The following is a 115,343-nucleotide window of genomic DNA, read 5'->3' on the forward strand; positions in this document are numbered from 1 at the left end:
CGAGCGCCACGTCCGCGTCCATGACGGGCAGTCCGTTCAGCCGCAGATGCGCGGCCGTGATCCGGTCCACGGCGTCCGTCCAGGCGCCCCAGGCGACCGACAGGGCGGTGGCCCCCCGGTCGCGGCGGTGGCGGGCGACGGCGTCCAGAGCGGCGCCGACGGCGGCCTCCGTCTCCCGGCCGCGTACGCCCCAGACCCCGGCGATCGAGCCGAACAGGACGAAGGCGTCCAGCGGCCGGTCACCGAGGACCGCGTCGAGCTGGAGCACTCCGGCGAGCGCAGAGGAGAGCGCGGTGGCTCCGGTGCCCGCGGCGGAGCCGGCCCCGTCACCGCCGGCCCCGTCACCGCCGGCCCCGTCACCGCCGGCCCCGTCACCACTTCCCCCGTCGGTGCTGCCCCCGTCACCGCTGCCGGTGTCAGCGCTGCCCGTGTCGCCGGTGTCCTGGCCGTACGGGCCGCCGGCCGGCTCCTCGGCGTGGACGACCGCGGTGAGCGGCGCGTCCTCGGGAACGGCGGCCAGCAGCGCGGTCAGCGCGGCCCGGTCGGACACGTCGCAGACGGCCGGGGTGACCGTCGCGCCGAGCCGCTCCAGTTCGGCCACGAGCGTCTCGGACCCGGCGAGGTCGGACGGCCGGCGGCCGGTCAGCAGCAGATGGCGGGCGCCCTCGCGGGCCAGCCAGCGGGCGACCCGGCCGCCCATGGCGCCCGTACCGCCCACCACGAGCACGGTGCCGGTGGGCCGCCACGAGCCGCCCGCCGCCGGTCCCGCCGATGTCGTGGACCCCCCTGACGTCGTGGGTCCCGTGGGTCCCGTGGATGCGGTGGGTGTCGCGGGTCCCGTGGGTGTCATAAGTACGGCGCGGACCAGGCGCCGGCCGAACGCTCCGGTGGCACGGACCGCGATCTGGTCCTCGCCGTCCCGTCCGGTCAGAGCCCCGGCGAAGGCGGTGCGCGCCGGCTCGTCCAGCGACTCCGGCAGATCGATCAGTCCGCCCCAGCGGCCGGGGTGTTCGAGCGCGGTGACCCTGCCCTCGCCCCAGACGGCGGCCTGTCCCGGGTGGAGCAGCGGCTCGGACGGAGTGACGCAGACCGCTCCCCGGGTCACGCACCACAGCGGCGCCTCGACACCCGCCTCGGCCAGGGCCGCCAGCAGCGCGGCGGGCCTGGCCCGGTCGGCGGGCAGCCGACCGGCTCCGGCGGCGAGCAGGGAGACCACCCCGGTGAAGCGGGTCCCGTCCGCGCATGCCGACGCGAGCCGCGCGGCCGTCTCCGTGTCCTCGGTGGCGTCCGCGACACCGCCGGTGCCGGAGAGGCCGTCGGCCCCGGGCGGACCCATCTCCACCCGTACGGTGTCCGGGCCCAGCGCCTCGACGGCGGCGGCCGTCCACGCGTCCCCGGCGCCGGCCGGCACGAGCACCAGCCAGGTGCCCCGCGGTTCGGCCCCGGCGGTCGCGGGCAGCTCCTTCCAGGCCTCGCGGTAGAGCCAGTTCGCCCCGGCGGCCCGTTCGTCCCGGCGGCGGCGCCACGCGGAGAGCGCGGGCACCACCGTGGTCACGGTGTCGCCGTCCAGGCCGAGCGAGGCGGCCACCGACTCCAGGTCCTCCCGCTCCACCGCCGACCAGAACGCGGCGTCCACCGGGTCCGTCGTACGGTTCGTACCGCCCGTTCCGCCCGTCGTACCGCCTGTCGTACCGCTCGTCGTACCGCCCGGCATGTCTCCGGCCGGGCCGGGCGCGGCCGGTGCGGCGGCCTCTGGCCAGTACCGCTCGCGCTGGAACGCGTAGGTGGGCAGCTCCACCCGGCGGGCGCCGGTGCCGTCGAAGAAGGCGGCCCACCGGGGCCCGGCGCCCCGGGTGTGCAGGGTGGCGAGCGCGGCGATCACGGCCGTCTCCTCGCTCCGGTCCGCGCGCAGCAGCGGCACCGCCACGGGAGCGGGTCCGGCTCCGTCCAGGCTCTGCCGGGCCATCGCCGAGAGCACTCCGTCGGGCCCCAGCTCCACGAAGACGGCGACCCCGGCGTCGCACAGGGTCCGTACCCCGTCGGCGAACCGCACGGTCTCCCGGACATGGCGTACCCAGTAGGCGGGCGAGCGCAGTTCGTCCGGGGCCGCGGCGGCGCCGGTCAGGTTCGACACCACGGGGATCCGGGGTTCCTCGTACACGAGGGTCTCGGTGACCCGCGCGAAGTCCGCGAGCATCGGGTCCATCAGCGGCGAGTGGAAGGCGTGCGAGACCCGCAGCCGCTTCGTCCTGCGGCCCTCGGCGGCGAGCCGCCCGGCGATCGCCAGCACGGCGTCCTCGGCACCGGCCACGACCAGTGCCTCAGGACCGTTGACCGCCGCGATCGAGACGTCCTCACCGAGCAGCGGGGTGATCTCGTCCTCGGTGGCCTGGAGCGCGACCATCGCGCCGGTCCTCGGGAGCGCCTGCATCAGCGAGGCGCGTGCCGCGACCAGCCGGCAGGCGTCCGCCAGCGGGAACACGCCCGCCACATGGGCGGCGGCGATCTCACCGATGGAGTGACCGGCCACGAGGTCCGGGGTCAGTCCCCAGGACTCGACGAGCCGGAAGAGCGCCACCTCGAGGGCGAACAGGGCGGGCTGGGTCCAGCCGGTCTCGTCGAGCAGTTCCGACTCGAAGGTGCCGGGGTCCGCGAACAGCGCCTCGCGCAGCGGGAATTCGAGCTCGGTGTCCAGATGGGCGAGGACCGCGTCGAGCGCTTCGGCGAAGACGGGGAAGCGCCCGTACAGCTCCCGGCCCATCGCGCCGCGCTGGCTGCCCTGGCCGGAGAAGAGGAACGCGGTCCTGCCGGGGGCGCGGCCCGCCGTGCCGCGTGCGATCTCCCGTACGCCGTCGGGTCCCGCGAGCAGCACCGCGCGGTGCGGGAAGACCGTACGGTCCGTGGCGAGGGAGGCGCCGATGTCGAGGGCGGAGGGCGCGGTGTCGCGGGCGGCGAACGAGGTGAGCCGCTCGATCTGGGCCTGGAGCGCCTCCCGGGTCCTGCCGGACACGATCCACGGCACGGCCGGGGCAAGGACGCCGGGCGCGGCGGCGGGGACGGTGACGGGGAGGGCGGCAGGGACGGCGGCGGGCGGGGCGGCCGGTTCGTTGCCCTGCCCGGGAGCGGCCTGCGCCGCCGCTTCGACGGCCGGTGCCTGCTCCACGATGACATGCGCGTTCGTCCCGCTCACGCCGAACGCCGAGACGCCGGCCCTGCGCGGACGGCCGGTCTCGGGCCAGTGCGCCGCCTCGCGCAGCAGCGCCACCGCGCCCGAGGACCAGTCGACATGCGTGGAGGGGGTGTCGATGTGCAGGGTCTTCGGCAGGGTGCCGTGGCGCATGGCCAGCAGCATCTTGATGACGCCCGCGACCCCGGCGGCGGCCTGGGTGTGACCGATGTTCGACTTGACGGTGCCGAGCAGCAGCGGGTGTTCCCGGTCCCGGCCGTAGGTGGCCAGCAGGGCCTGGGCCTCGATCGGGTCGCCCAGGGTGGTGCCGGTGCCGTGTGCCTCGACGGCGTCGATGTCGGCGGCGGTCAGTCCGGCGTCGGCGAGGGCCTGGCGGATCACCCGTTGCTGGGACGGGCCGTTGGGCGCGGTCAGTCCGTTGGAGGCGCCGTCCTGGTTGACGGCGGTGGAGCGGATGATGCCGCGGACCTCGTGGCCGTTGCGTACGGCGTCGGAGAGCCGCTCCAGTACCAGGATGCCGACGCCCTCGGACCAGGCGGTGCCGTCGGCGCTGTCGGAGAAGGCCTTGCACCGGCCGTCGGAGGCGAGACCGCCCTGGGTGGAGAACTCGACGAAGGAGTCGGGGCCGGACATCACCGAGACCCCGCCCGCGATCACCAGGGAGCACTCCCCGGCGCTCAGCGCCTTGCCGGCCCAGTGCAGGGCCACCAGCGAGGACGAGCAGGCGGTGTCGACGGTGACGGCCGGGCCCTCCAGGCCGAGCGCGTAGGAGAGCCGGCCCGACATGACACTCGCGGTGTTGCCGGTGGCCGCGTAGCCGCGTACGTCGGAGGCGGAGCGGCGCAGCACCTCGACGTAGTCCTGGCCGTTGGTGCCGACGAAGACCCCGGTGGTGGAGCCGCGCAGGGCGGTCGGGTCGATCCCGGCCCGTTCCAGCGCCTCCCAGGTGGTCTCCAGCAGCAGCCGCTGCTGCGGGTCCATGGCCAGCGCCTCACGCGGGGAGATCCCGAAGAAGCGGGCGTCGAAGTCGGCGACGCCGTCGAGGAATCCGCCCCGGAGGGTGTCGGAGGCGCCCGCGCCGAGCGCCTCGATGTCCCAGCCGCGGTCGGCCGGGAACGCCGTGATGCCGTCACCGCCCTCGTCGAGCAGCCGCCACAGCTCCTCGGGCGAGTCGGCCCCGCCCGGGAAGCGGCAGCTCATGCCGACGACGGCGATCGGGTCGTCGTCCACGGGCCGGCCCGCCGCCACGGGCTCCGCCGCCTCGGGCAGCGAGCCGAGCAGCTCGGCCAGCAGGAAGTCCGCCAGTTCACGCGGGGTCGGCAGATCGTAGACGAGCGAGGCGGGCAGGGTGAGCCCGGTCAGGGCGGCCAGTGCGTTGCGCAGTTCGAGGGTGGTCAGCGAGTCGAAGCCCAGATCGCGGAAGGCCCGGTCGTCCTCGACGGTCCGCGCGTCCGGGTGGCCGAGCACGGCGGCCACCTGGGCGCGCAGCAGATCGAGCACATGTCCGGCGCGTTCGGCCTCCGGCAGTTCCGCGAGCCGGCGGCGCAGTGCAAACTCCCCGGCTCCGGCGACCGCGCCCGCGCCGTCGGCCGCGGCGGACCGCCGTACCTCGGGCAGGTCGGCGACGAGCGGCAGGGGGCGGGCCGCGGCGAAGGCGCGGACGAAGCGGCTCCAGTCGATGTCGGCGAGGACGAGCGCGGTGTCGTCGTGCTCGACGGCGCGCAGGAGTGCCCGTACGGCGGGTTCCGGCGCGAGCGGTTCGAATCCGCCGCGCCGTACCCGGCTCTCGATCCCGGCGGTGTCGGCCGCCATGCCGGATCCGGCCCAGGGGCCCCAGGCGACGGAGAGCGCGGTGAGTCCATGGGCCCGCCGGTACTCGGCGAGCGCGTCCAGATAGGCGTTGGCCGCGGCGTAGTTGCCCTGTCCCGCCGCGCCGATGACACCGGCCGTCGAGGAGAAGAGCACGAACGCCGAGAGGTCCAGGTCCGCGGTCAGCTCGTGGAGATGGCGCGCGGCGACCACCTTGGAGCGCAGGACGGCGGTGAAGCCGTCGGGGGTGAGCGCGTCCACGGTGGTGTCCTCGACCACGCCGGCCGTGTGGATCACGGCGGTGAGCGGGGCGTCCTCGGGTACGGCGGCGAGCAGGACGGCCAGTGCGTCGCGGTCGGCGACGTCGCAGGCCGCGACGGTGACCCTCGCCCCCAGTGCCTCCAGTTCGGCGCGGAGCGCGGCGGCGCCGGGGGCGTCCTCGCCGCGCCGGGCGGCGAGCAGCAGACGGCCGGCGCCCTCGCGGGCGAGTCCGCGGGCCACCTGGGCGCCGAGGGCGCCGGTGCCGCCGGTGATCAGAACGGTGCCCGACAGGTCGAGCGGGCGCCGCTCGTCCGCCGCCGGGGCGGGGCTGTGGGCGAGGCGCCGTACGAAGACACCGGAGGCGCGTACGGCCGTCTCGCCCTCGCCGTCGGCGGCGGCGAGGACGCTCCGGAACCGCCGGGCGGCCTGGGCGTCGAGCTGCTCGGGCAGATCGACGCAGCCGCCCCAGCGGCCGGGCAGTTCCAGGGCGACGGCGCGGCCGAGGCCCCATACGGCGGCCTGGTCGAGGCTGATCACATGCTCCGAGCGGCCGACGGACACGGCGCCCCGGGTGACGTTCCACAGCGGCGCGTCGATCCCCGCGTCACCGAGTGCCTGGACAGCCGTGGTGGTGAGGGTGAGCGCGGCGGGCACCTCGGGGCGGGCCGCGCCGTCGCCGCCCGCGAGGGCGAGCAGGGACAGGACCCCGGCGAACCCGGTCCCTCCGGCGAGCGTTCCGCCCAGCCGTTCGGCGAGCCCGGCCCGGTCGGTCCCGGTGACCTCGACGACGACGGTCTCCGTGCCGAGGGCGGCGACGACCGCGTCGGACCAGGGGGAGTCCTCCGTACGCGCCGGTGCCAGGACGAGCCAGCGTCCGCGGAGCGCGGCCGGGGCGGCGGAGCCGGAGCGCGGCTTCCAGGCCACCCGGTAGCGCCATGCGTCCATGGCGGACTGTTCGCCCCGGCGGCGGCGCCACGCGCCGAGGGCGGGCACCATCGCGGTCACGGTGGCGTCGTCCAGGCCGAGCGAGGACGCCAGCGCCCGTACGTCGTCGCGCTCGACGGCCGACCAGAACTCGTCGTCGGCGGCGCTCGTGGCGCTCCGCGCCCCGGGGGCTGTCCCAGGGGCCGCGCCGGCCGGTGCCTCGGGCCAGTAGCGCTCGCGCTGGAAGGGGTAGGTGGGCAGGGCGATCCGGTGCGCTCCGCTGTCCGCGAAGTACGCGTGCCAGTCGACGTCCACACCGTTGACCTGAGCACCCGCCAGCGCGGTGACGAGCGCCCGCGTCTCGGGGCGGTCGCCGCGCAGGAGCGGCAGCAGGGCGGTACGGGGCTCCTCCGTGAGGCTCTCGCGCGCCATGCCGCAGAGCACCCCGTCGGGACCGAGTTCCAGGAAGGTCCGTACGCCGCCCTGGGTCGAGAGCCAGCCGACCCCGTCGGCGAAGCGGACGGCCTCACGGGCATGGCGGACCCAGTACTCCGGGGAGCACACCTGATCGTCGGTGGCGAGCGCGCCGGTCACCTGGGAGACGAGGGGGATGACGGGCGGGTGGTAGGTGAGGCCGCGCGCGACCCGGGCGAAGTCGTCGAGCATGGGGTCCATGAGCGGCGAGTGGAAGGCATGGCTGACCCGCAGCCGGCCGGTTTTGCGCCCCCGCGCCCCGAAGGCCGCGGCGACGGCGAGGACGGCGTCCTCCACCCCGGCGACGACCACCGAGGAGGGGCCGTTGACGGCCGCGACCGAGACCTGGCCGGCGGCCTCCGCCAGCAGCGGCAGGACCTCGTCCTCGGTGGCCTGGAGGGCGACCATCGCACCGCCCTCGGGCAGCGCCTGCATCAGCCGGCCGCGCGCCGCCACCAGGGCGCACGCGTCCGCCAGGGAGAGGACGCCCGCGGCGTGCGCGGCGGCGAGTTCACCGATGGAGTGCCCGGCCAGATAGTCGGGGGTGACGCCCCAGGACGCGGCGAGCCGGAACAGCGCGGTCTCGACGGCGAACAGCGCGGGCTGCGCGTACCCGGTCCGGTCGAGCAGGGCGGCCTCGGGAGAGCCCTCGGCGGCGAAGAGGATCTCGCGCAGCGGCCGGTCCAGCTCACCGTCGAGATGGGCCAGTACGGCGTCGAGCGCGTCGGCGAACACCGGGAAGCGCGCGTACAGTTCGCGTCCCATGCCGGGACGCTGGCTGCCCTGTCCGGTGAACAGGAACGCCGTACGGCCACGGCCCGTGCCGCCCTGCACCACTCCGGGGCCGGGCAGTCCGTCGCGCAGCGCCAGCAGACCGCGCAGCAGTTCGTCGCGCTCCCGTGCCACGACCGCGGCCCGGCGGTCCAGGGTCGCTCGCGAGGTGGCCAGGGAGAAGGCGAGATCGGTGAGGCGGGTGCCGGGCCGCTCCTCCACCAGGGCGAGCAGCCGGCCCGCCTGGGCGCGCAGGGCCGCCTCGCTCCGCGCGGAGATCAGCACCGGCACGACGCCGGAGCCGGCCTCCCGGTCGCCGTCAAAGCCGCTCTCCCGGTCGCCGCCGGAGCCGGTCTCCCGGTCGCCGTCGGGCTCCCCGGAATGCCCCGGCTCCTCGACCGGCTCGGCCGGGGGCGCCTGTTCCAGGATGGTGTGCACATTGGTGCCGCTGATCCCGAACGAGGAGACGGCGGCGCGCCGGGGACGGCCGCTCTCCGGCCAGTCGGTCTCCTCGGTCAGCAGGTCGATGGCGCCCGAGGACCAGTCGACGTGCGAGGAGGGGGTGTCGATATGGAGCGTCTTCGGTACGACGCCCTCCTGGAGCGCCATGACCATCTTGATCACACTGGCCGCGCCCGACGCCATCTGGGTGTGCCCGATGTTGGACTTGACCGAACCGAGCAGCAGCGGATGCCCGGGGTCCCTGTCCTGTCCGTAGGTGGTGAGCAGGGCCTGTGCCTCGATGGGGTCGCCCAGCGCGGTGCCGGTGCCATGGCCCTCGATGACGTCGACCTCCGCCGGACGCAGTCCCGCGTTGGCGAGCGCCTGGCGGATCACCCGCTGCTGGGAGGGGCCGTTGGGCGCGGTCAGTCCGTTGGACGCGCCGTCCTGGTTGACCGCGCTGCCGCGCACCACGGCCAGCACCTGATGGCCGTTGCGCCGCGCGTCGGAGAGCCGCTCCAGCAGGACGAGGCCGACGCCCTCGGCGAGGGTCATGCCGTCGGCGGCGTCGGCGTACGCCTTGCACCGCCCGTCCACCGCGAGCGCCCGCTGCCGGCTGAAGCCCACGAAGGACAGCGGGGTGGACATGATGCTCACCCCGCCCGCGAGCGCGAGGGAGCTCTCGCCGTCGCGCAGCGACCGGCAGGCGAGGTGCATCGCGACGAGCGAGGACGAGCAGGCCGTGTCCAGCGTGACCGCCGGGCCCTCGAAGCCGAAGAGGTACGACACCCGCCCGGACAGCACGCTGGAGAGCGTGCCGGTGATGGCGTGGCCCTCGGAGCCCTCGGCGGCGTGCGGCACGGCGGACGCGTAGTCCTGGTAGCTGGCGCCGACGAAGGTGCCGGTCAGGCTGCCGCGCTGGGTCACCGGGTCGATCCCGGCGTGCTCGAAGGCCTCCCAGGCCGTCTCCAGCAGCAGCCGCTGCTGCGGGTCCATGGAGACCGCCTCCCGGGGGGAGATCCCGAAGAAGGCGGGGTCGAAGTCGGCGACGTCCCGCAGGAATCCGCCCTGGACGGAGTAGGTCCTGCCCGGCCGGTCGGGGTCCGGGTCGTAGAGCCCCTCGGCGTCCCAGCCGCGGTCGGCGGGGAAGCCGGAGATGGCGTCCGCGCCCTCCCTGACGAGCCGCCACAGCTCCTCGGCGGAGGTCACCCCGCCGGGGTAGCGGCAGCTCATCCCGATGACGGCGATCGGGTCGTCGTCGGTGCCGGAGAGCGCGGCGGGCGCCGGTCCCCCGGCCACCGTACGGGCGCCCGACAGCTCGGTCCCGAGGAAACCGGCCAGCGCGGCGGGGCTGGGGTGGTCGAAGACCATGGTCGTCGGGAGCGTCAGTCCGGTGACGGACGCGAGACGGTTGCGCAGCCCGACGGCCGTGAGCGAGTCGAACCCGACATCGCGGAAGGCGCGCTGGTCGGGCAGGGCGTCGGGCGAGGAGAGACCCAGGACGGCCATGGCCTCGGTACGGACCGTCTCCAGCAGCAGCCGTTGCTGCTCGGCCGGGGCCAGCGCGCGCAGCCGGGTCACGAACTCGCCCTCGGCGACGGTGCCGGTGGACCGCTCGGCGGCCTCGGTGATCCTCCGTACCTCGGGCACCTCGGCGAAGAGCGTGGTGGGGCGGCCGGAGGTGAAGACGGGGTAGTAGGTGTCCCAGTCGACATCGGCGACGGCGATGACGCTCTCGTCGTCGTCCAGGGCGCGGCCGAGTCCGCTGAGCGCGAGCTGCGGCTCCATGAACTCCAGACCGCTGCGCCGGATCGACGCGGGGTCGACCCGGCCGAGCTGGAGATCGTCGGCCCAGATGCCCCAGGAGAGGGAGAGCGCGGGCAGGCCGCGGGCCCGGCGGTGGGCGGCGAGCGCGGCGAGATACGCGTTGCCCGCCACATAGGCGGCGTGGGCGCCGCTGCCCCACATCCCCGCGGTGGACGAGTAGAGGACGAAGTCGTCCAGCTCGTCGTGGTCGAGCAGTTCGTCGAGGACCTGGGCTCCGGCCACCTTGGCGTGCAGGACCCGGGCGAAGGCGTCGAGGCCGGTCTCGGCCAGTGAGTGGAGTTCGATCAGCGCGGCGGTGTGGACGACGGTGCGTACGGTACGGCCCTCGGCCCGCAGCCCGGCCAGCAGCGCGGCCACGGCCTCGCGGTCGGTCACATCGCAGGCGGCGACGGTCGCCTCGGTGCCCAGCTCGGCCAGTTCCGCGACGAGTTCGGCCGCGCCCGGGGCGTCCGGGCCACGGCGGCTCATCAGGACGAGATGCCCGGCGCCCCGCGCGGCGAGCCAGCGCGCGAGATGCGGCGCGAGCGTTCCCGAACCGCCGGTGACGAGCGTGGTGCCGCGCGGGGCCCAGTCGCGGGCGGGTTCCCGGTCGCCGGCCGCGGCCCGCACGATACGGCGGGTGAACACGCCGGAGGAGCGGACGGCGAGCTGGTCCTCCTCGCCGAGCGCGCCGGCGAGGACCGAGGCGAGCCGCGCGGCGGCCCGCGGGTCCAGGGCCGGGGGCAGATCGACGACACCGCCCCAGCGCTGGGGGTGTTCCAGGGCCGCCGTCCAGCCGACTCCGGCCACCTGCGCCTGGACGGGCGAGACGAGTGTGTCGGAGCGGCCGGTGGAGACCGCGCCCCGGGTGAGGAACCAGAGCGGGGCGTCGATCCCCGCGTCGCCGAGCGCCTGGACGAGGGTGACGGTCAGCCCGAGGCCGAGGGTGAGGCCGGGGTGGCGCTCGGAGGGTGTCTCGGCGGCGGCGAGCGTCGAGACGATCCCGCTGATGCCCGTGATCCCGGCGCTCCCGACGCCCGGATCAGTCCCGCCGTGCCGGCCGGACCCGGCGGACTCGTCGGACCCGGCGGACTCGTCGGCAGCGCCCGGCTCGCCGGTGCCGCAGTGTTCGCCCGTCCCGTCGGTCCCGCCGGTCGCGGCCAGCAGCGCGGCGAGTGCCTCACGGTCGAGGGACGACTCGTCCAGGACGAGCCGCCGCACCTCGGCGCCCTGTCCGGTCAGCGCGTCCACCACATCGGTGTCGTCGTGCGCCCCGGCGGAGACCACCAGCCAGACGCCGGACAGCGGGGTCCGGGGGACCGTGCCGACCGGTGTCCAAGACTCGCGGTAGCGCCAGGAGTCGACGGTGGAGCGGTCCCGGCGCGACCTGCGCCAGGACGACAGCGCGGGCAGCACCGCCGCCACCGCCTCCTCGTCCGTACCCAGCGCGGAGGTCAGCGCGGACATGTCCGCCTCCTCCACCGCCGCCCAGAACTCCGCGTCCACGGGGTCCGCCACGCCCGTACGGTCCGCCACCGGCGGTACGGCCCAGAGCTGTTCCCGCTGGAAGGCATAGGTGGGCAGGTCGACGCGCCGGGCGCCGGTGTCCGCGAAGAGCACGCTCCAGTCGATCCCGGCCCCGCGTACGTACAGTTCGGCGGCGGAGAGCAGGAACCGCGAGAGGCCTCCGTGGTCGCGGCGGAGTGTTCCGCCGGCGACCGCCGGTTCCCCGGTCTCGTCGATCATGTCCTGTACCGACATGGTCAGGACGGGGTGGGAGCTGACCTCCACGAACGTCCGGTGGCCCTCGCCCAGCAGCGCACGGATCGCGTCGGCGAAGAGCACGCGCTGCCGCAGATTGCGGAACCAGTACCCCGCGTCCATCTCCCCCGTGTCCAGCCACCCACCCGTCGCCGTGGAGAAGAACGGCACCCGCGACACACCAGGACGCACCGGCCCCAGCACATCCAGAAGCTCCTCCCGCAGATCCTCCACCTGCGCCGAATGCGAGGCATAGTCCACCGCCACACGACGGACCCGGACCCCCTCACCCGTCAACCCCGCGAACAACTCGTCCAACGCACCCGGCTCACCCGAGACCACCACCGAACGCGGACCGTTCACCGCCGCGACCGAAACCCGGCCGGCCCACGCCTCCAGCCGGCCCTCCACCTCGGCCACCGGCAACGGAACCGACATCATCCCGCCACACCCCGCCAGACGACGACCGATCGCCTGACTCCGCAACGCCACCACCCGCGCACCATCCCCGAGCGACAACGCCCCCGACACCACCGCGGCAGCGATCTCCCCCTGCGAGTGGCCGACGACCGCCGAGGGTTCCACCCCGTACGAACGCCACACCTCGGCGAGCGAGACCATCACCGCGAACGAGACGGGCTGCACCACATCCACCCGCTCCAACGACGGGGCACCCTCCACACCCCGCACCACATCCTCCAACGACCAGTCCACGAACTCATCCAGAGCAGCCCCGCACTCCGCGAACCGCGCCGCGAACACCGGCGACTCCTCCAGCAGCCGCGCACCCATCCCCACCCACTGCGACCCCTGCCCCGGAAAGACGAACACCGTCTTCCCCTCGACATCGGCCACACCTCGGGCGACCACGGACGACGGTCTGTCCGTCGCCACCGCGCTCAGGGCCGCCGCCGGGTCCTCCCCCGCGGCCGGCACGAGCACGGCCCGGTGCTCGAAGGCCGAGCGGGACGAGACCAGCGAGTGGGCCACATCCAGCGGCCTCGGTGCGGGGTCGCTCGTCTCCAGGTACGACAGCAGCCGCGCCGCCTGCTCGCGCAGCGCGGAGCCGGTCCGGGCCGACAGCACCCACGGCACCGCGCCGTCCACGACGGACAGCGGCCCGGCCGGGGGCGCGGCCTCCTCGGGTTCCTCCTCGACGGGGGCCTGTTCCAGCAGGGTGTGCGCGTTGGTGCCGCTGATGCCGAACGACGACACCGCGCACCGCCGCGGACGGCCCGTCTCCGGCCACGGCACCGCCTCCGACAACAGCCGCACCGCACCCGAGGACCAGTCGACCTGCGACGACGGCACCTCCGCGTGCAACGTACGCGGCAACACACCATGACGCAGCGCCATCACCATCTTGATCACACCCGCCACACCCGCCGCCGACTGGGTGTGTCCGATGTTCGACTTGACCGAGCCGAGCAGCAGGGCGTGCTCCGGGCCGCGTTCGCGGCCGTAGGTGGCCAGCAGCGCCTGGGCCTCGATCGGGTCACCGAGCGGCGTGCCGGTGCCATGGGCCTCCAGGGCGTCGATGTCCGACGGCGAGAGGCGCGCGTTGGCGAGGGCCTGCCGGATGACCCGCTGCTGCGAGGGGCCGTTGGGGGCGGTCAGGCCGTTGGACGCGCCGTCCTGGTTGATCGCGGAGCCCCGGATCACCGCCAGGACCGGGTGTCCGTTGCGCCGGGCGTCGGAGAGCCGCTCGACCAGCAGGATGCCGACGCCCTCGGCGAGGGTCATCCCGTCCGCGTCGTCGGAGAAGGCCTTGCAGCGGCCGTCCTGGGCGAGCGCCCGCTGCCTGCTGAAGGCGACGAACGGCGCGGGGGTCGTCATGATCGTGGCGCCGCCCGCGACGGCGAGCGTGGACTCGCCGTTGCGCAGCGACTGGCAGGCGAGGTGCAGGGCGACGAGCGAGGAGGAGCAGGCCGTGTCGACCGTGACGGCCGGGCCTTCCAGACCGAAGACGTAGGAGAGCCGTCCGGACAGCACGCTGGGGCTGCTGCCGGTGACCATATGGCCTTCGGTCCCCTCCCCGGCGCCGAGTCCGTACTCCTGGTAGCTGGAGCCGATGAAGGTGCCGGTGAGGCTGCCGCGTACGGCGACGGGGTCGATGCCGGCCCGCTCGAAAGTCTCCCAGGTGGTCTCCAGCAGCAGTCGCTGCTGGGGGTCCATCACCAGGGCCTCACGCGGCGAGATGCCGAAGAAGGAGGGGTCGAACGCGTCCGCCTCGTGCAGGAATCCGCCCTGGGTCGAGTAGGTCCTGCCCGGCCGGTCCGGGTCGGGGTCGAAGAGCGCGCCCGCGTCCCAGCCCCGGTTGGCGGGGAACTCCGACACCGCGTCGGTCCCCTGGGTGACCAGTTCCCAGAGCTGTTCGGGGGAGCCCGCGCCGCCGGGGAATCGGCAGCTCATCCCGATGATGGCGAGGGGCTCGTCGTCGGCGGCCCCGGTGGTGACGGGACCGGCCGTCTCCAGGACGGCGCCGAGGATCTCGGCCCGCAGATAGTGCGCCAGCTCCAGCGGGGTCGGATAGTCGAAGACCATGGTGCTGGGCAGCGTGAGTCCGGTGGCCGTGGACAGGCGCTTGCGCAGTTCGACGGCGGTGAGCGAGTCGAAGCCGATGTCGCGGAAGGCGCGTGCCTCCGGTACTCCGTCGGCGGAGCTGTGGCCGAGGACGGCCGCGGCCTCGCTCCGTACGAGCCCGGCGAGGAGCCGGGTCTGCTCGGCCTCGGACAGGGCCCGTACGCGGGTGACGAACTCCGAGGCCCTGCCGGGGTCCCGCGGTCCGGCGGCGTCCGCGAGGGCCCGTACCTCGGGCAGGTCCGCGAGCAGGGCGCTGGGGCGCGCCGAGGTGAAGACCGGGGCGTAGCGCTCCCAGTCGACGTCGGCGACCGTGACGGTGGTCTCCCCGTGCATGACCGCGCGGCGCAGTTCGGTCATGGCGGGGCCCGGCTCCAGGAGGCCGAGGCCCTGGCGTGCGAAGGTGCCGGAGACCGTCTCGTCGGCGGCCATGCCCGTCCCGGCCCAGGGCCCCCAGGCGAGGGAGGTGGCGGTCAGTCCACGGGCGCGCCGGTGTTCGGCGAGGGCGTCGAGGTAGGCGTTGGCGGCGCCGTAGGCGCTCTGGCCGCCGCTGCCCCAGACCCCGGCGACGGAGCCGAAGAGGACGAACAGGTCGAGTGCGCGGTCGCCGAGCAGTTCGTCGAGATGGGCGGCGCCGGCGAGCTTCGCCGAGGTCAGTCCGGCGAATTCGGCGAGACCGGTCCCGTCGAGCGGCCCGAACTGGCCGACGCCCGCGGTGTGCACCACTCCGGTCAGTGGCGTCCCGGCCTCGATGTCCCTGAGGACGGCGGCGAGCGCGTCGCGGTCGGAGACATCGCAGGCGACGATCTCGACACGTGCGCCCAGCTCCTCCAGTTCGGTGCGGAGCGCGGCGGCGCCGGGCGCGTCGGGGCCGCGCCTGCTGGAAAGGACGAGCCGCTCGGCGCCCGCGCGGGCCAGCCAGCGGCCCGCCTCGGCGCCGAGGCCGCCGGTGCCGCCGGTGATGAGTACGGTGCCCCGGGCGGTGAACTCCCGGGCGGCGGGCAGTTCCTCGACGGGATGGCGCACGAGCCGGCGTCCGTGGACCCCGGAGGCGCGCAGGGCCACCTGGTCCTCGCCGTCGGGGGCGTCCTTGGTGGCGAGCACTCCGGCGAGGCGCTGCGCGGCCCGCTGGTCGAGGACCTCGGGCAGGTCGACCAGACCGCCCCAGAGGCGCGGGTACTCCAGGGCGACGGCCCGGCCCAGACCCCAGACGGCGGCCTGGACGGGGTGGGTGAGCGGGTCGGCGGGGCCGGTGGACACGGCGCCCCGGGTGGCGGTCCACAGCCGTCCTCGTGCGCCGGTGTCGCCGAGTGCCTGGACGAGGGCCACGGTCAGCGCGAGCCCGTCGGTGAGCGGCGGGTACGCGGTGCTCGGGCGCTCGTCCAGCGGGAGCAGCGACAGGATGTTCGCCGTGCCGTCGTACTCCTCGACGGCGAGGAGCCGTTCGGCCAGTACGGTCCGGTCGGCGCACGCCGCGTCGAGGACCAGCGGGCGTACGCGTGCGCCGTGGGCGCCGAGCGCGGCCGTCAGCGTGTCGCGGAGGGTGGGGTCGCTCTCCTCGCCGGTGACGAGCAGCCAGGTGCCGTCGAGTACGGGGGCCGCGGGCCGGGACAGTGAGATCCACCGGGTCCGGTAGCGCACCGAGTCGAGCAGGGTCTTCTCCCGTGTGCCGCGCCGCCAGGAGGTGAGCGCGGGCAGCAGCGAGCCCAGGGAGCCGTGGTCCTGCTCGTCCAGGCCGAGGACCGTGGCCAGTTCACCGGCGTCGCCGCGCTCCACGGCGGCCCACAGCCGCTGGTCGCCGGGGTCGGTGGCGGCCCCGGCCGGGGCGGTGGTGAGCTGCGGCCAGTAGAACGCGTGCTGGAAGGCGTAGGTGGGCAGGTCCACGCGGCGGGCGCCGGTACCGGCGAAGAAGGCGGGCCAGTCCACCGTCGCACCGTGCGTGTGGAGCCGGGCCAGCGCCGTGGTGACGGCGAGGTGTTCGGTACGGTCCGCGCGGAGCAGCGGCACGAGAGCGGCGTCGTCGGTGTCGCCGAGGGTGTCCTGTGCCATGGCGGTGAGCGGTCCGCCGGGGCCCAGTTCCAGGAAGCTGGTGACGCCCGCGTCGCGCAGGGTCCGTACGCAGTCGGCGAAGCGGACCGTCTCGCGGACCTGCTCGACCCAGTACTCCGGGGAGCACACGCGCTCGGCGGTGACGGGACCGCCGGTCAGGCCGGAGACCAGCGGGATCTCCGGGGGCGCGTAGGTCAGTCCGGCGGCGACCTCGCGGAACGCGTCGAGCATCCCGTCCATGTGCGGCGAGTGGAAGGCATGGCTCACCCGCAGCCGCGTGGTCTTGCGCCCCTGGGCCTCGAACGCGGCGGCGATCTCCTGTACGGCGTCCTCGTCGCCGGAGAGGACGAGGGACGCCGGGCCGTTGACGGCGGCGAGCGAGACCCGCCCCTCCAGGCCGGCCAGCAGGGGGGCGGCTTCCTCCTCGGTGGCCCGCACCGCGGCCATCGCGCCGCCGGAGGGCAGCGCCTGCATCAGCCGCGCGCGGGCAGCGACCAGGGCGCACGCGTCGGCGAGGGACAGTACGCCCGCGGCGTGGGCCGCCGCGAGTTCGCCGATCGAGTGGCCCGCGACCTGGTCGGGGGTGATCCCCCAGCTCCGTACGAGCCGGAACAGGGCCACCTCGACGGCGAACAGCGCGGGCTGGGTCCAGCCGGTCTCGTCCAGCAGGGCGGCCTCGGGGGTGCCCTCGGCGGCGAACAGCACCTCGCGCAGCGGCCGGTCCAGCTTGCCGTCGAGACGGTCCAGTACGGCGTCGAGCGCGTCGGCGAACACCGGGTATCGCTCGTACAGTTCACGTCCCATGGCGGGCCGCTGGATGCCCTGCCCGGTGAAGAGCAGCGCGGTCCTGCCGCGCCGCGCCGCCTCGCCCTCGACGGCCCCGGCGTCGGGGCGGCCGGCGGCCAGCGCGGCCAGCGACCTCAGCAGTTCGTCCCGGTCGCCGGCCACCACGGCGGCCCGCTGGTCGAAGTGCGAGCGGGTGGTGGCGAGCGAGAACGCGCCGTCCACCAGGTCGAGTCCGGGCCGAGCCCGTACGTACGAGAGCAGCCGGGCCGCCTGGCCGCGCAGGGCGTCCCTGGTCCGGCCGGAGATCAGCCAGGGGACGGCGCCGGTCTCCGCGCGCGGGGCGGTGGGCGCGGGGGTCCGGACGGGCGGGGCCTGCTCGACGATGGTGTGGACATTGGTGCCGCTGATACCGAAGGACGAGATCCCGGCCCGGCGGGGGCGGCCGGTCTCGGGCCAGGGCGTCTCCTCGGTGAGCAGTTCCACGGCTCCCTCGGACCAGTCGACGTGCGAGGAGGGCGCGTCCGCGTGGAGGGTGCGCGGGAGCGTGCCGTACCGCATCGCCATGATCATCTTGATGACGCCCGCGACCCCGGCCGCCGCCTGGGTGTGGCCGATGTTGGACTTGACGGAGCCGAGCAGGAGCGGGCGGGCGGGGTCGCGGTCGCGTCCGTAGGCGGCCAGCAGGGCCTGTGCCTCGATCGGGTCGCCGAGGGTGGTGCCCGTGCCGTGGGCCTCCACTGCGTCGATGTCCTCGGCCGACAGCCCGGCCCCGGCGAGCGCCTGACGGATCACCCGTTGCTGGGAGGGGCCGTTGGGCGCGGTGAGTCCGTTGGAGGCGCCGTCCTGGTTGACGGCGCTGCCCCGGACGACGGCCAGGATCTCGTGGCCGTTGCGCCGGGCGTCGGAGAGCCGCTCCAGCAGGAGCATGCCGACGCCCTCGGCCCAGCCGACCCCGTCGGCCGCGTCGGAGAAGGCCTTGCAGCGGCCGTCGGGGGAGAGTCCGCGCTGCCGGGAGAAGTCCACGAACACCGAGGGGGTGGACATCACGGTGACCCCGCCGGCCAGCGCGAGCGAGCACTCGCCCGAGCGCAGCGCCTGCATCGCCCAGTGCAGGGCGACCAGCGACGACGAGCAGGCGGTGTCGACGGTCACGGCCGGGCCCTCCAGGCCCAGCGTGTACGAGACCCGCCCGGAGGCGAGACTCGGGGAACTGCCGCTGCCCTGGAAGCCCTCGAACTCCGGGCTCGCCAGAACGGCGCTGTAGTCGCTGTACATCACCCCCGCGAACACACCGGTCGCGCTGCCGCGCAGGGAGAGCGGGTCGACACCCGCCCGTTCGACGGCCTCCCAGGAGGCCTCCAGCAGCAGCCGCTGCTGCGCGTCGGTCGCCAGTGCCTCGCGCGGGCTCATCCCGAAGAACTCCGGGTCGAACTCACCGGCCTCGTGCAGGAATCCGCCGGAGCGGGTGTACGCCGTACCGGTGTGGTCCGGGTCGGGGTGGTAGAGCGCGTCCAGGTCCCAGCCGCGGTTGGCCGGGAAGCCGGAGATCGCGTCGGTGCCCTCGGTGACCAGCCGCCACAGATCCTCGGGGGACGCCACCCCGCCCGGATAGCGGCAGGCCATTCCCACGACCACGACGGGATCGTCGGCCAGGGCCGCGAGGGCCGGCGCGGGGGCCGCCGACGCCGGGTCGGCGCCGAGCAGTTCGCCGAGGAGGTAGGTGCCGAGATGCCGCACGGTCGGGTAGTCGAAGACCAGGGTGGCGGGCAGCCTGAGGCCGGTCACGGTGGTGAGCCGGTTGCGCAGTTCGACCGCCGTCAGCGAGTCGAAGCCCAGCTCGCGGAAGGCGCGGTCCGCGTCGATGTCCGCGCCACTGGCGTGGCCCAGGACGAGGGCGACCTGTCCCCGCACCAGATCGAGCAGCAGATCGGCGCGGTCGGTCCCGTCGAGCCGGCCGAGCCGCTGGGCCAGTCCGCCGGCCGTGGCGGAGCCGGAGACGGCGGCCCTGCGGGCGCGGGTGCGGATCAGCGACCGCAGGACGGGCGGGACCTCGCCGTGGGCGCGGAGCACCGGCAGATCCAGCCGTACGGGGACGAGGGCGGCCCCGCCGGACGCCAGCGCCGCGTCGAACAGCGCCACGCCCTGTTCGGCCGCCAGCGGGGGCACTCCCGAGCGGGCGAGACGCTCCGCCTCGGTGTCGGCCAGGGTGCCGGTCATTCCGCCGGTCAGGTCCCAGGGGCCCCAGGCGAGGGAGGTGCCGGGCAGCCCCTCGGCCCTCCGGTGCTCGACGAGCGCGTCCAGGAACGCGTTGCCCGCCGCGTAGTTGGCCTGCCCCGCGCCGCCGAGGACCCCGGCCAGGGAGGAGAACACCACGAACGCGGAGAGGTCCAGATCCCGGGTCAGTTCGTGCAGATGCCAGGCCGCGTCCGCCTTGGGACGCAGTACGGTGTCCAGCCGCTCGGGCGTGAGCGAGCCGAGGACCCCGTCGTCCAGCACCCCGGCCGTGTGCACCACGGCGGAGACGGGGTGCGCGGCGAGCAGGCCGGCCAGCGCCGCGCGGTCCGCCACGTCGCACGCGGCGACGGTGACCTCGGCGCCCTGGGCGGTCAGTTCGGCGGCGAGTTCACCGGCGCCCTCGGCGTCCGGTCCCCGGCGGCTGACGAGCAGGAGCCCGCGTACGCCGTGCTCCGCCACCAGGTGCCGTGCGAAGAGCGCGCCCAGACCTCCCGTACCTCCGGTGATCAGAACCCGGCCCCCGGTGTCGCGGAACGGCCCGGCCCCGCTCCCGTCGCAGGCCCGGCGCACCAGGCGTCCGGCGAGGACCGCGCCGTCGCGGATCACCGTCTGCGGTTCGTCCGGGCCCAGCGCCGGGAGCGGCAGGAGGGCGGGACGCTCCGGATCGAGGTCGGCGAGGCCGAAGGCCCCGGGGTGCTCCGACTGCGCGGAGCGCACCAGGCCCCAGACGGCCGCCGCGGCCGGGTCGTGGCCGCCGACCGCGCCGCGTGTCACGAAGACCAGCCGGGAGGCGGCGAACCGCTCCTCGGCCAGCCAGGCCCGAGCCGCCGCGAGGACGTCCGCCGTCAGGGCGTGGGCGGAGCGCGCCGCGTCACCGCCGGGCTCACCGGCGACCGTCATGAGGACCACATCGGGGACGGGTGACCCGGCCGCCGCCAGCGTGGCGAGATCCGGGTGCCTCCCGGCCACGGGCGCCGACGCCGGGTCCTCGGTCAGTCCGAACGCGTCGGGGCCGACCAGGGCGACCGGCCCGGGGACGGCCGGGGTGTCGCGTACCGGCACCCAGTCCAGGGCGAACAGGGCGTCCCGCGCCGCCGCGGCGGCGCCGTCGGGGCGCGTCGCCGCGACCGGGCGCAGCACCAGCGAGTCGACGGAGGCGACCGGCGCTCCCGAGATGTCGGCCACGCCGATCGAGACGGCGTCCTCGCCCGCCGGGGAGAGCCGTACCCGCAGTGCGGAGGCGCCGGTCGCGTGCAGGGAGACGCCCTCCCAGGAGAAGGGCAGGCCGCCCCGGCTCTCCGCGCCGAGTTCTATGAGGGAGGACGCGTGCAGGGCCGCGTCGAGCAGGGCGGGGTGCAGTCCGAAGGCGTCGGCGTCGTCCGCGCCGCCCTCGGGCAGCGCGACCTCGGCGTACACCTCGCCGTCGCGCCGCCAGACCGAGCGCAGTCCGCGGAAGACCGGGCCGTACGCGAAGCCGTCGTCGGCCAGGCGCTCGTACAGCCCGTCGGTGGTGACGGGCTCGGCCCCGGCCGGGGGCCAGACGGAGGCGTCGAAGCCGGCGTGCCGCTCGCCGAGGGCGAGCACACCCGTGGCGTGGAGCGTCCACGCCGTCTCGTCGCCGTCCTCGGGACGCGCGTACAGATGGACGGTGCGGCGGCCCGAGTCGTCGGGGGTGCCGACCCAGATCTGGACCTGGACGGCGCCGCGCTCCGGGAGGACCAGCGGGGCGGCCAGGGTCAGTTCCTCGACCCGGTCGCAGCCGACCTCGTCACCGGCGCGGACGGCGAGTTCGAGGAACGCGGTGCCGGGGAGCAGGGTCGTGCCGCCCACGGTGTGGTCGGCGAGCCACGGATGGGTCTGGAGCGACAGCCTGCCGGTGAGCAGGGCGCCCTCGGAGTCGGCGAGGGAGACGGCGGCCGAGAGCAGCGGGTGGTGGGCGGCGCCGAGACCGGCGGCCCGCAGATCGGCGCCCTGGCCCTGGACGGCCCGGGGCCAGTACCTGCGGCGCTGGAAGGCGTAGGTGGGGAGGTCGGTACGGCGGGCCCCGGTGGCGGCGAAGTACGCGTCCCAGCGGACGGTGACGCCCCGTACGTGCAGTCCGGCCAGGGCCGTGGTGAGAGCGCGGGCCTCGGGACGGCCGGAGCGCAGCGCGGGCAGCACGGCGGGCTCCCCCGTCGTGTCCGTCCCGTCGAGGCACCGCCCGGTCATCGCGGAGAGCACACCGTCGGGGCCGAGTTCGAGGAAGGTGGTCACTCCGTGGTCGGCCAGCCAGCGGACGCCGTCGGCGTACCGTACGGCGTGGCGCACATGGTCCACCCAGTAGTCGGGCGAGGTGACCTGCGCGACCGTCGCGGGCTCGCCGGTGAGGTTGGAGACGAACGGCGTCAGCGGGGCCTGGAGCGTCAGTCCCCCGACCACGGCGCGGAACTCGTCGAGCATCGGCTCCATGAGCGGCGAGTGGAAGGCGTGCGAGACGCGCAGCCGCCTGGTCCTGCGTCCCTGGGCCGCCAGCCGGGCCGCGATCCGGGTCACGGCCTCCTCCTCGCCGGACAGGACGAGCGCCGACGGGCCGTTGACGGCGGCGACGGACACGGTGTCCTCGTGTCCGGCGAGCAGCGGGGCGACCTCGTCCTCGGTGGCCTCCACGGCGGTCATGGCGCCCCCGGCGGGCAGCGCCTGCATCAGCCTGCCGCGCGCGGCGACGAGCGTGGCGGCGTCGGCGAGCGAGAGCACTCCGGCCACGTGGGCGGCGGTGATCTCACCGATCGAGTGGCCGGTCAGACAGTCGGGCTTGACGCCCCAGGACTCGACCAGGCGGTACAGCGCGGTCTCGACGGCGAAGAGCGCGGGCTGCGCGTACTCCGTACGGTCCAGCGCCTCGGCGTCCTCGCCCCAGAGCACCTCGCGCAGCGGGCGGTCGAGCAGCGGGTCGAGCGCGTCGAGGGCCGCGTCCAGCGCCTGGGCGAAGACCGGGAAGCGCGCGTGGAGTTCCCGGCCCATGCCGAGACGCTGCGCGCCCTGGCCGGTGAAGAGGAAGGCCAGTTTGCCCTCGCCCTGGGCGGCGCCCCGGACGAGGTCGGGCGACGGGCCGTCGTCCTCGGCGAGGGCGGCCAGTCCGGTGAGGGCGGTGTCGCGGTCGGCGGCGAGGAGCACCGCGCGGTGCTCGAAGCCGGCCCGGGTGGTGGCCAGGGAGTAGGCGGTGTCGAGGACGCCGCTGCCGGGAGCGGCCTCCAGCGCGGACACCAGCGCGCCGGCCTGGGCGCGCAGGGCCTCCTTGGTCCGTCCGGAGATCAGCAGGGGTACGGTGCCGGCCTCGACGCGGTCGCCGGCGTCGGCGGCGCCGGCGGTCTCCGGGCCGCCCGGAGCGCGCGGGGCCTCGGCGTCGGCGTCGGCCGGGGCCTGCTCGACGATGGTGTGTGCGTTGGTGCCGCTGATGCCGAAGGAGGAGACGGCGGCCCGCCGGGGTTCTCCTGTCTCGGGCCACGCCATGTTCTCGGTGAGGACGCGGACCGCGCCCCGCTCCCAGTCGACATGCGAGGAGGGTTCGTCGGCGAGGAGGGTCCGCGGCAGCACTCCGTGCCGCATCGCCATCACCATCTTGATCACACCGGCGACCCCGGCTGCGGCCTGGGTGTGGCTGATGTTCGACTTCACCGAGCCGAGCAGCAGCGGGCGGTCCGTGTCGCGGCCCTGGCCGTAGGTCGCGAGCAGCGCCTGTGCCTCGACGGGGTCGCCGAGGGTGGTGCCGGTGCCATGGGCCTCGACCGCGTCGATCTGGCCCGCCGACAGCCGGGAGTTGATCAACGCCTGCTGGATGACGTCCTGCTGGGAGGGGCCGTTGGGCGCGGTGAGTCCGTTGGAGGCGCCGTCCTGGTTGACGGCGCTGCCCCGGACGACGGCCAGGATCTCGTGGCCGTTGCGCCGGGCGTCGGAGAGCCGCTCCAGCACCAGGACGCCCACGCCCTCGGCCCAGCCGGTGCCGTCGGCGGAGTCACCGAAGGAGCGGCAGCGGCCGTCGGCGGAGAGGCCGCCCTGACGGCCCATCTCGATGAAGGTGCCGGGGCTCGACATGACGGTGACACCGCCGGCCAGGGCGAGGGAGCACTCGCCCGAGCGCAGCGCCTGGGTGGCGAGATGGACGGCCACCAGGGAGGACGAGCAGGCGGTGTCCACGGTGACAGCGGGGCCGACCGTACCGAAGGTGTAGGAGATACGGCCGGAGAGCACGCTGCCGGTGTTGCCGGTGAGCTGGAATCCCTCGGCGCCGTCGGCGGGCCCGACCCGGTAGTCCTGGGCCATGGCTCCCATGAAGACACCGGTCTGGCTGCCCTTGACCGAGGTCGGGTCGATACCGGCGCGTTCGAAGGCCTCCCAGGCGGATTCGAGCACGATCCGCTGCTGCGGGTCCATCGCCACGGCCTCGCGCGGCGAGATACCGAAGAAGTCGGCGTCGAAGTCGGGTGCGTCATGGAGGAATCCGCCGGAGGAGGTGGCGGAGGAGGACAGCGCCTCGGTGTCCCAGCCCCGGTCGGCCGGGAACGCGGAGATGCCGTTCTCCCCGGCCTCGACCATGCGCCAGAGATCCTCCGGGCTGCTGACGCCCCCGGGGTAGCGGCAGGTCATACCGATAATGGCGATCGGCTCCTGGGCGGCCGTCTCCAGTTCGTCGACCCGCTGCCGCGTCCTTCGGAGATCGGCGGTCGCAAGCTTGAGGTAGTCCCGGAGCTTCTGTTCGTTGTCCATCTCAACTCAACCCATCTCGACAGCCAGCGGCCGAACATGAATCACGCCGGACATCTCGCGCTCGTCGTGCCCTGCGAAAAGAGAAAGCCACATGGCTTCGCAGCCGATTCTGAAGAAGCCATGTGGCGAGTGTGGTCGGAACCGCGACGGGAATTCCCTAGTCTCCCTGGAGTTTCCCGGGGCCTTCCGGCCTGCTACCAGTTGGAGGCGAGCAGAAGGTCCCCGTATTCATGTTCGCGGGAGACCTGATGGAGATCGGCGTCCACCATCATCCGCATCAGTTCGGGAAAGTCGACGGTGGGCTTCCAGCCCAGTTTGGCGCGGGCGTGGCCGCTGTCCGCGCAGAGCACCTCGACTTCGGCGGGGCGCACCAGTTCGGGGTCGATGACGACATAGTCCTGCCAGTTCAGGTCCACGTGCTCGAAGGCGATACGCACGGCGTCCCTGACCGAGTGCATGGTGCCGCTGCCCACCACGTAGTCGTCCGGCTCGTCCGGCTGAAGCATCAGATGCATGGCGCGCACGTAGTCGCCGGCGAAGCCCCAGTCGCGCACCGCGTCGAGGTTCCCGAGGTGCAGTTTGTCCTGGAGCCCGAGTTTGATCCTGGCGACCGCGAGAGAGATCTTCCGGGTCACGAACTCCGCGCCGCGGCGGGGGGACTCGTGGTTGAAGAGCATTCCGGAGACGGCGTACATCCCGAAGGACTCGCGGTAGTTACGGGTGATGAAGTGCCCGTACGCCTTGGCGACGCCGTAGGGGCTGCGCGGGTGGAAGAGGGTCGTCTCACGCTGCGGGGTCTCGGCCGCCTTGCCGAACATCTCCGAGGACGACGCCTGGTAGAAGCGGATCTGGCCGGAGCCCGGCGTGCGCGAGCCGTTGAAGCCGCTCACCAGGCGGATGGCCTCCAGGACCCGCAGCACCCCCATTCCGTTGACCTCCGTGACCAGCTCCGCCTGCTGCCAGGACATCGGCACGAACGAGATCGCGCCGAGGTTGTAGACCTCGTCGGGCCGCACGGTGTCGATGGCGGAGACCAGGCTGCCCTGGTCCATGAGATCGCCGTCGACGAACGACAGTTCCGAGGCGAGCCTGCTGACCCGGGACTTCCGCGGATTCGCCTGTCCGCGGATCAGTCCCCAGACCTGATACCCCTGGGACAGCAGATGCTCGGCCAGATAAGAACCGTCCTGCCCGGTAATTCCAGTGATCAACGCGCGCTTGGACATACCTGCTCCTTCTCGACCGCGGAGAGACCGCCCAAACGCGCAGCTGGGTCGACGACCTCGCATCGAATACGCTTCTGTCCGGACGATAGACACCGGCACGCTCGCAAGCCGCCGACCTCGGTGTCAAGAAATCCCGGGCTTACTAGGGAATTCCCGAGTACGGACCCGGCCGGGACAGCGGACCGGGGAGAACACTAGGGATTTTCGGGCCGGTGATGCGGTGCACTGTGTTGCGTCGGCGTCCGGGCCGGCTCAGTCAACCGGAGTGTCTTTCCGTGCTGTTCGGACTTCTGCGCACTCATGTTCGTCCCTATCGGTGGCAGGCGGCCCTGCTCGTCGTTCTGCAACTGGTCCAGATTCTCGGCACCCTGCTGCTGCCGACGCTGGGCGCGGCGCTGATCGACGACGGTGTGGTCGCCGGCGACCGCGGTTACATCACCCGGGCCGGCACGGTCATGGTGGCCGTCGCGCTCGTCCAGATCGTGGCGGCCGTCGGCGCGGTCTCGCTCGGCGCCCGCACCGCGATGGCGATGGGGCGCGACATCCGTGCGGTGGTCTTCCGGCGGGTGCTGGACTTCTCCGCCCGTGAGATGGGCCGGTTCGGCACGCCGTCGCTGATGACCCGTACGGTCCATGACGTCCAGCAGGTGCAGACACTCGCCCAGTCGGGTTTCGGCGTCGTCGTCTCGGCGCCCCTCATGTGTCTGGGCAGTGTGGTGCTGGCGCTCCAGCAGGACGTTCCGCCCGCCCTGATCCTGGTGCTTCTGGTCGTGGTCGTCGGTGTGGTGTTCGGTCTGCTCCTGGTCCGTATGGGGGCGCTCTACGAGCGGACGCAGACCTGCCTCGACCGGCTGAACCGGCTGCTGCGTGAGCAGATCACCGGGGCGCGCGTGGTGCGCTCGTTCGTCAGGGACACCCACGAACGGGCCCGGTTCACCCGGACGAGTACCGAACTCCTCGATGTGTCGCGCCGGGTGGGCCGTCTGATCGCGTCGATGCTCCCCGTGGTGCTGCTGCTGATGAACGGTTTCATGGTGGCGATCCTGTGGACCGGCGCCCATCGCGTCGACAGCGGCGCGATGCGTATCGGTGCCCTGTCCGCGTTCCTGAGCTATCTCTCGCTGATCCTGATGTCGGTCGTGATGATCGCGTTCGTGTTTCTGTCGGTGCCGCGCGCGAAGGTGTCCGCCGCGCGTATCCAGGAGATCGTGGCCGCCCCGACCAGCGTCGTCCCGCCCGCCGCGCCGGTACGGCCCACGGGCGACACGGGCCGGCTGGACATCCGGGGGGCGGAGTTCCGCTACCCGGGCGCGGAGAAGCCGATACTGCACGGGATCGATCTGGCCGCGGGCCCCGGCGAGAGCGTGGCGATCCTCGGCAGCACCGGCAGCGGCAAGACCACCCTGCTCAATCTGGTGCTGCGGCTGATGGATGTCACCGGGGGCTCGGTCCGGGTCAACGGCGTGGACGTACGGGAGCTGGATCCCGAGGTGCTGAGCCGCGCCGTGGGCTTCGTGCCGCAGCGGCCGTATCTGTTCTCCGGAACGGTCGCGACCAATCTCCGGTTCGGAAGACCCGACGCCACCGACGAGGAGCTGTGGCGGGCCCTGCGGACCGCCCAGGCCGACGGCTTCGTCGAGACCATGCCCGGCGGACTCGACGCCCCCGTCGCCCAGGGCGGCACCAATGTGTCGGGCGGCCAGCGCCAGCGGCTGGCCATCGCGCGCACCCTGCTGCGCCGGCCCGCCGTCTATCTCTTCGACGACTGCTTCTCGGCGCTCGACTACGCGACGGACGCGGCGCTGCGTACCGCGCTGGCACCCGAGATCGCGGGGGCGACGGTCCTCACGGTCGCCCAGCGGGTGGCCACGGTCCGCTCCGCCGACCGGATCGTGGTGCTCGACGGGGGCCGGGTCGCCGCCACCGGCACCCATGACACGTTGCTGCGCGACAGCACGACCTACCGCGAGATCGCGCTCTCCCAGCTCACCGAGGAGGAGACCGTCCATGGCCCCGCCGGACACCCCTGAGCCGACCACGGCAGCCGGACCGGGTCGCAGACTCCTCGGTCTGCTCCGGCCGCACCGCTCCCTGGTCGCGGCGGCGCTCGTCCTGGGGACCGCCGGGATCGGGTGCAACGCGTTCGGCCCGCTCCTCCTCGGCCGGGCCACGGATCTGATCGCCGACGGCGTGCTGACCGACGGTCAGGAGAGCGGGGCGGGAGCGGGCCCGCCAGGGGTGGATTTCGGCCGGGTCGGCCAGGTGCTGCTGCTGCTGCTCGCGCTCTATGTGGCGGCCTCGCTCTTCATGCTCGTGCAGGGCAGGCTGGTCTCCGCCGTCGTCCAGAAGGTGGTCTTCGAACTGCGGCAGCGGGCCCAGGGGAAGCTCGCGAAGCTGCCGCTGCGCTACTTCGACCGCCATCCGGCGGGCGAGGTGCTGAGCCGTACGACCAACGATGTCGACAACCTCCAGCAGACCCTTCAGCAGACGCTCGCCGAGCTGATCACCTCGGTGTTCTCGATCGTGACCATGCTGATCCTGATGCTGGTGATCTCACCGTCGCTGGCGGCCGTCATGCTGGCGAGCGTGCCGGTGTCGGCCCTGCTCGCGGCCTGGATCAGCAAGCGGGCCCAGCCCCGGTTCACGGACCAGTGGGCCGCCACCGGGGCGATGAACGCACAGGTGGAGGAGGTCTTCACCGGTCACTCGCTGGTGAAGGGCTTCGGCAGGCGCGAGGAGGCGGAGCGGGACTTCGACGCGCGGAACGAGGCGCTGTTCCGCGCGGGCGCGAGGGCCCAGTTCGCCTCGGGCACCATCGAGCCGTCGATGATGTTCATCGCCAATCTCGGCTATGTGGCGGTGGCCGTGGCCGGCGCGTGGAAGGTCGTCAGCGGCGCGCTGACGCTGGGGGACGTCCAGGCCTTCATCCTCTACTCCCGCCAGTTCAGCCAGCCGATCGTCCAGGTCGCGAGCGTGGCCGGGCGGCTCCAGTCCGGGATCGCGTCCGCCGCGCGGGTCTTCGCACTCCTCGACGAGCCGGAGCAGACGCCCGACCCGGACCCCCCGGCCCGGCCGGGCCCGGCCCGGGGGCGGGTCCGGTTCGAACGGGTGTCGTTCCGCTACTCCCCCGAGACCCCGCTGATCGAGGACCTGTCGCTCACCGTGGAACCGGGCAGCACGGTCGCGATCGTGGGCCCCACGGGCGCGGGCAAGACCACGCTCGGCAATCTCCTGATGCGCTTCTACGAGGTCGACGGGGGCCGCATCCTGCTGGACGGCACGGACATCGCGTCGATGACCCGCGACGATCTGCGCGCGCGGTTCGGTCTGGTGCTCCAGGACACCTGGCTGTTCGGCGGCACGATCGCCGAGAACATCGCGTACGGGCAGGAGGGCGCGAGCCGTGCGGAGATCGAGGCCGCCGCCCGCGCGACCTGCGCCGACCGCTTCATCCGTACGCTCCCCCGGGGCTACGACACCGTGCTGGACGACGAGTCGTCGGGCGTCAGCGCGGGCGAGAAGCAGCTCATCACGGTCGCGCGGGCGTTTCTCGCCCGGCCCGCCGTCCTGGTCCTCGACGAGGCGACGAGTTCGGTCGACACCCGTACCGAGGCCCTCATCCAGCGCGCGATGAACACCCTGCGCGCGGGCAGGACCAGCTTTGTGATCGCGCACCGGCTCTCCACCATCCGCGACGCCGATGTGATCGTCGTCATGGAGTCGGGGCGGATCGTCGAGCGGGGCACCCATGACGAGCTGATCCGGCGGCGGGGCGCCTATGCCCGGCTGCACTCCGCCCGCGCCCAGGAGTCCCCGCGCGCCGCCCCGCTGACGGCCGGCGGCTGAGCGGAGCCGACATCTGCCCGCAACACGGCCGCTGAAGCCACGTCATGCGTTTCCGCGTAGTCTCGCTGGGTGGGCGCGCCGGCCCCGGTCCGGCGTCCGAGCCCGACGGGGCCCGCAGAACGAGACAGAACCGATGTAACCCGACGGAAAGGGACGGTACTGTGCCCGACGGAAAACTCCTGGCCGTCAGCGATCTGCATGTCGTGTACGACGAGAACCGCGCGCTGGTCGAGACCCTCCGGCCGGAATCCGACGAGGACTGGCTGATCGTCGCGGGCGATGTCGCCGAGAAGTACACCGACATCGAGTGGGCGCTGCGGCTGCTCGCCGAGCGGTTCACCAAGGTGATCTGGGCGCCGGGCAACCATGAGCTGTGGACGCATCCGCAGGATCCCTGCGATCTGCGCGGCGAGAAGCGCTATCTCCATCTGGTCGAGCTGTGCCGGGAGCTGGGCATCGCCACCCCCGAGGACCCCTATCCGGTGTGGCGCGGCGCCGGCGGTCCGGTGGCGGTCGCTCCGCTCTTCGTGCTCTACGACTACTCGTTCCTGGCGCCCGGCGCCACCACGATGGAGGAGTCGCTGCGGGTGGCGACGGAGGCGGGCATCGTCTGCTCCGACGAGTACTTCCTGCATCCGGACCCGTACGACGGCAGGGACGCCTGGTGCAGGTCCCGGGTCGCGGACACCGAGCGCCGGCTCTCGGCCGTCGACCCGGCGCTGCCCACGGTCCTGGTCAACCACTTCCCGCTGGTGCGCGAGCCCACCCGGGTGCTGCGGTACCCGGAGTTCGCGCAGTGGTGCGGCACCGAACTGACCGCCGACTGGCATGTGCGCTTCCGTGCCGCCGCGGTGGTGTACGGGCATCTGCACATCCCCCGGGTGACCTGGTACGACGGGGTCAGGTTCGAGGAGGTCTCGGTCGGCTACCCGCGCGAGTGGAGCAAACGGCCGCCCCGGGAGCCACTGCGGCAGATCCTGCCGGCGCCCGGCGGGCGGGGTGTCCGGTGATCGGTGAGATCCTGCCCGCGCGGGTCGCGGCCGAGGCGGCGTACGACGATCCCGTGCCGGCGCCGGCCGAGGCGCTGTTCCCGCAGGAACGGGCGCACATAGCGCGGGCCGTGCCCAAACGCCAGAAGGAGTTCACGGCCGTACGGATCCTGGCCCGGCGCGCGCTGCACCGGCTGGGGCAGCCGCCCGTGCCGCTGCTGCCCAGCCCCCGGGGCGCGCCGCAGTGGCCGAAAGGCATCGTCGGCAGCATGACGCACTGTGACGGTTATCGCGCGGCCGCGGTGGCGCGCGCGGACGGCACGGCGGCGGTGGGCATCGACGCGGAGCCCGACGCGCCGCTGCCGGAGGGTGTGCTGGAGGCCATCGCGCTGCCGTACGAGTCCGAGCGCGTCGCGTTCCTCACGGAGCACCATCCGGGGGTGAGCTGGGACCGGCTTCTTTTCAGCGCCAAGGAGAGTGTTTTCAAGGTGTGGTATCCCCTCACCGAACGCGAACTCGATTTCTCCGAGGCGGAAATTGACATCAATCCGGTCGAACGGACCTTCCAGGCAAGGCTATTGGTTCCGGGCCCGGTTGTCGAAAACCGTCGTCACGATGAATTCTCCGGCCGCTGGACGGCCGCCCGCGGACTGGTGGCCACCGCCATCCACGTCCCTCATGAAACGTCATCACTTTTTCATGAACACGACAACACTATGACGTCCTGAACTGCTATCCATGAGGGGTCCATGCCCCCACCATTGGAGAAGCATTTCCGTGCGCTCATCGAAAGCACTTCTCACCGTGCTGCTGGCATTCGTCGCGGCGGTCACGCTGTCGACACCGGCCCAGGCAGCCGACGGCAGATACGTGGCCCTGGGCGACTCGTACGCCGTCGCCCCCGGCACCCGCACCTATGACGACCCCAACGACGAGTGCCGGCGCGGCCCGCTGACCTACACCCGGCTGTGGGCGGCCCAGCACCCGTCGGTCGCCTTCGTGGAGGCGTCCTGTTCCGGCGCCACCACGGCCGATCTGATCAGTACGCAGATCCCGCAGCTCACCGCGGACACCACCCTGGTGACGATCCAGGTGGGCGGCAACGACGTCGGCTTCGTCGACGTCCTGATGAACTGCGTCCTGACCATCAACGACCAGGACTGTGTCAACGGGGTCGAGTTGGCGAAGCAGGCGGCGCAGGCCTATCTGTCCCCCGCGCTGGCGCAGACCTACGCGGCGGTGCGCGCGAAGGCGCCCAACGCGAGAGTGATCGTGGTCGGCTATCCGCGGCTCTACACCATCCGGGGAAGCTGCGGCATCTTCGGACTGAGCGACACCGAGCGCACCGCGCTGAACTCCGCGGCGGACACGCTCGCCGCCGTCACCTCCGCCCGTGCGGCCGAGGCCGGTTTCACTTTCCTGGACGCCCGGCCGGTATTCGATCCGCACACCATCTGCTCGAATGGTTCCACCTGGGTCACCAGCCTGGAATGGGACAAGATCAATGAGTCCTACCACCCGAATACGGCGGGCCACCGCGACGGATATCTCGCCGCGCTGAACTCCCTGACCGGATGACCGGATGACCGGAATGACCGGCTGACGAAAAACAGAGGGCGTTCCGCCACACCGGCGGAACGCCCTCACTCAGGTCCGGCCTCACTCAGGTCAGCATTCACTCAGGTCAGCATTCACTCGGGCCGCATTGGCTCGGGCCCGTTCCGCGATTCAGCCCGGCGCCTCGACCAGCGCGCCGATCCCGCCGTTCCCGCCATTCCCGCCGTTCCCGTCCGTCGGCTCCTCGACCAGCATCTGGGAGGAGGCGAGTTCGCGGTAGAGGACATCCGCCTCCACCAGTTCCCGATGGGTTCCGGCGGCACGCACCCGACCGTGTTCGAGCACCACGATCTGGTCGGCCTCGGTGACCGTGGACAGCCGGTGCGCGATCAGGATCACGGTGCAGCGCCGGGCCGCCTGGTCCACCGCTTCCCGCAACGCCCGTTCGTTGCTGGCGTCGAGCTGGGCGGTGGCCTCGTCCAGGAGCAGCACCTCGGGCCGGCGCAACAGCGCCCGCGCGATGGCCAGCCGCTGGCGCTCCCCGCCGGACAGGCTCACCCCGCGATTGCCGACCGCGGTGCGCAGCCCGTCGGGAAGGCGCTCGATCAGGGTGTCGAGCCGGGTCAGCCGCAGGACCTCGGCGATGTCCTCGTCCGAGGCGTCGGTGGCCGCGTACCGGAGGTTGTCCTCGATCGTGCCCGCCATGACGGGCGACTCCTGCTCCACATAGGCGATACGCCGGCGCACCTCGGCGCGGGGCAGCGTGGCGATGTCCACCCCGTCGATGAGGATCCGGCCCGACGCCGGTTCATGGAACCGTTGCAGCAGCGCGAACATCGTGGTCTTGCCCGCCCCGGACAGTCCCACGAGCGCGGTCTGGGTGCCGCCGGGCACGGTGTACGAGATCCCGCGCAGGGCGGGTCCCCGGCCGGGGTAGGAGAACCGTACGTCCCGGAACTCGACCGGTGGCGCGCCGTCCTGACGCGGTCCGGCCACCCCGTCCGGGAGGTCGACATCGTCCTCGACCGGCATGTGCCTGACCTGTTCGATACGGCCGACGGCGCCGAGCCCCTGTTGCAGCATGCTCAGCCCGGCCACCAGCGAGCCGACCGGGCTCGCCAGGTAGAACACATAGAGAAGGAAGGCGATCAGCGCGGACGCGTCGAGATCGCCGGAGGCCACCAGGGCCCCGCCGACACCGAGCACGGCGAGAAAGGCGGCCTGGATGGAGACACCGGACAGCACCTTGACCATCGCCACATAGCGGGCTCCGGTCAGTCCGGCCCGGTAGGCGCCCTCGATCGCCTCCCCGGCGAGAGCCGTCTCGCGGGCCTCCGCGCCGTTGGCCTTCACCGTCCTGGCGGCGCCGAGCGTGCGGTCCAGGGCGGCGCCCACCGCGCCGACCGACTCCTGCGAGCGGGCGACCGCCTGGCGGATGCGGGGCAGGATCAGGACCATCACCAGGGAGACGGCGAGCAGCACGCCGGCCGTCACCCCGAGCAGTCCGAGATGCACCACCCCCATCAGGACCACCGCGCCGAGGATGCTGAGCACTCCGTTGGCGACCATCACCAGCCCCTCGGTGGCGGCGTTCTGCACCAGGGCGCTGTCGGAGGTGACACGGGCGATGAGATCGCCGGGCGCGCGGCGGTCCAGTTCGGGCACCCGCAGCCGGATCAGCCGGAACACCAGGTCCCGGCGGATCTGCCGGACCACCCGTTCCGAGGTGCGCTGCTGCCACCACGACTGGAGTCCGGTGAGCCCTGCGCCGAGGACGACGAGCGCCGCGAGCAGGAGTACGGGGCCCAGCACCCCGCGTCCTTCGCCCAGTCCGTCCAGGACGTGCTGGGCCACGAGCGGCTGCACCAGTCCGGCCGCGCTGGCCGCGAGGACCAGCAGCAGGGTCGCGGTGAGCACCAGCCGGTGCGGGCGGGCATGGCGGAGCAGCACCCGGAGCGGGGCTGTGCCGGGAGGCGCGCCGGACGCCTCCCCGTCCGGGGGCCCGGGGGCCGTGGGGGGTACCGCGGTGGGTGGGGGAGCGGTTGTCATAGGGAAGGTCCCGGGGTCGCGGGGAGTCGGTCGACGGGGTGTGCGCGGGCTCAGTGGGGGACGGAGACGGGTGCGGACCGTACGGCGACGGGCCCGGCCGGATCAGGACCGGACACGGGGGCGGGCTCCGTCCCGGGGTCCGCCGCGATCCGTTCCAGATGGTCGGCGGCGGCCGGGGCGCCGCCCGCCGCCCGCAGGGAGCGGCCGATGGCCTCGGCGGCGGCCCGGTGACCGCCGGCGGTGTCCAGTACGGTCTCGATGGCCGCGCCCAGCCGGGCGGCGTCCACCCGGCCGAAGCGGACCCGTACCCCCGCGCCCGCGTCGACGACCTGTCCGGCGACGATGGGCTGGTCGTCACGGATCGGGGCGAGGACGAGCGGCAGTCCGTGCCAGAGCGATTCGCACACGGTGTTGTGGCCGGCGTGGCAGACGACGGCGTCGACCCGTGCCAGCAGGTCGAGTTGGGGCACATGCTCACGGACCAGTACCCCGGCCGGGACGTCGTTGAGCGTACGGCCGGGGTCGACCACGACGCCCTGCACCCGGTCGCGGAGACGGTGGAGCGCGGTGACCGCCTCGGTGAGGAACCGGCCGCCCGCGTCCGCGTTGGCCGTACCGAGCGAGACGAGCACCGTGGCGCGCGCCGGGTCCAGCTCGTCCCAGGGGAAGTCGGAGCGGTCCGCGCGCGGGGCGATGGCCGGACCGACCAGATGGGTCCGTCCGTTCGGCGGCGGCGCGTCACCGAGCAGTTCGCGCCCGGTGAAGGCGATGACACCGTGCGGGGAGAACCGCGGGTCGCCCGTGCGCGCGGGATCGCCGATCCGCGCGCGCAGGCCGCCCAGCAGTTCACCGAGCCAGGCCCCCACCTTGGGCATCCCCGCCAGCGGGTCGACCAGTTCGGCCGAGGTGGTGGCGGAGGTGACATGGACGACGCCCCGGCGCTCGGCGACCAGCGCGCCCGCGACGGCGTGCTGGTCGCCGAGGACGAGGTCCGGCCGGAACGCGTCGATCGCCGCGCGGACGCCGGGCGCCATCGCCTCGGCGAGCGGGACGAAGAACTCCGCCCACAGGAAGCGGAACGCGGCGGGACCGGTGAGGCCGGGCGGTCTGTTCAGTCCCGTACCGGGCACCACGCAGTCGTACACCGTGGCATCCTCGCCCGCCAGCCGCCGGATCTGGTCGGCGTGGCCGGCCCAGGCCACCTGGTGGCCCCGCCGGGCCAGTTCGGCCGCGACCCCGACCAGCGGGTTGACATGTCCGACGAGCGGGGGGACGACCAGCAGGAAGCGGGTCACCGCACCGCCTCGGCCAGGGTGTGTTCGCCGACCCACTCCAGGATCAGGTTCCGGGTCTCCTCGGTACGCTCCACCAGGACGGAGTGCCCCTGCTCGGTGAGGACCACCGTGCGGCAGGACGCCAGCTTGGCCTCCAGACCGGGCACCTGGGCGCTGAGCCCGGACTCGTCACCGAAGATCGCCAGTACGGGGCAGCCGAGCGCGTCGAGGTCGTCGCCGATGACCCGGCCGGCCGGGATGTCCTCGGCGAGGGTGGTGGTGCGCAGGATACGGCCGGCGCCCCGGGAGAGCCGGGCCGTGTGCGCGCCGTGGTGGGCCGAGATCCAGTCGATGACCTCGTCGCGGACGAGCTGCTTCTTGGCGTCGGCGAGGCCGTCGGCCATGTGCCGGGTCCACTCCTGGACCGGGGGCTCGGACTCGATCATGGTGACCGTGGCGACCCGGTCGGGGTGCCAGGCGGCGAGGGCGGCGGCGACCGTGCCGCCGAAGGAGTTGCCGACGACATGCACCCGGCGCCGCTCGCCCAGCGCGTCGAGCAGTCCGACGAGGTCGGCCACGAAGGACTCCAGCCGGTAGCCCGTGGCCGGCCGGTCGCTGCGGCCGTGACCGCGCAGGTCGTACATGATCACGTCGTACCCGGCGGCGGCGAAGTCCGGGCCGAGGGTGAAGTAGTAGCTGGCCAGACTGTCGGTGAGCAGCCCGTGCACGAACACGACCACCGCGGGCTCACCGCCGTCCGCGGGCCGGTTCGCCGCGGGCAGCCGCTGCACATGGGTGGTGATCTCGCCCGTACTGATCTTGGTCATGGCTCAGTCCTCCGTACCGGCGCGCAGCGACGCCGAGACATAGTCGACCAGCTCACCGACGGTGAGCGCGATGATCTCGTCCAGTTCCAGATCGGCGATGAACAGGGCGACATTGACCCGGTCGCCGTAGTGCTCGCGCAGTGACCCGGCGAGTGTCACCAGGTCGATGCTCTCCAGTTCGAGATCGTCGTGGAAGGTGGTCTCCCGGGTGATCTCGGCGTCGTCGAGGCCGTCCTCCTCCAGCAGGTCACGCAGCATGCCCGTGATGTCCGCCAGGACGGCGTCGCCGCCGGTGTCCCGTGGCGTACGCTCCCCCGGCTGCGCGGGCGCGAAGCCGATCGCCTCAGTGCTCATCGATCTCTCCTGTCGTGTTGTCACCGGTCGTACCGCGACCGGTCGTACCGTCACCGGTCGTCCACGCGACGATGTACCGCCGCTCCGGCAGCCCCCGTGGACTGGCCACCTGCCGTACCGCCACCTCGTACGACCGGCCCCCGGTCACCACACGGAGCCGGTCGTGCTCCGCGGCGACCACCCGGAACGCGGCCGGGCGTCCGCCCAGTCCCGTTCCGCGCGCCTTGGCGACGGCCTCCTTGGCCGTCCAGAACCGGGTGAACCACACCGCCTCGCTCTCGGCGGAGCCGGCCACCAGGCGGTCGAGAAGGGCGCGTTCGGCCGGGTCGCAGGCCGTCTCGACGGTGGAGCGGGGCCGTTCGGCGATCTCCTCGACATCGATCCCGCACGGTCCGCGCCGGGCGATCGCGACCCCGGTCTCCCCGCAGTGCGCGATCGACACCGTCAGCCCGCCCACCGCGCGCCCGTGCACGCCCCGGACCAGCGGGCGGCCCGTGCCGTCGTTGTCGACGGCGATCTCGGCGGGGTAGATCTCGCCCGCCCCCTCGCCCCAGAGCACACCGCGCACCGCGTCCTTGACGGCGATGCGTCCGAGCAGCCACCGCCGTCTGCGCGGCGGCGGCAGGGCCTCGTAGCGGGCGCGCTCGGCGCCGCCGAGGACATTGCGCATGATCAGTTCACGGGTGGCGAGGTCGGGCCACCGCTCGTGCACCAGCGTCCAGCCCTCGGGCTCCGGCGAAGAGAGTGTGTGCTCGCCGGGGAAGCGGTCCACCTGGCGGATATTGGGGTCGGTGTCGAACCGGCGGTCCTGCCAGCCGGTGAACTCCGCCCACACCCGGCCGTCCTGGATGAGCTGCATGTCCGCGGTGAGGGTGAGATCGGTGACCTCGGTGATCCGGATCGCGCAGACCAGCCGGTCGCCCGGCCGCGGATCGGGCCCGTGGAAGCGGATGCGCTCCATCCCCACCGGGAACACCGTGGTGCGCTCGGTGAGCGTGGCCATGATCCAGTAGCCGAGGAGCTGTCCGACGTTGTCGAGCAGCGCGCCGGGGGCCTCCGGCGCGGTGATGACCCCGCGCACATGCCGGTCCCCGATGGCGGTCAGCTCGGTGACCCCCTGGAAGCGCGGGCCGTGGAACATCCACCGTTCGCTGTAGAGCTGTTCGGCCCGCAGGGCGGGGACGCGCTCGGTGGCCGGATCGACCGGCCAGGGCTCCGCGGGCGCCGGGTGACGGTCCGCCAGTTCGACCACCGCCCGGGAGTAACCCGTGAGGCCGACCTCGACCCGGTCGGGCCCCCACCGCCGTACCTCCACGGGCACATCGGCGGCGGGGATGGCCTCGATCCACCTCAGCAGCCGTACGTCGTGCACCGCGACCGCGCGGCGGCCGGGGACGGCGCGCTCGGCGATCTCCATGAGATGCCCGATCACGGTGGTCGCGGGCACGATCGGCCAGCGGTCGGCCTCGTCGGGCCAGCCCGGCCGCTGCCGGAAGAAGCAGTGGTCGAGCAGATACGGCATCTCGGCCACGTCCACCCGCAGTACGGCGGGAACGGACGGCACGGCGCCCGCGGGCGGCCCCGTCGGCGGGACGGCGGCCGGGGGTCCGCCGGCGGGCGGGACGGACGGGGTCCGGGGACGGGACGGCGGGCGCCGGACGGGTGCGGGAGCGGCGGCCCGGCGGGCGGCGCCCGCGCCGATGAGTTCGTTCGCGACGGCCGCGGTGTCCTGGAGCAGCGCGGACAGCTCGGCGGCGACCGGGAAGCGGCCGCCCGCCCGGCCGAGCAGGTCCAGGGCGCTGCCGTCGGTGACGGCGGCGGGCCGGGCCGCCGGGACCGCGAGGACGTTCCTCGCCTCCTCGGGCAGCGACACCAGGGCCCCGCCGAGGTTTAGTCGCACGCCCCTGCCGGACGGCCGCGCCGCCACCGGGGCCGCCGTGGCGGTGGTGGCCACCGGCCCGAGCAGCGGGGCCACCTCGGGCGCCGCGCCGTCCACCCAGAGCGCGGTGACCACCCGGCGGAGCTGCGCCAGGCTGTCCCGCGCGGTGGAGTGCGCGGAGACGACCAGCCGGTCCTTGCCCGCCAGGGTGTCGTCGACCAGCGAGCCGAGCTGACCGGCGCCGAGCTGGACGAAGGCACGGAATCCCGCGTCGTGCAGGGCGGATACGAGCTGCCGGAACCGCACCGGTTCCAGCAGATGCCGCACGAACAGCTCCCGTACGGCGCCGGGGTGGTCCGGGTAGGGCGCGGCGGTCGTCGCGGACCACACCGGAGTGGTCTGCGGATGGAGGGTGTATGCCTCGGCCGCGCGCCGGATCGGACCGAGGTAGGGCGCGAGCATCGGGGTGTGGAAGCCGGAGCGGAACGGCAGCACCTGGCCGATCACCCCCCGGGTCCTGAAGAGGTGGACCAGTTCGGTCACGGCCTCCTCGGGGCCGCAGATCATCGACTGGTTGGGGGCGTTGTCGTGCGAGAGCACCACATCGGTACGGCCGGCCAGCTCGGCGAGCACCTGTCCGGCGGGCATGCCGAGCACGCCGAAGACGGCGCCGGGCACCCGCAGCGCGTCCGGGTCGAAGTCCGCGAGGAACGCGTCGACCTCCTCGGCGGCGTGGATACCGCCGGCCGCCATGGCGGTCCACTCCCCCACGCTGTGCCCGGCGACGGCGTCGGGGACGACGGCGAGCCCGCGCAGCGCGGTGTCGAGCACCCGGCCGAGCTGGAAGACGGCCGCGCCGTGCCGCCCGACATCGCCGACCCGGGCGTCCTGCCCCGACGGCCAGGACAGACCGAACCGCTCGGCCAGCTCACCCGCCCGGGGCTCGAACTCCGCTTCGAGGCCGGGGAAGACGAACGCGGTCAGACCACCGGCCGGGCCGAGCAGCGGGCTCGGGCTGAACCACACATCGCTGCGGCCCCGCCAGGGCGCGCCCTTGGCGACGGCCTTCCTGGCCAGCTTCAGCCGGCGCGCGGTCGGATCGACGATGCCGAGCCTGACCGGGCCCGCCGCCGGGACACGCTCGTCGAGCCCGGCGGCCAGGACCGCGGAGTCGTCGGCGTCCAGCAGGGCGGCCAGCTCCGCCGGTCCTGACGCGGCGAGCCGCAGCACCCGCTCCGGCTCGCTCACCGTCGTACGCGCCGTACGGGCCACGGGGGCGACGGCCTCGGCCGGCTGCTCCAGGACCACATGGGCGTTGATACCGCCGAAGCCGAAGGCGTTGACGCCCGCCCTGCGCGGTGCCCCGGTGCCGCTGTCCTCCCAGGCCGTGGCACGGGCGAGCGGTGCGAACCGGGTGGCCTCCAGGGCCGGGTTCGGCTCGTCGCAGTGCAGGGTCGGCGGCAGCACCCCGTGGTGGACCGCCAGTGCCGCCTTGATCAGCCCGGCGATCCCGGCGGCCGGCATGGTGTGCCCGATCATGGACTTCACCGAGCCGATGGCGGCCCGCTCACCCGTCGCGGGTCCGAACACCTCGGTGAGCGTGGCCAGTTCGGCCCGGTCACCGGCGACGGTGGCCGTGCCGTGCGCCTCCAGCAGCCCGAGGGCGTCGACCGCGCGCGGGTCGAGTCCCGCCGCGTCCCAGGCCTGCCGGACCGCGCGGACCTGGCCGCCGGGGTCGGGGTTGAAGAGACTGGCCGAGCGGCCGTCGCTGGCCACCCCGGTCCCGGTGACCACGGCGTAGACACGGTCGCCGTCGCGCCGCGCGTCCGCGAGCCGCTTGAGCACCACGACACCGGTGCCCTCACCGATGAGCACACCGTCGGCGTCGCGGTGCAGCGGACGGATCCGTTCGCTCGGGGAGAGCGCTCCGAGCTGGTTGAACACACTCCACAGGGTGATGTCGTGACAGTGGTGCACCCCACCGGCCAGCATGACGTCGCAGCGCCCGGCGGCCAGTTCACGGACCGCGTGGTCGACCGCGACGAGCGAGGAGGCGCAGGCCGCGTCCACCGTGTAGGCGGGGCCGCGCAGATCGAGCCGGTTGGCGACACGCGAGGCGGCCAGATTGGGCACCAGGCCGATGGCCGACTCGGGCTGTTCGGGGCCGAGCTGTCCGGCGAAGGCCGCCCTGACCCGCTCGATACGGTCCTCACCGAGGTCGGGCGCCAGCTCGCGCAGGGTGCGCACGAGCTGGCCCGCGGTCCGTACCCGCTGGTCGAGCCGGACCAGACCGGGCGTCAGATAGCCGCCCCGGCCCAGGACGATCCCGGCGCGCTGCCGGTCGGCGGGGAGTACGGTCTCCCCGCCCGCGTCCTCGATGGACCGGTGGGCGACCTCCAGCGCGATGAGCTGGTCGGGCTCGGCGCCCGCCACGGAGGCGGGCATGATGCCGAACCGCGCGACATCGAACTCGGTGTCCTGGTCGACGAAGCCGCCGCGCCTGCAGTACACGCGGTCGCTGCGCCGGGGGCCGTCGGGCGCGTAGAACTCCGCGTCCCACCGGTCGGCCGGCACGTCCGTGATCGCGTCGACTCCGTTGACGATGTTGTGCCAGTAGCTGTCCAGGTCCTTGGCGCCCGGGAAGAACGCGGCCATGCCGACGATGGCGACAGGGGTGGCGGACGGCGGGGCGGCCGGGGTGCGGGAGGACACGGCGGTCACCAGCCCGACGCGGTGTAGACCGCCGCGTGCGCCTCGGGCGCGCCCCAGGCGAGTTCGCGCAGCAGGCTCAGCGGCCCCTCCTCGGGATCGATCAGCTTGATCCCGCGGGCGGCGTAGGAGCGCATCAGCTCCGGGGTGACCATGCCGCCGTTGGTCTCCGAGGCCGCCCAGGGGCCCCAGTGGACGGTCAGACCGCGCCGCTCGGCGGTGGACCAGCGGCGTCCCAGCTCCTCCAGCGCGTCGTTGGCGGCGGCGTAGTCCGACTGGCCGCGGTTGCCGAGGGCGCCCGCGATACTGCCGAAGAGCACCGCGAAGCGGGGGCCCGTGGGCAGGGTGTCGACCGCGTCGAGCACCGCGCGCGCCCCGCCCACCTTGGTGGTGAAGACCCGGCGGAAGGACTCGACCGGCTTCTCGGCGATCAGCTTGTCCTCGATGACCCCGGCCGCGTAGACCACGCCGTCGAGCCTGCCGTGCTCGGCGTGGATGTCCTTGACCGTGGCGCGGACGGCCTCCGTGTCGAGCACGTCGACGCAGTGGTAACGGACCGGGCTGCCCAGCGCCCGCAGTCCCTCGACCGTGTCACGGACCTCGCGCGCGGCGAGCACGGCGGAGACGCGGCGCTCGACCTCGGCGGGCGAGGTCATCCCCGAGCGGAGGAAGGCGGCGCGCAGCGCGTCACGGCCGGTGGCCCCGGCGGTCGCCGGGTCCTCGCTGTCCGCGGGTACCGGCGTACGACCCATCAGTTCGATACGGCACCGGCTGACGGAGGCGATCGTACGGGCGAACCGCGCGGTGATGCCGCGCGCGCCGCCGACGAGCAGGACGACCGCGTCGCGGTCGAGTCCGGCCGCCTCGGCCTCCGCGACCCCGTCCCCGGCCGGGCCCGCGCCGGTGGCGGCGAGCGCGCCCAGATCGGTGGGGGTCAGCCGCAGGCCGCGCCGGGTTCCCCCGGCGGCCAGCACGACCGGTTCCCTGTCGGTGGCCGCGAGTTCGGTGACCAGGGCTTCGGCGACTTCCCCGGGACCCGCGCCGGGGGCCACCTCGACCAGGGTCGCGATGAGGTCCGGATACTCGCGGGCGACACTGCGGAAGAAGCCGCGCAGTCCGCTGGCCGCGCCCTCGGTCCTGCGCTCGACGGCGAGCAGCCGTCGCGGGGGGTTCGCCAGCACCCTCTGATAGAGCGGGAAGGCCTCGGGCAGGGGCGCGTCGGCCGTGACCAGGGCGTCCAGATGGATCACGGCGTCGGCGGTGGTCCCGTCGGGCAGTTCACCGGCGGGTACGAGCGTGGGCAGGGCGCCGGCGGCGCGCAGCCGCTCGGCCACGGCCGGGGCCAGTTCACCGCCGCCGAGCAGCAGGACCGTGGTCCCGCTCGCGACGGATCCGGTCACCTCGGGGAGTCCGGTCTCGGTGAACTCCAGCCGCTGCGGGGCCAGAATCTCGGCCTCCGTATTCGTGGGCGGCTCGACGGACGGGGCCGGAGCGGGAGCGGCGGCGGCCGGTTCTGCCGGACCGCCCAGCAGCGTGACCAGCAGTCCGGCGATTCCGGCGGCGGTACGGGCGGCGCTCAGACCGTCGATGTCCGTACTCGCGCCGACCGGGAGCCCGAGGCGGACCGCCAGCTCACCCGCTATCTCCGCCCGCTTGATCGAATCCACACTCAGATCCGCCTCCAGATCAAGCTCCGGCTCGATCATCTCCACCGGATAACCCGTACGCTCCGCCACCACCGCCAGCACCGACGCGAGCACCGACTCCCGGTCCGTCACGGGACCGGCGGAACCGGCCGCGACGGCGGCGGGAACCACGCTCCCCACAGGAGCGGCCCGCTCACCGACCGCGGTGAGGAGCAGCGCCGTGATCCCGGCGGCGGTACGGGCGGCGCTCAGACCGTCGATCTCGGCGCCCGCGCCCACCGGCAGCCCGAGACGCACCGCCAGCTCACCCGCTATCTCCGCCCGCTTGATCGAATCCACACTCAGATCCGCCTCCAGATCAAGCTCCGGCTCGATCATCTCCACCGGATAACCCGTACGCTCCGCCACCACCGCCAGCACCGACGCGAGCACCGACTCCCGGTCCGTCACGGGACCGGCCTGGACGGCGGCGGGCGGGGCCGGGGCGGCGAGGGCCGGCTGGACGGCGGGGGCCGGCAGCGCGGCGGGGGCGGCCACGGGGACCGCCGCCGCGTAGGTGAGGGGCTGACCGGCCGGCACGGCCACCGGGCCGCCCAGATAGCTCAGCAGGACATCACGCTGCGCCGCCACCAGGTCCCGGCTGCTGCGCAGGAATTCGGCGACGAGGGCGTCCGGCCCTGACGCCTGCGCGCCGTGGGGGGCGTGGGGGGCGTGGTTCTCCGGCACGATCAGCTCCATAACGGGTCGGGCGGGGTGCAGGGCGTCGGGGGGAATGGTGCCGTCGGCACGGCGGACGAGCTGGCCGTCCACCGTCCAGCCCGCGGGCCGCTCGGCCGTGGTGGTCTCGGGGTCGACGGCGTCGCGTCCCTGGAAGAGCCGGCCGGCGCGGACATCGACGCCGCTCACGGCGAGTTGGGCCAGCGCGGAGAGGAAGCCGGTCAGTCCGGCCCCGCGCCCGCCGTCGAGCGGGACGGTACGGTGCGGGCGGTCGCCCAGGACGGCGGCGACCAGTCTGCTCAGCACCCGGCCGGGTCCCACCTCCGCGAAGACCCGGGCGCCGGCCGCGTACATCGCCTCGATCTGCTCGGTGAACCGGACGGGCGCGCCGATCTGCGCCGCGAGCCCGGCCCGTACCGCCTCCGGGTCCGCCGGATACACCTCGGCCGTACGGTTGGCCCAGACGTCGAACTCCGGGGCGTACACGGTCGTCGCGGCCAGGTGTCCGGCGAAGGCGTCACCCGCTCCGGCCAGCAGCGGGCTGTGGAAGGCACAGGCGACCTGGAGCGGCTTGGCCGCGTACCCGGCGTCGCGCAGCCGTGCCACCGCCGTGGCCATCGGTCCGGTCGGCCCCGAGATGACGGTCTGCTCGGGCGCGTTGCGGTTGGCGGCGACGACGGTCCCGGCGAGACCGGCCGTCCGCAGCACCTCCTCGACCTGCCCGACCGAGGCGGAGACGGCCGCCATCGTGCCGGGGTCGTCCCCTTCGACCTGGGCGAGGATGGCTTCGGCGCGGGCCGCGCTGGCGGTGAGGACGTCCTGCGGCGCCAGCGCGCCGGCCACACCGAGCGCGACCAGCTCGCCGTAGCTGTGACCCGCGGCCATGGCGGGGCGTACCCCGAGCGTGGCCAGCAGTTCGGCGGCGGCCAGTTCGACGACGCCGAGCGCGGGCTGGGCGACGGCCGTGTCGGTGATACGGGCCAGTTGGGCCGCCTTGCCCTCCTCGTCGAAGGCGGCGGGCGGGTAGAGCGTGTCCGCCCAGCGGGCGCCGAGCTGGAGGTAACGCTGCAACTCGGGGAAGGCGACGAAGAGTTCCGCGAGCATGCCGGGGCGCTGGCTGCCCTGTCCGGGGAAGAGGAACGCCAGCTCGCCGGAGGCGGACCCGTCGGTGCCGGTCGGGTCATCGGCCGTGTAGAGGCCCGCCTTCGGGTCCCGCTCTCCCGCGACGGCCCGGCGCAGCAGTTCCTCGAGCCGCGTCGCGCTGTCCGCCACGAGGGCGATCCGCACCGGCTCTCCCCGGCCGGCCGCCTGGTCGCCGCGGCGGGCCGTGTGACGCGCGTAGTCACGCAGCCGCCACTGCCCGTCGCGGTGCAGGAGATCCAGCAGGGCGCGGGCCGAGCGGCGGGCCGCCTCGTCGTCCCGGCCCCGGAAGATGAACAGTTCGGCGGGCCAGGCGTCCAGGGAGTGCGCGGGCGGCGGCTGGTCGTACGCGCGTAGAACAACATGGAAATTCGTGCCGCCGAACCCGAAGGCGCTCACGCCCGCGACACGCTCCGACGGCTCCGCGGCCCAGGGCCGGGCGGCGGTGTGGAAGACGAACGGGCTGCTTTCGCCGTCCCAGGCCGCGTTGGGCTGCCGCACATGCAGGGTCGGCGGCTTCACCCCGTGGTGGAGTGCCAGCGTGGTCTTGATCAGTCCGGCCAGCCCCGCCGCGCACTTGGTGTGCCCGATCTGGGACTTCACCGAACCGATCGCGCAACTGGCGGGCTCGGCCCCGGCCTCGGTGAACACCTCGGTCAGCGTGGCCAGTTCGGTACGGTCACCGACGACGGTGCCGGTGCCGTGGGCCTCGATCAGTCCGACGTCGGCGGGTGAGACCCCGGCGTTGCGGTAGGCGCGGGTGAGCGCGGCGCGCTGGCCCGCCGGGCGGGGCGCGGTCAGGCCGAGGGCCCGGCCGTCGCTCGCGCTGCCGACGCCGTCGATCACGGCGTAGATCCGGTCGCCGTCGCGCTCGGCGTCGGCCAGCCGCTTGAGCACCACGCACGCCACGCCCTCACCGAGGGCGATGCCGTCGGCGGCGCCGTCGAAGGTGGCCGAGCGGCCGGTCGGGGACAGCGCGTGCACCGAGGAGAAGAGCAGATAGTCGTTGATGCCGTTGTGCAGGTCGGCGCCGCCGCAGAGCACCAGGTCACTGGTGCCGGTGACCAGTTCCTTGCAGGCGACGTCCACGGCGGTGAGCGAGGACGCGCAGGCCGCGTCCACGGTGTAGTTGGCACCGCCGAGGTCCAGCCGGTTGGCGATCCGGCCGGCGATGACATTGGCGAGCATCCCGGGGAAGGAGTCCTCGGTCAGCTTCGGAAGCTGCTCGTCGAGTGCGGGCGGGATCGTGCCGACATAGCCGGGCAGGACCGTGCGCAGGGTGGTCGCGTTGGACAGATCACTGCCGGCCTCCGCGCCGAACACCACGGAGGTACGGGCGTGGTCCGTGCCCGCGCCGGCGTATCCCGCGTCGGCGAGCGCGCGCCGCGCGGCCTCCAGCGCGAGAAGCTGTACGGGTTCGATGGCGGCCAGCGAGGCCGGCGGAATGCCGTAGCGCAGCGGGTCGAAGGGGATCTCGGGCAGGAATCCGCCCCAGCGCGAGGGGGTGCGCTCGCCGTCGCCGTCCGGCGCGTAGTAGCGCTCGGCGTCCCAGCGATGGGCCGGGACCTCGGTCACACAGTCCTTGCCCGCCAGGACGTTGGCCCAGAACTCGGCCAAGTCGGGGGCGCCGGGGAACATGCCGGCCATGCCCACCACGGCGATCCGCAGCGGCGCGGGGGCGGGCTCCTCGACGGCGCCGGTGAGACCGAGCGCGGGGCGCAGCCCGGCGGCGCGGGCGCGCAGCCACGCGGCGGCCCCGTCGGCGACGGAGTCGTGCAGCGCGGTGACGGTGGTGGTGGCGGAGCGCAGCACACAGACCTCCCCCGCCATGAACATGCCCTCGTCGGCCTGGCGTGCCTCGTCGACCGGGAGCAGTTGGTCGCCGACCCGTTCGATGCCCTTGCTGGCGAGCCTCAGCCTGCCGACGTTGAAGCGCTCCAGGCGCTCCCAGATCTCCCGGTCGGGTACGCCCCGCTCACGCAGTTCGTCCTTGAGTCCGGCGAAGTCCTCGGTGATGGCGCTGTGGGCGCAGCGGGTGGCGTGGCCGGGCGCGGTCTCCAGCAGATCGGTGCGTTCGGCGGCGACGATCCTGCGCTGGAACAGCGGCTGGATCGCCCCGGCGGCCACGGCCTCCTCGGTGAAGAGATACGCGGTGCCCATCAGCACGCCGAACGCGACACCGGCGCGGGTCAGCGGGGCGGCCAGGGCGGCGGCCATCGCGGCGGAGCGCTCGTCGTGGATACCTCCGGCGAAGAGCACGGTCAGCTCACCGGCCGCCTCGGGCCCGGCCTCGGCCAGGAAGGCGAGCAGAACATCGGTCTGGGCCTCCCAGAGCGGGAAGCTGTTGCGGGGTCCGACATGCCCGCCGCACTCGGCGCCCTCGAAGATGAACCGGCGTGCCCCGGCGGCGAGGAACTGCCGCAGCAGTCCCGGCGAGGGGACATGCAGGAAGGTGGTGATGCCTTCCGCCTCCAGGGCGGCGGCCTGGGCGGGCCTGCCGCCGGCGATGATCGCGTGGGTCGGCTTCAGCTCCCGTACCACGTCGAGCTGCGCGGCCTTGATCTCCTCGTCGGCGAAGCCGAGCACACCGACTCCCCAGGGCGCGTCACCGAGAGCCTCCCGGGTGCGCTCCAGCATCGAGCGGGTGCGCTCCGCGCTCGCGAGGGCCAGGGCGAGGAACGGCAGTGCGCCACCGGCCGCGACGGCGGCGGCGAAGTCGGGCTCGTCGCTGACGCGGGTCATCGGCCCCTGGGCGACGGGCAGCCGGGTGCCCAGGGTGCGCGCGCCCGGCGATCCGGCGGCCAGGGCGGTGGCGGGCTCGTCGTCCGCCACGGCGGCGGTGATCGCCGCCCGGACCCCGCGGACGGCCTCGCCCACGGTCCGCCAGCGCGCGGCGAAGGTGGCGGCGAGAAAGGCGTCCTGACCGACGGGAAGGAACTGTGTCCGCAGATCGTCGCCGCCGATCCGGGCCGCGAACTCAGCGGGATCCGAGGGAAGTTCGGGGGCGCCGGGGCCACGGCGGCGCAGTACGCGGGTGCCGTGGTGAAGGACGGTCTCGGAGCCGTCGAGCCCGGTGAGCGCGGCGGTGATCTCCGCGGGCAGCCCCGCCTCGTCGTAGAGCGCGAGCTGGGTGTCGAGCACGACACCGGCCGCGCCTCCGGCGACGGCGGCGGCGGCCGTGTGGGGCCCGATGCCCCCGCACGCCCAGACGGGCACGGTGACGGCGGGGTCGGCCAGGACGCGCTGCACCAGCACGAAGGTGCTCAACTCGCCCGCGCGGCCGCCGCTTTCCGCACCGCGGACGATCAGGCCCGAGGCCCCGTCGGCGACGGCGCGGGCGCCACCCGCCGGGTCGGTCACCTCCACCAGCACGCGGCGGCCGGGGAACTCGGCGGGCGAGCGTCCGGGATCCGCCAGCAGGACGGTGTCCACGAGGTCGGGAAGATCGGTGTCCGTCGCGGTACAGCCGGGCCGTATCCGGACTCCGAAGGGCAGCGACGACCAGCGGCAGGTGCGGTCGAGTGTGTCGGCGACGTCTCGGGGGTCGTCGAGGGGGAGTTCCAGCACGCCGGTCGCGCCCGAGCGGGCGGCGACGGCCGTCAGCCGCGGCGAGGGCCGGTGCAGTGGATTGACGACGATGACCGAGTGCGTCAGCGAGAACTCAATGGACGTGCCGGGTTCCGGCATCCGCATGAAGTCTCCCGAATCAAGTGGGGGGTTGACCGGCGGGTAGTTAACTGGCCCCGCTTCCCCGGGGTCAACCGGTCACGCTCCGCGACATATGACCATGCGTAGACGTGCCATCACTCTCGGTAGTGGAAGATTTTCGATGAGCTGGCAGCAAAGGGACGTTTTTCAAGGACGCCATCCCCGGCTCACGTGCGCGATATCGCGCTGTCATGCCCATGAAATGCAAACTCTGCATCCGGAGCGGGGACTGTGCCGAAGGTCACAGCGGTACGGGAGCGCATTCGACCACCCGACGGTACCGCCTACGGGGTGTGACGTAACCCCCCCTCGACGACAACGGCGCACATCGGTCCGGGACGTCGACCGGTCCGGAAGAAACGTCTCAGCGGGATGGACGCCATGCCGCCGCGACGCTTGAGCGGCAGATCGATAAATTCTATGGTGCGGATTACCAATGGACCGGTCCTGACAACACTCTTTGGACGGTGGGCATTTCATTTTGGCCGATGCAGATCGAACACCCGTATCACGGGCGTGGAGTGGAATGACCATGCTTCAGGTATCCATCGTCGTACCCTGTTTCAATGAGAGCGAGGTGATCGGGGCCTTTCACACCGCATTGCTCACCGCCCTCGAACCGACCGGGCAGACATTCGAGATCTGCTATGTGGACGACGGCAGCGACGACCGGACCCGGCAACGACTGCGTGAAATCGCCGCGAACGATCCACGGGTCCGTTACACCTCGTTCAGCCGCAATTTCGGCAAAGAAGCCGCAATGCTCGCCGGACTGCGCATGTCCCGGGGCGAGGCGGTGGTTCTCATGGACGCCGATCTCCAGCATCCTCCCGAGCTGGTGCCCCGCATGCTGGAGTTGCACCGGCACGGCTACCACCAGGTGGTCGCCCAGCGCGACCGGGCGGGCGAAGGCGTCCTGCGCACCGCCCTCAGCCGGATTTACTACCGACTGGTACGCCGCTGTATGGACGTCCAAGTCGTAGACGGGGCAGGGGACTTCAGACTTCTGTCGCGCCACGCGGTGGACAGTGTGCTGGCCCTGCCGGAGAGCAACCGGTTCTCCAAGGGGATCTTCTCCTGGATCGGTTTCGACACCGTGAGTTTCACCTACCGGAATGTGCGGCGGGCCGCCGGAACCTCCAAATGGGGCGGCCGGAATCTGCTGAACTACGGTATCGACGGACTGCTCTCCTTCAACAGCCGTCCTCTGCGGCTGGCGATCCACACCGGCCTCTGGCTCTTTCTCTCCGCGCTTCTCTACGCCTTCTGGATCATCGCGAATGTGGCGCTCAACGGAGTGGACGCGCCGGGCTTCACCACCTTGATGACGGCCATTGTGGCGCTCAGCGGGATCCAGCTCGCGACACTCGGCATCATCGGGGAGTACGTGGGGCGCATCTATCACGAGGCGAAGCGCCGTCCCCACTATGTGGTACGGGAGACGGACGAGTCCCGCGCGTCCGTGCGTGGCCGCCCCTCCGCGACGTCCGTCGGGCAGGCGCGCTCGGAGGGTTGATTCCGGCCACCCTCGTCCGGCCGACGCGCCGACGGCGGTTCGAATCACACGCGAAAGGCAGTGGTGCACATGGCCGCGGGCGCTTCGAGCGTCGCCATCCCGAGACAGCAGGGCGGAAAATCCCGCCAGGAGCAGGACAACGACCGTGAGACATTTGTACGTTCGCGGATGAAATTCTGGGTGCGGGGTCTCCTGCCGCTTCCTCTCGGTCTTCTCGGCGCGGCTTCATGGTTCGGCGGTTATGTCCGTCCCAGTGCCGACGAGTGGTGTTTTCTGCCCTTGGTGCGGGACAACGGTATTTCCGGGCTGGTCGAGAAGTTCTACACCGTCGACAACGGACGGGTGGCCAACGGCCTGCTGGTGGGGCTCTACACCAAGCCCGGGATCCCGGGCCACCAGTGGTTCGCCCCGGTCAGCGCCGTGCTCATGCTGGCCGTGCTGTGGGCGGTGACGGTTCTGCTGCTGGGCGCGGCGGGGCGGACGGCGCCGCGCGGGGTACCGCTGCTCGTGGCCTCCACCGTCGCGGTGGTCTTCCTGCTGGCGACCCCCAACACGTACAAGACGTTCTACTGGCCCGCCTCCTCCGTCTCGCACACGGCGGCGCCCGTGCTGGCCTGCGCCGCGGCGATCCCGCTGCTCCGGGCGCGCTCGCGCACGGCGAGGAGGGCGGCGGCGGCCGTCGTGTTCCTGGCGGGCTGCTTCCTCGGCACCCTCTCCGAGGAGGCCTCGGTCGTCGCGCTCGTGGTGCTCGTGGCCGTGCTCACGCTCAGCGGCGGGATCTTCGTCCCCCGGGTCCGCGGGTACGCGCGCGCCTGGTGTCTGGCCGGTCTGGCCGGGGTCGGGACCGGGGCCCTCGTCCTGCTCACCTCCCCGGGCTCGGTCAACCGCCGGGAGCGGTTCGGCGCGGGGACCGCCTCGATGGTCGCGCCGGAGTCCCTGCTCGGCTCGCTGCGCGCGTTCCTGGAGATCCTCGGCACCCTTGTGACGACATGGCAGTACCTCGGGGCGGTCGCCGTGGGAGTGCTGCTCGGTCTCTCGGTCCGGCACCGGGCGGACGGCGCTCCGGCGCTGCTGCCCCGCCGGCCGCTCTTCCTGGTCTGCGCGGGCGCCCTCGTCTTCCTGGTAGCGGGATACCTCTGCACGGTGATCACCTACCCGCTGTTCGGCCCCCGGGTGTCCAGCGCGTCCCGCACCTGGAACGACTATCTCCTGCTGTACGTCCTGCTCCTGACCGGCGCGGGCGTCCTGCTGGGGCGGGCGTGGGCCCGGACGGAGGGACGGCGGGCGGCCTGGCGGACCACGCTGACGGCGGCGGCCGGAGCCGCGCTGGTCGCAGCGGTGTGTACCGCGCTGGCCTTCCCGCTCGGCGAGTTGGGCCATGACATGCGGGTGCGCGCCGAACGGTGGGACCACCAGGACCTGCGGCTGCGCACCGAGGCGGCGCGGGGCGCGCGGATCCTCCCGTACACGCCCCTGCCGATCAGGGGCATGGGAGAGCCGTTCGGCTCCAGGGCACGGAGCTGGCCGGCCAGCTGCGTCGCCGACCACTACCGCCTGGAGCGGATCACCGACACGCGGCGGCTGCCCTGACACCGGCGGGGCCGACCCGGCGGCCGGCCCGGCGTACGGCCGGACGGCGTACGGCCGGACGGTGCGCGGCCGGACGGTGCGCGGCCGGACGGCCTGACCGGCTGTTCGACACACGACCTGATGACGCGTCGGTTCTCAGGAATCAGCGACCCGGGGTGGCCCCATGTGCTGGAGCGCGACGGCCGATCTGGTGGCGGGCGCCGGAATCACGGCGGTCGGTGCCGTCTGTGTGGCGCGGGCGCGGCACGCCCGCGAGCTGCCACTCGCCGCGCTGCCGCTGCTGCTGGGCGCCCATCAGATCATCGAGTCCGTCGTCTGGCGGGGCGGCGGGGGAACGGGCCCGGCCACCCTGGCCTGGGCCGTGATCGCCCTGCCCGTACTGGCGTTGTGGGTGCCGCTCGCCGTACTGCTGGCCGCGCCGCGGGGAGCGCGGCGCCGGCCCGTGGTTCCCCTGCTGACGGGAGCGGTGACCGCCGCGGCCCTCGCGTACTGTCTCGCCACCCGGCCGGTACGGGCCGAGATCCGCGGCCACACCCTCGGCTACGCGGTCGACGTCCCGTACGCGCCCCTGGTCGTCGCGGGGTATCTCGTCGCCACCCTTGGGTCGCTGCTTCTGAGCGGTGACCCGTCCGTACGGCTGCTGGGCGCGGTGGTCGCGTGCGGCGCGGTCCTCTGCGCACTGCTCTGGCGGCTGGAGTTCCTCTCCACCTGGTGCGCGCTCGCGGCGGTGGCGTCCGTCCTCCTGCTCCTGCGGGCACGACGGCCTCCGGACGTCAACGCGCCCCGCAGTACAGAGGGTTGAACCACCGTCTCCTCGCCCGCCGCGGCCCCACCGCGGCCGGCGAGAAGAGGCACGCGGGGCGCGGGGCGACGGCGGACGGCCGAGGGACCCGTGCCCCGGGACGGTGAACAGGCCGGGCGATTTCCCCGTATCACTCTGCGCACCCCGCGTCGGGTGACGCGCGGCCTCTGCGCCGGGCGTCACCCGTCCCGAGACCCGAGGACAGGACCAGCCCATGAACGACTCCGTCAACGCTCCCCTCCAGGCCCTTCCCGACGGGGAGGCCGAACTCCGTCTGGTGGTCCGTCTGCCCTGGGAGGATGTCGCCGCGCTCGGGCAGGAGGCGAGCCGGCTGGCCGCCCAGATGCAGCGGCCGGTCGGTCTGGACGAGGCGGTGAGCCACCGGCTGCGCACCCGGCCCGCCGTCCACGCCAAGCCCGCGCAGGACTGGCCCGTCACCACGCCGTCCGCGGTCTCCGCCACCTCGTCCACGGTCTCGTCCCTCACGGCGCGTACGCCCGGGGAGCACGCCCGCCAGGCGATCGAGAAGATCAACGGGTCGGCCGGCACGGAGACGGGCACCGCACAGACCTCCGCCTGAGCACGGGCCCCGTCGGCGAACCGGCGCCGCCGTCGCCCTCGTCCGGCGGGTCCCGGGGCGCCGGACGGCCCCACCGGCGAGGGACGGCCCGAACTGAAGGCCGGTCGCGTTCCCGTGACGCGGTGCCTCCCATGCCGGGCATGTCTCCCTCAGCATGGCGAACGGCCGTGGTCCGGGGCTCCCCCGGGCGCGCGGCCGGGGGCCGTCGGCCCCGAACGACCTCAGCTCAGGGAAGAGGGCACCATGAGCCGTCAAGGGTCCGTACTTCTGGAATGGCTCACCCGAAAGCTCAGGCCGGGGCCCCGGCCGCCCGTCCCGGCTCCCGGCGGCCCGCCGCCCTGGAGCGGTCCCCTCTGCTTCACGGCCGACTTCTCCTCCGAGGAGCAGTGGGTGGCGGGCCGTAGCTGGGCCTATCCCGACGGGGGACCCACCAACCCCGGGGACAACAAGCTCGACCACCTGGTGCCCGACGCGGACTACAGCCGCACGGGCACCTTCCGCGCCACCCGCCGCCCCGACGGGAACTGGAACGCCGGTCTGCTCACCACCGAGGAGAGCGCGGAGGGCTTCGCCGTACAGACCGGCGACATCCTGGAGACCCGGGTACGGCTGCCCACCGAACAGGGCGCCTGGCCCGCGATCTGGACCTGGCGGGACGGCGGGAACGAGATCGACATCTTCGAGTACCACCCCGACAACCCGAATCTGCTGGAGCTGTCCAACCATGTGAGGGGTGGTCAGCGCTACTACTCCCACCCCTCCGTCCAGCCCGGCGCCCGCGTCGATCTGCGGGTCGAGTTCCTGGCGAGGTCCGTGATCTGGTGGGTCAACGGACGGCACGCCTACTCCGACGGCAGAGGCGTGGGCCGCGACTGGAACGCCTCTCTGATCGTGAACCTCTCGGTCTGCGCGGGCCGCTACCACCCGGCCCCCGACCCGTCCGCCACGGCCATGTCGTACGAGGTCGACTTCCTGCGGGTCCACCGGCCCCCGTTCCCGGCCGCTCCTCCCGTCTGAGGGCCGTCCGGGAATCCTGCCGTCGCCCGAGCGTTCCCCGTACCGACATGCGGGGGCGTGTCCGGTCGGCGAGACTTGGCGGGGTGAAACGTGACGATCAGGACACCGCTGCCCCGGGCGAGCCCGACGAGGGCTATCTGCCCATCGCCGAGCACGGTCTGATCGGGGATCTGCGGACCGCCGCGCTGGTCGGGACCGACGGACGCATCGACTGGTTCTGCGCTCCCCGCTTCGACTCCCCCAGTGTCTTCGCGTCCCTGCTCGACAAGGACCTGGGCGGCTTCTGGGACATCGCCCCGGTGTGCGACTCCGCCACCCGCAATCAGTTCTACTTCCCGGACACCAATATCCTGATCACCCGGATCCTCACGGCCGACGGCATCGTGGAGGTCCAGGACTTCATGCCGATCGTGCGGGAGCGGGATCCGGCCCACCGGCAGCGGCTGGTACGCCGGGTGGTCAATGTGCGGGGCCGGATGCGGCTGGGGGTACGCGTCGCGCCGAGGCTGAACTACGGCCGCGACACCCACCGGCTGGACCGGATGCCCGACGGCGTACGGTTCGCCGGCGAGTCCCTCACGCTCTGGCTGCGGTCCTCCGTACCGCTGGACCTCGACGCCACCGACGCCCACGCGGAGTTCGACCTCGCCGAGGGCGAGACCGCGCTGTTCGACCTCGAAACAGCCGGCGGATACGACGGCTCCGCCACCGAACCCGATCCGTGCGCCGTCGACGCCGGCGCCGCCGAGCAGCTCTTCGAGTCCACCGTCGTCTTCTGGCGCCGCTGGCTGAGCCAGTCCACCTACACGGGCCGCTGGCGCGAGATGGTCCACCGCTCGGCGCTCACCCTCAAACTGCTGACCCATGAGCCGTCCGGCGCCATCGTCGCCGCGCCGACCCTCGGGCTGCCCGAGCAGGTGGGCGGCGCGCGCAACTGGGACTACCGGTACGTATGGATCCGCGACGCCGCGTTCTCCCTGTACGCCCTGCTGCGGCTGGGCTTCACCCAGGAGGCGCAGGGGTTCATGGACTGGCTGACCGACCGGCTGCACGGCGCGGCGCCCGACGGCGGCGAGGGCCCGCTGCGCGTCATGTACTCGATCGACGGACACGACACCCTCCCCGAGGAGGAACTCGGGCACCTCGACGGGTACCGGGGCTCGCGTCCCGTGCGTACCGGCAACAACGCCAGTGTCCAGCGCCAGCTCGACATCTACGGCGAACTGATCGACTCGATCTATCTGTTCAACAAGTACGGCGTGGGCATCTCGCACGACAGCTGGACCGATCTGTGCGACATCCTCGAATGGCTGATGGAGCACTGGGACACGACCGACGAGTCCATCTGGGAGACCCGGGCGGGGCAGCAGCACCACACCTACTCACGGCTCATGTGCTGGGTCGCGGTCGAACGTATGATCAGGATGGCGCGTCAGCGCGGACTGCCCGGGGATCTGGGCCGCTGGACCTCGGTCCGGGACCGGATCTACCGCCAGATCATGGCGCGCGGCTGGAGCCCCCGGGAACGTACCTTCGTACAGCGGCTGGCCGCCGAGGACGGCCAGGAGCCCGCCGCCATCCTGGACGCGTCCCTGCTGCTGATGCCCATGGTCAAGTTCGTCTCCCCGGTCGACCCGCGCTTCCTGTCCACCGTCCGGGCCATCGGTGAGCGTCTCGTGGTGGACAGTCTGGTGTTCCGGTACAACCCGGAGCAGGCCCCCGACGGACTCTCCGGGACCGAGGGCACCTTCTCCATCTGCTCGTTCTGGTGGGTGGAGGCGCTGGCCCGCACCGGGGACGTGGAGCAGGCACGGCTGGCGCTGGAGAAGATGTTCACCTACGCCAACCACGTGGGTCTCTACGCCGAGCAGATCGGGCTGACCGGCGAACACCTGGGCAACTTCCCGCAGGCGTTCACCCATCTCGCCCTGATCAGCTCGGCGATCAATCTCGACCGCGCGATGGGCTGAGCCCGGGGAGACACCCTCCGTACCGGACGCGTCCCGGAGTGCGCGGCGGCGGGGCCGGGTGAACGATGGCATCGGGGGGGCCAGCCTGTCCGACCAGCGGGAGCGGAGTGGAGCAGAACCATGCCGGCGACACGTCACGCGGTAGTAGGAGCCCCGTGCTGGGTGAGTCTCATGGCCCGCGATCTCCCGGCGGCCCAGGAGTTCTACGGTGCGGTTCTCGGCTGGACCTTCCGGCCGACGTCCCTGGGCGAGGAGTTCTGTGTCGGCCTCGCCGGCGGAAGCGCGGTCGCGGGCATCGGGGCGCTCGCGCGCAGTCTCCAGGCCGCGGTGGCCTGGACCCCGTACTTCCTCGTGGACGACGCCACCACGGCCGCCGCGCGGGTCCGCGAGCGGAGCGCGACCGTCGCCGTCGGGCCGCTCGCCATGCCCACCGGCCGCGCCACCCTCGCCGCCGACCCGGACGGCGCCGTGTTCGGGCTCTGGGAGGGCGAGACCATCCCGGGCTGGTCCGTGGGGCAGGGCGCCGGGCCCGCCCGGCTGGAGCTGCGGACCAGGGACGCCTTCGCCGCCGCGATCTTCTACGGCCAGGTCCTCGCCTGGGGCTCTGACGAGCGGGAGAGCTGCGAGGTCGGCTACGAGGACCACCAGGTGGTGGTGCGTGACGGCACCCATACTGTCGCCGCGCTGCGCGGCGGAGCCGTCGAGAGCGCCCCCGACCCGCAGATCCGGCCCCGCTGGCATGTGTACTTCCGGGTCGCGGACATGGACGCCGCCGTGGGAGCCGCGTCCGGCGCCGGGGGCATGGTCGTCGCTCCGCCGGCCCCCTCGTCGGGCACCGGGCGCGAGGCCACCCTCCGCGACCCGGACGGCGGGCTCTTCACGATCACCGGCGACTGAACCGTCCGGCGGGCCGGGTGGACGGGGTGAGCCGGGTGGACCGGGTGAGCCGGGTGGACGGGGTGAGCCGAGTGGGCCAGGTGGACGGGGTGGGCCGGGTCATCCGCCGTCGTCCGGTGCGCGGACCCGCTCGCGCTCGGCCTCCCGGGCGATACGGGCGTTGCGGCGCAGAGAGGACCAGAAGGACCAGCCGATCAGCACGACACCGACGAGACCGGTGATGATCTCGCTGATCTGGTACTGGATGGTGACCAGCAGGATCACGGCGAGCGCGCCGATGGCGTAGTGCGCGCCGTGCTCCAGATAGACGAAGTCGTCGAGGGTTCCCTGCCGCACCAGATAGACGGTGAGCGACCGGACGTACATGGCGCCGATGCCGAGGCCGAGGGCCATGAGCACGATGTCGTTGGTGATGGCGAAGGCCCCGATGACACCGTCGAACGAGAACGACGCGTCGATGACCTCCAGATAGAGGAAGGTGAAGAACGCGGCTTTCCCGGTGAGCGCGGCCACCGCGCCGTTCCCGCCGCCGCCCTTCCCACCGCCGCCGTTCCCGGGTGCCTTCCGCTTCGCCGCTTCCGCCGCTTGCGCCTTCCCCGCTTCCTCTTCTTCCTCGGCCTCTTCTTCCTCTGCCGCCTCCTCCTGCTCCTCGATACGGTTCTCGAAGAAGCTGGAGAGCCCGGCGACGACCAGATAGGTGATGAGACCGGCGACACCGGCGGTCAGTACGGTCTGGGCCTTGTCGGCATGGCCTCCGCCGTGCTGGTGGGCGTGGGTGGCGACCGTCATGGCGGCGACGAGCAGCACGATCAGCGCGACGCAGACCGGGAGCATCTCGACCTTGCCGAGCCTGGCCAGGGGCCGCTCCAGCCGGCCGTGCCAGGTGATCTCCCGCTCCGCGAAGATGAAGTTCAGGAAGATCATCAGCAGGAAGACACCGCCGAAGGCGGCGATCGACGGATGGGCGTCGGTCACGAGCTGCTGATAGCGGTCCTTGTCGTCGATCGCCAGTGTGACCGCCCGGACGGGACTGATCTTCGCGGTGACGGCGACGATCAGCACGGGGAAGACGAGCCGCATCCCGAAGACCGCGATCAGCACACCGACGGTGAGGAAGATCGTCTGCCAGAAGGCACTCATCCTCTTCAGGATCCCGGCGTTGATCACCGCGTTGTCGAAGGAGAGCGAGACCTCCAGGACGGCCAGGATCGCGACGATCCCCAGGGCGGCCCATCCGTCGTAGAGCGCCCCGGCGGCGAGACCGGCCGCGGTGACGAGAAAAGCCCACCTGAACGTCTTCAGAACCACAGCCTCGCCATCCTCCCTCGCACGGAGGCCCTCACCGGGCGACCGGACACGACCTCACCGTAAACGATCGTCACGGAGGCCCATCCGGTGAATCACCAGCCGGTCCCGCTCTTCCGGGAAGCACACGCGGCTGACAGACTCCTCCCGTGCCCGACTTCGACATGCTTGTCATCGGATCAGGACCGGGTGGCCAGAAGGCCGCCATCGCGGCGGCCAAGCTCGGCCGGCGGGTCGCCGTCGTCGACCGACCCCAGATGGTCGGCGGCGTCTCCATACATACCGGAACCGTTCCTTCCAAGACACTGCGCGAAGCGGTGCTCTATCTCACGGGACTGACCCAGCGGGATCTGTACGGCCAGAGCTACCGGCTCAAGGAAGAGATCACCGTCGCCGACCTCACCGCCCGCACCCAGCATGTGGTGGGCCTGGAGGTCGATGTCGTCCGCAGCCAGCTCGCCAGGAACCGGGTCGCGCTGCTCCCGGGCACCGGGCGCTTCATGGACGCCCACACCGTGGCCGTACGGGACGCCTCGGGGCAGGACCGGGTCGTGACCGCCGACCACATCGTCATCGCCACCGGCACCCGCCCGGCCCGCCCGGCGACCGTCGAGTTCGACGACCGTACGGTCCTGGACTCCGACAGCGTGCTGAACATGGACAAGGTGCCGCGGTCCATGGTGATCGTCGGCGCCGGGGTGATCGGCATGGAGTACGCGTCCATGTTCGCCGCCCTGGGCAGCAAGATCACCGTGGTCGAACAGCGCGCCGGAATGCTCGACTTCTGCGATGTCGAGGTGGTGGAGGCGCTCAAGTACCGGCTGCGCGATCTCGCGGTGACGTTCCGTTTCGGCGAGACCGTCGCGGCCGTCGAGCGGCATGAACAGGGCACTCTCACGGTCCTGGAGAGCGGGAAGAAGATAGCCGCCGACGCCGTCATGTACTCCGCGGGGCGCCAGGGACTGACCGATGAACTCGATCTCGACAGGGCGGGGCTCTCCGCCGACAAGCGCGGCCGCATCACGGTGGACGAGCACTACCGCACCGAGGTGCCGCACATCTACGCCGTCGGCGATGTGATCGGTTTCCCGGCGCTGGCCGCGACCTCGATGGAGCAGGGGCGGGTGGCCGCCTACCACGCCTGCGACGAGCCGGTGAACGCGATGCACCACCTCCAGCCGATCGGGATCTACACCATTCCCGAGATCAGCTTCATCGGCCGGACGGAGGACCAACTGACCGACGCGCGGGTGCCGTTCGAGGTCGGGGTCGCGCGGTACCGGGAACTGGCGCGCGGCCAGATCGTCGGGGACGCGCACGGCATGCTGAAGCTGCTGGTGTCGCCGGAGGACCGGCGACTGCTCGGCGTCCACTGCTTCGGTTCGGGCGCGACCGAGCTGATCCACATCGGCCAGGCCGTGATGGGCTGCGGCGGTACGGTCGACTACCTGGTGGACGCGGTGTTCAACTACCCGACGCTCGCGGAGTCGTACAAGGTCGCCGCCCTGGATGTGACGAACAAGATCCGCCAGACCGACCGTATGAGGCGCTGAGCCACCGGCCGCGAGCCACCGGCCCGTTGAACTACCGGCCCGTTGAGCCACCGGCCGCGAGCCACCGCTCCGTTGAGCCACCGGGCGGCCCGTCGCCGGGTCCCCCAGTCTCCGGATACGCCCCGCCCCATGTCCCGCCGCCCCGCCGTACGTTCCGCCGCCCCGCCGCGCGGGCGGCCGTGACACGGGCGGCGGGCGATGAGGCGTTCGCCCTCACCACACGGGCATCCGTATGCGCGCGGCCGCGCCGGGGGCACTGCCGGCCGTCATCAAAGTTGCGTAACGATCGTGACCGCATGTGGCCGGGATGTGACGTGGGGTGAGGAAGGCGGCTGTACGATCCCCCAACAGCGTCCGGTGAAGAGGTAGTTCCGCCCATGATCAAGCCGTATGTCCGCGTCGAGGCCGATGGGGCCCACCGCCTCACGTCCGTACACCCGGCGCTCATACCGGCCCTCCACCGCCTTCGCCACCCGTGACTTCCGCCGGGTGAATTCAGCCGGATCACGTTTTTCAGCCAACTCGAAGGTTCTCCATGGCACGTTCCCCCGCGCCCTCCGCCCTGTCCCGTCTGTCGCCCTGGCCCTGGCCGGCGACGCTCGCCGTCACCGCGACCGCGCTGGGCACGGCGGTGATCTCCCTCGTACGCGTCCATACCGGCGCGGCCGTGCTCTACGGCGTGGTCGCCGCGCTGGTGCTCACCGCCCTGGTGCGCCTGCGCGAACAGCACCGGCACGCCGAGACCGCAGCGGCCCGCCGCGAGGCCGACTGGCACTCCCGGCTGGAGCAGCAGGCGGAGCTGGTACGGAAGGAGGTCGAGCATCTGGTCACGGAGCGGCTGCCCGCCGCGCTCAGCAGAACGGATACGCCGGCCGCGCCGCACCGCGCCGAGCGGCCGGCCGAACCGGTGGCGAGATGGTTCGACCGGCTGCTGGCCGAGGTCTCCCACGCGGTCGAGCACCGCGAGGAGTCCCAGCGGCTCGCGCTCGTCGAGCTGGCGAGCCGGGTCCAGACCTCGGCGCACCGGATCCAGGCCGCGGTGACGGGGCTGGCCGACCGCTATCCCGGCGACGCCGATCTGCTGGAGACCACCATGCGGGTGGACCACGCGGCCACCCAGCAGGCCCGGCACGCCCAGAGCCTGAAGGTCCTCTGCGGCGAGTGGCCCGGACAGCAGTGGCAGAAGCCGCTGGCGCTGGTGGACGTGGTGCGGGCGGCGTCGGGCCGGATCGTGGCGTACCGCCGGATCGAGGTCACCGGCGATCCCGACATCGGGGTACGGCCGTCGGTGGTCGAGCCGTTGGTGCATCTGCTGGCCGAACTGCTCGCCAACGCCACGGAGTACTCGCCGCCGCGGACGAATGTCCCGGTCACCGTCCGTACGGTCCAGCGCGGCGCGGTCATCGAGGTGGACGACGGCGGGCTCGGCCTGGACGAGTACCGGCTGGCGGAGGCGCGCGAGATCGTCTCGGGACGGCGGCTCCTGGGCGTCGGGGAGGTCGGCGAGATCCCGCAGACGGGCTTCGCGGTGGTGGGGCGCTTCGCCGACCGCCACGGTTTCCATGTGGACCTGGGGCCGTCCCCGTACGGCGGTGTCCGCGCGGTGGTGCTGGTCCCCTCGGAGGTGCTGGAGACACTCGCCCCCGCCGGTACCACCGTGTCCGTGCGGACCGTCCCCCGGCCCGCGCCGGCGCCCGAGGCGGCGGACACCCCCGCTGTCGCGGCCACCGTCACCGCCGCCGTCACGGCGGGTGTCGCCGTCGGCGTCGCGGCGGACCGGACGCCCGTGCCCGCCGTCTCCGCCCCGGCGGCTCCCGCTCCCCTGGCCCCCGCCCCCGTGACCCCCGTTCCTCCCTCTCCCTCCCCCTCCCCCGTTCCCCCGTTCCCCTCCCCCGAGCCCCCTGCCCCCGTGACCCCCGCCCCGGTGACTCCCAGCCCCGTGCATCCCAACCCGGTGAATCCCGGCCCAGTGGTCCCGGACGCCCCAGAAGCCACCATCACCACGCCCGCCGGCCCGCCGCGCGCCGACCGCCGGCTGCCCCAGCGCCGTTCGCGGCGCGGTGAATACGCTCCCGCGGTCGAGGCTGCCCCCGCCGCCTCGACACCGCCGGGCACACCGGAACAGGCCGGTGACTGGATGGAGCAGTTCTTCGAGGGCGGCCGCCCCGGCGCGCCGTTCTCCTCCCTCCAGAACGAGGGGCGCAGCGGCCCCTCCTCCCCCACACCCGAACCGGAAGGACCGAACTGAGCATGAGTTACGTGGAGAACCCGGAGCAACGCGGGTGGATGATCGCGGACGTCGCCGTGGTCCCCGGGGTAAGAGAAGTGATCGTCTTCAGCGCCGACGGACTGCTGCTGGCCAGCTCCGAGGGGATGAACCGCAACTCCGCCGACCGGCTGTCGGCGAACTGTTCGGGGCTCCAGTCCCTCGCCCGCAGCCTCGGCCGGGAGTTCGGCGAGGACGGCGGAGCCGTGCACCAGCAGATGGTGGAGTTCAACGGGGGTTTCCTCTTCATGCGCAGCGCGAACGGCGCCCATCTCGCGGTGGTGACGGGGCCGGTGGTGGATCCGAAGCTGGTCGCCCGGCAGATGCAGGCGCAGGTGCTGAAGATCGGCGCCGGGAATCTGAGCAGTCCGCCCCGGCAGGAATCGGCTCGGTGAGCGGTCCGGAGAACGAGGGCGAGTACGGTGCCGGAGCATTACGCCCCTATGTGATCACCAAGGGGCGCTCCCGGCCCTCGCGGAACACCGTGGGGGTGGAGACCCTGCTCATCGCGGCCGACCCCCCCTGCGAACTGCCGGTCTCCGCGACCCGGGAGGAACGTGCCCTTGTACGGATGTGCGAGCGGCTGCTCTCCCTGGTGGAGGCGTCCGCCCATCTCGCACTGCCGGTGAGTCTCGTGAAGGTGCTGGCTTCCGATCTCGTCGACAGCGGGCATCTGTCCGCGCGCTCCGGCGTCCCCCAGGCCGTGCAGCCCGACCCGCAATTGCTTCAGGAGGTACTGGATGGTCTCCGTCGGCTCCGCTGACCGCTACTTGCCCGACACTGTCCAGCAGGCCGTGAAGATCCTGGTGGTGGGCGCGTTCGGCGTCGGGAAGACCACCCTGGTCGGCTCGGTCAGCGAGATCGAACCGCTGCGGACCGAGGAGGTGATGACCGAGGCGAGTGTCGGGGTGGACGATCTCGCCGGGATGTCCACCAAGACCACCACCACGGTCGCCATGGACTTCGGCAGGATCACCCTCAACTCCCGGCTGGTGCTCTACCTGTTCGGCACACCGGGGCAGCGGCGGTTCTGGGATCTGTGGGAGGGCCTGGCGGAGGGCGCGCTCGGTGTGCTCGTCCTCGTCGATACCCGCAGGCTGGAGGACAGCTTCGATGTGCTGGAGCAACTGGAGCTGCGCGGGCTGCCGTTCGCCGTCGCGATCAACCAGTTCCCGGAAAGCGAGGAGTACGCCGTCCGGGAACTGCGGCGCGCGCTCGACCTGTTGCCGGAGACCCCGGTGGTGCTGTGCGACGCGCGGGAGCGTGCCCCGTCCGTGGACGCGCTGATCAGCCTGGTCGAGCATGTGTCGGTCGCCGACACGGTACGCCCCAAGGAGCCCGCGTCATGACCGATTCCGCCACCGCCTTCCCCGCCTCCACCGCCTCCCCCGCCTCCCCCGTGCCTCCCGTGCCTCCTGTGTCCCCGGTATCCCCCGCCGACTCCGCCGCTCCCGTGTCCCAGGCCTTGGCGGTGTCCCCCGGCTCCGCCGTCTCCTCGCCGCTCCCGCCGCCCCCCGGCTGTCCCGCGCACTCCGGCGGTACGGAGCTGCTTCCGCTCACCTCGGCGACCGGCGCGGCCGAGCCCCGCGAGGTCTATCGCGCTCTGCGGGACCAGTGGGGCACCGTCGCCCGGGTGGAGCTGGAACCGGGCGTGCCCGCCTGGCTCGTGATGGGGTACCGGGAACTGCTCGCCGTCACCCGTCAGGAGCAGGTCTTCTCCCGCGACGCCCGCAACTGGCGCGATCTCAACGAAGGGGTGGTCTCCCCGCAGTCGGGGCTGCTGCCGATGATGGCCTGGCGCGCCAATGTCATCGGCGCGGACGGTCCCGAGCACCGCCGGCTGCGTCAGCCCCTGGACGACGGTGTCGCCCGGATCGACCAGCGCAAGGCGCGCCGTAAGGTCGAGTCGGTCTGCGCGGAGCTGATCGCCGAGTTCTCCCCGCACGGCCGGGCCGATCTGGTGAGTGAGTACGCCGCGATCGTGCCGCTCCTGTCCCTCGCGTCCCTCTTCGGTCTGGACAGATCCGAGGGGAAGGAACTGCGGCGCGCGCTGGTCGCCCTGTTCGGCAGCGCCGACGACTCGCAGGACGGCAACCGTCATTTCCAGGAGATCCTGGTCGACACCCTGTGCGAGCGGCAGGTCAGTCCGGCCGACGATCTGACGACCGCGATCATCCATCACCCGAATCTGCGCACCGACGCGGAGCGGCTTCAGTCGATGGTGGTGATGATCTCCTCGGGCACGGAGGGCGTCAACGCCTGGATCTCCCACGCGCTGAGACTGATGCTCACCGACCCGCGGTTCGCGTCCCGGCTGCACGGCGGCCGGCTCGGTGTGGACGACGCGCTGGACGAGGCGCTGTGGCGCGATCCGCCGATGAACAACATGCCGGCCCGGTACGCGCTGCGCGACACCGAGCTGGGCGGCCGTCATATCCGGCGCGGCGATGTGCTGATCCTGGGCATCGCCGCCGCCAACGACGATCCCGCGATCCGTCCCGACGAGGCGGGTGAGCCGGGCAACCGCGCGCATCTCGCGTTCTCGGCCGGTCCGCATGTGTGCCCGGCGCAGGTGCCGGCGCGGCTGATCACCCGTACCGCGGTGAACACCGCACTGCATCTGCTGCCCGACATGAGACTGGCCGTCCGGGCCGAGGAGGTGAGCTGGCAGCCCTCGCCCTGGACCCGCGTTCCGGTCTCCCTGCCCGTGGAGTTCTCGGCGGCGTCCCACAGACCGGGACACGGGTGAGGTGTGGCGCGGCCCGGCAGCCCCGGAGCGGGCGGCCGGAGCGGCCCGGACCCCTGGGTCGCTCCGGCCGCCGCTCCCCGTGATCGGGCCGGTGAGTCCCGCGCGTCCTCCTGTCCCGCGGGTTCCGCGGGCCGGGGCTCCTCAGAGCCGGCCCGCCTCCACGATCCGCCGCAGGAACTTCCGCGTACGCTCCCGCCGCGGGGCGCCGAAGACCTCCCGCGGTGTGCCGCGCTCCAGGACCACCCCCGCGTCGAGGAAGCAGACCTGGTCCGCGACCTCCCGGGCGAATCCCATCTCGTGGGTGGCCAGCACCATCGTCATCCCGTCGTCCTTGAGGTCCCGTACGACCGAGAGCACCTCGCCGACCAGTTCGGGGTCGAGCGCCGCGGTGATCTCGTCGAGGAGCAGCAGCCGCGGGCGTACGGCCAGGGCCCGTACGATCGCGGCGCGCTGCTGCTGACCGCCGCTGAGCCGGTCCGGGTACTCCTCCGCCTTGTCACCGAGGCCGAGGCGGGCCAGCAGTTCCCGGGCCCGTTCCGCCGCCTCCTCGCGCGGGACGCCGAGGACCCGGCGCGGCGCGAGGGTGATGTTCTGAAGGACCGTCATATGCGGGAAGAGGTTGTACGACTGGAACACGACGCCGATCCGGCGGCGCACCGCGTCGGGGTCGGTCCTCGGATCGGTGATCTCCTCACCGTCGAGGAAGATCGCCCCGTCGTCGATCTCCTCCAGCAGATTGGCGCAGCGCAGCAGGGTCGACTTGCCGGAGCCGGAGGCGCCGATCAGCGCGGTCACGGTGTGCGGCGCGACATCGAGGGTGACGTCCCGCAGGACGACCCGGTCGCGGCCGAAGGTCTTGCGTACGGCCTCCAGGCGCAGCACGGGGGTGTCGGCGGCGGTCATACGGTTCCTCCCTGCGCGCGTCTGCGGTCCATCCGGGCGGTGACCCAGTCGGTGAAGCGGGTCATCGGGATCGTCAGGGCGACGAAGACGAGCCCCGCGACGACGTACGGCGTGTAGTTGAAGTACTTCCCCGCGATGATCTGGGCCGCGTAGACGGCGTCGACGGCACCGGCGATCGAGACCAGCCCGGTGTCCTTCTGGAGCGACACCAGATCGTTCAGGAGCGGCGGCACGACACGCCGTACGGCCTGTGGAAGCACGACGTAGCGCAGGGTCTTGGCGCTGGACAGCCCCAGCGAGCGGGCGGCGGCCCGCTGCGAGGGGTGGACGGACTCGATGCCGGCGCGGAAGACCTCGGCGACATACGCGGAGTAGGTCAGCACGAGGGCCGTGCCGCCGAGCAGGACCGGGTCCGTGGTGACGCCCTGGAGCCGCAGCGCCGGCACCCCGAAGACGACCATCAGCAGACAGATGATCAGGGGCAGCCCCCGGAAGAAGTCGGTGTACGCGGTGGCCAGCGCGCGGATCGGGAAGAAGACCGGACCGCGCAGGGTACGGGCGACGGCCAGCAGCAGTCCGAGGAGGAGCACGGCCACCCCGCAGACCGCCAGCAGCCGCAGATTGAGCAGCAGGCCGTCGAGGACGCGGGGCAGCGCCATCCGGGCGTACTCGGCGCTGAAGAAGGTCTCGCGGGTGCGCTGCCAGCCGGGGGAGCCGGTGATCACGACGAAGAGCACGACACCCGTCACCAGGGTGGAGAGCGCGGCGACCGCGGTGGCGCGGCGGGCGCGGGCACGCTTGTACCGCTCCCGTTCGAGCCGTCGCGCCGAGGGGGTGTAGCCGTCCTCGCCCGCGTGGCCGTCCGTGCCCCGGCCCCCGCCTTCGCCTTCGCCCTTCTCCAGGGGGACGGTGCCGGAGGTCACTTGAGCACCGGCGCGTCCACGGCGTCGGACAGCCACTGCTTCTCCAGCGCGGCGAGTGTGCCGTCCTCGCGCAGCCCGTCGACGGCCCGGGTGACACAGGTGGTGAGCGCGCTGCCCTTGTCGAGAACGAGTCCGAACTGTTCGGCGGTGCCGGCGGAGGTCGCGAACTGGCCGACGACCTCGGCGTCCGGCACCTCGGCCGAGGTGATGTAGAAGGCCGTGGGCAGATCGACGACGATGGCGTCGACCTGGCCGTTGCGCAGCGCGGACTTGGCGAAGTCGTTCTTCTGGAAGACGGCGGGCTGCCGCGTCGGCTTGATCACTTCATTGATCGTGTCGAGGCTGGTGGTGCCGACCTGGGCGCCGAGCTTGGCCCCCTTGAGATCGGCGGCGCTCTTCGCTCCGGCGTACGGGGACTTCTTCAGCGCGACCACGGCCTGGCGCACCTCGTAGTAGCCGGAGGAGAAGTCGACGGCCTGCTTGCGCTGGTCGCTGATGGAGACCTGGTTGATGTCGAAGTCGAAGTTCTTCTCGCCCGGTGCGAAGGAGTTGTTGAACGGGACCGTCTGCCAGACGACCTGGTCCTTCCCGAAGCCGAGCGCCTCGGCGACGGCGTACGCGACGGCGGACTCGAACCCCTTGCCGGTCGCCGGATCGTCGTCCTCGAACCAGGGCGCGTAGGCCGGTTTGTCCGTTCCGACGGTCAGTTTGCCCTTCGTCTCCGTGGCCAGGGCGCCGCTGTCGCAGGACTGCGCGGCGGAGGCGGAGGAGGACGCGTCGGCGGCGGACCCGTCCGACGACGTCTCCTGCGGTGCGCAGCCGGTGGCGGCGGTGACGGCGAGGACGAAGACGGCGGGGAGGAAGCTCCGGGCGGTGAAGCTTCTGGCAGTGAGGTGCATGGCGGGAGACTGACACCGCGCGGGGGTGTCTGTCGAGATCACAGCGTTGCGATCGTATGAAATCCGCCCATGCGTCGCGGTCGGGAGGTTTGAACACCCCCGCACGGATTCCGCACACCTCCCTCCCCCTCGGATCAGGGCACCCGCCGGACGGCGGATGATCTCCGCCGTTCGGCGCCGCCGTGCGCTCCGCTCCGGAGGCAGGATGGCGGAATCGGTCACAGGGACGTGGCCGCGACCCAGGGAGAGCAGATGACCGCCGCTCCGTTCTCGGACACGCCGCGCGCAGCGGCCCCGTCCACGACGGCCTCCGCGCAGGCCCCGTCCGCCGGCGCGCCGCCCACCGCCGCGCCGGACGGGCGGGTAGGACCGCCACCGCCCTTCGATCCCGAGCTGGCGGCGGCGCTCGACCTCATCAGGGAGCAGCTCGGGGACCTGCTGAGCTTCGACGACATCCCCGCCATGAGGGAAGGCCAGGGCCGGGCCCGGCTGTCGGACGAGGATCTGCGGCGGGACGGGGCCTTCGAGGTCGAGGAGCGCACGGTGCCGGGGCCGGCCGGTGAGCCGGACATCTCCCTGCTCATCTGCCGGCCGGCCGGTGCCACGACGGCGCTGCCCGCCCTGTACCACATCCACGGTGGCGGGATGATCATCGGGGACAACCGGTCGGGCGTCGACACGGCGCTCGACTGGGCCCAGGAGCTGGATCTGGTCGTCGTGTCGGTGGAGTACCGGCTGGCCCCCGAGCATCCGCATCCCGCTCCGGTGGAGGACGCGTACGCCGGGCTGGTCTGGACGGCCGAGCACGCGGCGGAGCTCGGGGTCGATCCCGACCGGATCGTGGTCGGGGGCGGCAGCGCCGGTGGCGGTCTCGCCGCGGCCGTCGCCCTGCTGGCGCGCGACCGGGGCGGCCCCGCGCTGGTCGGACAGCTGCTGCTGTGCCCGATGCTCGACGACCGCAACGACACGTACTCCAGCCGTCAGATGACCGGCCTGGGAGTGTGGGACAGCGCGGCGAACCACACGGGGTGGAGCGCGCTGCTGGGCGAGCGGCGCGGCGGCCCCGATGTCTCCCCGTACGCCGCGCCCGCTCGGGCCACGGATCTGTCGGGACTGCCGCCGGCCTTCATCGATGTCGGCTCGGCGGAGACGTTCCGGGACGAGGACATCGCCTACGCCGGCCGGCTGTGGCAGGCGGGCGGCGTGGCCGAGCTGCATGTGTGGCCGGGCGGCTTCCACGGGTTCGAGCTGATGGCGCCGCAGGCCGCGCTGTCCCAGGACGCCAGGCACGCGCCGCTCGTGTGGCTGCGCAGGCTGCTCGCGCACTGAACGGACCGCTCGTGGGGCCGGCCGGGAGGGACGCTTGGCACCGGCCGCCCGAAGCAGCAGGATGAAGTGATGAAGGAGCTGGCGGGCAGACTCGCCGCGCTCGACCCCGACGCGGGCGCGGCGCTCCATGTGATCGCGTACTTCGACCGGCTGGTCGAGGGCCGGGCGGGGCTGGAGTCACTGGTGCGCGGCGCGGCCGTGCTGTCGGGCTGCCCGGCCCGGCTGGTGGACGACGCGCGCGGGGTGCGTATCCGTGTGGACGCCGACGGGGTGCGCCAGGACGGCGGCGGCCCGGTCGAGCCCGGCTGGATGTCGGCCGCGCTGGTGCCGAACGGTGTTCCCGCGGTGTGGCTGGAGCGGTCGGGGCCGCCCGACGGCGTGCACGCGATGGTGCTGGAACGGGCCGCTGCCGCCGCCCGCGATGTGCTCGACCGGACCAGGGGCCGGGCCGCCGTGAAGAGCCGGGAGGCCGACCCGGCCTCGGTGGAGGTGCTGCTGGACGCCTCGGCCCCGGAGCACGCCCGGCGGCAGGCCGCCGTCCGTCTCGGTCTGCGGGACACCGCGACGGCGCGCGCGGTGGCACCGGCGGGTGCCATGACCGTGGTCGAGCCGGTGCCCTCCCTGGGTACGCGTATGCCCGCCACGGGCGGCCGGCGCGCCGGGATCGGCCCGGTGGTGCCCGTGCTCGGTCTGCCGGCGTCGGCGGCCGCCGCGCGGACCGCCCTGCGGTTCACCGCGGAGGGGGACGAGCAGGATCCCGGGCCGAGGACCGTGTACGCGGAGGAGCTGGGCGGTCTCGCCCTGCTGGCGGACGCCGTCGGCCCCGGCACCGAGCCGATCCCCGATGTACGGGCGCTGGACCGCGCCCTCGCCGCCGCCCCCTGGGTGGCCGGCACCCTCCACGCGGTCGCCTTCGCCCCGAGTCTGCGGGCCGCCGCGACGGAGCTGACCCTGCACCACTCGACGCTCCAGGACCGGCTGGCCCAGGCGGAGCACTGGCTCGGCTGGCCGGTGCACGAGCCGCGCGGACGGCTGCGTCTCCAGCTCGCCCTCACCGTGTGGCGGCTCCACCGCAACCAGCGTCTGTGAGCGCGGCGGCGGGCGAGGAGCGGCCGGGGCCGGGTCCCGTACGCTGTCCGGCGATGTTCACCCCCCAGGGCCCGACCCTTCGCGAACTCGCCGTCCAGGCGCTCTCGTCCGTCGAGCACGGCTACGACCTGCTGGCTCCGAAGTTCGACCGGACGCCGTTCCGTACGCCCGATCCGGTGCTGGACGCGGTGGTGGAGGCCGTCCGGCCGCTCGGGCCGTTCCGTACGGGACTGGACATCTGCTGCGGCACCGGAGCGGGGATGGGGGTGCTGCGGCGGCTCTGCGGCGAGCGGATCGTCGGGGTCGACTTCAGCGCGGGCATGCTCAGCGCCGCGAGGTCCGCCGTACCGGCTCTCCCGGGCGCGCCGGCCGTGGACTGGGTACGGGCCGACGCACGCGCCCTGCCCCTCGCGCCCTCGTTCGACCTGGCCGTGAGCTTCGGGGCGTTCGGCCATTTCCTGCCCGCCGAGCGGCCCGCCGTCTTCACGGGGGCGCGCGACGCCCTGCGGCCTGGCGGGCTGTTCGCGTTCCCCGTCCCCGCGCCCGCGCCGGTCGCCTCCCGGCTCTACTGGGCGCTCTGGGGTTTCGACACGGCGATGCGGCTGCGCAATCTTCTCCGGCGCCCGCCGTTCGTCATGTACTACCGCACCTTCCGGCTGCCGGACGTGCTGGACGACCTGGCCGGCGCGGGCTTCACGACGCGTCTGCTGCCCCTGTCGGCTCTCGGCCGCCGGCCCGACGGCAGTCCTCGCTGCGCCCTGGTGGTCGCGCGCAGGACCTGAGCCGGGCCGGGCGGCACGGAACCGTCCGGGAGTCCGCACGGGACCGTCCGGGAGTCCGGGCGGGCAGAGGTCCGCCCGGGAGGGCATGAGGGTGGGCGGGAGCGCGGTCAGTCGTCCAGCGGACGGCCGGGACCGCGCGGCCCGGGACGCTCGTCGAGGACCTCGGGGAACTCCTGGTCGTGGGGGCGTGGGGGCTGCGGGCCGTGCGCGGTCATGATGACGGTCTGCTCGATCCGTACCACGCGGTAGACATCCTCTCCGATGATCACCTGGTCCTCGCCCCGTGCGACGGCCTCGGCGGCCCGTGCGAAGCGCCGGCCCAGATCGCCCCCGCCCGCCGCCCGTACCAGCAGGACATCACGGAGATCCAGCCGCGCCTCCTCCTCGGCGGCGACGGCGGGAAATAGCTGCCGCCAGCCCCGGTCCTCGTGGAGCATCGCGGCATAGCCCGTGTAGTGCGCGACGGACACCGGGTCCACATCGGGGCCGTCCACCGGGAACGCCCGTCTCAGCGCCTCCTCGCGTGCGCCTAACTCCAGCAGCCGCCGCGCGGCCGCTTCGTCGAATACGCCGTCCGCCGTCTCGTCCGAGTTCGCGCTCATACGAGCAGAGTGCCGTATGACGGCGGTCCGCGAGGCACGGATACAAGGATCTTCCGGTGTAAATCCGGCCATCTTTCCGTCATACGATTTCGCCACCCTGGCATGCCATACCCGCAGGCGGGCGCGGTTGAATGGGGGTACGGGAGGCGAACGCGACACAGGACCGGCCGAACGAGGCCCGTCGGAGAAACGCAGCAGAACGAGCGCGGGGAGCGATGCGCCATGGACGACGACGAGAGGCGTGAGGAGCGGCACCGGGACGAGCAGCGCCCTCGGAGGGCTCACGGGGAGCGGGTGACCGTCACCCTCACGGGCGTTCCCGAGACGCTGCTGTGGAATCTGTACCAGCGCGCCTACGAGGCCCGGCAGCCCTCCCCCGTCCTGCGCGACCCCAAGGCGGTCGAGCTCGTCGAGACCGTCGACTACCCCTTCGCCGAGACCTTCGGCCCGCCCAGCCCCTTCCTGGCCCAGGGCCAGGCCCTGCGGGTCCGCACCTTCGACATCGCTGTACGGCACTTCCTCGCCGAGCATCCCGACGGCACGGTCGTCGCCCTGGGCGAAGGCCTGGAGACGCGGTTCTGGCGGGTGGACAACGGCCGGATGAGCTGGCTGACCGTCGATCTCCCCGAGACCGCGGCCGTACGCGGGCGGCTGCTGCCCGACGGCGACCGGCGCCGTACCTTCCCGTGCTCCGCCCTCGATCCGGCGTGGCCCGACCAGGTGGGCACCGCCCACGGGGTGCTCGTCACCGCGCAGGGCCTGCTGATGTATCTGCGGCCCCCCGAGGTCCGGGAGGTGATCGCCACCTGCGCCGAGCGCTTCCCCGGTGGAGCGCTGGTGTTCGACGCGGTCCCGAGGTGGTTCAGTGCCCGGACGAAGCGTGGCGGGACGAAGCGTGGCGGGATGAGGACCGCCCGGGGCTGGGTCGTCCCGCCGATGCCCTGGGGCATGGACGCCGGCGAACTGCCCAAGGTCCGCGGGGCGCATCCACGGATCACGGAGGTGCGGGAGATTCCGCCACCCCGGGGGCGTGGCGTGTACTACGGCGCCGTGCGGCCGGTCCTGCGGCGCGTGCCCGTCGTACGGAACCTCCGTCCGACCATGACCGTGCTGACGCGCTTCGCGGCCCAGTGAGCCCCGAGCCCGGGGCAGGTGTCCGAACGGCGCGTCCGAACGGCGGGCGCCGAGCGGCCTGTCCGTGTGTCCGGGCCCGCGTGTCCGTGTGTCCGTGTGTCCGGGCCCGTGTGTCCGGGCCCGTGTGTCCGGGCGGTGCGTCCCGGCCTCTTCTACTCCTGCTCGCGCAGGGCGGGCACGGCCGTCCGCGCCGCCCTCTCCACCAGGGCGATCCCCGCTTCCTTGCTGACACTGCCCCGGGAGAGCACCGCCACCAGATAGCCGTGCCCGTCCACCGTCACCCGCCCGATGCTGTTGATGTCCCACAGACCGGTCGCGGTCCGTGGCAGCCAGCCGTTCTTCAGTCCGGTGGCCGGGCCCGCGGCCGACACGCCCCAGGCCTGGCCCTCGGCTATCCCGCCCATCAGCCCCTGTACATAGGCCCGCGAGGCCGCGCTCAGGGCGGACGCGGAGTCCTCGCCGAACACGGCGGACAACAGGACGAGCTGGTCCGCGGCGGTGGTCTGGGTCAGCCCCCACCGTCCGCCGCCGCCGGCCGTCGTCGAGGTCAGGCCGAGCCGCCGGTTCGCCGCGTCCAGCCCCGCCGCACCGCCGATCACGCTCCACAGCGCGTCCGCCGAGGCGTTGTCGCTGACGTGGATCATCGAGGACGCGTAGGCCTTCTCCCCCGCGGTGAGCCGTCGGCCCTCGTCCTGCGCGCGCAGCAGCAGAGCCACCAGGATGTCGACCTTGACGATGCTCGCGGTGTCGTAGGTCGCCCCGGCCCGGACGCCGTACGAGGCCGTGCGGCCGTCCTCGGGGTCGAGCACCGCCATCGAGAGCGAGGCAGAGGTGGACTTCACGACCGGCCCGAGCCGTGCCGCCAGCGTCGCGTCCGGATCCACCGTGGGTTCGGGCTCGGGCTCGGCCCCGGATCCCCGGCCGGTCTCGCCGGACCGCAGCGCGCCCACCGACTGGAGCGACGGCAGGGTGACGGACGCCGGCCGCGGCAGGTTCGACGCCGTGGGCACTTCGGGCCCCGGCGCGGCGGGCGTGTCACCCCCGGCCGTCAGGAGGAGACCTCCCGTCACCACCCATCCGACGACAAGGAGGGAGACGAGGGGATGCGGGGCGATCCGATGCCGGGACATGGCGTGAGGGTAGGAACAGAACCTGATGTCCGGCTGTGCGCGAGGTTAAAGATGGGTGACGAACCCCGCGGGGTGACGAACCTCGCACTAGGCCCCGCGCCGGCCGATGAGAGCCGACGAGAGCCGGCACAAGTCGGCACAAGCCGGGGAGACCCGCAAAGACCCGGGGAGCCTATCGACCGCCGGGGAAGAACCGTTCGATCAGGTCGTTGCGGAACACCCCGCGCGGATCCAGCCTCGCCGTCAGCGCCTCGAAGTCGGCGTAACGCTCGTACAGTCCTCTGACCCGCTCCGGACCCATGGTGAAGACCTTCCCCCAGTGCGGTCTGGCGTCGAACGGCGCCAGCGCCTCCTCGATCGCGGCCAGCACCGGTGTCAGGGCGGCCGGATCGGGATGCCAGGTGAAGTGGAAGGCCACCGTGTCACGGCCGTACGCCGGGCTCAGCCACAGATCGTCGGCCGCGATGGTCCTGATCTCACCGATCTGGAGGAGCGGCGCGATCCGCTCGCCGATCGCCGTCAGCGCGTCGAAGGCGGCGAGGCCGTCCTCCCGCGCGACGAAGTACTCGCTCTGGAGCTCGTCCCCGTTGCTCGGCGTGAACTCGGGCCGGAAGTGCGGGAGCCGTTCGTGCCAGGGCCCCGGGACGCCCGACTGCACGGTGCAGGTGCCGGGGTCCATCCCGGGTACGGGGTGGCGCGGCCCGTCTGCGAGCGCCGCGCCCAGCCAGGTGTCCGGCGCGGGGTCCGGGTCACCGTCGCCGATCCGCTGCTTCAGCCACACCTGGTCCAGCCGGTCGGTACGCCAGCTCGTGAAGAGGCTCACGCTGTAGGCGGCGGACAGGACCTCGTCGAACCGCTCGCGCAGCCGCTCGTACGGGAGTCCTTCGTACACCCACTGCCGGAACGCGTGGCCCGGCACCAGGTCGAGCGTCATCCGGGTGACCACACCGGCCGCGCCCAGCGCGACCACGGCGCCCGCGAAGTCCTCGTCGCCCCGGGCGAGGGTCAGCAGTTCGCCGTCGGCCGTGACGAGTTCCAGCGCGCGGACGGCGGAGGCCAGGGTGCCGTTGCCCGTCCCCGAGCCGTGTGTCCCGGTCGAGCAGGCTCCGGCGACCGAGATGTGCGGGAGCGAGCCCAGGTTGTGCAGCGCCAGTCCGGCCCGGTGGACGGCGCCGGTGAACTCGGCGAACCGCAGTCCCGCCGCGACGGTGACCGTGGCGGCCTCCGCGTCGACCTCCACGGCCCCGGGCAGTCCGGCCACGGAGACCAGATCGCCGTGGGTGTCCGCGATCGCGTTGAAGGAATGTCCGCTGCCCAGCACACGCACCGATGTGCTGCCCGCCACGATCTCGCGCAGCCGGGCCACGGACGGAGGGGTGTGCACGCGCGCCGCGTGGAAGGTGATGTTCCCGGCCCAGTTCCTCACCGCCGGAGGTATGGCGGGGTCACCGGGGACGAGAGGGTGTCCGGACGCGTGCGGCACGGGGTTTCTCCTTCTGCGTTCTTCCTGCTGCCAGAACCTTCTGCCAGGACTCTGACACGCGCGTGATGAGGACGGACCGGCAGTACCCCGCGACTAGGGTGTGGCCTCGTCCAGGCGCGCCCCGGGGCTGGACCGGGCCGTCCCTGGACGGGACGGGAGCCGGACGGGAGCGGGCCCCGCTTCCGGCGCGGAAAGCGCGGCTCCGGCGTGGAAAGAAGGTGTCCCTGTGCCCGAGGAGTTTCCGGTGGCGCGGCGGTGGGCCGTGGGGGCGCTGCTGATGATGACGTTCGCGAGCGGTGTGGTGGACGCCGTGAGCTATCTGCGACTGGGGCATGTCTTCGTCGCGAATATGACCGGCAATGTCGTCTTCCTCGGGCTCTCCGTCTCCGAGGTGTACCACCTGCCGGTGGTCGCCCCGCTGGTGGCCCTGGCCGCCTTCGTCCTGGGGACGTTTCTCGGCGGCCGGCTCAACAAGCGTTTCGGCCGGCGGCCCCGGCTCTGGCTGAGCGGCGCCTTCGGCGGCCAGGCCGCCGCACTCACGCTGACGGCCGCGCTGACCGGTACGGGGGTCCTCCGGGCCGAGGGCAGGGCGACTCTGCTGGTCATCGCCCTGCTCGGCGGCTGCTGGGGGCTCCAGAACGCCACGGTCGGGCTGCTGGCGCCCCGGGATCTCACCACTTCCGTACTCACCAGGACCCTCACCGCGCTCACCTCGCAGAGTGTCTTCGGGGCGGGCAGCGGGGCCAGACCGCATCGCCGGGCGGGGTCGGTCCTGGTCGTGTTCGCGGGCGCGGTCACCGGGGGGCTGCTGCTCCGGGTGACGCTGGCGGGGGCCATCGGTCTGGCCGCCGTGGCGGTCGCGGGCGCCGCGGCCGTCTTCGCGCTGGCGCCCCGGGCGGAGCGGGCCGCCGCCGCGCGGGACTGATCCGTACGGTCCGTGCCGCGGCCGCCGTGTCTCCACCCCTCGGTCAGCCGCGCGCCGTCCCCGTGCCCGTGCCCGTGCCCGTGCCCGTCCCGACAGCCGTGCTCCTCGCCGAAACCGCCACCGGCTCCTCGGCCGGACCCGTCGGCGTACCCGCTCGCGTCAGCAGTGCCTCGACTCGCCGCAGCCCTTCGCGGACATTGGCCTCGGCGGTGGCCTCCCTCGCCTCGGCCGGGGTCATCCAGCGCAGCGGGGCATCGGGCTTCTCCGGCCGCGCCGCGTCGGGGCGGCCGGTCGCCAGGACGAAGCGCAGGTCGGCGTGTTCGTGCGCCGGTTCACCGCCGCCCGCGGGCACCGGCACGATCACCACCTGGAGCAGGGACCGGTCCGGATACGGGACCAGATCGTCGAGCCCGGTCTCCTCCACGGCCTCCCGCAGCGCGACATCGAGCGGATCGGTCTCCCCCGGGTCGCCGTGGCCCCCCACCTGGAGCCAGGTGCGCAGCCGTCCGTGCCAGCGCATCAGCACCCGTCCGCTCGCCGGGTGCACGATCAGCGCGGACGCCGTCACATGCAGCGGGGCCGAGCGCAGCCAGGGGTCGTCGGCGCTCTCCGCCAGAGCGCGGAGGCGGCCGATGTCGGCCGCCTCGTCCGGGTCCCGCGTCCGGTGGCCGGACAGCACCTCGGTGACGGCCCGTCCCGCGTCCCGCTCCATCCCGTGCTCCCACTCGTCGGTCCGTCGGCGTCCGCGTGGCGCGGTCGCCGCGTGGCACCGAAGAGATTACGGATCCCCGCGGATGGTGTCCTCCGGATTTCCCGGGCGGGCGGAGGTCCAGGCGGTCGTGCGCGCGGCCGTCCGCCGGGTCCCCGCCCGGAACCGCGCGCAGCACCGGGCATACCATCGGACGTTGGCATGGACATCACTTGGTGGGGATTCGCGGCACTCGCTCTGGCGGCGGCGCTCGTCGGTTTCTCGAAGACCGCGGTGAGCGGCGCGAATACGGTCAGTCTGGCCGTGTTCGCCGCGGTGCTGCCCGCACGCGGTTCGACGGGTGTGCTGCTGCCCCTGCTGATCGCCGGCGATGTGCTCGCCGTGCTGACCTACCGGCGGCACGCCCACTGGCCCACCCTGTGGCGGCTGTTCCCCGCCGTCGCCGCGGGGGTGGTGGTGGGGACCGTCTTTCTCCTCCGGGCCGACGACGAAGCCGTCCGCACCTCGATCGGGGCGATTCTGCTGCTGATGGCCGGGGTCACACTCTGGCGGCGGCGCGGCGGGCCGGACGGCGCGAAGGACTCGGAGGCCGCCACGGAGACGGAGGCCGCACCGGACACGGACGGCGCACCGGACACGGACGGCACGGGAGACACGGGTGGCGCCGCCGTCACGGACGGCAGGGACGCCACGGACGGCGACATCGCGCGGCCGGGGCGGCGAGGGCCGTCCGGCGGTCGCCTCAAGGCCCGTTCGTACGGGGTGCTCGGCGGGTTCACCACGATGGTCGCCAACGCGGGCGGCCCGGTCATGTCGATGTATCTGCTCTCGGCGGGCTTCCGCAAGCTGGGCTTCCTGGGCACCTCGGCGTGGTTCTTCCTGATCGTCAACACCTCCAAGGTGCCGTTCAGCGTGGGGCTCGGTCTGATCGACGCCCATTCGCTGCTGCTCGACGCCGCGCTGGTGCTCTTCGTCCTCCCCGGCGCCTATGCCGGCAAGGTCTGTGTGAACCGGATCGACCAGCGGCTCTTCGAACGCCTGGTGATCGGGGCGACCGTGCTCGGCGGACTCCAGTTGCTGCTCCGCTGACCGGGATCCACCCCCTTCATTCCGATTTACGTGCCTTACGGTGCTTTCATGCGCACGGATCATGAAGGTCGTCCCCGCCCCGGCGGTACGCGCGGCGCGCGCCGGACCCTGGCCGGGAGGTGGGCCGCCTTCAGGTCCTCGCCCTGCCTCCCCGCTGTCGTCGTATCGGTGATCGCCGCCGCCGCGGCCGGGCTCTTCGCGGGTTCGTACACGTACAACATGGCCAATCCGACGCCGCATCACATCCCCGCCGCCATCGTGGGCCCGCTCCACACCGCGCCCGCCACCGCCTTTGTGGACGGGATGGAGAAGCGGCTCAACACCTCGCTCGAACTCCGTCCTTTCGCGACGGACGCCGCGGCGCGCCACGGGGTCGAGCAGCAGGAGGTGTTCGCGATCCTGACCGTCCTCCCCGGCCGGGTCGATCTCGCCGTGGCGAGCGCCGCCGGGGCCTCGGTGGCGCAGGTGCTCACGGAAGCGGCGCCCGTGGTCGCCAGGTCGGTCGGTGTCCCGGTGCGGATCAGCGATGTCAAGCCGCTCCAGAGGGGCGATCCGCGCGGTCTCGCGCTCTTCTACGTGTCGCTCGCGGCGGTGATCGTCGGCTTTGTCGGTGCCGCGCAGCTCAATGTCCACGCGAGCGCCCTCGACCCCGCCGGGCGCATCGCCTTCACCGTCGGCTACTCCCTGCTCGGCGGCTTCTCCATCGCCGCGGTGGTGGACTGGTGGCTGGACGCGATCCGCTTCCCGTTCGCCGAGTCCTGGCTGATCCTGTCGTTCACGATGTTCACCACCGGGATGGTCTTCACGATGTTCAGCACCCTGGTCGGGCGCTGGGCGCTGGTCCCCACCTGGGGGCTGATGGTGCTGCTGGGCAATCCCTCCTCCGGAGGTGCCGTCTCCTGGCCGCTGCTGCCCTCGCTGCTCGGCCATATCGGCCGCTGGCTGCCGCCGGGGGCCTCGATCAACGCCCAGCACACCGCCGTGTACTTCGGCGACGCGCAGCATGTGTTCCCGTTCGCCGTACTGGCGGGCTGGGCACTCGTGTCCACGGCCGTGTTCCTGTTCTGGCGCGAACGGCACCACGGAGGCAGGGCGTCCGGACCCGCGCGCCCCGCCCCGCCGCCGGGAGGCGCCGGGCGTGACCAGGATGCGGGAGCGGTGTGACCGGCCGGACACCCTGCTCGTACCCTGAGCGCCATGAACGCAGGGGGCCAGGAAAGACGTGTGGTCGACGGCCGGTTCGAGCTGCTCGACCGGCTCGGCGCGGGCGGTATGGGACTGGTGTGGCGCGCCCGTGATCTGGCGCTCCACCGCGAAGTGGCGCTCAAGGAGGTACGGCCGCCCGACCCCGCGCTGCTCGCCGCGGACCCGGCGGCCGCCCGGCTGCTCCGCGAACGAGTCCTGCGCGAGGCACGGGCACTGGCCCGGATCGACCATCCCGCTGTGGTGACGATCCATCACATCGTGGATTCGGCGGAGGTTCCGCATCCCTGGATCGTCATGGAGCTGGTGGCGGGACGCTCGCTCCAGGAGCGGCTCGCCGAGGGCGCCCTGCCGCCCGGCGAGGCCGCCGGGATCGGACGCGGGGTGCTGTCGGCGCTGCGCGCGGCGCACGCGGCCGGGATCCATCACCGGGATGTGAAGCCCGCGAATGTCCTGCTGCGCCCGGACGGCCGGCCGGTGCTCACGGACTTCGGTATCGCGGCGCTCCGCGAGGCCACGAGTCTGACGGCCACCGGTGAACTCATCGGCTCCCCCGACTACATCGCCCCCGAACGGATCCGCGGCGACGAGACCCGTACCGCCTCCGATCTGTGGTCGCTGGGCATGCTGCTGTACGTGTCGGTCGAGGGCCGGCATCCGCTGCGCCGGGCCACCACCCTGGCCACGCTGGCGGCCGTGCTCGACGAGGAGATACCCCCGCCCGTCCATGCGGGACCGCTCTCCCCCGTGCTGATGGCCCTGCTCGACCGGCATCCCGACGCCCGGCCGGACGCGGCCGAACTGGACCGGCTGCTGGCCGCGGTGGCGGAGCGGCCGGACCCCGCGCCGGGCGGGGCGCGTGCCGTGGCCCCGGGGGCCGTACCTCCGCACCACCCGCCCCAGCGGCAGCCGCACCACCCGGCCACCCAGGTGATAGCGGCGCCGCAGCCGTACGGGCAGCGGCCCGCGTCACCGTATCCGGGCGTCCCGGGGCAGGCCCCCTTCACGCCTCCGTCGTCACCGGCTCCGCGCGGGCCCGCGTCCGTGGCCGGCTCCCCGTCCCCGGCACGGGGCGTCCGCGGAGGCCCGGCCGTCCCGATCGCGGTGGCTGTCGCCGGTGTCGGCCTGGCCGGGCTGCTGGTGTGGGCCCTGCCGCTGTCGCAGAAGGACGCCGACGCCGACGGCGCCTCCCCCGGCGCGGACCGGCTCGTCACCGGTGCCCCCGCCGACCCCTCCGCGCGCTCCTCCGATCCGGCCGCGCCGTCCCAGCGGTCCAGCGGCCCCGGCGACTCCGGGGGCTCTCGCGACTCCGGCGGCTCCCGTGGATCCGGTGAATCCCTTCTCTCGCCGTCGGCCGCCAGAGAAGTGATCAGAAGGCTCAAGCCCGTCATGGGCGGCACCGAGGTCAGCAAGTTCAGCCTGTACGGCGAGCACGCCTCGGCGGACGCGCCCGTCGCCGGGAACAAGGAGCTGTACGACACCTTCGACTACCGGGACGGCCGCGCCACCAGAAGGGGCGCGGGCGGCACGCTGGTCGCGGACGAGGGCACCGTCGACCTCATGTCGTTCAACTGGGACGCCCTGCCCGGCCTGCTCGGCAAGGCCGAGAAGGACCTCGGTGTCGACAAACCGGCCTACAGCTATGTCATCGTCGATCCGTCATGGGCCTTCGCCGACGACCAGCCCGTGCTGCTCGTCTATGTGGCGGACGACTACGGCGGCGCCTATCTGGCCGCCGACCGGTCGGGCAAGGTCCTGGACACGGTGGCGCGCGAGAAGAGCTGATCCGCCGTCTGCCGCGCTCGGCGGAAGCGGTCGCGGGCGGAGGCGGCCACGGAGCCGGCCCGACGGCACGGAGGACGGGCGGTGCGAAGGACGGGCGGTCCTGGAGGACGGGCGGTGGCGAACAGTGATCGAACACGGCTCACGGGCACAACCACTGGGCCCCTTCACGTGTCATCCCTGACGAGTGGCACAGCATGACCCATACCGGGCGCGCACGCGTCCGGCGCTGTGCCGCCCCCAGCGATCGACCGGAACGGGGAACCTCCATGCGCATCCGTCCTGCCCTCGCCGCACCGGCGGCAGCGGCACTCACCCTCCTTCTCACCGGTACGGGTGTCCCGGCCGCCGTCGCCGCGCCGACGGCGGCCCTCACCACCTGCCACGAGGGCTCGGTCGAGGTGACCGCCACGCGGGGCGCCACGGCCCATGTCGTCCGTATCAGCGTCACCAACGAGAGCCGCCGCGCCTGCGTCGTCGACCGTATCCCCACCGTCACCTTCGGGGATCTGGACGGAGCGGCGCAGCCCGTGCCGCCGTCGGAGAGCGGCCCCTACCGGCTCACCGCCGGAGGCTCCGCCCACGCCGCCGTGCGCACCCTCGACCCGGCCGCCACGGAGAGCCGTACCGTCGCCTCCCTGACGGTGGCGGGCGACCCGTCGCACTACGGCGAGCAGTTCACCGCGGCGTCCCTGGGATCGCCCCGGGGCATCCGGGTCTGGGAGCCGGTCACCACCCTGTGGCAGCCCACCCGCGCCGCCGCGGACGCGGCGCTCGCCGCCGGGACACGCTGACACCGTGCCGGGGTCCGCGCCCGCCGCGGGCCCCGGCACGACCGCGCGCGCGGGGAAGTGGTGCGCGGCCTGGCAGAGTAGAAGGACGGAAAGCGGTAACACGTAGGGGCGACAAGGCCAGTGGCCTGCGCCGATATGTGGCCGATACGTGAAGGACGAGGGCGGAGTGAGCGGTGTGGAGCGGGACAAGACGGAGTCGCAAACGGTTGCGGGAGCCCCATGCTGGGTGACCCTCCTCTCACGTGAACTGCCCGCCGCACAGGCCTTCTACAGCGATGTCCTCGGCTGGTCGTACCGGCCCGCGGGGCTCGGGGACGACTTCTGTGTGGCCCTCTCCGAGGGAATGCCCGTGGCGGGCATCGGCGCGCTGGCCTCCTCCCTCCAGGTCGCCGTCTCCTGGACGCCGTACTTCGCGGTGGCCGATGTGGACGAGGCCGCGGCCAGGATCAGGGAGCGCGGCGCGACCGTCGCGGTGGGACCGCTGGGCTTCCACTCGGGGCGGGCCGCGCTGGCCATGGATCCGGACGGCGCGGCGTTCGGCATCTGGGAGGGGGCCGTGCGCTCCGACTGGACCGTGGGGCGCGGAAGCGCGCCGGCCTGGCTCGAACTGCGGACGCGCGACACCGCCGACGCGGCCCGGTTCTACAGCCAGGTCCTCGGGTGGGCGCCGGAGACGGAGGGCGGCTTCACACTCGTGCACGAGGACGGCGACGCGGTCCTGCGCCAGGACGAGCACGTGGTCGCCAAGATCCGCGGGGGCGCCGTACAGGCCACGCCGGATCCACGGGTCAGACCCCGCTGGCACGTCTACTTCCGCGTGCCGGAGGTGCCCGGTTCGGTCGACGCCGCGCTCAAGAGCGGAGGCGCGCTCCTCTCCCCCGCGGAGCCCTCTTTGGAGCTGCGGGAGGCCACACTGCGTGATCCGGACGGCGCCCTGTTCACCGTGACCTCGGACTGACCCGCTTCACCCTCGCGCCGTACATCTTCGCCGTCGCGCCGTACATCTTCGCCGTCGCGTCGGAGATCTTCGCCGTCGCGTCGGGCATCGCGTCGGGGGTACCGGCCTCAGGACATCACCGGTCCTCACCGTCGGGCCTCGGGCCGGGCCGCCGGCTCCGCCCGGCCCGACGGTGAGGACCGCTGTCCGGCCGGACGCCCCGGGGGCAGCCGCCCCGCCCCGAGACGCCCGGGTCGTGCCGGCTCAGGCCGGTCGTACCGGAGGAACGCCCTCGACCTCGAAGACGACCTCGTCCTCGTAACACCACCACCAGCCCTCGCCGGGCTCGTAGGAACGGATGAGCGGATGACCGGTCGCCTCGTGGTGCGCCGTCGCGTGCTTGTTCTTGGAGGAGTCACAGCAGCCGATGTGCCCGCAGGCCTGGCATTCCCGCAGGTGCACCCAGGTGTCGTCGACCGCGACGCACTCCGTGCAGGTGTCGAGGCTGTCCGGGTCCACCGGTTCGACATCCGCGAGATGACTACAGATCATCCCGCCGATCCGCTGTTCGTCGTTCGCCATATCGCCGCCGCCCGTCCGACCCCACAGGTCCTTTCGAGTCAGTCGCTCCTTCACCGTACGACCCGTCCCCCGTGCCCGCCAGCAGAGCGGAACCGTGGGCGCTCCCGAACCGTCTTGACACCCGTCCGACAACGGAGAAGCCTGGACATTCGGCACTGACCGGGGCCGAACGGGGTACGGGGGGCAGCAGGGTGACTCAGACGCGCGCGCGTATATCGGGGCAGGTCACGGCGGTGGGTGCGGCGCTGGCGGTGGCCCTCTCCCTGGCCGCCTGCGACGCGGGGGGCGGCAGCACCGGCGCCGGCTCGCCGCCGGCGGTCAGCACACCGCCGCCGAGCCCGACACCGACCGTCGAGCCGGCCACGTACCGCCGCACGCTCGACACCGCGCTCGGCCCGCTCGACAAGGCTCTGCGCGCGGTGGACCGCGCGCGGGAGGGTGGTGCGCTGACCAGGGCGCTCGGCACGGCCGCCACCGCGGCCGGCACCGCCGCCACGGAGCTGGACTCGGCCGAGACCCCGGACGACGCCATCAGCGGCAACGTCTCTCTGGCCGCCTCGCTGCGCGGACTGGGCCGGAGCCTGGAGGAGGCGGGGGCCGACAAAGGCCGGTGCGCGACCTCGCCGCGCGTCGAGCTGAACTCCGCCGACGGCCTCCAGCCCGTACGCGACGCGGGCGCCACGCTCACCGGGCTCGGCTACCCCGTCCGTCTCAAGCTGCCCAGGACCGAGAAGCCGAAGCACCGGCGGCTCGGCAACGGCTCCTTCGTGAAGGACAGCGGGCGCGGCGGGCTGGGGCAGCTCACCATCAGGAACGGCACCGACTCCGACGCGGTGATCTCGCTGACCCGTGGCAAGCGGACGGTCTTCACGGTGTACGTCCGCAAGAACGCGCATACGACGGTGCGCCGGGTCCGGGACGGCTCGTACACCGTGTACTTCACCTCCGGCTCGGACTGGAACTCCGCGAAGAAGTCCTTCACCCGGGACTGCGGCTTCGAGAAGTTCGACGACAAGGCCGACTTCCGTACCGTCGAGGTGTCCGGCGGAACGCAGTACACCGTGCTGACGTTCTCACTGGCGAAGACCATCGGCGGCAACGCGACCACCAGTGAGGTGCCCGCCGACGAGTTCCCGTCCTGACGAGCACACGGACGGTATGCGCTCGGGGCGCCCCATGGCTCACCTCGGCCCGGACAGCTCACGCCGGGGCCGGTGTCCTCAGGGCTTGTACACCTTTCCCGGCTCGGCGTGGCCCGGCGCGAGAAGCTGGGGGACCGTCACCAAGGTGTAGCCGCGCTTCTTCAGCTTCTCGATGATGCCGGGCACGGCGGGCACGGTCCCGGCGTAGATGTCGTGCAGCAGGATGATGCCGTCGCGGTCCGCCTGGTCGAGGACGCGGCGCTCGATGAGAGCGGAGTCCGTCGTGGAGTAGTCCTTGGCGGTGGCGCTCCAGAGGATCTGCGCGAGGCCGAGGTCGCGGCTCACCTCCGCGACCTTGTCGTCGGTGCGGCCCTGTGGCGGACGCATCAGCGTGGGGCGGCGGCCGGTGATCGCCTCGATGGCGTCCTGCGTCCGGGAGAGCTCTTCCCGTATGCCGTCGGCGTCCAGGTCGGTCAGCCGCTTGTGCGTCCAGGTGTGGTTGGCGATCTCGTGGCCCTCGCGCGCCATCCTGCGCACGACGTCGGGGTGTGCGCGCACATGGTTCTTGCCGAGCAGGAAAAAGGTCGCGGGCACCTTCTCCCGTTGGAGGGTGTCCAGCAGCCGGGGGGTGTCCTCGCTGGGGCCCGCGTCGAAGGTGAGCGCGATGCAGCGCGCCTTCGCACAGTCGACCCGGGCGGTCTTCACCACCTGCGCCTTCGGCCGGGCGTCGTCCCTGGCCTCGCGCGGCGAGATGGCGTCGTACGACGAACAGCCGCTCAGCATCAGGCTCACGGCGGCGACGGCCGCGAGGGCGGTGGCGAGCCGCGACCGGGACGCCGATATGTACCAGGACATGACAAATCCCTCTTTCCGTGCGGGGGCCGCCGGCGGACGGGCGGTGTCCGGGCAGCGCGAGGCCCGTTGCGGGCGTGAGTGGGAACCGGCGCGCGCGGAGGGCGGGCCGGTGAACGCGGACGGACCGCGGGCGGAAGGAGCAGCAGGGGGGATGCCGACGGGACTTCGCCGTCGTGTACGTGAGGCGGGTCGCGGGCGAGGCTCCCCGTCGCGAGCGAGGGCCGTCGGCCGCGCGACTCCGGAGCGGAGCCCGGGTCAGGCCGCCCCGGGTCAGGCCGCCACGGGTCAGGCCGCCACGGACGACGCCCTGACGGACACCTCGCGGCTCACCGGAGGAGAGCGGGAGATCCCGTCGGGCTCAGGAGACAGAGCACGGCGCGCGACGGGCCTGCGCCGGCGCGGACCGGTCGGGACCGGGCGCGTGCCGGGTGGCCCCCGGCACCCGGACGGCTACGCGTCGCCCGCGTCGTCTACATGACGCCGCGCTCCGGTTCGGGCGGGCCGCTGACGGGCGGCGGGGCATGGTTCCGTGGCCCGAGCAGGGCATGACCGAGTGACATGCTCCGCACTATACACGCGATGTATACATCCAGTGCATAGTGGGCCGTCCCGTACGAGCGCGTGCGCGGGGCGGCATGATCGCGCACCCCGGCCGGCCGGAGGCACTGCCCCGGGACGCCGGCCGGGAAACCGTAGGGAAGGGTTCCGTACGGCTTTCACCATGCGGCGTACGTGCTGCCGTCACCCGGCCTTCATCCAGCCGATCGAACATCTGAGCGCTGAGCACTACAGGTATCGGCGAGGAGCAGCAATGGGCCACGGCCATCACCACCACCCGCACGACCACGCGCACGAGCACACGCACGACGCCCCGGCCGGCAACGGCCCCCTGCCCGCGGCGCTCGACGCCACCGTGCCGGACAGTGAGCTGTCCCCGAGCCAGCTCTCCCGCCGCTCGATGCTGCGCCGCGCCGGACTGCTCGGCGCCGGTCTCGCCGGTGCCGGTGTCCTCGGCGGCGCCACGACGGCCGCCGCCGATTCGAGCGGCTCCCCCCTGGGCAGCCGCTCCAAGAGCAACGGCTTCCTCTGGCTGGCGGGCGACCACCACATCCACACGCAGTACAGCAGCGACGGCAAGTACCGCGTCATCGACCAGGTCCGCCAGGGCACGGCCCACGGTCTGGACTGGATGGTCATCACCGACCACGGCAGCGAGACGCACGCCAAGATCGGTGTGGACAAGGTCAACCCGGACATCAAGGAAGCCCGCGAGACCTTCAAGGACCAGCTCGTCTTCCAGGGCCTGGAGTGGAACATCCCGGGCGCCGAGCACGCCACGGTCTTCGTCCACCCCGGCAGCAACGAGGTGGCGGTGCTGAAGAAGTTCGAGAACGACTACGACGGCAGCCTGCACCCCAGCACGTCGAACGACGTCAACGAGGCGCTGGCCATCTCCGGCCTCCAGTTCCTCGCCGACCAGGTGCGCCGCCGCAAGGTCGACGACGCCCTGATGCTGGCCAACCACCCGGCCCGCAACGGCATCGACTCGCCCCACGAGATCCGCGGCTGGCGCGACGCCACCTCGTCCGACCGGCCGATCGCCATCGGCATGGAGGGCGCCCCCGGCCACCAGGCCGCCGGTCTGCCCGCCCCGAAGGGCGGCGCCCAGGCCCGTGGCTTCTACGGCAACGGCCCGAGCGCCAACTCCTTCCAGGCCTACCCGGCGGACAGCTACCGCACCTGGGGCGGCTTCGACTGGATGACCTCCACCGTCGGCGGTCTTTGGGACAGCCTGCTGGCCGAGGGCAAGCCGTGGTGGATCACGGCCAACTCCGACTCGCACCAGATCTACGCCGAGCCCTCGGTGATCGGCCCCGACGACGACTTCGCGGCCAACGGCAGGCACGCCGACCCGGTGTACGGCGACGGCCTCAGCCTCACGCAGGGCGACTACTGGCCGGGCCACTACAGCCGCACGCACGTCGGCGCCGACCGGTTCTCGTACGCCGCGCTGATGGACGGTATGCGCGCGGGCCGGATCTGGGTCGACCACGGTGGTCTGATCAGCGGCCTCGACGTCCGGATCAAGGGCAGCGGCCGCTGGACCACGCTCGGTGGCGCGCTGCACACCAAGCGCGGTGACGATGTCGAGCTGACCATCGAGATCGCGCTGGCCAACGGCGCCAACTGGGCGCAGTTCGTGCCTAAGCTGGCCCGCGTCGACATCATCCAGGGTGATGTCACGGGAACGGTCCGCGACAAGGACACCTTCACCGCGCCGACCGCCAAGGTCGTCAAGTCCTTCGAGATCAACAAGTCGACGGGCACCGTCCGTCTCACGTACAAGCTCGGCCGGGTCTCCCGTCCGCTGTACGTCCGGCTGCGCGGCACCGACGGCAACCGCACCGCGGTGGGCGTCCACGGCGCGGCGGTCGATCCGGTCGGCCCCGCGATCGACGTCATCGGTTCCGCCGACCCGTGGAAGGACCTCTGGTTCTACTCGAACCCGATCTGGGTGCTGCCGTCCTGACGCCGCTCTTCCCGGGACGGGAACATTCCGGGGCGGGTCCCCGTTGTGAGGTGTGAGGGTGTGGATGGAACAGTGTCCCCGGGCCCCACATGAGAATCGCCCATGGGGAAGATCGTTCGGCTGAAGCCCCATGGAGCACACCGCCGCGAGGCGACCGCCATCCACACTCTCCCTTCTACGGCCCCGACCGGCGCCCCCCGTCCGGTCGGGGTCTCTTCTTCCCCTTCCCCCCTCAGCGTTTCCCCGTCCTCACCCCGCGCGGCCCGAGGCCGGCCTCTCTCGCCGGGCCCGGGTGTGCGCGTCTCTCAGGCCCCCGGCCCGTCCCGGTGGAGCCAGACAGTGGCGTCGACCGGCAGCAGCCGGCCGTCGCTCCGCTCCCCCGCTCCCGCCCCGCCCTCCAGGGGCACACTGCTGAGCAGGACGGTCGCCCCCGGGGGCAGCGGGAGGGGTGCCGCGCCGATGTTGACGAGGCAGCGGAAGCCGCCGGGCCGGTCGAAGCACAGCGTGCCCGGCCCCGCCTCGATCCAGCTCAGGGTCTCGGGAAGGCCGGTCAGCCGGGCCGCGCGCAGGGCCAGCGCCGTGCGGTAGAGCGTGAGGAACGAGCCGGGGTCGCCCTCCTGGGCCTCGACGCTCAGCACGTCCCAGTCGTCGGGCTGCGGCAGCCAGGGCGCCCCGGTCGCGCCGTCGGGCGAGAAGCCGAGCGAGACCGTACCCGCCGTCCGGCCGTCGCCCGTGCCCGCCGTCCGGCCGTCGCCCGTGCCCGTACCGCCGCGCCAGGGAAGCGGGACACGGCAGCCGTCCCGGCCCCGGTCCGCGCCCCCCGACCGTATGAAGGCGGGGTCCTGGAGCAGGTCGTCCGGCAGGTCCCGTACCTCCGGAAGCCCCAGTTCGTCGCCCTGGTAGACATACACCCCGCCGGGCAGGGCCATGGTGAGCAGCGCGGCGGCGCGGGCCCTGCGGCGGCCCAGCTCCGGATCGCTGGGGTCGGCCCACCGCTTGTCGCCCATGTCGAACGAGGTGTCCGCGCGCCCGTAGCGGGTGACATGCCGGATGGTGTCGTGGTTGGAGAGCACCCAGGTGGGCGGGGCGCCGACCGGGCCGTGGGCGGCGAGGGTCCCGTCGACGACCTCGCGCAGCGCGGTGGCGTCCCACGCGCAGCACAGGAAGTCGAAGTTGAAGGCCGAGTGCAGCTCGCCGGGGCGCAGATAGCGGGCGAACTGTTCCGCCGTGGGCAGCCAGACCTCCCCGACGAAGATCCGCTCGCCGTCGTAGCCGTCGAGGATCTTGCGCCAGCTCCGGTAGATCTCATGGACGGAGTCGTGGTCCTGGTAGGGCAGATCGGTGGGGTCGGGGTCGCGGCCGACATCGGGCAGCCCCGGCTGCTTGGCCAGGCCATGGGCGACGTCGATACGGAAACCGTCGACGCCCCGGCGCAGCCAGAAGTGCAGGATGTCCTCGAACTCGGCCCGTACCTCGGGGTGTTCCCAGTTCAGATCGGGCTGCTCGGGCGCGAACATATGCAGGTACCAGGGCCCCGGTGTGCCGTCGGCCTCGGTGATCCTGGTCCAGGCGGGGCCGCCGAAGTACGACTGCCAGTCGTTGGGCGGCTCGTTCCCGTCCGTGCCGCGTCCCGGCAGGAACCAGAAGCGTTCGCGGGCCGGTGAGCCGGGTCCGCCCGCCCGTGCCTCCTGGAACCAGACATGCTGGTCGGAGCAGTGGTTGGGCACGAGGTCGACGAGCACCCGCAGTCCATGGCCATGGGCCTCCTCGATGAGGCGTTCGGCCTCGGCGAGCGTGCCGAAGACCGGGTCGATGTCCCGGTAGTCGGCCACGTCGTAGCCGCCGTCGGCCATGGGTGAGGTGTACCAGGGGTTGAACCACAGGGCGTCCACGCCGAGTTCCCGCAGATACGGCAGCCGGTCCCGTGCCCCGGCGAGATCGCCGGTGCCGTCCCCGTCACCGTCGGCGAAGCTGCGGAGGTAGATCTGGTAGATCGCGGCATGCCGCCACCAGTGGGTCACAGGAACTCCTTGTTCGATGGGGTGGGTGCGGGCCCGTCCACGCGGGCCCGCACCCCTGCGCGGGAACGGCTACCAGCCGCTGTTGCCCGCGCCGCGTGTGAGGGAGAAGCCGCCGGTGCTGCTGAGTCCGCCGGAGGCCGCGCCGGTGACCGTGACACCGGAGAAGGTTCCGGAGCCGGCGGAGATGATCTCGATGCCGTAGGCACCGGTGTTCTGGATCCTGATGTTCCGCAGGGTCAGGGCACCGATGGTCCGCTGGTATGAGAGCAGTACGCCGCTGTAGGTGCTGTCGAGGATGTCGATGTCCTGGACGAGGACCGGCGCGTTGATGTCGGAGGAGTCGGCGTAGATCCACAGCGCGCCGAACCTGCTCTGCCAGTTGGGCTCGAACCCGCCGGTGCGCTGGAGGGTGTTGCGCTGCACGGAGGTGGTGCCGCTGAACGGGACGGGCGCGAAGCGGCTGCTGATCGTGATTCCGGCGGAGGCGGTGACCGTGTCGCTGAGGAGGTTGTCCTCGACCCGGTTCGCGTTCCCGCCGTAGATGCCCACCGTGTTGGCGAGGAGCGGCACCTGCACGGTGTTGAAGCGGAAGGCGCTGTTGGTGACCGCCTGGGCCTCCGAGAACATCGCCAGCCCGTCGTCACCGGTGTTGCGGACACTGGAGTTCCACAGCTCCGTGTCGGCCGTGCCCTTGTGGAGGTTGACGCCGTCGGCGAAGGTGTCGCGGATACGCAGACCGCTCGCGTACAGGCCCTTGGTGGGCGCGTCGATCCAGAGGCCGACCTTGGTGTGCTCGATCCAGATGTTCTGGAACGTGGAGCCGTTGCCGAAGTCGCCCTCGATCGCGGCGTGGAAGTTGGCGTCGTCGCGGTAGGTGACATCGCCCGCGATGGTCAGGTCCTGGACGGTGCTGGTGCCGCCGCGGCCGAAGAGCCCGCCCTTGCCGTCCCTGCCGCGCAGCACCGTGGACCATTCGCCGGCGCCGCGCAGCGCGACCCCGGTGAGATTGACGTGGCCCGAGATGTCGTACGTACCGGCGGGCAGCCAGAGCCCCTTGCCCTGGGCCGCCACCGTGGACAGGGCCGAGTTGAGCGCCGCGGTGTCGTCGCCGCCGTCGTTCGCGGTGACGCCCAGGCCGGCCGCGGAGACGAAGCCCGAGGCCGGCTGGGGCAGAGCGGCGGGCGCCGTTTCGGTCTCGACGAGGTCGAGGGTGTACGACGCGGCGCGGTCGCCCGCGTCCTTCTGGAACTTCAGTACGGTGCCGGCCGGGAAGCTGCCGATGACCGCGCGGGTCTCGTCGAAGAAGTGGTGGCCCGAGCCCTGGGCGGGGTCGTTGGTGTAGGGATAGGCGCCGTACACCCAGCTGTACCGGGAGGTCAGGTCGAGATCGCGGACATGGGTGGAGCCCGCGTAGACGCTGAGGGTGGCGGCGGGTGTGTTGTCTGGCACCGAGTAGCGCAGGGTCAGCGCGTTGGCCGGCCTGGTCAGGGTGAACTGGACGTACTCGCCGGTCTGGTCGAGGACGACGGCCCGGCGGCCCGAGGCCTCGGAGGGCACGGTGAGATAGGTGCGGTCGGGGCCGATGGCGGAGGCGTTGGTGGCGCCGCTCTCCGCCTCGTACGGCGTGTACGGCACGGTCGCGCCGCGCGCGCTGGTCGCGGAGGCTCCGGTGACCGTGATGCCGTCGAGCTGGAGATCGCCGTTGTCGCCGGGTTCGGTGCGCAGGGTGAGGGTGTTGAGATGGGCGCGCAGCGGCGCGTCGGTGGTGGCGGACCGCCAGGCGCCGCCGGTGCCCGGCAGTGAGAGCCGGCGGACCGGGGTGCCGTTGGCGGTGAGGGTGATGGTGGCGGCGGTGCTCGCGGGGGTCCGGTAACGCACGGCGACCGGATAGGTGGCGGCGGACGGCGCGTTCACCGCCTGGACGGAACGGGCTCCGGTGGTGGTGAAGCCGGTGAGATAGCCGCTGCCGTCGTAGCCGCCGACGCCGGTCGCGACGGCGGGCCCGCCGGAGAAGTAGCCGCTCTCGGCCTGGTGGGTGAGGGTGCCGGCCGGCGGCTCGGTGGTCTCCGTCGGGGTGGTGGGGATGATGTGGTCGAGATTGACATTGCCGCTGTCGGCGGTGGTGAAGGTCAGGGCGACGGTGTTGGCGCCCTTGGTGTAGGTCAGCGGCTCGTCGCGGGTGGCCCAGGTCTGCCAGTTCGCGGTGGCGGGGAGGCTGATCTGACGGAGCCTGGTGCCGTTCACGAAGAGGCTGAGCGTCATGGTGGCGGTGGTGCCGTTCGCGTACCGGATACGGAGGGAACCGGCACCGGCCGCGGCCGACGGCACGGTGAACGAGGTGGACGCCCTGCCCTTGTTGCCGTCGGTGTAGCCGGCGACGAAGCCGGAGCCGGTGTAGCCGGGGTGCTCGGCCGAGACGGCCGCGCCGCCGGAGAGCGCCGCGGACTCCGCCTCCAGGGTGGCGTCCGCGGCCTGGGCGGACGGGGCGCGCGAGACGGCGTACAGGAGGGAGAGGAGCAGCAGGGCCAGGCCCGCCGCTCCGAGGGTGCCGGGCCGTGCGTGGGGTGCGGGTGACACGACGGTGTGTCCTTCCGTGAGGGGAGAACCCGGTCCGGGGGGATCGGGGGTCGGGGACGATCCGGGGCGGGATCGGGACGGCGGGATGCTGGGGGGGCGGGTCCCGGGGATCGTCGGGGCGGTTGGTCAGCCCTTGAGGCTGCCCGCCGTCAGTCCCGCGATGATGCTGCGCTGGAAGATCAGGAAGAGGACGAGCAGCGGCACACTGGCCATGACCATGCCCGCGAGCAGCTGGTTGGCGGGCATGTCGGGGGAGAGCCGGTTGAGCGCCACGGTGATGGGCTGCCGGGCCGGGTCGGGCAGGACGAGCATCGGCCAGAGGAAGTCCTTCCAGACGCCGACGACCGCGAAGATGGACACCACGGCCAGGACGGGCCGGGAGAGCGGCAGGATCACGGAGACCAGGACCCGCAGGGTGCCCGCGCCGTCGATCCGCGCGGAGTCGAGGAGTTCCCCGGGGATCTGGTCGAAGAACCGCTTCAGGATGAAGATGTTGAAGGCGTTGGCGCAGGCGGGCAGCCAGAGCGCCCACGGGGTGTTGATCAGGTTGAGATGGACCAGCGGGACGTCCACCACCGTCAGATAGGTCGGCACGAGCAGCGCCGAGACCGGCAGCATGAGGGTCGCGAGCATCATGCCGAGGACCGCCCCGCCGAGCACCGGACGCAGCTTCGACAGCGCGTAGGCGGCGGCGACGTCCACCACGAGCTGGCAGAGCCAGGCCCCGGCCGCGAGGAGGAACGTGTTGAGGAAGTACTGCCCGAGTCCGACGTTCGTCCAGGCCTCGGTGTAGCTCTCCGGATGCCAGGTGCGCGGGAACGGTGCGGGGTTCGGGTCGGCCAGTTCGGCGGAGGACTTGAGCGCGCCGGTCGCCATCCAGTAGAGGGGGAAGACGAAGGCGAGGGTGAAGCCGGTCAGTGTCAGGACGAGGACGAGGCGGTGGATGAGCCGGCCGGTGCGCCGGGTCATCTCGGCCGGGGCTATCAGGGTGCGGACGGCGCTCTCGGCGGCCATGGCGGAGTTCCTTTCTGCTGTGCTCTGCGGCGGGCGGTGCCCCGGGGGGTCAGCTCCTGGTCCGGGTCAGGCGCAGATAGACGCCCGCGAAGAGGCCCAGCACCAGGAAGAGCACCGTGCTCATGGCGCTGGCCAGGCCGAAGTCGTTGTAGACGAACGCGTAGCGGTAGAGCAGCAGCAGAACGGTGACGGTGGCGTCGTCGGGGCCGCCGCCGGTGAGCACGAACGGCTCGATGAACACCTGCATCGTGCCGATGATCTGCAACAGCAGCGTGATCATCAGGATGAAGCGCATCTGCGGAACGGTGACATGCCACAGGCGCTGCCGGATCGACGCCCCGTCCAGCTCGGCGGCCTCGTACAGCTCACCGGGGACACCGCCGAGCGCGGCGAGATAGATCAGTGTGGTGGTGCCCATATTGGCCCAGGTCGAGACCAGCACCAGGGAGACCATCGCCAGGTTCTCCGACTCCAGCCACTGCTGGGCGGGGAGGTGGAAGACCTCCAGCACACTGTTGAAGAGCCCGGGGCCCGGATCGTAGAACCAGCGCCACAGCAGCATCGTGACGATCGGCGGCAGCATCACCGGCAGATAGACGGTCAGCCGCAGATACGCCGTGCCGTGCCGCAGCTCGTTGAGGACGACGGCGGTGGCGAAGGGGGCCGCGAATCCGAAGACCAGGGCGAGCAGGGTGAACCAGCCGGTGTTCTGCCAGGCGGTGACGAACAGCGGATCGTCGAAGAGCCGCCGGAAGTTGTCGAGCCCCACCCAGCGGGCCGGTTCGGCGAAGGTGACCTGCTGGAAGCTGAGCAGCAGGCCCCGGACGATGGGGTACCAGGAGAAGAGCGCGAAGCAGATGAGGCCGGCGGAGAGGAAGAGGTACGCGACCAGATTCTCGCGGAGACGGTACGACCGGCGGACCGTCATGGGTCACCTGACCGTGGCGAGGATGGCGTCGGCCTTCTTCTCTGCGGTCGCGAGCAACTGGTCGAGATCGGCGTCCTTCTTGGTCAGCACGGACTGCATGACACCGTCCAGGACGGTGTAGAGCTGCTGGGCGTTCGGCGGCTCGACCTTCACCGCGACCTGGGGGCTGCGGTCGACGAACGGCTTGAAGTTGCGCTGCGGCACATTGGCGTACCTGGCGTGGATCGCGTCGTTCTTCGCCTGGGCCACGCCTCGGAAGAGATTCGGCTGCGGCAGGCCGATCGGGATGCCCTGGCCGGCCCACTTCTTGGCGTTCTTCTCCTCGCGGTCCGGGTTGAGGTACTTCCACTGGATCCACTGGAGACCGGCCCTGATCTTCTCGGGCGAGGCCTTCGGGTTGAACATGAAGCCGTCGCCCCCGCCGAGCGTCGCGGTGCCGGGGAGCGCCGTGAGGCCGAACTCCTCGTACTCGCGCTCGAACTGCTTGACGATGGTGGGGATGTTGTCCGGACCCGCCATGTACATCCCGAGCTTGCCCGAGCCCATCATCTTCTGGACGTCGCCGATCTCCAGGAGCTGACGGGTGCCCATGCTGTTGTCGGTCCACCGCATGTCGTGCAGTGCCTGGAGCGCCGCGCGTCCCGCCCCGCTGTTGAACGCGGCCTTCCAGCGGCCGTCGTCCCCCTGGGCGGCGACCTCACCGCCCATGGAGTAGATCCATGACGTCAGATGCCAGCCGCCCTGGTTGTTCTTGCTGTAGTCCGCGTAGCCCACGGTGCCGTCGCCGAGCGCGCTGATCCGCCTGGCCGCCGTACGCACCTCGTCCCAGGTGGCCGGCGGCCGGTCCGGGTCGAGCCCCGCCTTGGTGAACAGGGCCCGGTTGTAGACCAGACCGAGCGAGTAGTTGCCGGTCGGCAGGCCGTAGATCCTGCCGTCGGCGTCCTTGAAGACGTCCTGGAGCTCGGGACGGACGTCCTGGAGATACGGCACGCCCTTGAGGTACGGGGTGATGTCGGCGGCCTGGTGACGCTGGATCAGGCCGGCCGGGTCGGTGAAGTAGACATAGAACACGTCCTCCAGCTGGCCGCCCGCCAGCTTCGCCGCGAAGGTCTTCGGATCCATCTGGCCCTCACGGGCATCGATCCTGATCTTCGGATGGCTCGCCTCGAACTCCTCGACCAGCTCTTCGAAGTCCTTGCGGTCGGCCGGCTGGGTCTTCGCCGGCATGCCGTTGACGCTGATGGTCACCACGCCGTCCTTGTCCACGCCCGAGGGCGTGGCCGGACCGCCGCAGCCGGCGAGCACGAGGGAGAGCGGGGCGGCCACGGCCAGGCCGAGTACACGACGTCTTGCTGTGCCAACCATGGGGATCCCATGCCTTCCTGACAACGACAGCAGACGGCTCACCCGGTCGCGGGCGGCGGGGTCTGCAAAGGATGTGCGTGACATGCGGCGGTGGCTGGCCGTCGCGGTGTCTCAACGGCGCTGACAGTAAAAGCGCGCGCCGCAAGAAGTCAATGAGTCTGCGCAAGAACTTAATCTAGGGAGCGTCGGTTCGTAACGGACCGTCACTTCGGGCCCGGCGGTACGGCCCCCGGCGCGGCGGCCCCGGACGGCGGACACGACCGCCCCGTACAGCACGAAGGGGCCCGGCGGTCCGCCGGGCCCCTCGCGCGCGGCGTTCACCGCGGACATGCCATCAGCCACCGCCGTCAACGGGCCGGCGGCGCCGTTGAACTGCGGACGATCAGCTCGGTGTCGAACATCATCGACTCCCCCTCCGAGGCATGGCCCTTCATCTGGGAGGCCAGCGAGGCGACGGCCGCCGCGGCCATCGCCTGGACCGGCTGACGGGCCGTCGTCAGGGGCGGGTCGGTCGCCACCATGTACAGAGAGTCGTCGAATCCCACGACGGAGAGATCCTCCGGCACCCGCAGCCCCTGGCGCCGCGCCGCCCTGATGGCACCGAGAGCGAGCGCGTCGCTCGCGCAGACCACCGCCGTGACGCCCTCGGCCAGCAGCCGCGGCAGCGCGGTCGCGCCGCCCTCCATCGAGAACAGGCCATGGGCGACCAGCCTGCGCCAGTCGTCGGGCAGACCGCTTCCGCGCGTGTGAAAGCGCTCGTAACCAGCGAGTTTGCGGGCCGAGGGCACATGGCCGACAGGGCCGAGGATCATGCCGATCCGCCGGTGGCCCATCGCCGCGAGATGGTTCAGCACCTGCTCGGCCGAGGCCGCGTCGTCGATGGACACCTGGGCGACGCCCAGATTCTCGTCCGCCGCGTTGAGCAGCACCACCGGTATCCGACGCTCCCGCAGGGCCTGGCCCTGCTCGGGTCCGGCGTCCGCGTAACTGGCGCCGACGAAGATGATCCCGCCGATGTTCTGCCGGAGGATCATGTCGATGTAGTGCGCCTCCGAGACTCCGTCGGCGGTACGGGTGCAGAGCACGGGGATGAGCCCGCGCTTGTTCAGCAGCCCCGCCAGGGCCTCCGTGAAGGCCGGGAAGATCGGATTCTGGAGGTCGGGCACGACCAGCCCGACCAGCGCCGCCCGTTCCTGCCGCAGCTCGCGGGGGCGTTCGAAGCCGCAGACGTCCATGGCGGTCAGCACCGCGTCACGGGTCGCCGGAGCCACATCCGTCGCCCCGTTGAGCACCCGCCGCGCGGTGGTCTCGCTGACACCGGCGAACTCGGCCACCTGAGAGAGTCTCTTTTTCACTCCGCCACGCTACCAAGCAACCACGCAAAAAATAAAGATCGGTTACGCAAATCCCTGACATTCCATGGCGCGGCTGTTGGCTGTCCGAGCGGGCTGAGAGAGTCTGCGGATGGCGGCAGAGGAAGAGCGGGCAGGGCGCGGCGGCTTCGAGCCGGCGACGGGCGACGGACCGGTGTCCGGCACGGACCCGCGGGCGCGGGCGGCCGAGGTCCGGGGCGCCTTCGAGGGGCTGCTCCAGATCCGGCGGCTGATCCACGTGGGCACCGGTGATCCGGGCGCCGTCCCGGCGCCGTGGGAGCGGCGGAGCCCGGTGCGGGCCGTCGCGCTCGTGCTGGAGGCGGCCGGGCTCTCCCCGTCGGCGGTGGACGGCGCCGGGCGGCGGATCGCCACGGGGTTCCGGGTGGGTGCCGGTGAGCGGCCCGCCGCCGTACGGGTGGAGTGGGTCGGCCCGCACGGCGGCGGAGCGGCCCAGGAGGAGGAGCGCGCGCTGGCCGAGTGCGCCGCGGTGCTGGAACGGCTGGGCTGGGAGGCGCTGGTCTACCGCGGCCCGCGCCGCCGCCGCTTCCTGGAGGCCGAGCCGATGCCGGGGCCGCCCTCCTGAGCCGCCGCGACGGCGCGCGGGCGGCCGCGGACGGGAGTTCCGTCCGCGGACCGCCCGCGCGCTGTCACACCGTCTGTCACGGCCCCGTCAGGCCCCCGCCGGGGCCCGGTCGGGACCTGTCAGGGGTAGGCGACGAGATTCGCCACGTTCGTGGACGAGTTCGACGGCCCTCCCCGGTCGTTGATGACATGCCGGATGGTCCCGGTGCCGCCGAGGGACACCGTCACCATGTTGCGGAAGCGCACATTGGCGTTGTTGGGCACCTCGTACGCGCGCTCCGCCGTCACACTGTTGTTGACGTTGAAGAAGCAGTAGCTGCCGAGCCCGTACGCCTGATGGCTGGTCACGGAGTCCGCCACCTTGTAGGCGGCGTAGCCCTGTGTCCCGCCGTTCATCCAGGCGGCCTGGTTGGGCGGGTCGTACGGCATCTCGTTCTGGTAGAAGTACGTCTTCCCGCCGTTGCCGTTCCAGATCGTCTGATGCTTCTGGTAGTGCTCGACGAACAGGCCGTACATCGTGACGTCGGCACCGTTCACGACCAGACCGGTGTCCGCCGTGTTGGTGTTCCAGCCGACCCCGCTGCCGTGGTCGGCGCGCCAGATCCACAGATGGTCGCCGATCACATTGCGGCTGTTGACGACCAGGCTGGTGGTCGCCTTGCCGACCCCCGCGCCTCCGATGCGGAAGAACACATCGTGCAGCGAGGTGGGATTGGCCGCGTGGCCGGCGTTGGAACCGTCGGCGCCGACCTCCATCAGCCGCTGGGAGTTCACGGGTCCGGCGTCGACGAGCAGACCCGCCACCTTCACCCCGTCGACATCGGCGACCGAGATGGCGGTGATGCCGTTGTCCGGGATCACCGTCGCGAGGCCCAGCCCGAGCACGACGGTCTCGGGACGGGTGATCCTCAGGGTCTGGTTGAGATGGTAGACCCCGGGGGTGACCAGCAGGTTCTTGCCCTGTGCCAGCGCGGCGTTCATCTCCGCGGCCGTCGCTCCCGGCTTCGCGATGTAGAACTGGTCCAGCGGGATCGACGTACCCGCCGGAGCCCCGGCCGACCATGTCGTACCGCTGGAGTTGTTGCGCAGCGCGGGGACGAACACCTTGTAGGCGCCGGCCGCGTCGATGTAAAGGAACGGCTTCTCGCGCACCTGCGGTGTCTGGTCGACCGTGGTGTAGGGCGGGCTGGGGAAGCTGTTCGCGGGCGCGTTCCGCGCGCCGACGAACACCATGTTCCAGTTGGATCCCGTCCAGCTCCCCCATTCGGTGTTGCGGGAGAGCCACTGCTGCTGGGAGCCGGACCTGACCTGGCCGTCGACCTTGGAGTCGGCCATGAAGCCACCGCTGGCCCAGCCGCCGTCGTCCAGCGCCAGATTGCCGCGGACATGCATACGGCGGTACGGAGCGGCCTGGGAGACCGCCCAGCGGTCGGTGCCGGTCGTGGGGGTGACGGACAGGTTCTCGGCGCTGCGCCAGAAGTTGTGCGTGGCGTTCTGCGGCGGGAACCAGTCGGCCTCGACATGGACGGCGCCCCGGATGTCGACGTCGTCCGGTGAGAGGCCGAGACCGGCGACCTGGGTGTAGAAGCCCACGTTCACGTCGGCGTTGTAGGTGCCCGGCTTGAACAGGAAGGCGGCCCGCTGGGCGCCGAACTGATTGGTCTCCTGCTGGCGGAAGGTGGCGTCCAGCCGGCTCTGGATGGACGCGGCCGGCATCGACGGGTCGAAGACGACCACATTGGGACCGAGGTCCGGGGTGCCCGGGGGCACCGGCGGGTCGGCGGCCTGCACCCGGAAGGACTGCGCGCCCGATCCGTTGCAGGTGTACTGGTGGAGCTGGACGCTGTCGGCGGTCGAGGCACTGGGGACGTCGAGGCACTTGCCGCTGGCGCGGTTGACGAAGTGGTAGGCGCCGTCGGCCTCCTCCACCGGCAGCCACTGCTGGTTGTTCCCGCCGCTGTACGTCCAGAGCTGGATCGCGGCGCCGTCGGCGCCCGACACGTCCGTCACGTCCCAGACCTGGCTGTCGGCGTTGCGGTTGCCCGCCCTGACATGACCGCCGCTGGTGGCGGCGAGGTTCCAGTGCTGGGCGAGGCTGCCGTTGCAGGTGTACTGCTGGACGGCGGTCCCGTTGCCGGTGGCGGCGGCGCGTGCGTCCACGCACTTGCCGCTCGCCTTGTTGACGACGGTGGTCCATCCGGTGGGCAGTGCCGCCGCGGCGACACCGCCCACCGGGACACCGCCCTCCACGGCGGTCCCCGCCGCGGCCTCCTGCTGGGGCAGGGCGACCAGCGACATGCAGAGTGCCACTACGGTGAGCAGCAGGGTGAGCGGGGACAGCCGGCGGTACGGGGAACGGCCCGGGGTGGCGCCGCCGCCGTACGAGAGCGTGTTCATGTGTTCTCCTCGCCCGGTCAGCCGGTGTACTGGGCGAAGACGCGGGTGAAGTCCCACGCCTGCTGGCTCACACCGGAGCAGGTGTCCGCCCCGCCGCCGGTGCAGGGCCGGTCACGGTTGACCGACCAGAAGGTCAGCCGCGCGAGATGGTGCTGCTGCGCGTAGGCGAGGATGGTGCGGAAGTCCGCCACGGTCACCGTCTCGTTGACATCGGTGATGCCGTTCATCGACGAGATGCCGATACGGCGGTACGTCTCGTCGTCGCTGTACCCGTAGGCGTTCTTGACCGCGGTCTTCAGCCCCTCGGCCGCCCGGGTGGTGAGCGTGCCCATGTTCTGGCCCACACCGCCGAAGTTGAACGGCATGATCGTCCAGCTGTCGACGGTCAGACCGGAGGCGGCGGCGCGGTTGATCAGGCTGGTGTCCGGGCCGTTCTGGCCGGTGCCGAAGGTGATGTACACCTTGATGCCGGGGTTGTTGGCCTTGATGGTCCTGAGCGCGTCCACGGTGCGCTGCTGGACGGTGGGGCTGTCGTACGCCGCGGCCTCGATGTCGATGTCGATGGCCTTGAGCGCGTACGCGTTGATGACCTTCTGGTACGCGGCGGCCAGCTCACCCGCGCTGGAGCAGGAGCTCTCCAGCTTGTTGCCGCTCCAGCCGCCGAAGGACGGGATGATGTCGCCGCCCGCGCCGCGCACGGTGTTGATGGTCTGCTGGTCCACTCCGCCGGTCAGCGGGCGTCCGCCGTCCCACTGCGGGTTGCAGTAGCCGTTGCTGAGCACGAACGCCAGGGTGAACCACTTCACGCCGGTCGCGTTCATGACCGTGACCGGGTTCGGCGGGCTGCCCCAGCCGTTGTAGATGTACGGCGCGACCGCCATGGGTCCGCTGGGCGCGGGCGGGTTGCCGCCGCCGGAGGGCGCGGTCCACTTCTGGTTGGCGGTGCCCGTGCAGGTCCAGATCTGGAGCCGGGTGCCGTTGGCCGAGCTGTTGCCCGTCACGTCCAGGCACTTGTTGGCCTGGACGTTGACGATGTCGCGGGCCGCCGAGACGGTCCACCTCTGGTTGGGGGTGCCGGCGCAGTCCCAGAGCTGGAGCTGCGCGCCGTTGGCCGTGCTGTTGCCCGTCACGTCCAGGCACTTGCCGAGCGCGCGGATCGATCCGTCGGAGGCTACGTCCCACTGCTGGGCGGCGGAGCCGTTGCAGTCGTAGAGCTGGACGGCCGTGCCGTTGGCGGAGCTGCCGGCCGCCACATCGACGCACTTGCCGCCCAGGCCGGTGATCGAGCCGACCGCGGCGACCGCCGCGGTGGCCGGGGTGGGCGTGGTGAGGAGCGACGCGGCGAGCGCCAGCGGCAGCGCGGCCAGCAGGGCGAGGGTTCTCAGGGGCTTGAATCCGCGGCGTACACCGGTCATCAGCGGTTCACCGTCCACTTCTGGTTGGCGGTGCCGGTGCAGGTCCAGATCTGGAGCCGGGTGCCGTTGGCCGAGCTGTTGCCCGTCGCGTCCAGGCACTTGTTGGCCTGGATGTTCACGACATCACGGGCCGCCGGGAGTGCCCAGCGCTGATTGGCGGTTCCCGCGCAGTCCCAGAGCTGGAGCTGGGCGCCGTCGGCCGTGCTGTTGCCCGTCACGTCCAGGCACTTGCCGAGGGACCGGAGGGAACCGTCGGCGGCGACGGTCCACTGCTGGGCGGCGGAGCCGTTGCAGTCGTAGAGCTGGACGGGCGTGCCGTTGGCGGGGTTGGCCCCGGCCACGTCCACGCACTTGCCGCCGAGCCCGGTGATCGTGCCGCTGCCGCCACCGCCGGAGCCGCTGTCGTCGGTGCTGACGCGCACGTAGTCGACGACGAGCTGGGACGGGAAGGGGGTGCTGCTGTTGGGGTCGCCGGGCCAGTAGCCGCCGACCGCCAGGTTCAGGATGAGGAAGAACGGCTTGTTGAACACCCAGGTGCGGCCGCCCAGATCGGCGGGGGTCCGCCGCTGGTAGACATTGCCGTCGACGCTCCAGGTGATGGCGTTGGGCGACCAGTCGATCGCGAAGGTGTGGAAGGCGTCGGCGAACGCCTGGCCGCCCGGCAGGGTGTAGCCGGCGCCGATGCCGCCCGAGCCGGAGTAGCCGGGGCCGTGCAGGGTGCCATGGACGGTGCCGGGCTCGAAGCCGACGTTCTCCATGATGTCGATCTCACCGCTGTTGGGCCAGCCGACGTTGCCGATGTCGTTGCCGAGCATCCAGAACGCGGGCCACATGCCCTGGCCGCGCGGGACCTTCAGCCGGGCCTCGACGCGTCCGTAGGTCGAGGTGAACTTGCCGGAGGTGTTCAGCCGCGCCGAGGTGTACTCGCACCGGCCGTACCAGCACTGGTAGTTGCCGGGGTTGTCCTTGCGCGCGGTGATGACCAGGTTGCCCTGGCCGTCGAGGGCGGCGTTGTTGTTGCCGGCGGTGTAGTACTGCCGCTCGTGGTTGTTGACGTTGTCGCCGGTCTCGATCTGCCACTTGCTGCCGTCGACGGCGGATCCCGCGGGACCGTTGAAGTCGTCGGAGAAGGTCACCGCGGCGATCGAGGCCGCGGCCTCGGTGCGCGCTTCGGAGCGCGCCTCGGGGGCGGTGGCCGCGCCGGCGGGGACCGCGGTCAGCACACCGGTACAGCAGATCAGGGCGAGCGCGGAAAGCGCTATTCGGCGTCCCAGGGGGATTCGCACAGGTCATCACATCGCTTCAGTGGGGGGTCATGCGCATGACATCGCGACCGAGGGGGGAGGTCCGCGAGAACGCCTCGGGCGCTTATTTCAGTACTTGATTTAAGGCAGGGTACGAGGGGTCGTCAAGAAGCTGGTATGGACCAAAGTTGACCAGATTCATGGCCGCCGCACCTCCATATGAACGCAGACCCTCCACAACCGGGCGGCGGGACGACGCGCCCACGGTTGACTTGACCTGCACATGACCGACACTGTGTGTTCACACGGGGCCAGGGGCCCTGTGGAAGGCTCCCGCTCAACCAAGACGTCACGACCGCCACGGCGCCCGTCCCCCACCCTGTGGCCGTGCGCCTGGCGGTCCCGCCGGAGAGGACAGCTCCCCCCATGTCCCGTCGCCACCGTCCCACCGGACGCCTGCTGCTGGCCCTCGGTGCCGCCACCGCGGTGCTCGCCACCACCGCGGCCGCCGCACCGGCCGCACCGCCGTCCGCGTCTGTGAGCTCCGCCCCGGCCGGCGCCGTCGCCGCGCTCGACGACACGTACTACCAGAGCGCGCTCGGCAAGACCGGCCCCGCCCTGAAGTCGGCCCTGCACACGATCATCAGGACCCAGACGAAGATCTCGTACGCGCAGGTCTGGGAGGCGCTCAAGAACACCGACCAGGACCCCGCGAACAGTTCGAACGTGATCCTGCTGTACAGCGGCCGGTCCCAGTCGAAGTCCAGCAACGGCGGCAACTCGGGGCAGTGGAACCGCGAGCACGTATGGGCCCAGTCCCACGGCGACTTCGGCACCGCCGCCGGACCCGGCACCGACCTCCACCATCTGCGGCCGGAGGATGTCGGCGTCAACGGGATCCGCGGCAACAAGGACTTCGACCGGGGCGGCAGCGCCGTCTCCGGCGCCCCGGGCAACTACACCGACTCCGACTCCTACGAGCCGCGCAACGCGGTCAAGGGCGATGTCGCCCGGATGATCCTCTATATGGCCGTGCGGTACGAGGGCGGCGACTCCTGGCCCGACCTCGAACCCAACGAGCGGGTCAACAACGGTTCCACGCCCGCGATGGGGAAGCTCTCCGTACTGAAGGCGTGGAGCCAGCAGGACCCGCCGGACACCTTCGAGAAGCGCCGCAACGAGGTCATATACAGCACGTACCAGCGCAACCGCAACCCGTTCATCGACCACCCCGAATGGGTCGAGGCCATCTGGTGAGCGCGGCGCGGCTGCCCGTACCTGATCCCCGCCGGTGCCAGACTGTGCCGCGTTAACTCCAAGCGCCCCCACGGGGAATGCTGGCCGGAGCCCCCGGGGACGCGCTTCCCCCGGGGGCTCCGGCTTGCCCGGACCGCCGGCCGGTGTTCCCACTCCTGGACAGGTGTCTATACTTCCTGGACACATGTCCATTCTTGTTCCGAGTACGGGGGACCCGCTCATGCGGACAGCCGCGCACGTCCTGGTCGGCCTGGTCGCCGCCTTCCATGTCTATGTCATGGTCCTGGAGATGTTCCTGTGGGAGCGGAAACAGGGGCGCGCCCTCTCCGGGTTCGACGCCGGCCTGGCCCGCGCGACCGCGCCGCTCGCCGCCAACCAGGGGCTCTACAACGGATTTCTCGCCGCCGGGCTGTTCTGGGGACTGATCGCCGGCGATCCAACCGGCTACCGGGTCCAGATCTTCTTCCTGATATGCGTGGTCGTCGCCGGGGTGTTCGGCGGGATCACCTCGAACCGACGCATCCTGTTCGTCCAGGCGCTGCCCGGCGCGATCACCCTGACCGCGGTCCTGGCGGCGGGATGACCGGAGTACCGCCGGGCGGACCCCCTCCGACGGCTCCCGGCGGTGCCGCGGGTGATCCCCGTACGGCCAGGACCCGGGCCAGACTGCGGCGGGCACTGCTCGACGAGTGCGCGGAACGGCCGCTCGAAGAGGTCGGTGTGGCCGCCCTGGTGCGCCGCGCCGGAATGGGCCGGGCCACGTTCTATCTGCACTACCCGGACCTCCAGGCACTGGCCGTGGACGCCTGCGCGGAGGTGGTACGGAACGCGGTCGACGCCCTGCACGCCTGGCGGGGCGCCCCGGATCCACACGTTCCGCCACCGCCCCTCGTCCCGTTCTTCGCCGCTCTCATCCCGCACGCCGCGCTCTACCGGACCCTGCTGCGCCCGGGAGGCGGCGGCCCGCTCGGCGAGCTGCTCCACCGGGAGCTGCGCGAACGCAGCCGCGCGGAGCGGGCCCTGGCCGGGGCGCCCGCTCCGGAGCTGATCGCCTCCGCGGTGGCCGCCACCTTCGCCGGGGTGCTGGCGGACTGGCTGCACGGTCTGATCGAGGACTCGCCGGAGGGCATCGCGGCCCGGGTCTGGCGGCTGCTGGTGGCCCTCCACCGGCTTCCCGTCATCTGAGGGCGCGGCCGTACGCGGCGCTCCGGCGAGCCCGCGGCATATGCCAGAAGCACCACCGGATCGAGTGTTGCCAAACGCCTTACGGCCCCGGGGCGCCTGTGCGAGAGTTCATAACGGTCCATCAGCCGGACCCGACAGTGCCGCGCCCGTATCGGAGTACGAGATGCCGTCCCCTCTGTTCGCGGACCGTCCCGCCCCCCAGCCTCCCGAGCGAGGGACGGTGGAAGCGCTCATCACCCAGACCCGCAGACTGCGCGGAGACGTGGACGCGGTACGCCAGGACACCGCGGTGGACGACGACGACACGGTGTGGCGCTGGCAGCGGGCCCTCTGCGACCTGGCGGTCCATCAACTGGACGACCTGGGCGCTCACTTGGAGGAGCTCAAGGCGGGGCGTCCGGACGGCCCAGCCCCGGCGGAACCGGCGCGGGAACAGCGCCACGCGCCCGCTCACCGGCCGGAGACGCGGGACGGTACCGGCTCGGCGCCCGGCGGGATCGGCAGCGCCGAGTGGGATCTGCTCACCGACGAGGTGAGCTGGTCGGACGAGCTGTACGAGATCTTCGGCAGGGCGCCGGAGAGCGGGCCCCTGTCACTGGACGAGCTGCCGTCCTTCGTGTTCGCGGACGATCAGGCCCTGCTCACCGCGATGGTGACGGGCTGTCTGATCGACGGCAGGCCCATCGACGGCGAGTTCCGTGTCGTCAGGCCCGACGGCCGGGTGCGTACGCTGCACATGACGGGCGAGCCGGTCCTCGACGCCGACGGCTGCACCGCCTCCATGTGGGCGGTCCTGCGTGACATCAGCGAACTGCGCCGCAGCGAACGGGCGGTGCGCGACAGCCGGGACTCGCTCCGGCGCGAAGAGCACATCGCGCAGACCGAGCGACGGCTCGTGGGCGAGTTGCGGGAGGCCGTCCTGCCGTCCTGGCGCGGCTCCGCACAGCTCGCACGGAGCGGTCCCGTCCCGCTCGACGTGGCCGCGCGCCGACTGCCGTCCGCGGGGAACCCGCAGGCCGGCCGGGACTGGTACGACGCCCTCGAACTGCCCGACGGCGACACGCTGTTGACCGTGGGAGAGCTGACCGGCCAGGGCATGGCCGCCGCCTCCGCCATGGCGATGACCCTGGGAGCGGTGCGGGGCATGGCCGTGGCGGGCATCGAGCCCGGCGCCCTGCTGGGCCATCTCAACCAGCTCTTCGACACCTCCGAACGGCCCGCGCTGGGCAGCGTGCTCTGTTCCCGCTACCACCCGGAGACCCGGACGTTCGCATGGGCACAGGCGGGACACCCCGCCCCGCTGCTGTTCCGCGACGGGACGGGGCGTGTCCTGACTCCGCCGGACGGCGTCCTGCTCGGGGCGACCTCGGGGGCCGCGTACGAGCAGGCCGACGTCCGGCTCCGGCCCGGAGACCTGCTGGTGCTGTACACCGACGGGCTGACGCGCGACGGCGGCGCCACCGGGACGGCGCGGGACCGGCTCCTGGCACTGGCGCCCCGGCTCGCCGGAAACCTCACCGCGGCGGAGTGCGCCAGGACGGTCGTCGAGGAGTTCGGCGGGACCGAGCGCGCGGACGACGCCTGTGTGCTGGCCGCCAGGGTCGGCGGCTGAGCCCGCCGGGCGGACACGGCCTGACGTAACCCTGGGGTCTTTCGTCCGGATCTTGCCGGGCTCGCGAGATCCAAACGAAAGACCCTAGACGCCGACGCTCCCCGTCGCCCTTCGGGCGGGATTCCTGGGCAGGGCCGACTCGATCTCCTGGCGCAGATCCTCGATCTTCCGGTAGCCCGCGTACTGGCCGGTGAGCCGGTACATCTCACGCAGCCGGTCCCAGGTGCGGTGCGACGAGGTCTCCCCCATCGACATCAGCGCGAGACGCGCGTAACGGTCCGCCTGCTCCGGGTCGTCCGCGATGAAGCACGCGGACGCCAGCGACAGATAGTCGAAGATCTTGGACCGCTGCCGGCCGCCCCCCCGCAGCTCCAGCGCCTTCTTGGCGTGCCTCTGCGCGATGCTCGCCGCCGCCGGTTCATGGTCGGCGAGCGTACGGAAGGCCAGCGCCTCCATCCCGTGCAGATCGGCCTCGTCGAACATCTGCATCCAGCAGGGCGGCGGCACATCCCCCTTGTCGGAGACGAAGAGTTCCTCCGCCTCGCCCAGGGTGCGGCGCATGGCCTGGCCACGGCCCATGGACGCCTGTGCCCATGCCTCGATCGTGCGCAGCATGGCGCGCGTACGGGGCAGATTCTCCCCGCCGGAGCCGGACTTGGCGAGCTTCATCAGATCGAGTGCCTCGTCGGGCCGGCCGAGATGGACCATCTGCCGGGCCGCCCTGGACAGGGCCTCGCCCGCGCGGGGCCGGTCGCCGCCCTCGCGCGCCGCGTGGGTGGCGATGACGAAGTACTTCTGGGCCGTGGGTTCCAGGCCCACGTCGTGGGACATCCACCCGGCGAGCACGGCGAGGTTGGCGGCGACGCCCCACAGGCGCCGCTGGAGATGGTCGGGGTGCCGGTAGGCGAGCATGCCGCCCACTTCGTTGAGCTGGCCCACCACCGCCTTGCGCTGGAGCCCGCCGCCACGGGCGGCGTCCCAGGCGCGGAACACCTCGACGGAGTGCTCCAGCGCGTCGATCTCCTGCGACCCGATGGGGGCGGCCTCGTAACGGTCGAATCCCGCGGGGTCCGCGTGCAGGGGATCGTCGAGCCGGGGGGCGTCCGACGAGAGTGCGGGGTCGGAGTGCAGCCAGTCGTGCATGGCGCTGGTGAGTGCGGAGCCTGCGGTGAGCGCGGCACCCGCGCCCACCAAGCCGCGACGGTTGAGCATGAGGTCCATTCCCGTGAATTCGGTGAGGACCGCCGCCGTCCGGTCGGGCGCCCACGGGAGACCGTCGGGGTTGTCGGCTTTCCCGGCGTTCCCTCGTTTCCCCGCGCGTCCGTTCCGTACGAACCCGAGGTCCTCGATGGTCACGACACGACCGAGCCGCTCGGTGAACAGGGCCGCCAGCACCCTCGGTACGGGGTCGCGCGGGGTCTCCCCCATGTCGATCCAGCGCCTCACCCGCGAGGTGTCGGTGGCCAGCTGGGGGTGGCCCATGGCCGCCGCCTGCCGGTTCACCAGCCGCGCGAGTTCGCCCTTGGACCAGCCGGCCAGGCCGAACAGATCCGACAGACGGGTGTTGGGTTCTCCGCTCACGTCAAGCCCCCAGGTTCTCGGCTGACTTGACATTAGCCCGCCGCCAGATGCATGGCGACTATTCGCCAGGGTTCGCCAGGGTTCGCCAGATGGTGTGCCACCCGCACTCGGGTGTCAGGTAGGAAAGCGCCACCCCGCCCCGGCGGCAGGACGTACTCCCCAGGGTGCCGAAAGGCCGCCGGGGCGGGACGGCGCACGCAATTCGTCGGCACACGAAGGGATCTGTATCGCCCATGTACACAGCATCGTCCTCCGTGTCCGCCCCGCCCCGGTCGCAGCGGACGGTCGTGCCTGGTAGCGGACCGTATCTCGACCCCACCCATGTCGGGCGGACTCGGATCAGGACGGGGACCGGCGCCCAACCGCTCAGCGGGAGACTCGACTTGTCCGGCCCCCAGGGCGCGCAGTTGCGGATGGCCATCGCGTCGGTGCACCGGATCTGTCCGGAGTTCAAGCCGGTGCAGGTGCTGCGCCGCAGCGGCCGTTCGGTACTGCTCGTCGGAACCACCGGCCGTACCACCGCGGTCGCCAAGTGTTTACTGGACCACTCTCCGGTGTGGACCGAGCGGTTCCGGCACGAAATAGCTGCCTATCGCTCGTTCGTACGGCACCGGCCTCCGGTGCGGGTGCCCCGGCTCGTCGCCGCGGACCCCGACAACTGCACCCTGGTGGTCGAGCGGATGCCCGGCCGGGCCGCGGCGCTGACCCGCCATCCGGTGGACGCGCCGCCGAGGGCCGATGTACGGGCCGCGCTCGGCGCGATCGCCCGGCTGAACACCTGGCGGCCGCCGTCCGGACTCTTCGACGCGCCGCTCGACTACGCGTCCCGGATCGCCCGTTACCACGAGCTGGGTCTGTTCACGGACCGCGATCTGGGCGATCTCCAGAAGCTGCTGCACGGTCTGGCGGCCGGCCGGCAGGCGATGGGCCAGTTCTGTCACGGCGACGCCCTGCTCTCCAACATCCTGCTGTCACCGGCGGGTCCGGTGCTCGTCGACTGGGAGCACGCGGGCTGGTACCTGCCGGGGTACGACCTGGCCACGCTGTGGGCGGTGCTCGGGGACGCTCCGGCGGCGCGCCGCCAGATCAGCCAGCTCGCCCAGGTCAAGGGCCCCGCGGAGCGGGACGCGTTCCTGGTCAATCTGATGCTGGTGCTGACCCGGGAGATCCGGATGTACGAGACGGCGGTGCAGCGCGCCATGCACGAGGCACCGGAGCCCGGCGCGGGCTCGTCCCCGTCCCCCTCCTCGTCGCCCGTCCGGGGAGCCTCCGGGTCCGCGTCGGCCCCGAGCGGTCCGTCCACCGGTGAGGAGCAGCGGCTGCTGCTGCGCCGGCTGCACGACGACTGCGCGATGGCGCGGCGCGCGGTACGCGCCGCGGTCGGTACCCGCTGACGCGTTCCACCGACCGGAGGAAGAGAACCGCGTCGCGTGCCCCGTGCCGACACACGGGGCGCGTGCCGCGTCGACGTGCTCCGCCACGGGGCGCCCGGCGTCCCGGCTGTCACCGCACTCCCGCGTCCGGCCCCCAACGGGGCCCCGGACAGCGGGCTTTATTTTTTCATTGGTTCACTCCACTGACGCGCCGCAGGCCGGGACACCACCGCCGCGAAACTCCGTGAAACCCGCGCTGACGTGGGAAATCGCCTCTGTGGCGGATGATTGACGGATCGTCCGGGAGCCGATACCTCTGGTGTCGCCCCCGCCCGGCAGACCCTTCGCGTATCACCCGTCACTGGAGGCTGCATTGCAAGGTTCCGTCCCCCCACACCCGAGGTCCCGCCGTGGGCGTGCGCTGCGAGCGGGGGGCGTCGTGGCCTCCGCCGCCCTGCTGCTGCCCCTGGTCTCGGCCGCTCCCTCCGCCACCGCGGAACACCCCCCCGCCGATGCCCTCCAGCGCGCGTTCGCCGACGCCTCCGCGCGGTACCGGGTGCCGCAGAGCGTGCTGCTCGGGGTCTCGTATCTCCAGTCGCGGTGGGACACGCACGGCGGGGCGCCCAGCGTCACCGGCGGTTACGGTCCGATGCATCTCACCGACGCCAGGGGCGCGATCGCCGACGCGCGGCGCCATCCCGCGCAGCACCACTCGGAGGGCACGGAGGACCCGCGCGGGGACACCTCCCGTCCGGCGCGGGCGGTGCGCACGGTCTCCGCGGCCGCCGGGGCGGCGCTGCCGAAGGCGTCCGAGCTGCCGGCGCGCCTGCGCACCCTGGACCGCGCCGCCGCGCTGACCGGGCTGGCCGCGGAGGAGCTGCGGGAGAGCCCGGCCGCCAATGTCCGGGGCGGCGCCGCGCTGCTGGCCGCCGCCCAGCGCGAGCTGGGCGGACCGCTGAGCACCGATCCCGCCGACTGGTACGGAGCCGTCGCCCGGTTCTCCGGTGCCGACGACTCCGCGACCGCCACCGCGTACGCCGACGATGTGTACGCGGTGATCAGGGAGGGCGAGCACCGTACGACGGACAGCGGCCAGCGGGTGGCGCTGCGCGCGGTCCCGAAGGTCTCCCCCGACACCTCGCGGACCGCGCGGCTCGCCCTGCGCACCGTCCCGGCGGAGCAGACGGAGTGTCCCGCCACGGTGGCCTGCGAGTGGCTGCCCGCGGCGTACGCGGAGTTCGGCGACAAGGACTACGGCAACCACGACAAGGCCGACCGGCCCGCGTCGCAGTCGATCGACTACATCGTCATCCATGACACCGAGGGCTCCTGGGAGACCACCCTCAAGCTCATCAAGAACCCGGACTATGTGTCGTGGAACTACACGCTGCGCTCGTCCGACGGGCACATCGCCCAGCATGTGGCGACGAAGGATGTGGCCTGGCACGCCGGCAACTGGTACGTCAACAGCAAGTCGGTGGGGCTGGAGCACGAGGGTTTCCTCGCCGCGCCCGACGCCTGGTACACGGAGGCGATGTACCGCACCTCGGCGCGGCTGGTGCGGTATCTGGCGGACAGGTTCGACGTCCCGTTGAACCGGCAGCACATCCTGGGGCACGACACCGTGCCGGGCACGACGACCGCGTCGATCCCCGACATGCACACGGACCCGGGCCCGTACTGGGACTGGGCGCACTACTTCCGGCTGCTCGGCAAGCCGTTCGAGGCGACCGCGGGAGCGAACGCCGAGGTGGTGACGGTCAGGCCCGACTACGCGTCGCACAAGCCGGTGTACACCGGGTGCGAGAAACCGGGCGAGGCATGTGCCCCGCACGGCTCGGGAGCCGTACGGCTGCACACCGCGCCGGACGAGAGCGCGCCGCTCGTGAAGGACATCGGGCTGCGTCCCGAGGGTGACGACACCACGATCGACGTCAACGATCTGGGGGCCCGTGCCTCGACCGGCCAGCAGTACGCGGTCGCCGGGCGCCAGGGCGAGTGGACGGCGATCTGGTATCTGGGCCAGAAGGCCTGGTTCCACAATCCCCGTACGCGGCCGACGGCGGTGAGTGCCAGGGCGGCGGTCCTGACGCCGAAGCCCGGGGTGGCCGAGGTGCCGGTGTACGGGCGGGCCTATCCGGAGCCCGCGGCGTATCCGGCCGGGATTCCGGTCCAGACGGTCTCCCCGCTGCCGTACAAGGTGCTCGCCGGCCAGCGGTACGTGGTGGGCGACAAGGTGCCGGGCGAGTACTACTACGCGCCGACGTTCGAGACCGCCGGACATCAGGTGGTGCGCGACCAGGAGATGTACTACCAGATCCAGTACGGGCACCGGATCGGTTATGTGAAGGCGTCCGACGTCGAGGTACGGGCGGGTCGCCGCTGACCGACGGCGCACGGGCCGCACCGCGCGGCGTACGGGACGCGGCGTACGGGACGCGGGACCCGGCGGGTGCCACCGGCCACGGAGGGGCCGGTGGCACCCGCCGTACGTATGCCGGCGGTGCGCGGCGGTGTGCGCGCACCGCGGTGTGGTGTGTGACGGCGGCCCGGTGTGCGCGCACCGCGGTGTTCTGTGTACCGGCCCGGTGTGCGGGTGCCGGCCGTGGGGTCAGAAGCGCAGGACCGCGGCGACCCTGTCGTGCGCGGCGAGCGTGCCGTCGGGGAGGAACACCACCTCGGCTCCCCCGTCGAGCGCCGTCTCCACCAGTTCGTCGACGATGTCGTCGCGTATGCCGTCGTGCCCGAGGCCCGTGGCCCCGGGTGCGTCGTCGAGGGGCACGAGATGGCCGTCCCGGACCCCGGCCGTACGGTGGAAGTGATCTTCGAGCGCGACCAGCTCGGCCCGCCTCTCGCCCACCGACTCCCAGACCTCGTCCAGTCCCGCGGCGAAGGTGCGCCGCCCCCTGGCCTCGTCCAGCCGGGTCAGTGCCCCCTCCCGCTCCCGGCGCGCGTATTCCTCCGCCACCGGCCGGAGTTCCTTGCGCAGCACCGGCGCGGGCCCGTCCACCAGACCGCCCTTGACCAGCCTGCCGGCGGCCGAGCGGGTGGCGTTGCCCGCCTCCTCCAGCAGGGCCAGCGCGGGGGCGAGACCCACGAGAAACAGCGGCCTCGGGCGGGAGGCCAGGACCGCGCCCGCGGCCTCGTCCACCGACCTCAGGAACTTGCGTGTCTCCTCGTCGGTGAAGGTGCTGGGCCGGTCACCGATCCGCTCCTCACGTTCGACGTCCCAGCTCTCCTCGGGCGGCGACATGGGGAAGCCGTCCCCGCGGTGTTCACGCAGCGACTCGCCGGACCCGGTCCACAGCGTGGCGCGGTCGGCCGCGACGCCGAGCGCCCAGTACGGGCGTGACTGCTCGGTGGCGGCGACCAGGTTCCGGGTGACATAGCTGTCGCCGAGGACGACACGCTCGGGCACCTCGCGCGGCAGGTACCAGATCCGGTGCTCCTGGCTGTCCGCGAGGAGCAGCAGCCCGTCGAGCGTATGGCGCAGATCGACCTCGGCGACGGCCCGGTCGAGCCGGCCCTTGACCATGGCGTGTGCCCGCTTGTCCACATCCGGGTCGGCCTCCAGCCGGCGGTCCGCCTCGGTGAGGAGATTGCGCAGCCGTACGGCGTCCTGCTCGGCGCGGGGATCGCGGCGGTCGGTGGGCATCGTCAGGGACACGGCCGGATGGGGGCGCGGGCGGCGCAGCTCGCGCAGGATCTCCGGCGTCAGACCGTTGCTGTCCATGCTGACCCCTCGCCTCGCTCGACGAAGGTCCGGCGAGGGCGGACAGCCGCGTGCCGGCCTCCGTGCGTCTCTCCATCGTGCGGGACGCGGCCCGGTTTCGCGCGAGGTACGGGCCCGTCGGCACGGGGCCCCGCCCCGCGGTGTGCGGGGCGGGGCCGGGGACCCGGGAGTGTCCGGGTACCGGTACCACCGGGCCGCGGGACCGGCCCGGTGGTACCGGCGTCTGAGCGCCGCGCACGCCAGGCCCCGCTGACAGGCCTGCGACACCCGGCACGGGCGCTGCCTAGGACGTGGCGCGGAAGACGTAGGTCTGTCCGGCGATGGCCCGGAACCGGCGCTCGCCGCCGGCCAGCAGGGTGCTGCGCAGTGTCAGATCGCCCGTGCGGCTCGCCCGGAGGGTGATCCGTGTCGCCAGGCCGCCCGACCACTCGATGTCCAGCGTGGCGCCGCCGCGCGCCCGCAGCCCCGTCACCCGGCCGGCGGGCCAGGAGGCGGGCAGCGCGGGCAGCACCTCGATCGGTCCGTGCTGGCTCTGGAGCAGCATCTCGGCGATCCCGGACGTGGCGCCGAAGTTGCCGTCGATCTGGAACGGCGGATGGGTGTCCCAGAGGTTGGGCAGGGTGGAGCTCTTGAGCTGCTCGGAGAGCATCTTGTGGGCGTGATCGCCGTCCAGCAGCCGCGCCCAGAAGTTGATCTTCCATGCCTTGCTCCAGCCGGTGCCACCGTCGCCGCGCGCGGTCAGCGAGACCTTGGCGGCCTCCGCCCACGCGGTGCCCGCCTGGATCTGCCGCCCCGGGTGGAGGGCGTAGAGGTGCGAGACATGGCGGTGGTCGTCCGTCCGGCTGTCGAGATCGGTCTTCCACTCCTGGAGCTGGCCCCATGAGCCGACGCGCAGTCCGGGGTCGAGCTTTCCGAGGGCCGTTTCCAGCCGGGTACGGAAGGCGGGGGCGTCCCCCAGGGTGCGCGCCGCCTCCAGGGTGTTGGTGAACAGATCGAAGACGATCTGCTGCGACATGGCCGCGCCCACCGTGAAGTCGCCGTGCTCCGGCGAGTAGCTCGGCGTGACGACGAGCTGTCCGTCACGCGGGTCGGTCCGGAGATTGGCGAGCCAGAACTCCGCGGCCTCCTTCATCACCGGATAGGCGGTGGTGCGCAGATAGGTGGTGGAGCCGTTGAAACGGTAGTGGTCGTAGAGCTGCTGGGTGAGCCAGGCGGCGGCCTCCGGGAACCAGAAGGAGGTCGCCCAGTTGTGGACCCCGGTGAAGCCGTACGGGTTGGTCTCGTTCTGTACGACCCAGCCTGCCGAGCCGAAGATCTCCCGCGCGCTCACCCGCCCGGGGGCCCGCATCGCTTCGACATAGCGGTCGTAGGGAGCGGTGGTCTCGGCGAGATTGGTGACCTCGGCGAGCCAGTAGTTCATCTGGAGGTTGATATTGACGTGGTAGTCCGCCGACCAGGGCGGGTTGGTGACGTTGTTCCACACGCCCTGGAGGTTCGCGGGCAGCGAGCCGGGGCGTGAGGAGGCGATGAGCAGATAGCGGCCGTACTGGAAGAAGAGCGCTTCGAGCGCCCGGTCGGCGGCGCCGGTGCCCCCGGTGTACCCCGTCAGCAACTGGTCGGTGGGCAGGTCCGGGAGCCGCTGGCCGATGTCGAGCGTGACGCGGTCGAAGAGCGCGCGGTGGTCGCGTACGTGGTCGGTGCGCAGGGCGTCGTACGAGCGGCGGGCGGCGGCGTCGACCGCCCTGGTGACGGCCGTGTGCGGGTCGGCGCCCCGGTAGCGCGGATAGGTGTCGGCGTAGTCGGTGCCGGCGGCCAGGACGAACCAGGCGCTGTTGGCGCCGCTGACCGTGAGGGTGCCGTCGGCGCCCGCGGTGACCCGGCCGCCGACGGTGCGTACCCGGATCTGGGCCTCGAACCGCAGCCCGTTGTCCTGGAGCGTGCCCCGCACCGTGAGCCGGTCACCGCTCGCGGTGGCCGTGAAGTCGTCGCGGGGCGAGGTGTAGCGCAGGGTGAAGCCGGTCTTCCCCGGCTGGTCGGCGGAGAACCGGCCCGCGATCACCTTGCCCGGGAAGGAGGCGAAGAACTCCCGTGTGTACGTGGCCCCTTGGTGGGTGTACGAGACGCTCGCGAGGGCGGTGCCGAGGTCGAGCGAACGGCGGTACGAGGCATCGGGCGCGGTCGGTGCGCCGGGGACGGCCAGTTCCAGGTCGCCGAGTACCTGGTAGGCGCCGAAGCCGTGCTTGGGCTGGCCGAGTTCGGCGGCGACGGTCTCCGGGGTGAGCTTGCCCTCGGTGTCCAGGCGCTGCTGGACGGAGGCGAGCGCGTCGGGCCGGGGCTCGGTCCAGTTGCCGTGGTCGTATCCGCCGGCGGCCCCGGGACCGCCGGTCCACAGTGTCTTCTCGTTGAGGGTGAGCCGCTCGGTGGCGAGCGTTCCGAAGACACTCGCGCCGAGCGCCCCGCTGCCGATGGGCAGCGATTCCCGCTCCCAGTCGGCTGCGGGCTTTTGATACCACAGCGTAAAATCATCGGATGTGTCACGGGCGGCTGCGGTTCCTGACAGGGCTGGAACACCCAACGTCAAGGCGCCGGTTACGCCAACTGCGGACTTGATCGTGGTTCTACGGCTGATCCCAGGCGTCATGGCCAGCACGTTAAAAGTCCGATGACTGAATTGGCAATAGACATGACAAATTCGCTTCACGGGCAGTGGTCCACCGGGGGTGCTGTCACCCCCGGGGCGCCTCGGGCCTGCCCGATCAGCGTGTGGGACCGACTCCGGCGGATCGGATCCGATCGACCGGCTCCGGCAGATCGGCTCTCACGGATCAGATCCGTCGAATCGGATCTGATCGACCGGTCCCGCCGGCTCAG

General features: G+C 72.5%; 68 protein-coding genes (2 of these 68 cut by a window edge). 37 read left to right on the top strand and 31 right to left on the bottom strand.

Annotated elements, in window-relative coordinates; all coding sequences use genetic code 11:
- A protein-coding gene (locus ACFYYH_RS24705; RefSeq protein WP_388554924.1) for a type I polyketide synthase crosses the window boundary here: on the bottom strand, positions 1-23,827 show its 5' portion. Its footprint begins 5,444 nt before the window's first position; only the first 23,827 of its 29,271 coding nucleotides appear in the window; its start codon is at positions 23,825-23,827; its stop codon lies off the left edge, out of view.
- 194 nt (positions 23,828-24,021) lie between these two features.
- The gene (locus tag ACFYYH_RS24710; RefSeq protein ID WP_388554927.1) at positions 24,022-25,053 is read right to left on the bottom strand and encodes a GDP-mannose 4,6-dehydratase; all 1,032 of its coding nucleotides are present in this window, start codon (positions 25,051-25,053) and stop codon (positions 24,022-24,024) included.
- Positions 25,054-25,328: 275 nt separating this feature from the next.
- On the opposite strand from ACFYYH_RS24710, the gene ACFYYH_RS24715 reads away from it, so the two are divergent.
- The 5 genes from ACFYYH_RS24715 to ACFYYH_RS24735 all read left to right on the top strand — a co-directional run bounded on the left by ACFYYH_RS24715 (position 25,329) and on the right by ACFYYH_RS24735 (position 31,466).
- Positions 25,329-27,083, top strand: a complete 1,755-nt coding sequence (locus tag ACFYYH_RS24715) for an ABC transporter ATP-binding protein (protein WP_388554931.1) — start codon at positions 25,329-25,331, stop codon at positions 27,081-27,083.
- Positions 27,061-28,899, top strand: a complete 1,839-nt coding sequence (locus tag ACFYYH_RS24720) for an ABC transporter ATP-binding protein (RefSeq protein WP_388554933.1) — start codon at positions 27,061-27,063, stop codon at positions 28,897-28,899. The genes ACFYYH_RS24715 and ACFYYH_RS24720 overlap by 23 nt, the downstream gene beginning before the upstream one ends.
- A 161-nt stretch (positions 28,900-29,060) precedes the next feature.
- Positions 29,061-29,909 (top strand): metallophosphoesterase family protein, encoded by an 849-nt coding sequence (locus ACFYYH_RS24725; protein WP_388554936.1) that lies wholly within the window; start codon positions 29,061-29,063, stop codon positions 29,907-29,909.
- Complete coding sequence (locus ACFYYH_RS24730) at positions 29,906-30,616, top strand: 4'-phosphopantetheinyl transferase (RefSeq protein WP_388554939.1); 711 nt, start codon at positions 29,906-29,908, stop codon at positions 30,614-30,616. Before ACFYYH_RS24725 ends, ACFYYH_RS24730 begins: the two co-directional genes overlap by 4 nt.
- Positions 30,617-30,665: 49 nt before the next feature.
- Entirely contained in the window at positions 30,666-31,466 is an 801-nt protein-coding gene (locus ACFYYH_RS24735; protein WP_388554942.1) for an SGNH/GDSL hydrolase family protein, read from the top strand.
- Positions 31,467-31,616: 150 nt separating this feature from the next.
- On the opposite strand, the gene ACFYYH_RS24740 is transcribed toward ACFYYH_RS24735, so the two are convergent.
- From ACFYYH_RS24740 to ACFYYH_RS24765, 6 genes are all read right to left on the bottom strand, one after another.
- Positions 31,617-33,494: an ABC transporter ATP-binding protein gene (locus ACFYYH_RS24740; RefSeq protein ID WP_388554944.1), complete on the bottom strand. Its 1,878-nt coding sequence runs from the start codon at positions 33,492-33,494 to the stop codon at positions 31,617-31,619.
- A 50-nt stretch (positions 33,495-33,544) separates the two neighbouring features.
- Entirely contained in the window at positions 33,545-34,789 is a 1,245-nt protein-coding gene (locus tag ACFYYH_RS24745) for a glycosyltransferase (protein WP_388554947.1), read from the bottom strand.
- Complete coding sequence (locus tag ACFYYH_RS24750) at positions 34,786-35,595, bottom strand: alpha/beta fold hydrolase (RefSeq protein ID WP_388554950.1); 810 nt, start codon at positions 35,593-35,595, stop codon at positions 34,786-34,788. Before ACFYYH_RS24750 ends, ACFYYH_RS24745 begins: the two co-directional genes overlap by 4 nt.
- A 3-nt stretch (positions 35,596-35,598) precedes the next feature.
- Positions 35,599-35,853 carry a phosphopantetheine-binding protein gene (locus ACFYYH_RS24755; RefSeq protein ID WP_388555118.1) on the bottom strand — a complete coding sequence of 85 codons (255 nt, stop codon included), beginning with the start codon at positions 35,851-35,853 and terminating at the stop codon, positions 35,599-35,601.
- An 85-nt stretch (positions 35,854-35,938) separates the two neighbouring features.
- Entirely contained in the window at positions 35,939-40,540 is a 4,602-nt protein-coding gene (locus tag ACFYYH_RS24760; protein ID WP_388555120.1) for a beta-ketoacyl synthase N-terminal-like domain-containing protein, read from the bottom strand.
- Positions 40,541-40,545: 5 nt separating this feature from the next.
- A complete protein-coding gene (locus tag ACFYYH_RS24765; protein ID WP_388554953.1) occupies positions 40,546-47,733 on the bottom strand; it encodes an SDR family NAD(P)-dependent oxidoreductase in 7,188 nt (2,395 codons plus the stop codon).
- 547 nt (positions 47,734-48,280) lie between these two features.
- Between ACFYYH_RS24765 and ACFYYH_RS24770 the strand changes: the two genes are divergently transcribed.
- The 7 genes from ACFYYH_RS24770 (at position 48,281) to ACFYYH_RS24800 (ending at position 56,120) form a co-directional block, all read left to right on the top strand.
- A complete protein-coding gene (locus tag ACFYYH_RS24770; protein ID WP_388554956.1) occupies positions 48,281-49,264 on the top strand; it encodes a glycosyltransferase family 2 protein in 984 nt (327 codons plus the stop codon).
- A gap of 168 nt (positions 49,265-49,432) precedes the next feature.
- Positions 49,433-50,854, top strand: a complete 1,422-nt coding sequence (locus ACFYYH_RS24775; protein ID WP_388554959.1) for a DUF6056 family protein — start codon at positions 49,433-49,435, stop codon at positions 50,852-50,854.
- A gap of 163 nt (positions 50,855-51,017) precedes the next feature.
- Positions 51,018-51,656: a DUF6629 family protein gene (locus ACFYYH_RS24780; protein WP_388554962.1), complete on the top strand. Its 639-nt coding sequence runs from the start codon at positions 51,018-51,020 to the stop codon at positions 51,654-51,656.
- A 214-nt stretch (positions 51,657-51,870) separates the two neighbouring features.
- Entirely contained in the window at positions 51,871-52,236 is a 366-nt protein-coding gene (locus ACFYYH_RS24785) for a hypothetical protein (RefSeq protein WP_388554965.1), read from the top strand.
- A 243-nt stretch (positions 52,237-52,479) separates the two neighbouring features.
- Positions 52,480-53,253 carry a beta-glucanase gene (locus ACFYYH_RS24790; protein ID WP_388554968.1) on the top strand — a complete coding sequence of 258 codons (774 nt, stop codon included), beginning with the start codon at positions 52,480-52,482 and terminating at the stop codon, positions 53,251-53,253.
- 83 nt (positions 53,254-53,336) lie between these two features.
- Positions 53,337-55,223 carry a glycoside hydrolase family 15 protein gene (locus tag ACFYYH_RS24795; protein WP_388554971.1) on the top strand — a complete coding sequence of 629 codons (1,887 nt, stop codon included), beginning with the start codon at positions 53,337-53,339 and terminating at the stop codon, positions 55,221-55,223.
- Between the two features lie 171 nt (positions 55,224-55,394).
- On the top strand, positions 55,395-56,120 hold the full coding sequence (locus ACFYYH_RS24800) for a VOC family protein (protein WP_388555123.1): 726 nt from the start codon (positions 55,395-55,397) through the stop codon (positions 56,118-56,120).
- 99 nt (positions 56,121-56,219) lie between these two features.
- Here the strand turns inward: ACFYYH_RS24800 and ACFYYH_RS24805 are convergent, their stop codons facing one another.
- The gene (locus tag ACFYYH_RS24805) at positions 56,220-57,428 is read right to left on the bottom strand and encodes a DUF475 domain-containing protein (RefSeq protein WP_388554973.1); all 1,209 of its coding nucleotides are present in this window, start codon (positions 57,426-57,428) and stop codon (positions 56,220-56,222) included.
- 146 nt (positions 57,429-57,574) lie between these two features.
- On the opposite strand from ACFYYH_RS24805, the gene sthA reads away from it, so the two are divergent.
- From sthA to ACFYYH_RS24835, 6 genes are all read left to right on the top strand, one after another.
- Entirely contained in the window at positions 57,575-58,978 is a 1,404-nt protein-coding gene (sthA, locus tag ACFYYH_RS24810) for a Si-specific NAD(P)(+) transhydrogenase (protein ID WP_388554976.1), read from the top strand.
- 535 nt (positions 58,979-59,513) lie between these two features.
- Entirely contained in the window at positions 59,514-61,226 is a 1,713-nt protein-coding gene (locus ACFYYH_RS24815) for an ATP-binding protein (protein ID WP_388554978.1), read from the top strand.
- 2 nt (positions 61,227-61,228) lie between these two features.
- On the top strand, positions 61,229-61,639 hold the full coding sequence (locus tag ACFYYH_RS24820) for a roadblock/LC7 domain-containing protein (protein ID WP_093595576.1): 411 nt from the start codon (positions 61,229-61,231) through the stop codon (positions 61,637-61,639).
- Positions 61,636-62,007 carry a DUF742 domain-containing protein gene (locus ACFYYH_RS24825; RefSeq protein WP_388554982.1) on the top strand — a complete coding sequence of 124 codons (372 nt, stop codon included), beginning with the start codon at positions 61,636-61,638 and terminating at the stop codon, positions 62,005-62,007. The genes ACFYYH_RS24820 and ACFYYH_RS24825 overlap by 4 nt, the downstream gene beginning before the upstream one ends.
- Positions 61,985-62,593 (top strand): ATP/GTP-binding protein, encoded by a 609-nt coding sequence (locus tag ACFYYH_RS24830; protein ID WP_388554985.1) that lies wholly within the window; start codon positions 61,985-61,987, stop codon positions 62,591-62,593. Before ACFYYH_RS24825 ends, ACFYYH_RS24830 begins: the two co-directional genes overlap by 23 nt.
- On the top strand, positions 62,590-63,993 hold the full coding sequence (locus ACFYYH_RS24835) for a cytochrome P450 (RefSeq protein WP_388554988.1): 1,404 nt from the start codon (positions 62,590-62,592) through the stop codon (positions 63,991-63,993). The genes ACFYYH_RS24830 and ACFYYH_RS24835 overlap by 4 nt, the downstream gene beginning before the upstream one ends.
- 141 nt (positions 63,994-64,134) lie before the next feature.
- On the opposite strand, the gene ACFYYH_RS24840 is transcribed toward ACFYYH_RS24835, so the two are convergent.
- The 3 genes from ACFYYH_RS24840 to ACFYYH_RS24850 are packed head-to-tail and all read right to left on the bottom strand — an operon-like array spanning position 64,135 to position 66,718.
- Positions 64,135-64,896, bottom strand: coding sequence for an amino acid ABC transporter ATP-binding protein (locus ACFYYH_RS24840; protein ID WP_388554991.1), 762 nt, complete (start codon positions 64,894-64,896; stop codon positions 64,135-64,137).
- Complete coding sequence (locus tag ACFYYH_RS24845; protein ID WP_388555126.1) at positions 64,893-65,798, bottom strand: amino acid ABC transporter permease; 906 nt, start codon at positions 65,796-65,798, stop codon at positions 64,893-64,895. The genes ACFYYH_RS24840 and ACFYYH_RS24845 overlap by 4 nt, the downstream gene beginning before the upstream one ends.
- Before the next feature lie 17 nt (positions 65,799-65,815).
- Positions 65,816-66,718, bottom strand: coding sequence for an ABC transporter substrate-binding protein (locus ACFYYH_RS24850; RefSeq protein ID WP_388554994.1), 903 nt, complete (start codon positions 66,716-66,718; stop codon positions 65,816-65,818).
- A 252-nt stretch (positions 66,719-66,970) separates the two neighbouring features.
- On the opposite strand from ACFYYH_RS24850, the gene ACFYYH_RS24855 reads away from it, so the two are divergent.
- The 3 genes from ACFYYH_RS24855 to ACFYYH_RS24865 all read left to right on the top strand — a co-directional run bounded on the left by ACFYYH_RS24855 (position 66,971) and on the right by ACFYYH_RS24865 (position 69,918).
- The gene (locus tag ACFYYH_RS24855; protein ID WP_388554996.1) at positions 66,971-68,047 is read left to right on the top strand and encodes an alpha/beta hydrolase; all 1,077 of its coding nucleotides are present in this window, start codon (positions 66,971-66,973) and stop codon (positions 68,045-68,047) included.
- Between the two features lie 69 nt (positions 68,048-68,116).
- Positions 68,117-69,136 (top strand): helix-turn-helix domain-containing protein, encoded by a 1,020-nt coding sequence (locus ACFYYH_RS24860; protein ID WP_388554999.1) that lies wholly within the window; start codon positions 68,117-68,119, stop codon positions 69,134-69,136.
- Between the two features lie 53 nt (positions 69,137-69,189).
- Entirely contained in the window at positions 69,190-69,918 is a 729-nt protein-coding gene (locus ACFYYH_RS24865) for a class I SAM-dependent methyltransferase (protein ID WP_388555001.1), read from the top strand.
- A gap of 107 nt (positions 69,919-70,025) precedes the next feature.
- Here the strand turns inward: ACFYYH_RS24865 and ACFYYH_RS24870 are convergent, their stop codons facing one another.
- Positions 70,026-70,520 carry a DUF5954 family protein gene (locus tag ACFYYH_RS24870; protein ID WP_388555003.1) on the bottom strand — a complete coding sequence of 165 codons (495 nt, stop codon included), beginning with the start codon at positions 70,518-70,520 and terminating at the stop codon, positions 70,026-70,028.
- Positions 70,521-70,742: 222 nt separating this feature from the next.
- On the opposite strand from ACFYYH_RS24870, the gene ACFYYH_RS24875 reads away from it, so the two are divergent.
- The gene (locus ACFYYH_RS24875) at positions 70,743-71,654 is read left to right on the top strand and encodes a class I SAM-dependent methyltransferase (RefSeq protein WP_388555007.1); all 912 of its coding nucleotides are present in this window, start codon (positions 70,743-70,745) and stop codon (positions 71,652-71,654) included.
- A 152-nt stretch (positions 71,655-71,806) separates the two neighbouring features.
- Here ACFYYH_RS24875 and ACFYYH_RS24880 read toward each other — a convergent pair whose 3' ends face one another.
- Both ACFYYH_RS24880 and ACFYYH_RS24885 read right to left on the bottom strand, forming a co-directional pair.
- Positions 71,807-72,784 (bottom strand): hypothetical protein, encoded by a 978-nt coding sequence (locus tag ACFYYH_RS24880; RefSeq protein WP_388555010.1) that lies wholly within the window; start codon positions 72,782-72,784, stop codon positions 71,807-71,809.
- 172 nt (positions 72,785-72,956) lie between these two features.
- A complete protein-coding gene (locus ACFYYH_RS24885; protein ID WP_388555012.1) occupies positions 72,957-74,267 on the bottom strand; it encodes a D-arabinono-1,4-lactone oxidase in 1,311 nt (436 codons plus the stop codon).
- Between the two features lie 226 nt (positions 74,268-74,493).
- Between ACFYYH_RS24885 and ACFYYH_RS24890 the strand changes: the two genes are divergently transcribed.
- Positions 74,494-75,192: a YoaK family protein gene (locus ACFYYH_RS24890; RefSeq protein ID WP_388555015.1), complete on the top strand. Its 699-nt coding sequence runs from the start codon at positions 74,494-74,496 to the stop codon at positions 75,190-75,192.
- Between the two features lie 43 nt (positions 75,193-75,235).
- Here ACFYYH_RS24890 and ACFYYH_RS24895 read toward each other — a convergent pair whose 3' ends face one another.
- The gene (locus tag ACFYYH_RS24895; protein WP_388555017.1) at positions 75,236-75,904 is read right to left on the bottom strand and encodes an NUDIX hydrolase; all 669 of its coding nucleotides are present in this window, start codon (positions 75,902-75,904) and stop codon (positions 75,236-75,238) included.
- 198 nt (positions 75,905-76,102) lie between these two features.
- Between ACFYYH_RS24895 and ACFYYH_RS24900 the strand changes: the two genes are divergently transcribed.
- The 5 genes from ACFYYH_RS24900 to ACFYYH_RS24920 all read left to right on the top strand — a co-directional run bounded on the left by ACFYYH_RS24900 (position 76,103) and on the right by ACFYYH_RS24920 (position 81,727).
- Positions 76,103-76,990 (top strand): sulfite exporter TauE/SafE family protein, encoded by an 888-nt coding sequence (locus ACFYYH_RS24900; protein WP_388555020.1) that lies wholly within the window; start codon positions 76,103-76,105, stop codon positions 76,988-76,990.
- 48 nt (positions 76,991-77,038) lie between these two features.
- Positions 77,039-78,154 (top strand): ABC transporter permease, encoded by a 1,116-nt coding sequence (locus tag ACFYYH_RS24905; protein ID WP_388555022.1) that lies wholly within the window; start codon positions 77,039-77,041, stop codon positions 78,152-78,154.
- Positions 78,155-78,187: 33 nt separating this feature from the next.
- Positions 78,188-79,978 (top strand): protein kinase, encoded by a 1,791-nt coding sequence (locus ACFYYH_RS24910; RefSeq protein ID WP_388555025.1) that lies wholly within the window; start codon positions 78,188-78,190, stop codon positions 79,976-79,978.
- 266 nt (positions 79,979-80,244) lie between these two features.
- Complete coding sequence (locus tag ACFYYH_RS24915; protein ID WP_388555028.1) at positions 80,245-80,769, top strand: DUF4232 domain-containing protein; 525 nt, start codon at positions 80,245-80,247, stop codon at positions 80,767-80,769.
- Positions 80,770-80,995: 226 nt separating this feature from the next.
- Complete coding sequence (locus tag ACFYYH_RS24920; protein WP_388555031.1) at positions 80,996-81,727, top strand: VOC family protein; 732 nt, start codon at positions 80,996-80,998, stop codon at positions 81,725-81,727.
- Between the two features lie 243 nt (positions 81,728-81,970).
- Here the strand turns inward: ACFYYH_RS24920 and ACFYYH_RS24925 are convergent, their stop codons facing one another.
- The gene (locus ACFYYH_RS24925) at positions 81,971-82,288 is read right to left on the bottom strand and encodes a UBP-type zinc finger domain-containing protein (protein WP_388555034.1); all 318 of its coding nucleotides are present in this window, start codon (positions 82,286-82,288) and stop codon (positions 81,971-81,973) included.
- Positions 82,289-82,479: 191 nt separating this feature from the next.
- Between ACFYYH_RS24925 and ACFYYH_RS24930 the strand changes: the two genes are divergently transcribed.
- Positions 82,480-83,430, top strand: a complete 951-nt coding sequence (locus tag ACFYYH_RS24930) for a hypothetical protein (protein ID WP_388555037.1) — start codon at positions 82,480-82,482, stop codon at positions 83,428-83,430.
- Positions 83,431-83,508: 78 nt separating this feature from the next.
- Here ACFYYH_RS24930 and ACFYYH_RS24935 read toward each other — a convergent pair whose 3' ends face one another.
- The gene (locus tag ACFYYH_RS24935; protein WP_388555039.1) at positions 83,509-84,285 is read right to left on the bottom strand and encodes a polysaccharide deacetylase family protein; all 777 of its coding nucleotides are present in this window, start codon (positions 84,283-84,285) and stop codon (positions 83,509-83,511) included.
- Between the two features lie 811 nt (positions 84,286-85,096).
- On the opposite strand from ACFYYH_RS24935, the gene ACFYYH_RS24940 reads away from it, so the two are divergent.
- The gene (locus ACFYYH_RS24940; RefSeq protein ID WP_388555042.1) at positions 85,097-86,815 is read left to right on the top strand and encodes a PHP domain-containing protein; all 1,719 of its coding nucleotides are present in this window, start codon (positions 85,097-85,099) and stop codon (positions 86,813-86,815) included.
- Between the two features lie 305 nt (positions 86,816-87,120).
- On the opposite strand, the gene ACFYYH_RS24945 is transcribed toward ACFYYH_RS24940, so the two are convergent.
- From ACFYYH_RS24945 to ACFYYH_RS24970, 6 genes are all read right to left on the bottom strand, one after another.
- A complete protein-coding gene (locus ACFYYH_RS24945) occupies positions 87,121-88,836 on the bottom strand; it encodes an alpha-amylase family glycosyl hydrolase (RefSeq protein WP_388555045.1) in 1,716 nt (571 codons plus the stop codon).
- 69 nt (positions 88,837-88,905) lie between these two features.
- Positions 88,906-91,413, bottom strand: coding sequence for a CBM35 domain-containing protein (locus ACFYYH_RS24950; RefSeq protein ID WP_388555048.1), 2,508 nt, complete (start codon positions 91,411-91,413; stop codon positions 88,906-88,908).
- A gap of 126 nt (positions 91,414-91,539) precedes the next feature.
- Entirely contained in the window at positions 91,540-92,427 is an 888-nt protein-coding gene (locus ACFYYH_RS24955) for a carbohydrate ABC transporter permease (protein ID WP_388555050.1), read from the bottom strand.
- Between the two features lie 49 nt (positions 92,428-92,476).
- On the bottom strand, positions 92,477-93,355 hold the full coding sequence (locus ACFYYH_RS24960; protein WP_388555052.1) for a carbohydrate ABC transporter permease: 879 nt from the start codon (positions 93,353-93,355) through the stop codon (positions 92,477-92,479).
- 3 nt (positions 93,356-93,358) lie between these two features.
- Positions 93,359-94,720, bottom strand: coding sequence for an ABC transporter substrate-binding protein (locus ACFYYH_RS24965; RefSeq protein ID WP_388555054.1), 1,362 nt, complete (start codon positions 94,718-94,720; stop codon positions 93,359-93,361).
- 347 nt (positions 94,721-95,067) lie between these two features.
- Complete coding sequence (locus tag ACFYYH_RS24970) at positions 95,068-96,075, bottom strand: LacI family DNA-binding transcriptional regulator (protein WP_388555056.1); 1,008 nt, start codon at positions 96,073-96,075, stop codon at positions 95,068-95,070.
- A gap of 109 nt (positions 96,076-96,184) precedes the next feature.
- Between ACFYYH_RS24970 and ACFYYH_RS24975 the strand changes: the two genes are divergently transcribed.
- Positions 96,185-96,676, top strand: a complete 492-nt coding sequence (locus ACFYYH_RS24975) for a hypothetical protein (protein WP_388555058.1) — start codon at positions 96,185-96,187, stop codon at positions 96,674-96,676.
- Positions 96,677-96,795: 119 nt separating this feature from the next.
- On the opposite strand, the gene ACFYYH_RS24980 is transcribed toward ACFYYH_RS24975, so the two are convergent.
- Genes ACFYYH_RS24980 through ACFYYH_RS24990 form a run of 3 tightly spaced genes read right to left on the bottom strand, consistent with a single transcriptional unit; the run spans position 96,796 to position 101,710 of the window.
- Positions 96,796-99,072, bottom strand: a complete 2,277-nt coding sequence (locus ACFYYH_RS24980; protein WP_388555060.1) for an RICIN domain-containing protein — start codon at positions 99,070-99,072, stop codon at positions 96,796-96,798.
- A gap of 17 nt (positions 99,073-99,089) precedes the next feature.
- The gene (locus tag ACFYYH_RS24985; RefSeq protein WP_388555063.1) at positions 99,090-100,487 is read right to left on the bottom strand and encodes a ricin-type beta-trefoil lectin domain protein; all 1,398 of its coding nucleotides are present in this window, start codon (positions 100,485-100,487) and stop codon (positions 99,090-99,092) included.
- Complete coding sequence (locus ACFYYH_RS24990) at positions 100,487-101,710, bottom strand: ricin-type beta-trefoil lectin domain protein (protein ID WP_388555129.1); 1,224 nt, start codon at positions 101,708-101,710, stop codon at positions 100,487-100,489. The genes ACFYYH_RS24985 and ACFYYH_RS24990 overlap by 1 nt, the downstream gene beginning before the upstream one ends.
- 447 nt (positions 101,711-102,157) lie before the next feature.
- Between ACFYYH_RS24990 and ACFYYH_RS24995 the strand changes: the two genes are divergently transcribed.
- The 4 genes from ACFYYH_RS24995 to ACFYYH_RS25010 all read left to right on the top strand — a co-directional run bounded on the left by ACFYYH_RS24995 (position 102,158) and on the right by ACFYYH_RS25010 (position 105,785).
- Positions 102,158-102,988: an endonuclease I family protein gene (locus ACFYYH_RS24995; protein WP_388555066.1), complete on the top strand. Its 831-nt coding sequence runs from the start codon at positions 102,158-102,160 to the stop codon at positions 102,986-102,988.
- Positions 102,989-103,208: 220 nt separating this feature from the next.
- Positions 103,209-103,571 carry a DUF1304 domain-containing protein gene (locus tag ACFYYH_RS25000; protein ID WP_388555132.1) on the top strand — a complete coding sequence of 121 codons (363 nt, stop codon included), beginning with the start codon at positions 103,209-103,211 and terminating at the stop codon, positions 103,569-103,571.
- Positions 103,568-104,173 carry a TetR family transcriptional regulator gene (locus tag ACFYYH_RS25005; protein WP_388555068.1) on the top strand — a complete coding sequence of 202 codons (606 nt, stop codon included), beginning with the start codon at positions 103,568-103,570 and terminating at the stop codon, positions 104,171-104,173. The genes ACFYYH_RS25000 and ACFYYH_RS25005 overlap by 4 nt, the downstream gene beginning before the upstream one ends.
- A gap of 163 nt (positions 104,174-104,336) precedes the next feature.
- Positions 104,337-105,785, top strand: coding sequence for a PP2C family protein-serine/threonine phosphatase (locus ACFYYH_RS25010; RefSeq protein ID WP_388555071.1), 1,449 nt, complete (start codon positions 104,337-104,339; stop codon positions 105,783-105,785).
- Between the two features lie 84 nt (positions 105,786-105,869).
- Here ACFYYH_RS25010 and ACFYYH_RS25015 read toward each other — a convergent pair whose 3' ends face one another.
- On the bottom strand, positions 105,870-107,366 hold the full coding sequence (locus tag ACFYYH_RS25015; RefSeq protein WP_388555074.1) for a hypothetical protein: 1,497 nt from the start codon (positions 107,364-107,366) through the stop codon (positions 105,870-105,872).
- A gap of 233 nt (positions 107,367-107,599) precedes the next feature.
- On the opposite strand from ACFYYH_RS25015, the gene ACFYYH_RS25020 reads away from it, so the two are divergent.
- Positions 107,600-108,760, top strand: coding sequence for an aminoglycoside phosphotransferase family protein (locus ACFYYH_RS25020; protein ID WP_388555076.1), 1,161 nt, complete (start codon positions 107,600-107,602; stop codon positions 108,758-108,760).
- A gap of 352 nt (positions 108,761-109,112) precedes the next feature.
- Positions 109,113-111,125 (top strand): N-acetylmuramoyl-L-alanine amidase, encoded by a 2,013-nt coding sequence (locus ACFYYH_RS25025; protein WP_388555079.1) that lies wholly within the window; start codon positions 109,113-109,115, stop codon positions 111,123-111,125.
- A gap of 225 nt (positions 111,126-111,350) precedes the next feature.
- On the opposite strand, the gene ACFYYH_RS25030 is transcribed toward ACFYYH_RS25025, so the two are convergent.
- The 3 genes from ACFYYH_RS25030 to ACFYYH_RS25040 all read right to left on the bottom strand — a co-directional run.
- Positions 111,351-112,472 (bottom strand): chemotaxis protein, encoded by a 1,122-nt coding sequence (locus ACFYYH_RS25030; RefSeq protein ID WP_388555082.1) that lies wholly within the window; start codon positions 112,470-112,472, stop codon positions 111,351-111,353.
- 283 nt (positions 112,473-112,755) lie between these two features.
- Positions 112,756-115,113: a glycoside hydrolase N-terminal domain-containing protein gene (locus ACFYYH_RS25035; protein WP_388555085.1), complete on the bottom strand. Its 2,358-nt coding sequence runs from the start codon at positions 115,111-115,113 to the stop codon at positions 112,756-112,758.
- A 226-nt stretch (positions 115,114-115,339) separates the two neighbouring features.
- A protein-coding gene (locus ACFYYH_RS25040) for a hypothetical protein (protein WP_388555088.1) crosses the window boundary here: on the bottom strand, positions 115,340-115,343 show its final stretch. The gene runs 497 nt beyond the window's last position; only the last 4 of its 501 coding nucleotides appear in the window; its start codon lies beyond the right edge, outside the window; its stop codon occupies positions 115,340-115,342.

The organism is Streptomyces sp. NPDC002018 (assembly GCF_042890865.1).
GTDB lineage: Bacteria > Actinomycetota > Actinomycetes > Streptomycetales > Streptomycetaceae > Streptomyces.

Coding starts and splice junctions, on each gene's coding strand:
- ACFYYH_RS24710 (WP_388554927.1), bottom strand. CDS start 25,053: ATGTCCAAGCGCGCGTTGATCACTGGAATTACCGGGCAGGACGGTTCT.
- ACFYYH_RS24720 (WP_388554933.1), top strand. CDS start 27,061: ATGGCCCCGCCGGACACCCCTGAGCCGACCACGGCAGCCGGACCGGGT.
- ACFYYH_RS24740 (WP_388554944.1), bottom strand. CDS start 33,494: ATGACAACCGCTCCCCCACCCACCGCGGTACCCCCCACGGCCCCCGGG.
- ACFYYH_RS24750 (WP_388554950.1), bottom strand. CDS start 35,595: ATGACCAAGATCAGTACGGGCGAGATCACCACCCATGTGCAGCGGCTG.
- ACFYYH_RS24755 (WP_388555118.1), bottom strand. CDS start 35,853: ATGCTGCGTGACCTGCTGGAGGAGGACGGCCTCGACGACGCCGAGATC.
- ACFYYH_RS24765 (WP_388554953.1), bottom strand. CDS start 47,733: ATGCGGATGCCGGAACCCGGCACGTCCATTGAGTTCTCGCTGACGCAC.
- ACFYYH_RS24770 (WP_388554956.1), top strand. CDS start 48,281: ATGCTTCAGGTATCCATCGTCGTACCCTGTTTCAATGAGAGCGAGGTG.
- ACFYYH_RS24775 (WP_388554959.1), top strand. CDS start 49,433: ATGAAATTCTGGGTGCGGGGTCTCCTGCCGCTTCCTCTCGGTCTTCTC.
- ACFYYH_RS24780 (WP_388554962.1), top strand. CDS start 51,018: ATGTGCTGGAGCGCGACGGCCGATCTGGTGGCGGGCGCCGGAATCACG.
- ACFYYH_RS24785 (WP_388554965.1), top strand. CDS start 51,871: ATGAACGACTCCGTCAACGCTCCCCTCCAGGCCCTTCCCGACGGGGAG.
- ACFYYH_RS24790 (WP_388554968.1), top strand. CDS start 52,480: ATGAGCCGTCAAGGGTCCGTACTTCTGGAATGGCTCACCCGAAAGCTC.
- ACFYYH_RS24800 (WP_388555123.1), top strand. CDS start 55,395: ATGGCCCGCGATCTCCCGGCGGCCCAGGAGTTCTACGGTGCGGTTCTC.
- ACFYYH_RS24815 (WP_388554978.1), top strand. CDS start 59,514: ATGGCACGTTCCCCCGCGCCCTCCGCCCTGTCCCGTCTGTCGCCCTGG.
- ACFYYH_RS24820 (WP_093595576.1), top strand. CDS start 61,229: ATGAGTTACGTGGAGAACCCGGAGCAACGCGGGTGGATGATCGCGGAC.
- ACFYYH_RS24830 (WP_388554985.1), top strand. CDS start 61,985: ATGGTCTCCGTCGGCTCCGCTGACCGCTACTTGCCCGACACTGTCCAG.
- ACFYYH_RS24835 (WP_388554988.1), top strand. CDS start 62,590: ATGACCGATTCCGCCACCGCCTTCCCCGCCTCCACCGCCTCCCCCGCC.
- ACFYYH_RS24840 (WP_388554991.1), bottom strand. CDS start 64,896: ATGACCGCCGCCGACACCCCCGTGCTGCGCCTGGAGGCCGTACGCAAG.
- ACFYYH_RS24850 (WP_388554994.1), bottom strand. CDS start 66,718: ATGCACCTCACTGCCAGAAGCTTCACCGCCCGGAGCTTCCTCCCCGCC.
- ACFYYH_RS24855 (WP_388554996.1), top strand. CDS start 66,971: ATGACCGCCGCTCCGTTCTCGGACACGCCGCGCGCAGCGGCCCCGTCC.
- ACFYYH_RS24860 (WP_388554999.1), top strand. CDS start 68,117: ATGAAGGAGCTGGCGGGCAGACTCGCCGCGCTCGACCCCGACGCGGGC.
- ACFYYH_RS24865 (WP_388555001.1), top strand. CDS start 69,190: ATGTTCACCCCCCAGGGCCCGACCCTTCGCGAACTCGCCGTCCAGGCG.
- ACFYYH_RS24870 (WP_388555003.1), bottom strand. CDS start 70,520: ATGAGCGCGAACTCGGACGAGACGGCGGACGGCGTATTCGACGAAGCG.
- ACFYYH_RS24875 (WP_388555007.1), top strand. CDS start 70,743: ATGGACGACGACGAGAGGCGTGAGGAGCGGCACCGGGACGAGCAGCGC.
- ACFYYH_RS24880 (WP_388555010.1), bottom strand. CDS start 72,784: ATGTCCCGGCATCGGATCGCCCCGCATCCCCTCGTCTCCCTCCTTGTC.
- ACFYYH_RS24895 (WP_388555017.1), bottom strand. CDS start 75,904: ATGGAGCGGGACGCGGGACGGGCCGTCACCGAGGTGCTGTCCGGCCAC.
- ACFYYH_RS24900 (WP_388555020.1), top strand. CDS start 76,103: ATGGACATCACTTGGTGGGGATTCGCGGCACTCGCTCTGGCGGCGGCG.
- ACFYYH_RS24905 (WP_388555022.1), top strand. CDS start 77,039: ATGCGCACGGATCATGAAGGTCGTCCCCGCCCCGGCGGTACGCGCGGC.
- ACFYYH_RS24910 (WP_388555025.1), top strand. CDS start 78,188: ATGAACGCAGGGGGCCAGGAAAGACGTGTGGTCGACGGCCGGTTCGAG.
- ACFYYH_RS24915 (WP_388555028.1), top strand. CDS start 80,245: ATGCGCATCCGTCCTGCCCTCGCCGCACCGGCGGCAGCGGCACTCACC.
- ACFYYH_RS24925 (WP_388555034.1), bottom strand. CDS start 82,288: ATGGCGAACGACGAACAGCGGATCGGCGGGATGATCTGTAGTCATCTC.
- ACFYYH_RS24935 (WP_388555039.1), bottom strand. CDS start 84,285: ATGTCCTGGTACATATCGGCGTCCCGGTCGCGGCTCGCCACCGCCCTC.
- ACFYYH_RS24940 (WP_388555042.1), top strand. CDS start 85,097: ATGGGCCACGGCCATCACCACCACCCGCACGACCACGCGCACGAGCAC.
- ACFYYH_RS24955 (WP_388555050.1), bottom strand. CDS start 92,427: ATGGCCGCCGAGAGCGCCGTCCGCACCCTGATAGCCCCGGCCGAGATG.
- ACFYYH_RS24960 (WP_388555052.1), bottom strand. CDS start 93,355: ATGACGGTCCGCCGGTCGTACCGTCTCCGCGAGAATCTGGTCGCGTAC.
- ACFYYH_RS24965 (WP_388555054.1), bottom strand. CDS start 94,720: ATGGTTGGCACAGCAAGACGTCGTGTACTCGGCCTGGCCGTGGCCGCC.
- ACFYYH_RS24975 (WP_388555058.1), top strand. CDS start 96,185: ATGGCGGCAGAGGAAGAGCGGGCAGGGCGCGGCGGCTTCGAGCCGGCG.
- ACFYYH_RS24980 (WP_388555060.1), bottom strand. CDS start 99,072: ATGAACACGCTCTCGTACGGCGGCGGCGCCACCCCGGGCCGTTCCCCG.
- ACFYYH_RS24985 (WP_388555063.1), bottom strand. CDS start 100,487: ATGACCGGTGTACGCCGCGGATTCAAGCCCCTGAGAACCCTCGCCCTG.
- ACFYYH_RS24995 (WP_388555066.1), top strand. CDS start 102,158: ATGTCCCGTCGCCACCGTCCCACCGGACGCCTGCTGCTGGCCCTCGGT.
- ACFYYH_RS25000 (WP_388555132.1), top strand. CDS start 103,209: ATGCGGACAGCCGCGCACGTCCTGGTCGGCCTGGTCGCCGCCTTCCAT.
- ACFYYH_RS25005 (WP_388555068.1), top strand. CDS start 103,568: ATGACCGGAGTACCGCCGGGCGGACCCCCTCCGACGGCTCCCGGCGGT.
- ACFYYH_RS25010 (WP_388555071.1), top strand. CDS start 104,337: ATGCCGTCCCCTCTGTTCGCGGACCGTCCCGCCCCCCAGCCTCCCGAG.
- ACFYYH_RS25020 (WP_388555076.1), top strand. CDS start 107,600: ATGTACACAGCATCGTCCTCCGTGTCCGCCCCGCCCCGGTCGCAGCGG.
- ACFYYH_RS25030 (WP_388555082.1), bottom strand. CDS start 112,472: ATGGACAGCAACGGTCTGACGCCGGAGATCCTGCGCGAGCTGCGCCGC.
- ACFYYH_RS25035 (WP_388555085.1), bottom strand. CDS start 115,113: ATGACGCCTGGGATCAGCCGTAGAACCACGATCAAGTCCGCAGTTGGC.